Source organism: Natronomonas gomsonensis, from assembly GCF_013391635.1.
GTDB lineage: Archaea > Halobacteriota > Halobacteria > Halobacteriales > Haloarculaceae > Natronomonas > Natronomonas gomsonensis_A.
Map to the genome: position 1 here is coordinate 1 of NZ_JACAWU010000002.1, position 110,624 is coordinate 110,624.

Annotated in this window: 119 protein-coding genes, 2 tRNA genes and 1 other RNA gene (1 of these 122 running past the window's edge); 55 read left to right on the forward strand and 67 right to left on the reverse strand. The window is 64.4% G+C overall.

All coding sequences use genetic code 11. The annotated features are described in order from the left end of the window. Positions 1-20 precede the first annotated feature (20 nt). Together HWX69_RS08160 and coxB are read right to left on the reverse strand one after the other, a co-directional pair. The gene (locus HWX69_RS08160; protein WP_178916641.1) at positions 21-896 is read right to left on the reverse strand and encodes a cytochrome c oxidase subunit 3; all 876 of its coding nucleotides are present in this window, start codon (positions 894-896) and stop codon (positions 21-23) included. Between the two features lie 118 nt (positions 897-1,014). Further along, positions 1,015-1,773 (reverse strand): cytochrome c oxidase subunit II, encoded by a 759-nt coding sequence (gene coxB / locus HWX69_RS08165; protein ID WP_178916642.1) that lies wholly within the window; start codon positions 1,771-1,773, stop codon positions 1,015-1,017. Positions 1,774-1,871: 98 nt separating this feature from the next. Here coxB and cyoE point away from each other — a divergent pair, with 98 nt between their 5' ends. The 6 genes from cyoE (at position 1,872) to HWX69_RS08195 (ending at position 7,151) form a co-directional block, all read left to right on the forward strand. Beyond that, positions 1,872-3,239, forward strand: a complete 1,368-nt coding sequence (gene cyoE / locus HWX69_RS08170) for a heme o synthase (RefSeq protein WP_178916643.1) — start codon at positions 1,872-1,874, stop codon at positions 3,237-3,239. A gap of 1 nt (position 3,240) precedes the next feature. Next, positions 3,241-3,924, forward strand: coding sequence for a DUF7546 family protein (locus HWX69_RS08175; protein ID WP_178916644.1), 684 nt, complete (start codon positions 3,241-3,243; stop codon positions 3,922-3,924). A 72-nt stretch (positions 3,925-3,996) separates the two neighbouring features. After that, positions 3,997-5,121, forward strand: coding sequence for a mechanosensitive ion channel family protein (locus HWX69_RS18365; protein WP_178918313.1), 1,125 nt, complete (start codon positions 3,997-3,999; stop codon positions 5,119-5,121). 42 nt (positions 5,122-5,163) lie between these two features. Beyond that, positions 5,164-5,394, forward strand: a complete 231-nt coding sequence (locus HWX69_RS08185; protein WP_178916645.1) for an Rdx family protein — start codon at positions 5,164-5,166, stop codon at positions 5,392-5,394. A gap of 51 nt (positions 5,395-5,445) precedes the next feature. Continuing rightward, complete coding sequence (locus tag HWX69_RS08190) at positions 5,446-6,366, forward strand: ABC transporter ATP-binding protein (protein ID WP_178916646.1); 921 nt, start codon at positions 5,446-5,448, stop codon at positions 6,364-6,366. Then, positions 6,363-7,151 (forward strand): ABC transporter permease, encoded by a 789-nt coding sequence (locus HWX69_RS08195; RefSeq protein ID WP_178916647.1) that lies wholly within the window; start codon positions 6,363-6,365, stop codon positions 7,149-7,151. The genes HWX69_RS08190 and HWX69_RS08195 overlap by 4 nt, the downstream gene beginning before the upstream one ends. On the opposite strand, the gene HWX69_RS08200 is transcribed toward HWX69_RS08195, so the two are convergent. Next, positions 7,148-7,870 (reverse strand): 5-formyltetrahydrofolate cyclo-ligase, encoded by a 723-nt coding sequence (locus tag HWX69_RS08200; protein WP_178916648.1) that lies wholly within the window; start codon positions 7,868-7,870, stop codon positions 7,148-7,150. The two genes, HWX69_RS08195 and HWX69_RS08200, sit on opposite strands and share 4 nt — an antisense overlap. After that, complete coding sequence (locus HWX69_RS08205; RefSeq protein WP_178916649.1) at positions 7,870-8,472, reverse strand: DUF420 domain-containing protein; 603 nt, start codon at positions 8,470-8,472, stop codon at positions 7,870-7,872. The genes HWX69_RS08200 and HWX69_RS08205 overlap by 1 nt, the downstream gene beginning before the upstream one ends. A 102-nt stretch (positions 8,473-8,574) precedes the next feature. Between HWX69_RS08205 and HWX69_RS08210 the strand changes: the two genes are divergently transcribed. Together HWX69_RS08210 and HWX69_RS08215 are read left to right on the forward strand one after the other, a co-directional pair. Beyond that, positions 8,575-9,654, forward strand: a complete 1,080-nt coding sequence (locus HWX69_RS08210) for a glycosyltransferase (RefSeq protein WP_178916650.1) — start codon at positions 8,575-8,577, stop codon at positions 9,652-9,654. Positions 9,655-9,677: 23 nt separating this feature from the next. Continuing rightward, positions 9,678-10,802 carry a glycosyltransferase gene (locus HWX69_RS08215; protein WP_178916651.1) on the forward strand — a complete coding sequence of 375 codons (1,125 nt, stop codon included), beginning with the start codon at positions 9,678-9,680 and terminating at the stop codon, positions 10,800-10,802. On the opposite strand, the gene HWX69_RS08220 is transcribed toward HWX69_RS08215, so the two are convergent. Continuing rightward, positions 10,771-11,196 (reverse strand): FAD synthase family protein, encoded by a 426-nt coding sequence (locus HWX69_RS08220; protein WP_178916652.1) that lies wholly within the window; start codon positions 11,194-11,196, stop codon positions 10,771-10,773. The two genes, HWX69_RS08215 and HWX69_RS08220, sit on opposite strands and share 32 nt — an antisense overlap. Beyond that, a complete protein-coding gene (locus HWX69_RS08225; RefSeq protein ID WP_178916653.1) occupies positions 11,193-11,699 on the reverse strand; it encodes a Mov34/MPN/PAD-1 family protein in 507 nt (168 codons plus the stop codon). The genes HWX69_RS08220 and HWX69_RS08225 overlap by 4 nt, the downstream gene beginning before the upstream one ends. Positions 11,700-11,827: 128 nt before the next feature. On the opposite strand from HWX69_RS08225, the gene HWX69_RS08230 reads away from it, so the two are divergent. Next, the gene (locus HWX69_RS08230; protein ID WP_178916654.1) at positions 11,828-13,741 is read left to right on the forward strand and encodes a DHH family phosphoesterase; all 1,914 of its coding nucleotides are present in this window, start codon (positions 11,828-11,830) and stop codon (positions 13,739-13,741) included. On the opposite strand, the gene HWX69_RS08235 is transcribed toward HWX69_RS08230, so the two are convergent. The 4 genes from HWX69_RS08235 to HWX69_RS08250 form a co-directional block, all read right to left on the reverse strand. Then, positions 13,742-15,388 carry a phospholipase D-like domain-containing protein gene (locus tag HWX69_RS08235; RefSeq protein WP_178916655.1) on the reverse strand — a complete coding sequence of 549 codons (1,647 nt, stop codon included), beginning with the start codon at positions 15,386-15,388 and terminating at the stop codon, positions 13,742-13,744. It lies immediately after the preceding gene. A gap of 43 nt (positions 15,389-15,431) precedes the next feature. After that, on the reverse strand, positions 15,432-16,808 hold the full coding sequence (locus tag HWX69_RS08240) for a HEAT repeat domain-containing protein (RefSeq protein ID WP_178916656.1): 1,377 nt from the start codon (positions 16,806-16,808) through the stop codon (positions 15,432-15,434). Positions 16,809-17,215: 407 nt separating this feature from the next. Then, positions 17,216-17,869 (reverse strand): hypothetical protein, encoded by a 654-nt coding sequence (locus HWX69_RS08245; protein WP_178916657.1) that lies wholly within the window; start codon positions 17,867-17,869, stop codon positions 17,216-17,218. 172 nt (positions 17,870-18,041) lie between these two features. Further along, positions 18,042-18,725 carry a protein sorting system archaetidylserine synthase gene (locus HWX69_RS08250; RefSeq protein WP_178916658.1) on the reverse strand — a complete coding sequence of 228 codons (684 nt, stop codon included), beginning with the start codon at positions 18,723-18,725 and terminating at the stop codon, positions 18,042-18,044. An 87-nt stretch (positions 18,726-18,812) separates the two neighbouring features. On the opposite strand from HWX69_RS08250, the gene HWX69_RS08255 reads away from it, so the two are divergent. Beyond that, positions 18,813-19,226 (forward strand): cupredoxin domain-containing protein, encoded by a 414-nt coding sequence (locus HWX69_RS08255; protein ID WP_178916659.1) that lies wholly within the window; start codon positions 18,813-18,815, stop codon positions 19,224-19,226. Positions 19,227-19,285: 59 nt separating this feature from the next. Here the strand turns inward: HWX69_RS08255 and HWX69_RS08260 are convergent, their stop codons facing one another. From HWX69_RS08260 to HWX69_RS08275, 4 genes are read right to left on the reverse strand one after another with little or no spacing between them, the layout of a single operon-like run. Continuing rightward, positions 19,286-19,933 (reverse strand): 30S ribosomal protein S3ae, encoded by a 648-nt coding sequence (locus HWX69_RS08260; RefSeq protein WP_178916660.1) that lies wholly within the window; start codon positions 19,931-19,933, stop codon positions 19,286-19,288. Further along, positions 19,930-20,151, reverse strand: a complete 222-nt coding sequence (locus HWX69_RS08265; RefSeq protein ID WP_178916661.1) for a KEOPS complex subunit Pcc1 — start codon at positions 20,149-20,151, stop codon at positions 19,930-19,932. Before HWX69_RS08265 ends, HWX69_RS08260 begins: the two co-directional genes overlap by 4 nt. Next, positions 20,148-21,230, reverse strand: coding sequence for a hypothetical protein (locus HWX69_RS08270; RefSeq protein WP_178916662.1), 1,083 nt, complete (start codon positions 21,228-21,230; stop codon positions 20,148-20,150). The genes HWX69_RS08265 and HWX69_RS08270 overlap by 4 nt, the downstream gene beginning before the upstream one ends. Before the next feature lie 7 nt (positions 21,231-21,237). Next, a complete protein-coding gene (locus HWX69_RS08275) occupies positions 21,238-21,702 on the reverse strand; it encodes a 30S ribosomal protein S15 (protein ID WP_178916663.1) in 465 nt (154 codons plus the stop codon). Between the two features lie 242 nt (positions 21,703-21,944). On the opposite strand from HWX69_RS08275, the gene HWX69_RS08280 reads away from it, so the two are divergent. The 4 genes from HWX69_RS08280 (at position 21,945) to ffs (ending at position 23,819) form a co-directional block, all read left to right on the forward strand. Then, positions 21,945-22,220 carry a ribonuclease P Rpr2/Rpp21/SNM1 subunit family protein gene (locus HWX69_RS08280; protein ID WP_178916664.1) on the forward strand — a complete coding sequence of 92 codons (276 nt, stop codon included), beginning with the start codon at positions 21,945-21,947 and terminating at the stop codon, positions 22,218-22,220. Between the two features lie 75 nt (positions 22,221-22,295). Beyond that, positions 22,296-22,544 (forward strand): YhbY family RNA-binding protein, encoded by a 249-nt coding sequence (locus tag HWX69_RS08285; RefSeq protein WP_156710161.1) that lies wholly within the window; start codon positions 22,296-22,298, stop codon positions 22,542-22,544. Continuing rightward, the gene (locus HWX69_RS08290; RefSeq protein WP_178916665.1) at positions 22,541-23,425 is read left to right on the forward strand and encodes a mechanosensitive ion channel family protein; all 885 of its coding nucleotides are present in this window, start codon (positions 22,541-22,543) and stop codon (positions 23,423-23,425) included. The genes HWX69_RS08285 and HWX69_RS08290 overlap by 4 nt, the downstream gene beginning before the upstream one ends. Before the next feature lie 81 nt (positions 23,426-23,506). After that, positions 23,507-23,819, forward strand: an RNA gene (gene ffs, locus HWX69_RS08295) — signal recognition particle sRNA. A 196-nt stretch (positions 23,820-24,015) separates the two neighbouring features. Here ffs and HWX69_RS08300 read toward each other — a convergent pair. Continuing rightward, positions 24,016-25,044 carry an LLM class flavin-dependent oxidoreductase gene (locus HWX69_RS08300; protein WP_178916666.1) on the reverse strand — a complete coding sequence of 343 codons (1,029 nt, stop codon included), beginning with the start codon at positions 25,042-25,044 and terminating at the stop codon, positions 24,016-24,018. Positions 25,045-25,109: 65 nt separating this feature from the next. Continuing rightward, the gene (locus HWX69_RS08305) at positions 25,110-25,553 is read right to left on the reverse strand and encodes a DUF7548 family protein (RefSeq protein ID WP_178916667.1); all 444 of its coding nucleotides are present in this window, start codon (positions 25,551-25,553) and stop codon (positions 25,110-25,112) included. A gap of 88 nt (positions 25,554-25,641) precedes the next feature. Here HWX69_RS08305 and HWX69_RS08310 point away from each other — a divergent pair, with 88 nt between their 5' ends. Further along, a complete protein-coding gene (locus HWX69_RS08310; protein WP_178916668.1) occupies positions 25,642-25,986 on the forward strand; it encodes a DUF5798 family protein in 345 nt (114 codons plus the stop codon). On the opposite strand, the gene HWX69_RS08315 is transcribed toward HWX69_RS08310, so the two are convergent. Genes HWX69_RS08315 through HWX69_RS08325 form a run of 3 tightly spaced genes read right to left on the reverse strand, consistent with a single transcriptional unit; the run spans position 25,987 to position 27,963 of the window. Then, positions 25,987-26,394, reverse strand: a complete 408-nt coding sequence (locus tag HWX69_RS08315; RefSeq protein ID WP_178916669.1) for a CoA-binding protein — start codon at positions 26,392-26,394, stop codon at positions 25,987-25,989. Positions 26,395-26,435: 41 nt separating this feature from the next. Continuing rightward, the gene (locus tag HWX69_RS08320; RefSeq protein ID WP_178916670.1) at positions 26,436-27,077 is read right to left on the reverse strand and encodes an RAD55 family ATPase; all 642 of its coding nucleotides are present in this window, start codon (positions 27,075-27,077) and stop codon (positions 26,436-26,438) included. A gap of 52 nt (positions 27,078-27,129) precedes the next feature. Continuing rightward, complete coding sequence (locus HWX69_RS08325; RefSeq protein WP_178916671.1) at positions 27,130-27,963, reverse strand: geranylgeranylglycerol-phosphate geranylgeranyltransferase; 834 nt, start codon at positions 27,961-27,963, stop codon at positions 27,130-27,132. A gap of 117 nt (positions 27,964-28,080) precedes the next feature. On the opposite strand from HWX69_RS08325, the gene HWX69_RS08330 reads away from it, so the two are divergent. The 3 genes from HWX69_RS08330 to HWX69_RS08340 all read left to right on the forward strand — a co-directional run bounded on the left by HWX69_RS08330 (position 28,081) and on the right by HWX69_RS08340 (position 28,738). Continuing rightward, a tRNA-Arg gene (locus HWX69_RS08330) sits at positions 28,081-28,155 on the forward strand. A gap of 142 nt (positions 28,156-28,297) precedes the next feature. Next, positions 28,298-28,510, forward strand: a complete 213-nt coding sequence (locus HWX69_RS08335) for a hypothetical protein (RefSeq protein WP_218644769.1) — start codon at positions 28,298-28,300, stop codon at positions 28,508-28,510. Between the two features lie 24 nt (positions 28,511-28,534). After that, entirely contained in the window at positions 28,535-28,738 is a 204-nt protein-coding gene (locus tag HWX69_RS08340) for a hypothetical protein (protein ID WP_178916672.1), read from the forward strand. Between the two features lie 3 nt (positions 28,739-28,741). Here HWX69_RS08340 and cydB read toward each other — a convergent pair whose 3' ends face one another. The 6 genes from cydB to HWX69_RS08370 form a co-directional block, all read right to left on the reverse strand. After that, a complete protein-coding gene (gene cydB, locus HWX69_RS08345; RefSeq protein WP_178916673.1) occupies positions 28,742-29,758 on the reverse strand; it encodes a cytochrome d ubiquinol oxidase subunit II in 1,017 nt (338 codons plus the stop codon). Then, a complete protein-coding gene (locus HWX69_RS08350) occupies positions 29,751-31,151 on the reverse strand; it encodes a cytochrome ubiquinol oxidase subunit I (protein WP_178918315.1) in 1,401 nt (466 codons plus the stop codon). Before HWX69_RS08350 ends, cydB begins: the two co-directional genes overlap by 8 nt. Positions 31,152-31,237: 86 nt before the next feature. Further along, a complete protein-coding gene (locus HWX69_RS08355; protein ID WP_246286498.1) occupies positions 31,238-31,927 on the reverse strand; it encodes a peroxiredoxin in 690 nt (229 codons plus the stop codon). 178 nt (positions 31,928-32,105) lie between these two features. Further along, positions 32,106-32,942: a DUF1641 domain-containing protein gene (locus HWX69_RS08360; RefSeq protein WP_178916674.1), complete on the reverse strand. Its 837-nt coding sequence runs from the start codon at positions 32,940-32,942 to the stop codon at positions 32,106-32,108. 2 nt (positions 32,943-32,944) lie between these two features. Beyond that, positions 32,945-34,123: an NAD(P)/FAD-dependent oxidoreductase gene (locus HWX69_RS08365; RefSeq protein WP_178916675.1), complete on the reverse strand. Its 1,179-nt coding sequence runs from the start codon at positions 34,121-34,123 to the stop codon at positions 32,945-32,947. A gap of 219 nt (positions 34,124-34,342) precedes the next feature. Then, positions 34,343-35,428: a rhodanese-like domain-containing protein gene (locus tag HWX69_RS08370; RefSeq protein WP_178916676.1), complete on the reverse strand. Its 1,086-nt coding sequence runs from the start codon at positions 35,426-35,428 to the stop codon at positions 34,343-34,345. Between the two features lie 234 nt (positions 35,429-35,662). On the opposite strand from HWX69_RS08370, the gene HWX69_RS08375 reads away from it, so the two are divergent. Together HWX69_RS08375 and HWX69_RS08380 are read left to right on the forward strand one after the other, a co-directional pair. Further along, complete coding sequence (locus HWX69_RS08375; RefSeq protein WP_178916677.1) at positions 35,663-36,835, forward strand: MBL fold metallo-hydrolase; 1,173 nt, start codon at positions 35,663-35,665, stop codon at positions 36,833-36,835. A 153-nt stretch (positions 36,836-36,988) separates the two neighbouring features. Beyond that, a complete protein-coding gene (locus HWX69_RS08380) occupies positions 36,989-37,231 on the forward strand; it encodes a ribbon-helix-helix domain-containing protein (RefSeq protein WP_156710178.1) in 243 nt (80 codons plus the stop codon). A gap of 12 nt (positions 37,232-37,243) precedes the next feature. On the opposite strand, the gene HWX69_RS08385 is transcribed toward HWX69_RS08380, so the two are convergent. From HWX69_RS08385 to HWX69_RS08420, 8 genes are all read right to left on the reverse strand, one after another. Further along, on the reverse strand, positions 37,244-37,987 hold the full coding sequence (locus tag HWX69_RS08385; RefSeq protein ID WP_178916678.1) for a DUF429 domain-containing protein: 744 nt from the start codon (positions 37,985-37,987) through the stop codon (positions 37,244-37,246). A 72-nt stretch (positions 37,988-38,059) separates the two neighbouring features. Continuing rightward, on the reverse strand, positions 38,060-38,881 hold the full coding sequence (locus HWX69_RS08390) for a YqcI/YcgG family protein (protein ID WP_178916679.1): 822 nt from the start codon (positions 38,879-38,881) through the stop codon (positions 38,060-38,062). Between the two features lie 99 nt (positions 38,882-38,980). Beyond that, on the reverse strand, positions 38,981-39,217 hold the full coding sequence (locus tag HWX69_RS08395; protein WP_178916680.1) for a hypothetical protein: 237 nt from the start codon (positions 39,215-39,217) through the stop codon (positions 38,981-38,983). A gap of 217 nt (positions 39,218-39,434) precedes the next feature. Next, positions 39,435-40,406, reverse strand: a complete 972-nt coding sequence (gene mvaD, locus HWX69_RS08400; protein ID WP_178916681.1) for a phosphomevalonate decarboxylase MvaD — start codon at positions 40,404-40,406, stop codon at positions 39,435-39,437. Positions 40,407-40,472: 66 nt separating this feature from the next. Further along, a complete protein-coding gene (locus HWX69_RS08405) occupies positions 40,473-42,086 on the reverse strand; it encodes a cytochrome P450 (protein WP_178916682.1) in 1,614 nt (537 codons plus the stop codon). An 80-nt stretch (positions 42,087-42,166) separates the two neighbouring features. Further along, on the reverse strand, positions 42,167-43,423 hold the full coding sequence (locus HWX69_RS08410) for a Glu/Leu/Phe/Val family dehydrogenase (RefSeq protein WP_178916683.1): 1,257 nt from the start codon (positions 43,421-43,423) through the stop codon (positions 42,167-42,169). Between the two features lie 110 nt (positions 43,424-43,533). Then, the gene (locus HWX69_RS08415; protein ID WP_178916684.1) at positions 43,534-44,379 is read right to left on the reverse strand and encodes an HpcH/HpaI aldolase/citrate lyase family protein; all 846 of its coding nucleotides are present in this window, start codon (positions 44,377-44,379) and stop codon (positions 43,534-43,536) included. 72 nt (positions 44,380-44,451) lie between these two features. Further along, positions 44,452-45,201, reverse strand: a complete 750-nt coding sequence (locus HWX69_RS08420) for a PGF-CTERM sorting domain-containing protein (RefSeq protein ID WP_178916685.1) — start codon at positions 45,199-45,201, stop codon at positions 44,452-44,454. A 155-nt stretch (positions 45,202-45,356) separates the two neighbouring features. Here HWX69_RS08420 and HWX69_RS08425 point away from each other — a divergent pair, with 155 nt between their 5' ends. The 3 genes from HWX69_RS08425 to HWX69_RS08435 are packed head-to-tail and all read left to right on the forward strand — an operon-like array spanning position 45,357 to position 46,936. Next, positions 45,357-45,815 (forward strand): MaoC family dehydratase, encoded by a 459-nt coding sequence (locus tag HWX69_RS08425; protein WP_178916686.1) that lies wholly within the window; start codon positions 45,357-45,359, stop codon positions 45,813-45,815. 51 nt (positions 45,816-45,866) lie between these two features. Beyond that, positions 45,867-46,400, forward strand: coding sequence for a PH domain-containing protein (locus HWX69_RS08430; protein WP_178916687.1), 534 nt, complete (start codon positions 45,867-45,869; stop codon positions 46,398-46,400). Then, positions 46,397-46,936 carry a PH domain-containing protein gene (locus HWX69_RS08435; RefSeq protein WP_178916688.1) on the forward strand — a complete coding sequence of 180 codons (540 nt, stop codon included), beginning with the start codon at positions 46,397-46,399 and terminating at the stop codon, positions 46,934-46,936. Before HWX69_RS08430 ends, HWX69_RS08435 begins: the two co-directional genes overlap by 4 nt. On the opposite strand, the gene HWX69_RS08440 is transcribed toward HWX69_RS08435, so the two are convergent. From HWX69_RS08440 to HWX69_RS08455, 4 genes are all read right to left on the reverse strand, one after another. Next, on the reverse strand, positions 46,924-47,454 hold the full coding sequence (locus tag HWX69_RS08440) for a redoxin domain-containing protein (RefSeq protein WP_178916689.1): 531 nt from the start codon (positions 47,452-47,454) through the stop codon (positions 46,924-46,926). The two genes, HWX69_RS08435 and HWX69_RS08440, sit on opposite strands and share 13 nt — an antisense overlap. A 62-nt stretch (positions 47,455-47,516) precedes the next feature. Then, complete coding sequence (locus HWX69_RS08445) at positions 47,517-49,220, reverse strand: acyl-CoA carboxylase subunit beta (protein ID WP_178916690.1); 1,704 nt, start codon at positions 49,218-49,220, stop codon at positions 47,517-47,519. 68 nt (positions 49,221-49,288) lie between these two features. Continuing rightward, positions 49,289-50,143, reverse strand: a complete 855-nt coding sequence (locus HWX69_RS08450) for a class 1 fructose-bisphosphatase (RefSeq protein WP_178916691.1) — start codon at positions 50,141-50,143, stop codon at positions 49,289-49,291. Then, positions 50,144-50,938: a class I fructose-bisphosphate aldolase gene (locus HWX69_RS08455; RefSeq protein WP_156709362.1), complete on the reverse strand. Its 795-nt coding sequence runs from the start codon at positions 50,936-50,938 to the stop codon at positions 50,144-50,146. Positions 50,939-51,522: 584 nt separating this feature from the next. Here HWX69_RS08455 and HWX69_RS08460 point away from each other — a divergent pair. The 3 genes from HWX69_RS08460 to HWX69_RS08470 all read left to right on the forward strand — a co-directional run bounded on the left by HWX69_RS08460 (position 51,523) and on the right by HWX69_RS08470 (position 54,934). Continuing rightward, positions 51,523-52,731 (forward strand): DUF4397 domain-containing protein, encoded by a 1,209-nt coding sequence (locus HWX69_RS08460; protein ID WP_178916692.1) that lies wholly within the window; start codon positions 51,523-51,525, stop codon positions 52,729-52,731. Positions 52,732-52,843: 112 nt separating this feature from the next. Then, on the forward strand, positions 52,844-53,704 hold the full coding sequence (locus tag HWX69_RS08465) for a 3-hydroxyacyl-CoA dehydrogenase family protein (protein ID WP_178916693.1): 861 nt from the start codon (positions 52,844-52,846) through the stop codon (positions 53,702-53,704). Between the two features lie 87 nt (positions 53,705-53,791). Next, positions 53,792-54,934 carry an acyl-CoA dehydrogenase gene (locus HWX69_RS08470; protein WP_178916694.1) on the forward strand — a complete coding sequence of 381 codons (1,143 nt, stop codon included), beginning with the start codon at positions 53,792-53,794 and terminating at the stop codon, positions 54,932-54,934. 15 nt (positions 54,935-54,949) lie between these two features. Here HWX69_RS08470 and HWX69_RS08475 read toward each other — a convergent pair whose 3' ends face one another. Next, the gene (locus tag HWX69_RS08475; protein WP_178916695.1) at positions 54,950-55,219 is read right to left on the reverse strand and encodes a PadR family transcriptional regulator; all 270 of its coding nucleotides are present in this window, start codon (positions 55,217-55,219) and stop codon (positions 54,950-54,952) included. 37 nt (positions 55,220-55,256) lie between these two features. Beyond that, positions 55,257-56,738, reverse strand: coding sequence for an ATPase domain-containing protein (locus tag HWX69_RS08480; RefSeq protein ID WP_178916696.1), 1,482 nt, complete (start codon positions 56,736-56,738; stop codon positions 55,257-55,259). Positions 56,739-56,824: 86 nt separating this feature from the next. Between HWX69_RS08480 and HWX69_RS08485 the strand changes: the two genes are divergently transcribed. From HWX69_RS08485 to HWX69_RS08500, 4 genes are all read left to right on the forward strand, one after another. Further along, positions 56,825-57,094, forward strand: a complete 270-nt coding sequence (locus HWX69_RS08485; protein ID WP_156709356.1) for a DUF7111 family protein — start codon at positions 56,825-56,827, stop codon at positions 57,092-57,094. Positions 57,095-57,157: 63 nt separating this feature from the next. Beyond that, on the forward strand, positions 57,158-58,336 hold the full coding sequence (locus tag HWX69_RS08490) for a thiolase domain-containing protein (protein ID WP_178916697.1): 1,179 nt from the start codon (positions 57,158-57,160) through the stop codon (positions 58,334-58,336). Between the two features lie 8 nt (positions 58,337-58,344). Then, positions 58,345-58,716 (forward strand): OB-fold domain-containing protein, encoded by a 372-nt coding sequence (locus tag HWX69_RS08495; protein ID WP_178918317.1) that lies wholly within the window; start codon positions 58,345-58,347, stop codon positions 58,714-58,716. Between the two features lie 64 nt (positions 58,717-58,780). Then, positions 58,781-59,806: a response regulator gene (locus HWX69_RS08500; protein WP_178916698.1), complete on the forward strand. Its 1,026-nt coding sequence runs from the start codon at positions 58,781-58,783 to the stop codon at positions 59,804-59,806. Here HWX69_RS08500 and HWX69_RS08505 read toward each other — a convergent pair. From HWX69_RS08505 to HWX69_RS08515, 3 genes are read right to left on the reverse strand one after another with little or no spacing between them, the layout of a single operon-like run. Next, positions 59,803-60,723, reverse strand: coding sequence for an alpha/beta fold hydrolase (locus HWX69_RS08505; protein WP_178916699.1), 921 nt, complete (start codon positions 60,721-60,723; stop codon positions 59,803-59,805). The two genes, HWX69_RS08500 and HWX69_RS08505, sit on opposite strands and share 4 nt — an antisense overlap. Positions 60,724-60,779: 56 nt before the next feature. Next, positions 60,780-61,817: a methylmalonyl Co-A mutase-associated GTPase MeaB gene (gene meaB / locus HWX69_RS08510; RefSeq protein WP_178916700.1), complete on the reverse strand. Its 1,038-nt coding sequence runs from the start codon at positions 61,815-61,817 to the stop codon at positions 60,780-60,782. Beyond that, positions 61,818-62,234: a cobalamin B12-binding domain-containing protein gene (locus tag HWX69_RS08515; RefSeq protein WP_178916701.1), complete on the reverse strand. Its 417-nt coding sequence runs from the start codon at positions 62,232-62,234 to the stop codon at positions 61,818-61,820. A gap of 177 nt (positions 62,235-62,411) precedes the next feature. Here HWX69_RS08515 and HWX69_RS08520 point away from each other — a divergent pair. Continuing rightward, positions 62,412-62,483: transfer RNA gene (locus HWX69_RS08520), tRNA-Ala, on the forward strand. A 108-nt stretch (positions 62,484-62,591) separates the two neighbouring features. Here HWX69_RS08520 and HWX69_RS08525 read toward each other — a convergent pair. Continuing rightward, a complete protein-coding gene (locus tag HWX69_RS08525) occupies positions 62,592-63,041 on the reverse strand; it encodes a pyridoxamine 5'-phosphate oxidase family protein (protein WP_178916702.1) in 450 nt (149 codons plus the stop codon). A 219-nt stretch (positions 63,042-63,260) separates the two neighbouring features. Here HWX69_RS08525 and HWX69_RS08530 point away from each other — a divergent pair, with 219 nt between their 5' ends. Next, entirely contained in the window at positions 63,261-64,775 is a 1,515-nt protein-coding gene (locus HWX69_RS08530) for an SLC13 family permease (protein ID WP_178916703.1), read from the forward strand. Between the two features lie 48 nt (positions 64,776-64,823). Here HWX69_RS08530 and HWX69_RS08535 read toward each other — a convergent pair whose 3' ends face one another. The 3 genes from HWX69_RS08535 to HWX69_RS08545 all read right to left on the reverse strand — a co-directional run bounded on the left by HWX69_RS08535 (position 64,824) and on the right by HWX69_RS08545 (position 66,803). Then, a complete protein-coding gene (locus HWX69_RS08535; RefSeq protein WP_178916704.1) occupies positions 64,824-65,477 on the reverse strand; it encodes a helix-turn-helix domain-containing protein in 654 nt (217 codons plus the stop codon). An 83-nt stretch (positions 65,478-65,560) separates the two neighbouring features. Then, positions 65,561-66,256, reverse strand: a complete 696-nt coding sequence (locus HWX69_RS08540; protein ID WP_178916705.1) for a LiaF transmembrane domain-containing protein — start codon at positions 66,254-66,256, stop codon at positions 65,561-65,563. 88 nt (positions 66,257-66,344) lie between these two features. Continuing rightward, on the reverse strand, positions 66,345-66,803 hold the full coding sequence (locus tag HWX69_RS08545; protein WP_178916706.1) for a hypothetical protein: 459 nt from the start codon (positions 66,801-66,803) through the stop codon (positions 66,345-66,347). Positions 66,804-66,912: 109 nt separating this feature from the next. Here HWX69_RS08545 and HWX69_RS08550 point away from each other — a divergent pair, with 109 nt between their 5' ends. After that, complete coding sequence (locus tag HWX69_RS08550; RefSeq protein ID WP_156709346.1) at positions 66,913-67,098, forward strand: hypothetical protein; 186 nt, start codon at positions 66,913-66,915, stop codon at positions 67,096-67,098. On the opposite strand, the gene HWX69_RS08555 is transcribed toward HWX69_RS08550, so the two are convergent. Beyond that, positions 67,095-67,325: a DUF7385 family protein gene (locus HWX69_RS08555; RefSeq protein WP_156709345.1), complete on the reverse strand. Its 231-nt coding sequence runs from the start codon at positions 67,323-67,325 to the stop codon at positions 67,095-67,097. The genes HWX69_RS08550 and HWX69_RS08555 overlap by 4 nt on opposite strands. 472 nt (positions 67,326-67,797) lie before the next feature. Between HWX69_RS08555 and HWX69_RS08560 the strand changes: the two genes are divergently transcribed. Next, positions 67,798-69,288, forward strand: coding sequence for a DUF7289 family protein (locus tag HWX69_RS08560; RefSeq protein WP_178916707.1), 1,491 nt, complete (start codon positions 67,798-67,800; stop codon positions 69,286-69,288). Between the two features lie 5 nt (positions 69,289-69,293). Here HWX69_RS08560 and HWX69_RS08565 read toward each other — a convergent pair whose 3' ends face one another. From HWX69_RS08565 to HWX69_RS08605, 9 genes are all read right to left on the reverse strand, one after another. After that, on the reverse strand, positions 69,294-70,061 hold the full coding sequence (locus HWX69_RS08565; protein WP_178916708.1) for a DUF7289 family protein: 768 nt from the start codon (positions 70,059-70,061) through the stop codon (positions 69,294-69,296). Further along, on the reverse strand, positions 70,054-70,512 hold the full coding sequence (locus HWX69_RS08570) for a DUF7266 family protein (RefSeq protein ID WP_178916709.1): 459 nt from the start codon (positions 70,510-70,512) through the stop codon (positions 70,054-70,056). Before HWX69_RS08570 ends, HWX69_RS08565 begins: the two co-directional genes overlap by 8 nt. Beyond that, a complete protein-coding gene (locus tag HWX69_RS08575) occupies positions 70,509-71,576 on the reverse strand; it encodes a DUF7261 family protein (RefSeq protein WP_178916710.1) in 1,068 nt (355 codons plus the stop codon). Before HWX69_RS08575 ends, HWX69_RS08570 begins: the two co-directional genes overlap by 4 nt. After that, positions 71,564-72,145 (reverse strand): DUF7288 family protein, encoded by a 582-nt coding sequence (locus HWX69_RS08580; RefSeq protein WP_178916711.1) that lies wholly within the window; start codon positions 72,143-72,145, stop codon positions 71,564-71,566. The genes HWX69_RS08575 and HWX69_RS08580 overlap by 13 nt, the downstream gene beginning before the upstream one ends. Before the next feature lies 1 nt (position 72,146). After that, on the reverse strand, positions 72,147-72,737 hold the full coding sequence (locus HWX69_RS08585; protein WP_178916712.1) for a DUF7287 family protein: 591 nt from the start codon (positions 72,735-72,737) through the stop codon (positions 72,147-72,149). Positions 72,738-72,741: 4 nt separating this feature from the next. Then, positions 72,742-74,763, reverse strand: coding sequence for a type II secretion system F family protein (locus tag HWX69_RS08590; RefSeq protein ID WP_178916713.1), 2,022 nt, complete (start codon positions 74,761-74,763; stop codon positions 72,742-72,744). After that, the gene (locus tag HWX69_RS08595) at positions 74,760-77,192 is read right to left on the reverse strand and encodes a type II/IV secretion system ATPase subunit (RefSeq protein ID WP_178916714.1); all 2,433 of its coding nucleotides are present in this window, start codon (positions 77,190-77,192) and stop codon (positions 74,760-74,762) included. Before HWX69_RS08595 ends, HWX69_RS08590 begins: the two co-directional genes overlap by 4 nt. Positions 77,193-77,335: 143 nt before the next feature. Continuing rightward, entirely contained in the window at positions 77,336-78,478 is a 1,143-nt protein-coding gene (locus tag HWX69_RS08600) for a pyridoxal phosphate-dependent aminotransferase (protein WP_178916715.1), read from the reverse strand. Next, positions 78,475-78,963, reverse strand: coding sequence for an Lrp/AsnC family transcriptional regulator (locus HWX69_RS08605; RefSeq protein WP_178916716.1), 489 nt, complete (start codon positions 78,961-78,963; stop codon positions 78,475-78,477). Before HWX69_RS08605 ends, HWX69_RS08600 begins: the two co-directional genes overlap by 4 nt. A gap of 169 nt (positions 78,964-79,132) precedes the next feature. On the opposite strand from HWX69_RS08605, the gene HWX69_RS08610 reads away from it, so the two are divergent. Genes HWX69_RS08610 through HWX69_RS08630 form a run of 5 tightly spaced genes read left to right on the forward strand, consistent with a single transcriptional unit; the run spans position 79,133 to position 82,961 of the window. After that, the gene (locus HWX69_RS08610; protein ID WP_178916717.1) at positions 79,133-79,321 is read left to right on the forward strand and encodes a hypothetical protein; all 189 of its coding nucleotides are present in this window, start codon (positions 79,133-79,135) and stop codon (positions 79,319-79,321) included. A 45-nt stretch (positions 79,322-79,366) separates the two neighbouring features. After that, positions 79,367-80,617, forward strand: coding sequence for an MFS transporter (locus tag HWX69_RS08615; protein WP_178916718.1), 1,251 nt, complete (start codon positions 79,367-79,369; stop codon positions 80,615-80,617). A 48-nt stretch (positions 80,618-80,665) separates the two neighbouring features. Continuing rightward, positions 80,666-81,085, forward strand: a complete 420-nt coding sequence (locus tag HWX69_RS08620; RefSeq protein WP_178916719.1) for an EamA family transporter — start codon at positions 80,666-80,668, stop codon at positions 81,083-81,085. A gap of 36 nt (positions 81,086-81,121) precedes the next feature. Further along, entirely contained in the window at positions 81,122-81,694 is a 573-nt protein-coding gene (locus HWX69_RS08625) for a thioredoxin family protein (protein ID WP_178916720.1), read from the forward strand. 1 nt (position 81,695) lies between these two features. Next, a complete protein-coding gene (locus HWX69_RS08630; protein ID WP_178916640.1) occupies positions 81,696-82,961 on the forward strand; it encodes a hydantoinase/carbamoylase family amidase in 1,266 nt (421 codons plus the stop codon). Here HWX69_RS08630 and HWX69_RS08635 read toward each other — a convergent pair whose 3' ends face one another. Continuing rightward, on the reverse strand, positions 82,962-83,591 hold the full coding sequence (locus HWX69_RS08635; protein ID WP_178916721.1) for a pyroglutamyl-peptidase I: 630 nt from the start codon (positions 83,589-83,591) through the stop codon (positions 82,962-82,964). 50 nt (positions 83,592-83,641) lie between these two features. On the opposite strand from HWX69_RS08635, the gene HWX69_RS08640 reads away from it, so the two are divergent. The 5 genes from HWX69_RS08640 to HWX69_RS08660 all read left to right on the forward strand — a co-directional run bounded on the left by HWX69_RS08640 (position 83,642) and on the right by HWX69_RS08660 (position 89,125). Further along, positions 83,642-84,601 carry a mechanosensitive ion channel family protein gene (locus HWX69_RS08640; RefSeq protein WP_178916722.1) on the forward strand — a complete coding sequence of 320 codons (960 nt, stop codon included), beginning with the start codon at positions 83,642-83,644 and terminating at the stop codon, positions 84,599-84,601. Positions 84,602-84,650: 49 nt separating this feature from the next. Continuing rightward, positions 84,651-85,307: an O-methyltransferase gene (locus tag HWX69_RS08645; protein ID WP_178916723.1), complete on the forward strand. Its 657-nt coding sequence runs from the start codon at positions 84,651-84,653 to the stop codon at positions 85,305-85,307. Between the two features lie 91 nt (positions 85,308-85,398). Next, entirely contained in the window at positions 85,399-87,048 is a 1,650-nt protein-coding gene (locus tag HWX69_RS08650) for a long-chain fatty acid--CoA ligase (protein WP_178916724.1), read from the forward strand. A gap of 88 nt (positions 87,049-87,136) precedes the next feature. Further along, the gene (locus HWX69_RS08655; protein WP_178916725.1) at positions 87,137-88,291 is read left to right on the forward strand and encodes an acyl-CoA dehydrogenase family protein; all 1,155 of its coding nucleotides are present in this window, start codon (positions 87,137-87,139) and stop codon (positions 88,289-88,291) included. Positions 88,292-88,333: 42 nt separating this feature from the next. Continuing rightward, entirely contained in the window at positions 88,334-89,125 is a 792-nt protein-coding gene (locus tag HWX69_RS08660) for an N-acyl homoserine lactonase family protein (RefSeq protein WP_178916726.1), read from the forward strand. On the opposite strand, the gene HWX69_RS08665 is transcribed toward HWX69_RS08660, so the two are convergent. The 5 genes from HWX69_RS08665 to HWX69_RS08685 form a co-directional block, all read right to left on the reverse strand. Continuing rightward, positions 89,122-89,667, reverse strand: coding sequence for a DUF7504 family protein (locus HWX69_RS08665; protein WP_178916727.1), 546 nt, complete (start codon positions 89,665-89,667; stop codon positions 89,122-89,124). The genes HWX69_RS08660 and HWX69_RS08665 overlap by 4 nt on opposite strands. A 63-nt stretch (positions 89,668-89,730) precedes the next feature. After that, positions 89,731-92,196 carry an efflux RND transporter permease subunit gene (locus tag HWX69_RS08670; protein WP_178916728.1) on the reverse strand — a complete coding sequence of 822 codons (2,466 nt, stop codon included), beginning with the start codon at positions 92,194-92,196 and terminating at the stop codon, positions 89,731-89,733. Then, the gene (locus HWX69_RS08675) at positions 92,197-94,164 is read right to left on the reverse strand and encodes a COG1361 S-layer family protein (protein ID WP_178916729.1); all 1,968 of its coding nucleotides are present in this window, start codon (positions 94,162-94,164) and stop codon (positions 92,197-92,199) included. A gap of 239 nt (positions 94,165-94,403) precedes the next feature. Further along, a complete protein-coding gene (locus HWX69_RS08680; RefSeq protein ID WP_178916730.1) occupies positions 94,404-95,057 on the reverse strand; it encodes a TetR/AcrR family transcriptional regulator in 654 nt (217 codons plus the stop codon). 68 nt (positions 95,058-95,125) lie between these two features. Then, positions 95,126-95,848 (reverse strand): DICT sensory domain-containing protein, encoded by a 723-nt coding sequence (locus HWX69_RS08685; RefSeq protein ID WP_178916731.1) that lies wholly within the window; start codon positions 95,846-95,848, stop codon positions 95,126-95,128. 226 nt (positions 95,849-96,074) lie between these two features. Here HWX69_RS08685 and HWX69_RS08690 point away from each other — a divergent pair, with 226 nt between their 5' ends. From HWX69_RS08690 to sod, 4 genes are all read left to right on the forward strand, one after another. After that, positions 96,075-97,964, forward strand: coding sequence for a 2-oxoacid:acceptor oxidoreductase subunit alpha (locus HWX69_RS08690; RefSeq protein ID WP_178916732.1), 1,890 nt, complete (start codon positions 96,075-96,077; stop codon positions 97,962-97,964). Positions 97,965-97,966: 2 nt separating this feature from the next. Next, positions 97,967-98,902, forward strand: coding sequence for a thiamine pyrophosphate-dependent enzyme (locus tag HWX69_RS08695; protein ID WP_178916733.1), 936 nt, complete (start codon positions 97,967-97,969; stop codon positions 98,900-98,902). 72 nt (positions 98,903-98,974) lie between these two features. Further along, positions 98,975-100,363, forward strand: coding sequence for a cryptochrome/photolyase family protein (locus tag HWX69_RS08700; RefSeq protein WP_178916734.1), 1,389 nt, complete (start codon positions 98,975-98,977; stop codon positions 100,361-100,363). Between the two features lie 156 nt (positions 100,364-100,519). Further along, on the forward strand, positions 100,520-101,125 hold the full coding sequence (sod, locus tag HWX69_RS08705; protein ID WP_178916735.1) for a superoxide dismutase: 606 nt from the start codon (positions 100,520-100,522) through the stop codon (positions 101,123-101,125). Positions 101,126-101,180: 55 nt separating this feature from the next. Here sod and HWX69_RS08710 read toward each other — a convergent pair whose 3' ends face one another. Further along, complete coding sequence (locus tag HWX69_RS08710; protein WP_178916736.1) at positions 101,181-102,095, reverse strand: RAD55 family ATPase; 915 nt, start codon at positions 102,093-102,095, stop codon at positions 101,181-101,183. Between the two features lie 93 nt (positions 102,096-102,188). Between HWX69_RS08710 and HWX69_RS08715 the strand changes: the two genes are divergently transcribed. Then, the gene (locus HWX69_RS08715; protein WP_178916737.1) at positions 102,189-102,452 is read left to right on the forward strand and encodes a DUF5827 family protein; all 264 of its coding nucleotides are present in this window, start codon (positions 102,189-102,191) and stop codon (positions 102,450-102,452) included. Further along, positions 102,449-103,258, forward strand: coding sequence for an ATPase (locus HWX69_RS08720; protein WP_178916738.1), 810 nt, complete (start codon positions 102,449-102,451; stop codon positions 103,256-103,258). Before HWX69_RS08715 ends, HWX69_RS08720 begins: the two co-directional genes overlap by 4 nt. A gap of 38 nt (positions 103,259-103,296) precedes the next feature. On the opposite strand, the gene HWX69_RS08725 is transcribed toward HWX69_RS08720, so the two are convergent. Both HWX69_RS08725 and HWX69_RS08730 read right to left on the reverse strand, forming a co-directional pair. After that, positions 103,297-103,677, reverse strand: a complete 381-nt coding sequence (locus HWX69_RS08725) for a PaaI family thioesterase (RefSeq protein WP_178916739.1) — start codon at positions 103,675-103,677, stop codon at positions 103,297-103,299. Between the two features lie 94 nt (positions 103,678-103,771). Next, a complete protein-coding gene (locus HWX69_RS08730) occupies positions 103,772-104,356 on the reverse strand; it encodes an MBL fold metallo-hydrolase (protein ID WP_178916740.1) in 585 nt (194 codons plus the stop codon). Positions 104,357-104,452: 96 nt separating this feature from the next. On the opposite strand from HWX69_RS08730, the gene HWX69_RS08735 reads away from it, so the two are divergent. The 3 genes from HWX69_RS08735 to hisF all read left to right on the forward strand — a co-directional run bounded on the left by HWX69_RS08735 (position 104,453) and on the right by hisF (position 107,261). Further along, positions 104,453-105,703: a DUF3592 domain-containing protein gene (locus HWX69_RS08735; RefSeq protein ID WP_178916741.1), complete on the forward strand. Its 1,251-nt coding sequence runs from the start codon at positions 104,453-104,455 to the stop codon at positions 105,701-105,703. A gap of 62 nt (positions 105,704-105,765) precedes the next feature. Further along, positions 105,766-106,371, forward strand: coding sequence for a LemA family protein (locus tag HWX69_RS08740; RefSeq protein WP_178916742.1), 606 nt, complete (start codon positions 105,766-105,768; stop codon positions 106,369-106,371). A 74-nt stretch (positions 106,372-106,445) separates the two neighbouring features. Beyond that, complete coding sequence (hisF, locus tag HWX69_RS08745; protein ID WP_178916743.1) at positions 106,446-107,261, forward strand: imidazole glycerol phosphate synthase subunit HisF; 816 nt, start codon at positions 106,446-106,448, stop codon at positions 107,259-107,261. Here hisF and HWX69_RS08750 read toward each other — a convergent pair whose 3' ends face one another. Together HWX69_RS08750 and HWX69_RS08755 are read right to left on the reverse strand one after the other, a co-directional pair. Beyond that, entirely contained in the window at positions 107,262-108,017 is a 756-nt protein-coding gene (locus tag HWX69_RS08750) for a rhodanese-like domain-containing protein (RefSeq protein WP_178916744.1), read from the reverse strand. Between the two features lie 51 nt (positions 108,018-108,068). Next, entirely contained in the window at positions 108,069-108,353 is a 285-nt protein-coding gene (locus tag HWX69_RS08755) for a DNA-directed RNA polymerase subunit L (protein ID WP_178916745.1), read from the reverse strand. A 92-nt stretch (positions 108,354-108,445) separates the two neighbouring features. Between HWX69_RS08755 and HWX69_RS08760 the strand changes: the two genes are divergently transcribed. Both HWX69_RS08760 and HWX69_RS08765 read left to right on the forward strand, forming a co-directional pair. Continuing rightward, complete coding sequence (locus tag HWX69_RS08760; RefSeq protein WP_178916746.1) at positions 108,446-109,201, forward strand: SDR family NAD(P)-dependent oxidoreductase; 756 nt, start codon at positions 108,446-108,448, stop codon at positions 109,199-109,201. A 283-nt stretch (positions 109,202-109,484) separates the two neighbouring features. Further along, positions 109,485-110,624, forward strand: partial view of an ABC transporter substrate-binding protein gene (locus HWX69_RS08765; RefSeq protein ID WP_348642999.1) — the 5' portion only. It continues 87 nt past the right edge of the window; 1,140 of the gene's 1,227 nt are visible here — the first part of the coding sequence; it begins with the start codon at positions 109,485-109,487; the stop codon falls past the right edge of the window.

Below are 110,624 nucleotides of genomic sequence, written 5' to 3' on the forward strand. Positions count from 1 at the left end.
ACGCAGAAAAAGGTCGCGGTTTAGACGATAGCGCCCGCGTACAGCACGATGACGAGGAACACCCAGACGATGTCGACGAAGTGCCAGTACATCGAGACGGTCGACACCGAGACGTGTTTCTCGGCGGAGTAGTGTCCGAACAGCGCTCGGATGAAGAGGATGCCGATGAGGACGGCACCGAGGGAGACGTGCAGGCCGTGGAGGCCGGTCAGTCCGTAGAAGGCAGAGCCGTAGGCGCCCTGCGTGACGGTGAAGCCCTCGTGGACGATGAACTCGTAGTACTCGTACACCTGGCCGCCGAGGAACACGAGTCCGAGGAACAGCGTCGCACCGAGGAGTCGAACGAAACGCTGGCGGTTGCCCTTCAGCAGTGCGTGGTGGGCGTAGTGGATGGTGAACGAACTGGCAATCAGGATGAGGGTGTTGACGATGACGAGCGAACTGAGTACGTCACCGGAGACGACGAGTTCGGGGAGTGCCTCTTCGGTCCACACTTCGCCACCGCGGATGAAGAAGTAGTAGATGAAGCCGGCGCCGAACGTCGCGACCTCAGTCCCGAGGAACAGCAGCATCGTGAGCTTCAACGGGAAGCCGAAGTCGTCGGCTTCGCCCTCCCAGAAGTTGACGATGAAGGTGTGATACAGCCAGCCGTACAGACCCGTCAGGAACAGGAACGTGCTGATGACGAATGCGGCCGGTCCGATGGTCGGGGGAACGATGCCATACTCCGGGCGCCCAAGGACGAACAGGGCCGCGCCGATGTAGAACCCGCCGCCGCCGAGGGCAGTGATGAACGGCCACCAGGAGGCTTCACCGAAGCCGCGGGGCCAGTCCTCGACCGCGGGCAGGTGGTGTTCGTGGCCACCGTGATGTCCGTCGTCGTGGTCGACACTCATACGCGGGTCATTCGAGTCGAGGGGTAAAAACCCTCCCAAAGCCGACGGCTATCCCTGAAACTGGGGCGGTCGCTATCGACAGGAAAACCGGGTGGGGCCGAAAAGAACGTGCGGGCCGTTACTCGGACTGCTGGTTCGCCAGCCACTCGTCGTAGTCGTCGCCGTCCATCACGACGAAGTTCCCGTTCATCTGGGAGTGGCCGATGCCGCAGTACTCCGTACAGTAGAACTGGTGTTCACCGGGCTCGGTGGGGACCGTCTTGACGGTGTTGTACTCGCCGGGGAAGGCGGTCTGCTTCAGACCGAGGTCCGGCACCGACAGCATGTGGAGCCAGTCGGTCGACGTGATGTGGAGGTACACCGGCCTGTCCGTCGGAACGCGTATCTCGTTGTTGGTCGTTACATCGGTCCCTTCGTAGGTCGCCCGCCAGCCGTAGCGGAACGCCTCGATTTCGATTTCGACGGCCTCGTTCTGTTCGGACTGCATCGGTCCGACGGCACCCTCGAGGTCTTGGGACACCTGCGGTTCGATGCGGTCTTCGCTGTCGATGGGGTTTCCGACTTCCTCGACGGCGAGCACCTGATAGGAGGCGAAGCCGACGAACAGCAGCACGATGGCGGTTGCCACCGTCCACGTAATCTCCAGCCGGCGGTTCTCGTGGGTCGGCTGGGGGTCGTCGTTACCCTTGAACTTCACCACTGCGTAGATGAGGATTACCTCGACGAGGACGGCGATGGGGATGGCGACCGCGAGCAGTTTCGCGTTGAGGTCGTTTATCTGCTCTACGCCTTGGCTCTGTGCGAACACGGGGTCTGCCGAGATGGCGAGTAGCACGAGCCCGGCGAGCGCCGCCGTGACGGTGCGCGTGACTCTCATTACCGGCCGGTTAGGAACACCGGATTAAATAGTTGCTGACTTCCCGTACGTGCCCCCGGAAGCGCGGGGCCTAAGTACGACCACACAAATATTCCCGTATGATTCGCCGCCCTTCGATTACCGCGCTGCTCGCGGCGGCGGTCGTCGGTGTGTACGTCCTCGTCGTCGTCGGCGCGACGGCAGCCCTCTCCGACGCCGCCGCGGCGTGTTCGGGGTGGCCGCTCTGCGGTGGCGACCTCTCGAATCCGGCGGTTCTCGTCGCGCTGCTGCACCGTGCGGCCGCGGCCGTCGTCGGACTGCTCGTTCTCACCTCGGCCGTCCTCGGCTGGAACCGCGTCGGCCGCCGCGTGAAGGCCGCTCTCGGGGCGGCGCTGCTCCTCTATCCGGCGCAGGTCGCCGTCGGTGCGTTCGTCGCGACCGGTGACACCTTCGCCGGCCTCCATCTCGTCGTCGCGATGAGTATCTTCGCCGCGCTCGTCCTCGCGTTGGCGTGGCAACTGGAAGCCGAGACCGGAACCGACGACGCTCCGGATGCGGTGCCCGAACCGTCTCTCGCCGAGGAGCCAATCGACGACGGCTCGGTTGCGCCGACGCTGACCGGCGTCGACCGACTGAAAGCGACCGCGTGGGCGTACTTCGAGTTGATGAAACCGCGGCTGATGTGGCTGCTGTGTCTCGTCGCCGGCGCCGGGATGGCGCTTGCGGGCACGCCGACCGTTCGGACGGTTCTCGCAACCCTCGGTGGCGGCGTCCTCGCCATCGGCGCCTCCGGGACGTTCAACCACGTCCTCGAACGCGACATCGACAAGCGGATGGAGCGGACCGCCGACCGACCGGTCGCGACCCACGAGGTTCCGGTCCGGAACGCCCTGGCCTTCGGCGGCCTGTTGGCCGTTGGTTCGCTGGCGGCGTTCCTCTCGGTGAATCTGCTCGTCGCGGCGCTCGGACTCGTCGCCATCATGTTCTACTCGGTCGTCTACACGCTGCTGTTGAAGCCGAACACCGTCCAGAACACGGTGCTGGGTGGCGCCGCCGGCGCGCTCCCGGCGCTCATCGGCTACGCCGCCGTCGCCGAAACGGTCGGCCCCATCGGCCTCGCGCTCGCGGGCGTCATCTTCCTGTGGACGCCGGCGCACTTCTACAACCTCGCGTTGGCCTACAAGGACGACTACGAGCGCGGCGGTTTCCCGATGATGCCCGTCGTTCGCGGGGAGACCGAGACCCGCAAGCACATCGTCCTGTATCTCGGTGCGACGCTACTGAGTGCGGGCGTCCTCGCTGAGTTGGCTGACCTCGGGTGGCTCTACGGCGTGACGACGGTCGCCCTCGGGGCGCTGTTCTTGTACACGGTGGTCCGACTGCACCGCGAACAAACCGAATCGGCGGCGTTCCGGGCGTTCCACGCCTCCAACGCCTATCTCGGACTCGTCCTCGTCGCCGTCGTCGTCGACGCCCTCGCCATCTGATATGTTCGACGCCGCAACGCGGCGCTTCCGTGCGCTCGACGACGCCGGCCAGCGGACCCTCGTCTACACGGTCGCGACGGCGAACTCCATCGTTCTCCTCTCGCTGCTGTACGCGTATTTCACTGACAGCGCGCCGACCACCTACTGGGCGTTTCCAGTAATATGGCTCACGGCAGCCGCGTGGGCGGTGTTTCGAACCGACCCGGAACCGGCCGGGCGCCGAACGAAACTCCTCGCCGGAGCCATCGCGGGTGGGTACTTCCTCGTACTGGGCTTTGTCGGCGGCCTGTTCGGCCCCGCTACCGGTCCGGTGACCGGGCTGACGGTCCAGTTCACCCAACTCCCGCCGGGATGGAATCCGGCGATTCTCTACGGGGGCGGGACCGTCCAGTTCGCTATCGTCCCCTTTACTACCGTCGGCTACGCGGTCCTGTCGTATCTCGTCTACGCGACGGCCATCGAGGCCGAAAGCGCCGTCGCCGGCGGCGTCCTCGGACTGTTCTCCTGTGTGTCGTGTACGCTCCCGGTGGTCGCGTCGGTGTTGAGCGGCGTGGTCGGTGGTGGCGCGGCGCTGGCCGCTGCGGCCTCTTCCCAGACGTACGCCCTCGGAACCGTCGTGTACGTCATTACCGTCGGCCTGCTGGTCTACCGTCCGGGTCTCGACTGGCTCCGAACGCGCCTCTGACGGGGAAAATATCCGACCTGTCGCCGAGAAACGGTTATCTCGGTCGGTGACTTCACGTTAGGGGTGAATCCCATCGTCGATGCGCTCGTCGTGCTGTTCGCGGAGTTGCCCGCGTGGCAGGCGACGGTGCTGTTGGTCGGCCTCTCGGTCGGGACGGCGCTGGCGCTGGAACTCCTCGTTCTCCGGGCGCTGCTACGCTACACGAGTCGGACCAAGACCGAATACGACTACATCTTCGTCGGTGAACTCCGCGTGCCGGTGGTCGTGACCGTCGCGCTCGCGGGCGTGTACCTGCTCACGCAGGTGCCGTCGATACTGGAGAGCGTCCTCCTGACGCCCGCACAATTGGACACGTTCTTCGGAAAGCCCTCGCTTTCGGTTATTGTCATCGCGTGGGCCTTCGCCGCCAACCGCATCGTCAACCGCGTCGTCGACGAAGTGAAGGACAAGGGCTCGCGGTTCGACTTCGCGCCAGTGTTCTCCAACGTCTGGACACTCGTCGTGTTGGTCGGCGCCGTGGGCGTCCTGCTGTCCATCTGGGAGTACAGCATCTCGCCGTTGCTCGGTGCGGCCGGCGTCGCCGGCATCGCCGTGGGTTTCGCCGCCCGCGATACGGTCGCCAACTTCTTCGGCGGCATCGCGCTGTACTTCGACGACACGTACAAAATCGGCGACTACATCGAACTCGACTCCGGCGAGGCCGGCACCGTCGTGAAGGTCGGCGTCCGCTCGACGACGCTGATGATGCGCGACGAGGTGCTCGTCACCGTCCCGAACGCCGTGTTGAACGCCGCGAAAGTCATCAACCAGTCGGCTCCCCAACACCGCAAACGCCTCAAGGTCCCCGTCGGCGTCGCCTACGGCACCGACATCGACCGCTTCGAGGAGTTGATCACCGACCTCGCCATCGCGGAACCGCTGGTGTTGAGCTCGCCGAAACCCCGGATGCGGTTCCGCCGGTTCGGCGACTCCGCACTCGAGTACGAACTCCTCTGTTGGGTGAACTCGCCCGTTCGCGCCAGCAAAGCCACCCACGAACTCAACCGGAGTATCTACAAGACGCTGAACGAACACGACATCGGAATCCCGTTCCCACAGCGGGAGGTCCGGGTCGTCGGTACGGGCGACGCCGAACCGGTAGTCGGGACCACACTGGTCGACGACGCCGTCGATGTCCGGGCGGACGACCCCGTCTAGGACGGACCACGGTTTTGTGTATCGCCCGCGTACGACTCGGATATGTCGGATGTCGAAATCGAGTACTGCGTCCCGTGTGGCTTCCTGAATCGTGCTTCCGACCTCTCCGAACACCTGCTGTCGACGTTCGGTGCTGACCTCGACAGCGTCGCGTTGGTCACCGGCGACCACGGCGTCTTCGAGGTCCGCGTCGACGGCGAGGCCGTCTTCCGGAAGGCAGAGGACGACTTCGATGTCGACGAAATCACCCGCCACGTTCGGGACGCGATGTAACTGGCGGCCGGGAAGGGTAGCCTTTAGGCCCGCGCCGACCGCCTTCTCGGTATGGTCATTCGCGCCGAGAACGTCCGCCGCCGCTACGGGGATACAGTGGCGCTGGACGGCGTCTCGTTTTCCGTCGAGGGCGGCGAGGTGTTCGCCCTCATCGGTCCGAACGGCGCCGGCAAGACGACGCTCATCCGTGCGCTGACGGGGACGACCCAAGCCGAGGGAACCGTCGAACTGCTGGGCGGCGCGCCCGAAGACGCCGCCCGACACCGCATCGGCCTCCTGCCACAGGAGTTCTCGCCGGCCGAACGCCTCACCGCCCGCGAGTTACTCGCCTACTACGCCGGCCTCTACGACGAATCACGAGACCCCGACTCGGTTCTCGACGACGTGGGCCTGACCGACAGCGCGGACACGTACTACGAGAACCTCTCGGGCGGGCAGAAACGACGCGTCTGCGTCGGCACCGCGCTCGTCAACGCGCCCGACGTGTTGATCCTCGACGAACCGACGACGGGCATCGACCCGAACGGGCGACGCGAACTGTGGGCGCTCATCGAGGGGCTCGCCGACACCGGAACGACCGTCCTGTTGACGACTCACTACATGGAGGAAGCCGAGACACTGGCCGACCGCGTCGGCCTGTTGGCCGACGGCAAACTCGTCGAACTCGGATCGCCGGAGGAACTCATCGAGCGTCACGGCGGCGACAGCCGACTCGTCGTCGAAGCCGACGACGCCGCCGACGCCACACGTGCCCTGGAGCGGGCGGGCTATCACCTCCTTCCGGACGAAACCCACGTCGCCGTCGCCGCCGGCCCGCGGGACATCCCTGACCTCGCCGACGCTCTCGACGATGCCGGCGTCGATTACGAGGGGCTCCTCTGGCGACAGCCGGGTCTCGACGACGTGTACGTCGCCTTGACGGGAACCGACGTAACAGCGACCGGCGACCCGATAACGGGGGGTCAGTCGTGAGCCGTCTTGGCCGTATCGCCGCCGAGACGACCGCGGCGTGGCGCGCCTTCACCCGCCGCCGGACGGCGGTGTTCTTCACGTTCTTCTTCCCGGTCATCATCATCCTCATCTTCGGGGCGCTGGTCGGGACCGAACCGGCCGGCGGGGGGCTGTTCGCCGAACCCGCGGGGTACTACATCGCGGGGTATCTCGCCGTCGTCGTCCTCTTTACGCCGCTGTCGCGCGTCGGCAGCGAGGTGGCCAGACACCGCGACGGCAACCGCTTCGAGAAACTCGCGACGACGCCGCTGACGCGCGCGGAGTGGCTCCTCGCCCAGACGCTCGTCAACGTCGCCGTCATCGGGTTGGCGTCGGTTCTCATCCTCGCACTCGTCCTCGTCGTCACCGACGCGACGTTCGCGTTCTCGCCGCTCGTGGTGCCGTATCTCGCCTTCGCCGTGGCGCTGTTCTGTGGATTTGGTGCGATTCTCGGCCGCGTCGCCGACTCACAGGACGGCGTCGTCGCCGCGTCCAACGGCGTCGCGCTGCCGCTGCTGTTCCTCTCGGAGACGTTCGTCACCGTCGAGATGCTGCCGTCGTGGTTCGTTCCGCTGATGGACCTCTCGCCGCTGACGTACTTCGCCCGGGGTATCCGGGCGGCGACGTATCGACCGACGGGCGAGCTGCCGCCCGTCGGTGGAACGGGACTCGTCGGGGCGGACCCGTATCTCAACCTTCTCGTCTTGGCGCTGCTGTCGGTCGGGTTCTTCGCCGTCGGCGCGTACGCGCTCCCCCGTACCGACTAGTCGTTCGATTCCTCTCCGCGGAGTCGGTCCAACACCGGAATCTCCTCGAGGCGCTTGGAATCGAGGTCGTCCCAGAAGATTCCCGTCGGCCGGGGGCGCGTCGTCTCGGTTCGGACGGTTCGGGTCGGCGTACACACCACGTCCATCGGCACGTCGTAGCGCTCGGTGTCCACCTCCTCCTCGAGGAGTTGTACGTCGTGGACCGTCGTCACGACCGGCGTGTCGTCGTCGACCAGTTCGAGGCCCCGCAACACCGCGTATTCGAGGTCGCTGTACCCCTCGCCCTTCCCGACTCGGGCGCCGTCTTCCGTGACCGCGACGCTGCCGACGACGATGGCGTCCAGTCGGGGAACCTCTTCAGGTCCGACCTTCCGGCCGTAGTTGCTCATCTGGGAGATGGTCGCCGCGGCGTCGAGGTCGCTGATTTCCTCGGGGTCCAATTCGACGAACGGGCGGTCGGCGGCCAGTCGTGGCACCGCCATGTACACGGTCGTTCCGTTGTGCAACAACTTGCGCCGAAGCGGCAGTTGCGGGGCGTCGGGGTTGGCTTTCACCGCGTCGGCGTCGGCCAACTCCGGCAGCGACATCGCCCGCTCGGCGGCGGCGTCGGCCCCGTCGAAGTTCGTTATTCGCCCGTGCGGCGGGAAGGGGAATCGCGCGATGTCGTCGGCCTCCAGTCGGTCCCAGACGCGCCGCCGAATCGGGTCTTTCTCGGACATCAGGCCATCCCGCGGACGAACTCGATTTGCGCCGGGTCGTAGTAGAACGTCAACATGAGGTAGGCGACGACGCCCAAAACGAGGCTGACGAGCCACGTCGAGACGGCGATGCGACCCACCTTCGCGTGGGCGGTATCACGCAGTTCGGTCGGCGTGTGGGTGAGACCGAGCGTGATGGCGTAGAGGACGAACGGCACCGCCAGCACCGAGAGGACGATGTGGATGCCCAGCATGCCGAGATAGAGGCTTCGAAGCGGCGCGCCGGCGATGATTTCCTTGCGGCCGCCGCCGCCCGTCTTCAGGAGGTACATGACGAGGAACAACAGGATGAGCGAAAAGGCTGCCAGCATCGCTGCGCGGTGTTTCTCCACCTCATCGTTTCGAATCCAGTAGATGCCCGCCAACAGACAGGCGACCGTCAGCGTGTTCACGACGGAGATGGCGTGGGCGAGGAGGTCGACGGTCGACTCGGCTATCGTCGGATACAGTCCCACGTCGGCGTACAGCGTCCCGACGACGACGACGTAGCCGACGACGGTGAGAACGGCCGTGAGGGCGCGGGGATGCTCGCGTGCGAACTGCGGTCCGCGGACTGTCGACATACGCGTCCGTTCGGCGCCCGCCCCAATGGTCGCTTCGCTTTCCGGTCCCGTCTGCCGGTGTTCAGGGGCGTTTATGTCAGACCGGGGGATACCCCGTCGTACGTGCGCGTTCTGAATCATCTCGAACTCGAACCCCACCTCGACCGAAGCGGCATCGGCACGTCCGTCCGCCACCAGCGGAAGGCACTGGCCGACACGTCGATAGAGGTGGTGACCTCATCGTGGAACGGCGGTCGGCCGTCCGCGGCGGCGCTGAAACGCGCCGTCGGCGATTCGCTGTTCGAGACCTACGACATCGCCCACTGCAACCTGATGGGTCCCGAGAGCCTCGCGATTGCGGCCCACGCCCGACGCAACGGGATTCCGCTCGTTGTCCACGCCCACACCACCGCCGAGAACTTCGCGGAGAGCTTTCGCGGGTCGAGTGCGGTCGCCCCCGCGTTCGGTCGCTACCTCCGGTGGTTCTACTCGCAGGCGGACGTCGTGGTCGCACCGAGTGAACACACCCGCCGAGCGCTCGCGGAGGCGGGTGTCGACGCCCCGATTCGCGTCGTCACGAACGGCGTCGACACCGATTCACTGTCGGGGTTCGAGGCGCTTCGGGAGCCCTACCGCCGTCGATTCGACCTCGATGGGCTGGTCGTCTTCTCGGTCGGCAACGTCTTCGAGCGAAAGGGGCTGACGACGTTCTGTCGACTCGCCGAGTCGACCGACTACGAGTTCGTCTGGTTCGGCCCCTACGACACCGGACCGCTGGCCTCCTCGACCGTCCGACGACGGGTGTCGAACCCGCCGGCGAACGCCACGTTCACCGGCTGGATAGACGACGTTCGCGGCGCTTACGCGGCCGGCGACGTGTACCTGTTTCCGACGAAAAACGAAACGCAGGGCATCGCGGCGCTGGAGGCGATGGCGTGCGGAAAGCCCGTCGTCGTCCGCGACATCTCGACGTTCGAACCGCTGTACACCGACGGCGTCGACTGCCTGAAGTGCGAGACGCTCCCCGAGTTCCGGAGGGCACTGGAGCGATTGGCGGAGAACCCGACTCTCCGCGAGCGACTCGGCGAGAACGCCCGGGAGACGGCGGCCGAACACGGACTCGACCGGGTCGCCGAAGGGTTACGCGACGCCTACGACACCGCAATCCGCGACCGTGACCGTCCGGAATCCACAACCGATTAACACCACCTCGTCGAATTCAAACTATGCAGACCGTCGCGGTGTTTACCGACACGTATCTCCCGACGGTCAACGGCGTCACCTACACCATCGAGACCTGGCGTGACTGCTGGCGGGCCCGCGGCGGACGGATGCCGGTCGTCTACCCGGAAAGCGACGGGTACCGTCCCGGGCCGGAGGAACACCCGGTATCGAGCATCCCGTTCCCGTTCTATCCGGGGTTCCGTCTCGGCCGTCCACGAATCCCGTCGGCGGTCTCGGAGGCAGCCCCCGATATCGTCCACACGCACACGCCGTTCGCACTCGGCCTCGCGGGTCGTCGCCTCGCGACGCGTGCGGACCTCCCGCTCGTCGCCTCCCATCACACGCCGGCCAGCGAGTACGCCGAATACATCAGCGACCACCTCTCCGGGCCGCTCCGTCACATGGCCGAGCGCTACGAACGGTGGTTCTTCCGACAGGCCGACGCCGTCGTCGTCCCCTCGCGGGCGGCCGCAGCGCAAGTCTCCGCTGGCGAAACGCCCGTTCACGTCGTCTCCAACGGCGTCGATGTCGATTTGTTTCAACGGGCAACCGAGGCGGCGGTCGCGGCGTTTCGAGACCGCCACGATCTCCCCGGGGGACCGCTCGTCGGCTACACCGGTCGACACGGCCACGAGAAACGACTCGAGGACTTCCTCGCGGCGACTCGCGGAATCGAGGCGACGCTCGTCGTCGGCGGCGACGGTCCCGCGCGCTCGGAACTGGAGCGAGCGGCGGCAGACCGGAGCGACGTGGTGTTCCTCGGCTTTCTCGACCGCTCGGAGTTGCCGACGTTCTACACGGCGTTGGACGCCTTCGGGTTCCCGAGTCCGGTCGAAACACAGGGGTTGGTCGCCTTGGAGGCCATCGCCTGTGGCACGCCGGTCGTCGCCGCCGACGGCGGTGCACTCTCGGAAACCGTCGTCGACGGCGAGACGGGCTATCACTTCGAGCCGGGCGACATAGATGCGTTCGCCGCAGCCATCCAGCAGGCGCTCGCGGACCGCCGGCAACTCTCGGAGCGGTGTCTCTCCAGACGCGACGCACTCAGCGTCGAACGTTCCATCGACGCCCTCGAAGACGTGTACGAGACTGTCGCTAACAGCGCCGCTCGCAGACCCGTTCGATGATGCTACCGGTCGACAGCACCTCGTGGTCGTCGGCCTCCCGGGGGGTTCCGCGGGCGACCTCGCAGTCGATACCTTCGTCTTCGAGCATCGCCGCGAGCGTCGCCTCGTCGTGGTGTTGATCGTGGCCGAGGACGATGACATCGGGGTCGATGTCGCGGATGGGGACGAAGAAATCCTCGGTGTGGCCGAGTCGCGCCTCGTCGACGGGGTCGAGCGCGGCGACCATGTCGCGGCGCTGGCGGTCGGGAACGACGGGTTTCGCCTTGTGGGTGACGTTCTCCGAGCGGGCGATGATAACGTGGAGTTCCTCGCCCATCGACTTGGCTTCCTCGAGGTAGTGGAGGTGGCCGGGATGCAACAAATCGAACGTTCCCTGGGCGACGACGCGTCTCATCGTAACTCCCGGTCGATGTCTTCCTGTGTGAAGTCGAAGAACTGGTCGTCCGGCAACTCGACGTCGAGTACGTCCAGCGTCGTCGGCTCGCCGTCGCGGTCGAAGGCCCGCCAGTCGGTCCGTCCGTAGGGAGCGCCGACGATGATGTGTACCTTCCCGCGGGTGAACGTGGCGAGGTCGGCGTCACTCGGCCGCAACACGCCGTTGGGGTGGGAGTGTATCGAGCCGACGCTGTTCAGGTCGTTGGGGAGATAGGAGGGGTTGAACTCCGCGCTGACGGGGTTGGTCTTCGTTCCGGGGGCGAGCAGTACGTCGGTGATGACGGTCCCCTCGCGGTCCAATCCGAGTTTGTTCGCGTCGGTGCCGCGGAGTTGTCCCATGTACTCGTTCGGATGGGAGTCTTCGGACGCCTGCAGGGCGAACTGGAGTGCGTCCTCCGCGATGCCGAGTATCTCACTCGACCGGAACAGTTTCGGTTTCAACATCGACCCGAACAGGCCCATGTCGAAGCATCCGACCGCGTGACAACTAAGGCTTCCGGACCGGCCGACTCGCCCCGCCGAGACGAAGGGCGACCCGAGTCGAATTCGACAACAACACTCTTAAACCCGCCCGGGGCCGAAAAACGCCAATGACTCGTTCCGCTGCCGGCGATTCCGGCACCGACCCTGCCGAGGGGGTCGTCTACGATTTAGCTGCCGACTGTACTCACGAGGACATCGAAGAGGGCGCACGGTATCTCGCAACTGTCAACGGCGTCGTCAAGTACGGCGTGTTCGTCGACATCTCCGACCACGTCTCCGGGCTCGTCCACGAGTCGAGCCTCATTGGCGACTACGATGTCGGCGACGACCTCGTCGTCGACCTCGTCGAAATTCGGGAGAACGGCGACCTCGGCTTCGAAGAAGTCGACGTCGACATCGACGCAGTCGACGTTGAGGCGGTCGTCCACGGCGACGACGCTCGCGTCGAGGACCTCGACGAACACGTCGGCGACACTGTCCACCTCGAAGGTGACGTGGTACAGATCAAACAGACCGCCGGCCCGACGATATTCGCGGTTCGTGACGGCACCGGCGTCGTTCCCTGTGCCGCCTTCGAGGAGGCCGGCGTCCGCGCCTACCCCGATATCGAACTCGACGACACGGTCCGTATCACCGGCGACGTCGAGACTCGCGAGGGCTCGGTTCAAATCGAGACCGACAACCTCGCTCGCCTCCGCGGTGCGGCCGCCGAGGAAGTGCGTGAGCGCGTCGACGCCGCCCTCGAAGAACGGGCCGAACCCGCCGAGGTCGAACCGCTCATCGAGTGGCCCGCCTTCGAGAAACTCCGTGATGACCTCGCGGCCGTCGCCCGCCAACTCCGGTTGGCCGTCCTCGATTCCCGACCCATCCGACTCCGCCACCACGCCGACGGCGACGGGATGTGTGCCTCGGTTCCTGTCCAACTCGCCTTGGAGAACTTCATCGAGGAAACCCACGAGGACGGCGACGCGCCGCAGCACCTGTTCAAACGGCTCCCCTCGAAGGCACCGTACTACGAGATGGAGGACGTGACACGGGACCTCAACTTCGCGCTGGAAGACGAGGAGCGCCACGGCCAGCGGCTTCCGCTGCTGTTCATGGTCGACAACGGCTCGACCGAGGAGGACACGCCCGCCTACCGCGCGCTGGCGCAGTACGACATCCCGATTCTCGTCGTCGACCACCACCACCCCGACCCCGACGCGGTCGGCCCGCTCCTCGAAGAGCACGTCAATCCCTACCTCCACGACGAGGATTACCGAATCACGACGGGAATGATGTGTGTCGAGTTGGCCCGGATGATTGACCCCACGATTACCGACCAACTCGAACACGTTCCCGCCGTCGCTGGCCTCTCGGACCGCTCGAAGGCCGACGCCATGGACGACTACCTCGCGTTGGCCGACGACGCCGGCTACTCCGAGGCTGACCTTCGGGACATCGGCGAGGCGATGGATTACGCGGCTCACTGGCTTCGGTACAACTCCGGAGAGAACCTCATCAACGACGTCCTCAACCTCGACTGTGACGACCCCGAACGCCACGAGGAACTCGTCGAATTCCTCTCGACGCGCGCCCAGCGGGACGTCGACGAACAACTCGACGACGCTGAACCCCACGTCGAACACGAGGCACTCGACAACGGCGCCCATCTCTACCGACTCGACGTGGAGAACCACGCCCGCCGATTCACCTACCCTGCACCCGGGAAGACGACCGGCGAACTCCACGACCGCAAGGTCACCGAGACCGGCGACCCCGTCATCACTATCGGCTATGGCCCCGACTTCGCCGTCCTTCGCTCGGACGGCGTCCGACTCGACATCCCGAACATGGTGACCGAACTGCAGGACGAAATCCCGGGCGCGGGCGTCTCCGGCGGTGGACACCTCGTCGTCGGGTCCATCAAGTTCGTCTCCGGCATGCGCGAACCCGTCATCGACGCGCTCGTCGAGAAGATGGAGAACGCCGAACTCGACGAGGAACTCCGGAGTACGCTCCTTCGGGACGGTGGCGAGTAATCACCACTGCCAGTCGGTGACGACGCCGTCCCGACCGCGGAACTGGATTCGTCGGGCGAACAATAATGCACCAGCGATGACGACCGCCGCCACGCCGAACAATCCGGCCGGTGTCTTTCGCCGATTCGACTCCGACCAATCGTCGTCGAAGACGCCGGCGTAGTAGTCGGCAACCCCCTCTCCTTCCAGTGCGACGGCGACCTCGCGATTTTCGCTCATCGCGGTCCGGCCCCAGTTGAGGCTGCCGAGTATCGCGGTGTCGTCGACGATTACTCCCTTGGTGTGTATCTTTTCGTACCCACCTGGGTCGTCGATTCGGGCCTCCAAGTCCCACCCTTCGGCGTCGGCGCGACGGTTCAGCCACTCGACGAGCGCCGCGTTGTCCTCCTCGACGTACCAGCCGCTCGATAGCTGGATGCGGACGCGCACGCCGCGGCCGGCGGCGCGAAGGGCGGCACGCAGCAGTCGGTTTTCGCGGCTATCGATCTCCACCTGCTGGACGAGGACTCTGGTTTCGGCGCGGTCGATTCGTCGTTCGACCGCGCTCGCGGCGTTGTCCGGGGCGACGAGGAGCGTCGCAGCGTCGACCGTGACTTGTTTCGGGTGGTGTCTCGTCTCGAAGTCCCCAACTGCGGGGTCGGCGGCGACGAAGTCACGGCCCCGACGGTAGGTCGACCACGGTGTCGCTGCACGCGACGTTCGGTCCGCGGCGTGGAGGTCCGCCAACGCCGCCGCGAGCTCGGCATCCGAGAGTACGACGCCCCAGCCTCGACTCGACATGCCGCCGGTTCCGGCGGGCTTGAAGTTCTCGGTCAACACGAGCGCTCGGTCGTCGACGACCGCGTATTTCGGATGGTGGTGGGCGTATCGCGCGTGAGGGCCGTCGAGCAGCCGAACGTCCACGCCCGTCTCGGACAGACGGGTCAACTGCTCGGCCTGTCGTTCGCTCATCCCGCCGGCCGGCGACCCATCGAGCAGTACCCGAACCGTCACGCCTCGCTCGTGGGCGGCTACCAACACGTCGGTCACTCGTTTGGAGGTGAGCGTGTAACCACCGAGCAGCAGTCTGTCGTCGGCGCCGCGCAGGGTCTCGACGACCTGCTCCGGGGAGTCGGGCAGGGTGAAGGCCGTCACTTCGCTTCCGCGTGCCGAAACCGGGTCGATATCCGTCGCTCCAACGGGTCGCCATGTGCCCGTCTGAAACGACCGGATTCGGGACTCCGGAGCATCGCGGTACCGGGCCGTATCGACCGTCTCTTCGCCCGCTCGAAGCGCGAGTTGCTCACCGCCATTGGCGAGTCGAAGCCGGCCGTCGAGTTCGACGACGCGTCTGTCGGTGTGGTTTCGTGCCGCCCGGGGCGTCGAGCTGAAAGCGACCGTTCCTCGGAACGTCCGATTCGGCAACCGGACGGCCGTCGTCCCATCTCCGATGGTCCATCCAGTGGTGTTCGTCGGAGCTTCGAAGCGAACGGTGACGAACTCCCCGCGGTCGCCCTCTGCGACCGGGTTCGGATACGCTTCGACGAAGGTCGCGTTCCCCTCGGCCGCCGTGCCCGTCGGCGGCTCTGCTGCTGTCGCGGTCACGGCACCGCCGCTACACAGGGACAACACGAGTACGGCAGCGAGTGCGAGCGGTCGGTACCTCACGCACCGGGTTGGTCCCGGCTTCGTACAAAAAGGGTCGGACTGCTCAGGCTACGGTCGCGTCGCGGGCCTTCTCGGCTTCGGCCTGCACGGTGTAGGCTCGGTCGTCGTCGTACTCGGCGGCGGCTTCGAGCGCGCGCTCGGTGCCGATTTGGACGAGCGCCCACGCGGCGGAGGCACGGACAGAATCGTCCTCGCTCTCGTCACCGAGCGTGTCGCTGAGGGGGTCGATTGCGCGGGTGTCGCCGATGAGACCCAGCGCTCGGGCGGCCTGCGAGCGGACGACGCTCTCCTCGTCGTCGAGGGCGTTGGCGACGGCCTGGGTCGCCTCCTCGCTACCGATTTCGCCGAGGGCACGGAGGGTGACCTTTTGCAGCGGCGGGTTGCCGCCGTCGACGAACTCGACGAGGGTGTCGACGGCACGCTCGTCGCCGATTTTGCCCAGTACTTCGATTTCCGGCCGTTGGCGCTTCTGGGCGCGCTCGTGCATAAGTTCGAAGGCCTCTTCGGAACCCATCCGACGGAGCGCGTCGATGCAGTTCTCCTGCATGAAGTCCGATTCGAGGTTCTCCATGGCGAGCAGGATGCGCTCGGGGTCGTTCTCGGCTTCCGCGAGCCGAATCGCGGTGAGCTCCGGCGGGAAGTCCTTGCGGTTCTCGGCGTTCATGCGGTCGTAGAACCCCTGGGCGGTCAACTGCTCGACGACCGTCAGGTCGCTCCACTCTTCGGCGTCCTCAAGGTCTTCTTCGAGCGTTTCGGCGATTTCGACCAGCGCCGCGATGGTGTCGGCGTCGCCGTCGGGGTCGAGACCCGCGTTTACGATGGCGGTCCCGGCACGTTCGAGCGCCTCCGCCTGCGACTCGAGGTCGTCGCCAGCGTTGAAGTCCGCGCCGACCTCCTCGCTCGCATCAGCGAGGAACGTCTCGACGGCGTCGTGAACGTCCGGTTCGCCGTCCTCGGTCCATCGCGTCTCTCGGACCGTCTCCGCCGCCGCGGCGACGGTCTCCTCGACGTCCTCGGCGTAGGGACCGCGGGCTTCCTCGATGTCGCCTCGGAGGTCGTCGACGCGGGACTGCAGCGCCTCGGTCGGGTCCTCCTCGTCTTCGTCCTCCGGTTCCTCGAAATCAGCGGCTTCGAGGTCGGATTCGGCCCCGTCGAGTTTCGCCTCGGCATCGTCGAGGTCGGCCTCGGTTTCCGCCTCTTCGACGGCCTCGGCAACCTCGTCGAGGGTCTCTTCGAGGGACTCGACGGTGACCTCCGTCGCCGGCACGCCCTCGGTCTCCTCGGGGGCCTCTTCGGCGGGTACCTCCGCAGTCTCTTCGGACGGCTCCGATGCGTCCGTCGGTTCTTCGGCGTCCGCGGGCGCCTCCTCGTCGGCGGCGTCCTCGGGGGCGTCAGCGTTCTCGTCGTCCCCGTTGCTCATGTATGGGTATCCGAAAGAATAGGGCAAGAGCGTTTCCCTTCACACCGAACTTTTTCCACGGCGCGCGAAGCGCGCCGGGAAAAACTTCGATGAAAAAGCGGCGGCGGGTTCCCTACGGTCACCCGCCTTGCCGCCGCGCTCACTCTGTTCGCGCGGCGTGAACCGCTTCGGGCGGCTTCGCCGCCCTCGCGGATGCTATTCATCTGTTAGCCATCTGAATCCTTAGGGAGGATTATTCGTGAATTCTGCGCTCAGTACAGGCCAACGATGTAACGCCAATAGTCGAGATCTATCTGAGATATGTTAGAAGTACCGCGCTGAATAGAGGGCGCATAGTCAGCATCTCACTTGTAGCAGGTCCTGGTGATGTAGAGTCCCTAGTCAACAACAACTTGTCACCGATAATACTAGACTTCGTCCCCCGTAACTGTATCAGCGGGTCTGAGATAAGACTCAACCATGTAATAGAAACAACCAAGGAGGATACCGATGGTATGCCCGCTGTGGATTGGATCTGTCAGCACCGCCTCATGGATGAAAATAACTGGTGTCCCGATAATGAGAGAAACTACACCAACAGTCTCGACGCTCCGACGAGACCATCTTAACCCCTCAAAGATACGCTCTGCTGCCAATTTATGCATCCGGAGAGCAGCGTACGCCCACAAGGCAAGGATCCCACCGCTGGCTCCTGCTTCAATCCACATATAGTGGAGAAATATCGTGCTATTTGCTACGAAAATACCAAGATATCCTAGACCAATCACTTGTACAAGAATCTGGTCCTTTCTGATATATGGTTCGGACAGACCGCCAGCAACAATGAGAAGTAGAAGATTAGCGCCTATATGTGTCAGCGAGTTAATATCGTGGGAAATGGGAGCGAAGACAATCCCTGGCGAAATTACGTCTGGTGGCTGTTCTATGTAAAACCACCAGCGGGCGACATTTTCCCCCAACAGCATAGCAACACTAAGTTGTAGAGCGTACCAGATACAGAAGAATGCAGCTAAACTTAGTGTACACCGACGTTTATGTATCCATGCTGCCAACTCACTCATACTGTGGTATAAATATCGCTGAGTATTAGTTTGGTTGCTATATCTACCCTCTATATCTTGCACCCCACGAAGAACATTCATCCAAACTGGTAGAATCTTCAGCGGTCGATGCGCACCTGTACTGACCGATTCACGCGAACCAACTACTCTCACTCTATCCCTTTCTGCTCCCTCACGTCTCCCGCCAGTAGATGAATGGCGCGAGCACGAGATAGGCGATGGCGAACAGCAGCAGCGCCCGCGGAAACACCCGGTCGATAGCGGTCGGGAAGAGCACTGCGAGCGCCTGCAGTCCGCCGAGGATTATCGCATCGCGGGCGTACAGTTCGGGGTACGTTATCGCGGCGACCATCAGATAGACGAATACCGCGGTTGCGGCGAGGAGCACCGTCGGGTTCGTGATGCCGGCGAGATACGACACCGCGAGGATGGTTGCCGCGAGCGTCGTCTGGACGCCCTCGGTTTCGGGGTCGTGGCGGTCGTCGAGCATGTAGAACCCGAGGCGGACGACCGCCATCGCAACGAACAGGGCGGGGACGGCGAGGGCGGCGACGAAAAGCGGGGTGTCGAGGGCGGCCGTTCCACCGTCGGTGACGACCGCGTAGACGAAGACGGCGGGGGCGACGCCGAAGGAGGCCACGTCCGCGAGGGAATCCAGATAGTGACCGACGGCCGTTCCGCCGCGGGTGCGGGCGATGACGCCGTCGAGGCCGTCCGCGATAGCCGCGAGCAAGACGAGTCGCGCGGCCAGCGCCGGGTCGGTCATCGCGACGGCTGCGGCGACGAAGCCCAGCGCCGCGTTGGCGACCGTGACGGCGTCGGCGAGGCCGAGTCGCCCCACGAAGCGCGGCTGCATGAATCTCCGGTCGAAGAGGCCCGTCTTAGTACGTTCGCTTCCGTCCGGAACCGGGCCGCCTATTGCCGTTCGGCCCCCAGTCGAAGCATGGACAGACGGTCGTTCATCGCGGCGGCTGGAACGGCGGCGGTTCCGCTCGCGGGCTGTCTGGAGGCGACGCTCTCCGACGGCGACTACGACATCGGCATGTCGTCGAACGCCTTCGTCCCCGAGCGCTACGAGGTATCGGTGGGAGACACCGTCGTCTGGGGCAACAACGGCTCTCGCGGCCACACCGTCACCGCCTACGAGTCGGCGCTTCCGGAGGGTGCGGCGTTCTTCGCCTCGGGTGGCTTCGAGTCGACCGACGCGGCGCGGACCGCGTGGGAATCCGACGGGAGCGGCAACATCCAACCCGGCGACACCTTCGCACACACCTTCGAGGTCGCGGGCGAACACGGCTACTTCTGTATCCCCCACGAGCGGAAAGGCATGGTCGGCGTCATCGTCGTCTCAGAATAGGGTTCGACGGCGCTGTCGCTCGACGCTCGAAGAAACGAGAAACTCGAGTTCGCAGCCGATTACTCCTCTTCGTCGACGTCGACGTCCTCTTCGTCGACGTCGACGCTGGCCTCTTCCTCGGCGGCGACTTCGGAGGGTCGCGCTTCGAGGCGGGTCTTCTGGATTTCGACGCGCCGAAGCGGGTAGATGGTCTTGGCCTCGTTGTAGATGGCCGAGGAGAGTCGGCCTTCGACGATGCTCTCGACGAGCCCCTCGAAGGTTCGCTCCGCGCCGGCCTCCTCGACGAGGTCGATCATCACACGCCGGATGGCCTTCTCCTGACTGCGGTCGGCCGACTTCGTCGTGTAGGCGACGGGCTGGACCTGCACGCGGTAGTCGTCCGTCGTCAGCACCGTGATGAAGGCGTCGACCTTCGAGGTGCCGCGGCGGGTGAGACTGCGCAGGTAGTCCCGGGTGAGTTCGTGCTGGATGAAGTCGGTGTAGGCGGCGTCGCTGCCCACGTCCGAGATCTGGAACGTCAGCTTCGTGTTGTTCTCGCTTGGGTCGTTGTTCAGTTCGCCGAGCGTCGTCTCGATGGTGCGGTCGTACACCTGCTCGGGGTCGTCTGCGGGGGTCTCACCGAGTTCGGCCCGGTCGAACATCTCGGGGGCCATCACGGTGTACCATCGCTTCTCCTCTCTACGCTTGGATACGGATCGTTCGCTCATGATTGGGTTGTCGTGTCGATTAGCTGCTGTGCTACTGTGAGGTTCGTCACGTAGTCGTCCGCCGTCGTCCGGAGGCCGCCGGTCGAGTCCCGTTCGATAGTCGTCTCGACGCCCGAGTCGGTCACGCGGGTCGACATCTCGTCGGTGTTGTCCGGGACGAGCGCCGCGGCCACCAACTCGGGGCGGTCGTGGCTCGTCCGGATGGTCGCTCGCTTCATAGCGCCTCCCTGAACGCCGCGACGTAGTCGGTCGCCGTACCGTCGAACGTCGCTGCGCCGTGGCCGTCGCGGGCGGTCGACCGACCGTCGAGGTCGGCTGCCGCGGCACCGAGTGCGTCGGCTGCCGCCGTGTCGGTCTCGGCGACGACGGCCGCCTCGCCATCGGTGACGGCGAGTGCGACCGGCTCCGGCGAGCGGTAGGCGAACAGCAGGCGAGCAACGGTTCCGAGCGGGACGGCACCTTCCTCGTCTGCGTCACAGCGAGCGACGAAGACGCCGTCGTAGCGGCCGGTGGTGGCCGTCCGAAGCGCTTCGTGGGCGCGCTGGCCGTGACTTCGCCACGACTCGAGCGCAGCGGACTCGATGTCGTTGCCGAGGGCGAGCGCGATTCCCGTTCCGGGGCGTTCCCGGGCGACCGCATCGAGCACGTCGGCGTAGCCGCCGAGCGTCGAGAACCGCTTGCATTCGTAGGGGTACAGCGCCCGCTCGACTGCCTCGGCGGCCCGCGGCGGTGCGTCCTGCACTGCCGACAGCGCCACGAGCGAGGCGAGTTCGCGGTCGTCGCCCTCGAAGTCCTCCAAGGCCGCCTCGACGGCCGTCTCGTCGCCGGAGAACGGCGCGTGAAACAGCGTCGACCCGGCGAGACCGTCGATTCGGTCGTCGGTCGGGATGGCGACGCCGAGGCGCCGTTCGAGTGTCGCGGCTTCGAGCAGCGACCCCGAGGGCTCGAACCCGGCGGACACTATGCCCGCCAATGCGAGTTCGGGGTCGACCGATCCCGCGGCGAGTTCCCGTGCGATGCCGACCGCTCGCACCGACAGCGGCGTCGATCGCAGGGTCACGTCGCCGGTTTCGTGTCCGATTGCGACCGTGCAGTCGGCCTCGGTCGACGGCGTTCGGGGGACGGCCGCGAGACTGGCCTGATACGGCACGTCGCACTCTCGGAGCGCGCGTGCGAGTAGGCCGGTCGCCGCGAGCGCGTCGCCGTCGGCTGTCGCGACGAGCCGAACGAAGTCGGCGTCGCGGAGCCTCGAAGCAACGCGGTCGGCGGCGGGTTCCTCGTGGCCGGCGGCGGACATGTGACTGTTACTCCAGCAGTTCCTTCGCTTCGTCGTACTCGTAGGTGAACGACTCGTCGAGTTCGTCGCCGCGGTAGTAGTTGACGAGGCGGCGAATCTTCGACTCCGTGTTCTGGAGCGCCCGCTTGTTCTGGGCGTCGCCGGGGTTTTCGTCCATGTGGTCGCGGAGACGGACGGCCCGCTCCATCAGGTTCCGGAGGTCCTCGGGGAAGTCGGGGGTCACGTCGTTAACCTCGAGAATCTCGGTCACCTTCTTCCCGGTCGCGAGTTTCACGTCCGGCACCGGGACGCCCTGGACGCCCTCGTCGCGCAGTTTCAGGCCGATCTGGCTGGGGTCGTGCCCCTCCTCGGCCAATTCGACGACGCGCTCTTCGATCGCGTCTTCGTCTACGTCGCTCCACTCCGGCGGTTCGTCTGCCGCGGGCCGGTCCGAACCGGACGAGCCTCGGCGGCGGGAATGCATTCGTGCCATGTTTCTGTTGGAACTGCACGGACCGCTCGTAGTCGGCGGTATCGCGTCAGGCCCGACGGCGCTGGTGGCGTTCCGCCAGCACTACCGCAATCCCGAGCCGACCAATCGGCCGGCGAGTCAGATTTGCGGTCGTGCGGTTCCCGTTCGTTCGTGGTCGTCTCGGACACTAAACGGTTTCTACTCGGGGATTCGACCCATCTCGTTACAGAACGCCTAAACGCGACGGGCGAAAACCCAGGGCCGTGAGCGTCGCCGCAGAGCGAATCGAGCGGTTACACGAGTTGGCCCGCGAGGCGGCCAGCGAGGGCAACGACGACCTCGCAAAGCGGTACGTCCGCCGTGCGCGGCGGGTCGCCGAACGCAATCGCCTGCCGCTGCCGAAGCGGTTCAAGCGGTTCACCTGTGACGCCTGTGACGCCTATCTGATTCCGGGTCGAAACGCCCGGGTTCGAACGCAGGACGGCCACGTCGTGGTCACCTGCGACTGCGGCGCCCAGTCGCGGTACCCCTACCGGTAGCGTCGACCGCCTCGACGCCCCCGATACACGTCGGCAAACTAATCCTTTAAAACGAAGGCGCGAGTACGGCGACGCATGTCGGAGCAGGACTTGCGGCAGCGCGCCCACGATGTCGAGGTGACCGTCTGGGTCGGGAAAGGCGGCCTCGACCCCGTCGTCGAGGAACTGTCGGACCAACTTCAGGAGCGTGACCTCGTGAAGGCGAAGTTCCTCCGGGCCGCACGCGGCGGTACCACGACCGAGGAACTGGCCGAGGACCTCGCCGAACGCGTCAACGGTGAAGTAATCGAGACACGTGGCCATACGGCCGTGTTCCATCGATGATACCGGCACAGAATAACTTCCTCTCGGAGTTCCTTAACAGCATCTTCAGCATCCCGGTGGCGTACACCGACGCGATTAGCTATGCTGTTCTCGGCATCCTCGCTTTCGTCGTCGTGTATGTCCTCGGGCGGGCATTGGTATTGCCGTTGGCCGGCCGGGCGATGGACCGCCGCGGCCTCGACGCCCACGCGAAAAAGCCCCTGAACAAGGTCATCTTCTTCATCATCGTGTTCGTCGCTATCGCGGCCGCCTTCGCGGCTTCCGGCCGCGGAAACATCCTCACGTCGCTTGCGACCATCGCCGCCGCCGCGACGCTCGCCATCGGGTTCGCGATGCAGGACGTCATCGCGAACTTCGTCGCGGGCGTGTTCATCTTCGTCGAGAAGCCGTTCAAAATCGGTGACTGGATAGAGTTCGAGGACAACTCCGGCGTCGTCGAGGACATCAGTCTCCGGGTCACGCGCCTGCGGACCTTCGACAACGAACTGTTGACCGTCCCGAACTCCCAACTCACCAACAACGTCGTCAAGAACCCCGTCGACGCGAACAAACTCCGCCTGAAGTTCGTCTTCGGCATCGGCTACGACGACGACATCGAGAAAGCCACCGACATCATCATGGAGGAAGCCGAAGCCCACGAGGGCATCATGGACGACCCCGGTCCCTCCGTCCGGTTGACCGAACTCGGTGACTCCTCGGTCGGGCTCCAGTCGCGCATCTGGATTGCCAACCCCTCGCGTGCGGACTTCGTGAAGACCCGCGGCGAGTACGTCACCGCGGTCAAGCGCCGCTTCGACGAGGAAGGCATCGACATCCCCTACCCCCACCGCACGCTCACCGGCGGTATCGACGTGGCGGAAGGCCCCGTCGTCGCCGAGTAACCCCGACACTCTCGGGTCGCTTTTCGCTTCGATTTCGCGACCAGCAGCCGAAAGGCCCTTAAGTCAAAGCGAACTACGATGAAGTGGACTAGGTCGGGCGGTTAGGCCCCGCTCACAACCCGCGCTATGGTCTTTAGCGGGGACCGAAGCCGGGGTGCGTCTGGCCCAACCAGTGCGGGCCCCGCAAGCCAACGTCGAAGCCTCGTCCTACGAGGGCAGCGGTCCGTCGACCGGCGTCTGCAGGGACGTTCGGTCGCGGTTAACCACGGGCAATCCGTCAGGCACGGAAGTGAGCAGCGGACCCGTGGACAGCTGTCGCCCGTAGGGTCGCGGGGTGGAGGAGGCACGCGGGACTCCCCGTATTGGACGGGCCAGGCAACTCTCGGGTCCACTCATTCATACCGAACTTTTTCCACGAGCAGCCGTTGGCTGCTCGTGGAAAAACTTCGATGAAAAAGCAGCGGCGGGTTCCCTACGGTCACCCGCCTCGCCCGGACGCTCCCTTCGGTCGCGTCCGGAGAACCGCGTCGGGCGGCTTCGCCGCCCTCGCGGATGCTTGGTATCTGTCTCCGTTCTCCGACCGACCTCAGTCACCGAGCAGTAAGTCCGACGCCGTCAGCCAGCAGTTCGTGGGACCGAAGCGCATCTTCGTGGTCGGCGACGACGTGTTGAATCATCATCTCGTCGGCGCCGACGCGGTCGGCCAACTGCGCCAATAGGCCGTCGAGCGTCTCCGGACTGCCGGAAATCGCCCGCGGCCACTCCCCATCATCGAGAGGGGCAGGAGTCGGTTCCGGAACGCCGCCGAGTTCCTCGATGGCCTCCTCGACGGAGGGTGTCGTGCCGACGACGCCGCGTTCCATCCGTTTGTACGACGCCTCGGCCATCGCCCGGCGTCGTGCCGCTTTCTCGTCGGTTTCGGCACACACCGCGTTCACCGCGACCATCCCGTGTGGCTCGTCGATACCGCCGGCCAACTGTGAGGGCTGGAACTGCTCGCGGTACTCCTCGAAGGCGTGGACGGCGAACTGCGGGCGGATGAACGCCGCAAAACAGTACGGCAAGCCGAGTTCGCCCGCCAGCGCCGCACTCGATGGGCTGGACCCGAGGACCCACGGCGTGGGTGGCTCCGCGCCCGACCGGGGAATCTCCAGGCCGCCGTATGGGTGGCCGTCGGGGTACTCATCGTAGAGGTGGCTGACGACGGCCTCGATTTTTTCGGCGTGGTCCTCGTCGGGGTTGCGGACGTGCCGTTCGGTTCCGAGCGCCCGGTCGACGGCCGGCGACCCGTTGGCACGGCCCAATCCCGCGTCGATGCGTCCCGGCGCGAGTCCATCCAGCGCCCCGAAGACTTCCGCGACTTTGAACGGGCTATAGTGGTTGAGCAACACGGCGCCGGAGCCGAGGCGAATCGACTCCGTCTCGGCGGCGAGATGGCCGAGCAGTACCTCGGGGGTCGTCCCCGCGAGGGTGTCGGCCATGCCGTGATGTTCGGCGACCCAGAACCGCGAGTAGCCGAGACGCTCGGCCTGCTGGGCGGTCTCGACGGTGTTCGCGTACGCATCACGCGCGGTGCCGCCATCGGGGACCGGAGAGAGGTCGACGATAGAGAGGTCCATGTCGGGTTTCGGGGGACTGCGGCGAATAACGGTTCGGGTATCGACGGCGGCGCGTTCGAACGCGGCTACAGCAGTCGAAGCGACTTCGCGTACCATCCGGCGGCAGCGGCGGGAACGATAGCGACGAGTGCGAGCACCCAGCGGTGGGATTCGATGACCGTCGCAGTCGTGAGTGGGCCGAGCAGCGGTTCGTCGGTCGTCAACTGGAGGACGAGGTCCGCGGGCACCGTGACGGCCCACAGCACCGAGATGAGGAACACGACGACGCTGAGGCCGACGGCGGCACCGGCGGCAGTCTCGGGGTCGGTTCGGTTCTCTCGGCCCGCGGCGAAGACGATGACGCCGACGAGCGCCATCAGGCCGCCGGCCCACGGCGTCAGCGCGCCGGAGCCGTAGTAGCTGGCGACGGCCGCCCCGTCGTCGATGACGAAGTACGGAACGGTGAGGACGGCGACGACGGCGAGCGAGGCGACGATACCGAGCGTCGGTGCGGCGCGGCGGCTGTCCATATCGGCCCTGCGACCGCCGGCGTCTTAACGCCGCCGGGACGCATCGAACACCGCAAGGCACACGGCCATCGGCACCGAAGGCCGGGCCATGGGACTTGGAGGCGCGACCAAGAAACTCCAGAAGGTCGCGGACATGGGCGAGGAACTGTACGCGAGAATGAACGAACTCCGCGAGCAAATCGTCGAAGTCCGCGAGACGGTTCAGGACACCCACGAACGGGTGGCCGCCTTGGAGAACAAGGTCGACCAACAGGCGGCGTTGCTCGAAGCGATTGCCGAATCGGAAGGTATCGACGTCGACGAACTCCTCACGGAGGTCGCGATCGAGGAGGCCGAACCCGCCATCACCGATGCCGAGGGCGACGACCCGGCCGCAGTCCCCGACGCCGAGGATGGCGATAGGGGCGACACGGGGACCGGAAGCGGCGAGTAGCTACATCAACCGCTTGTACTCGATACTGAGACAGCGGTCCTCGACGTACTGACGTCCGGAGTCCTCGACTCGTTCGCCGGCCTCGCGGTCGCGGATACCCAACTGTGTCCAGACCACGTCGACGTCGTCGCGCTCGAGAACTTCGTCGACGATGCCGCTCACCTCCTCGCTCGGGCGAAACACGTCGACGATGTCGATTTCTTCTTCGACCTCTCCGAGAGAGTCGTACGGTTCGACGCCGAATATCTCGTCTGCGTAGGGGTTGACCGGGATGACCTCGTACCCGCGCTCGCGCATGAGCTTCGGTACGTCGTGGGCGGTTTTTCCCGCGGTTCCGGAGCAGCCGACGACGGCGATGGTGTCACATTCGAGTATCTCTCGGAGTTCGGCATCACTTTCGACTGGCATACCCGACCAAGGTCAGGCGAGGACAAAAGCGCTGTGTGGGTTCACGATTCCGGGAGTTTCGCGTTGACGACGCCCCCGTCTTCCAATCGAACGACACCGTCGAAGAGCCGACACAGTCGTTCGTAGACCGCGTCCTCGTGGGCGAGTGAGTTGAGGGTAAACAGCCCGATTGCGTCCTGTTCTTCGATGCGAGCAGTCACGACATCGAGAAACCGTGCCGTGCGCTCGGCGCCGCTGTACATCAACAGCGTCGAGACGGAGTCGAAGAGGACGCGCTCGCCACCCGAATTGCCGTCCGGACTCCCGGCGAGTACGTCGGTCAGTTCCATTCCGACACCGGTGAGGTCGTCGGGCGAAGCCGCATACCGAACCGAGGGTGAGTCGAGTCGTAGTTCGCCTCCCTGCTTCGTCACGCAGTCGATAACGCCGACCGGTCCGTCAAAGAAGTCAGCGTGGTCGCGTCGAATCGTAAGTGCGGACTCGCGGTTCGTGACGATAATCGGTCTGTCCTCGGGCCCAGCGGCGAGTAACTCCATTCCGAACTGCCGTGTGCCCGCCATCGGCGGCCCGACGACGAGGAGGTTCGTTCCGGCCGGTACGGTCCGGTTGTCGAGTTCCTCGCCGAGGTCGTAGGCCGTTTCGGAGGCCGCTCCGACCCACTCGAACCCACCGTTCCCTTTCATGGGTGACTCGATTGGTCTCGTTCGAATAGTCGTACCGCCGGATACAAACGGCCTATAATACGACGGTCGCTCTGCCCAGCACGAACGCGACGGCCGCGGCGAACATCCCGACTTTCAGGAGCGTCTGCCCACGGGTCGGGTCGCCGAAACTTCGGTACGCGCCGGCGAGCAGGAGCCCGACTGCGGGAACGAGTGCGAGCAGGTACACGACGCCGAAGGTCCGAAGCACGTAGGGCAACGGACTGGCGACGACTGCGACGACGACGAACAGCGCCGCGACGAACAGCGCCCGCCGTTCGCCGATTGCGATTGGGAGGGTGTTCAGTCCCTCTTCGCGGTCGCCGGCGATGTCCTCGACGTCCTTGACGATTTCCCGGGCGACGGTCGCGGACGCGGCCAACCCGAACAGCACCCCCACCGTCGAAAGGTCACCACCGACTGCCGCTCCGCCGTAGACGAACGTGCTGCCCGTCAGCAGTCCCACGACGAGGTTTCCCACACCCGGAAGCCCCTTGAACAGTTTCGTGTACGCGATGAGCGCAGCGAGGTCCGCGACGGCGATGGCGATGGCCAGCGGCGGAAGCAACAGCGTGATTCCCGAGGCGACTCCGAACAGGACGAGACTGTAGCCGAGGGCAGCACGTGCGCCGACGGCACCGCGCGGAATCGGTCGGTCCGGCTGGTTTATCGCGTCGATTTCGCGGTCGAAGTAGTCGTTGATGGCGTTGCCGGCGCCCGTGGCGAGCACGGTCGCCGTAATCGCAATCGCCATCGGCGCGGCGCTGTCGAGGCCGCCCGCGACGAACGCACCGATGAACGTCAAGGCCCCCGCGGCAACCGCATTGCCCGGCCGGAGCAACTCGATGTACCCGCGTGCCGTTCCCATGGGGCCACCTCCAGCGGCCCCGGCATAAGGAACGCGGAACCGACTGGCTTGTCGTCCCAACCCATCCGTCGACAAAATGGACAGCGTTAAAACACCGAGGGCGTTACGTGGTTTCGAGGGCGCTTAGCTCAGTCTGGACAGAGTACTTGGCTTCGGACCAAGCTGCCGCGGGTTCAAATCCTGCAGCGCCCATGTTTTCACGACGACCGAACCCGAAGCGATATGTTCGGGGACCGTTCCGAAATTATTTCCGCAACTTCCCATTCGGGGGCCGGAACGGCCAATAATGTCCCGCAGGCCCCCGTTTTAGTCCGTTCGAATCGTACGATATAGTGTGAACCGACCGATGTCACAGATACGCGTACGTAAGTCGTTCGACCCGTCGCTGTTCGTCGCCGGCGCGGTGGTGGCTCTCGCGAGTCTCGCCGTGGCGGCGTGGATGCTCAGACTCGGCGATATCGTCACGGCGGTTGGACTCGGATTGCTCGTCGTGTCCGGTCTGTTGCTGGCGGGAATCGGTCTCTCGTCCGAGCCAACAGCACACTGACGGTCGTTTCGATACGAGGTTCCAGTGAGTGACGAATCCCCTGTAGACGTGGCGACGTGGATGCTCCTCCTGTCGGTAGTGGTAATCGCGTTTCTCGTCGGCGTCGGTCTGTTGCAACTGCTGACGACTGGAGATGTCGGTTCCTTCTTCCGGAACCTCGGTATCGGGCTGTTCTTGGCGCTGTTCAGCGTCGGGTTCTATCGGAAGTGGCACGAGACGGAAGTGTAGGAATCACCCGTAGGACTCCCCCTCTTCGACTGGGCCACTGAAGGCCGAGTACAGGACGACGAAATAGCTCACGACCAGAGGCAGGAGTAGCGCTGCCCCGATCGACGAGAGGTTCAGCGGGAGTGTCGACACGATAGCGTCACCGACCCCGAGTCCGGTCGCGGGGTCGATCAACGGGAACAGCAGCGTCGCGACGAGCGCCACGAGGCCGTACACCTGGCCTGCAACGGCTGCGAAGGCGAGGTAGTGGCGCTCCGTCCGGCTGGCGGCGACGTATATCCCGGCTAACACGATGGTTGCGCCGAGCAGTCCTAGCGTCGGAAGGGAGAACAGGTCGACGTGCGCCGCGGAACGACTGCCGACGACTAGCGCGGCAACGGCAACGAGGAGGTAGACAACCTGCGCGATGTGACCGAACGTCCGCGTTTCCAGACGGACGTCACCGCGTGTCTTCATTCCGAGGTAGGCCGCACCGTCGACGACGGTGAGTGAAACGACCGCCAGCCCGACGAGCAGGCTCGCAACCGACGCTACGCCCTCGACGCCGAACAGCCAGTTGCCGACGAACACGCCGAGGAAGAAGGGCGAGCCGATGCTGCCGACGACGAACGCCTGTCCCCAGCGGCGTTGCCAGGCTTCGTCGTGGCGCTGTTCGTACATCTCCGGGGCGAGCCCGCGGAGTATGAGTGCACCGAGAATGGCGAACATGAGCAGGTAGTGACGACTGAAGAGCGTCGCGTACACCTCCGGAAAGACGGCGAACAGCATACCACCGAAGACGACGAGCCACACTTCGTTGCCGTCCCAGAACGGGCCGATGGCCGTCAGCAACTGCTCGCGCTCGGCGTCGGTTCGCCGCGTCGCGAACAGTGCTCCCACGCCGAAATCGAACCCATCGAGAAACAGGAACGTCCCGAGCACGGCGAACACCAGCGCGAACCAGAGTTCGGGGAGCGGCAATCCGAGCAGTGGCCCGTCGGCGAGACTCAGCGGCACCGCCGCGGAAAGCGGATCAGTCATCGCCGGGCACTCCCTTCTCCGGGCCGCTCACGTCACGGTTCGGCGTCGCCGGCCGGGTCGGCGCTTGCTCGCGGATGAGACGAACGACGACGTACCAATAGAGGGTGAGCAACCCCGTATACACGCCGACGAAGCCGGCGAGCGTGATGAGCGCTTCCGTGCCGGTCAGCCCGGGAGAGACGCCAGCGTGGGTCTTCATCACCCCCTGGATGACCCACGGCTGGCGGCCCACCTCCGTTACGATCCAGCCCAACTCGACCGTGAGGATTCCGAGGACGGACGACCCGACAAGCGCCTTCGCAAGTAGGTCGTCCTCGAAGAGCTCTCCGCGGAGCCATCGGTAGCCACCCCAGAACGCCAACAGGATGAACCAGAAGCCGAGGCCGACCATCGCTCGGAACGCCCAGAACACGATGGCGACAGGGGGATTCTCGGAATCGAACTCGTTTAACCCCGTGATAGTGGCCCCGGGGTCGTCACCGCTCGCCAAGAGCGATGCGACGAAGGGAATCTCGACGACGAACAGCTCCTCGGCGTGGGGGTCGGTGATGTCCTCTATGCTCGTCGGAAACGCCAGGAGCTTGAGTCCGACCGAGGAGTCGGTTTCGTACTGTGCCTCCATGGCGGCGAACTTCTGTGGCTGCGTGTCGGCGACGTGACGGCCGTAGGCGTCGCCGTGAATCGCTTGAAACGGGGCTGTGACGAGCAACACCGCGAGACCGATTTTCATCGTTTTCCGCCAAAACTCCGTGTCACGGTTCGTCCAGACGTAGTACGCCGCAACGCCCGTCATGAACAGCGCGACGGACAGTACCGCCGCGTTCTGCATGTGGACGTACATCCACGGGAACCGCGGGTTGGCGTACGCAGCGATAGGGTCGACAAGCGCGATAATCGGCTGTCCGCTCTCGGTTGCAACCTCGTAGCCGCGCGGCGTTTGCATCCACGAATTGGCGATGAGAATCCAGACGGCCGACAGCCACGTACCGAGGCCCACGAAGACACTCGATATCATATAGAGGCGGTCGGTGACTCGCTCTCGACCGAACACGAAGATACCGAGGAACGTCGCCTCGAGCATGAACGCCATCATACCTTCCATGGCGAGTGGCCCGCCGAACAGCTCACCCGCCGCCGTCGAGAAGGCCGCGAAGTTCGTTCCGAACTCGAACTCCAAGACGATTCCCGTCACCGTACCGACGACGAACGAGATGGCGAATATCTTCGTCCAGAAGGCGCGGAGTTGTTCGTACACCTGCTCTTCGGTCCGTATCTCTTTCCACGTGAAGTAGATGAGAAAGGGCGCAAGGCCCATGCTCATCACCGGGAAAATAATGTGGACTATCGTCGTCAGCGCGAATTGAAGTCTGCTGGCGATGACTGGGTCGATCATGCTCGTGTTCTTGTTGAAGGAGTGTCTGTTTCGGCGGCTACCGCCGCGAACGAACCCTAAGGGGATGCTGACAGCCCAGCGCTCGATTACTGCTCGCGGGTGACGAACCACCAGTCGTAGTATTCGGTACCGTCGTCGGCTTCGGCCTCCGCTTTCCGGGCCGCCGCGTCGGCTTCGGTACTCGGCGGCGACAGGAGCACTCGGTCGCTGAACGTCTCGTTGTTCGGCCAGTCAGCAGGCACGGCGACGCCGTGTGCGTCGCTCTTCTGGAGTGCACGCAGCGACCGCAGAATCTCGTCGATGTTGCGTCCGATTTCCATCGGGTAGGTCAGAATCAGCCGAACAGTCCCTTCGGGGTCAACGATGAAGACGCTGCGGACGGTCGCCGTTCCCGCCCCGGGGTGGAGCATTCCTAGGCGCTTGGCGACGGACCCCTGGTCGTCGGCGATTATCGGGAACCCGATGTCGACATCGAGGTTCTCGTCGATCCACTCGGTCCACTTGATGTGGGAGTGAACACGGTCGACCGACAGCCCGACCAGTTCGGCCTGCTGACTCTCGAACTCCTCACGGCGCTGCTCGAAGGCAACGAACTCCGAGGTACAGACGGGGGTGAAGTCCCCGGGGTGACTGAACAGCACGAGCCACGACCCCTCGTAGTCGTCCGGAAGGGAGCGTTCGCCCATGCTCGTCTCGACGGTTAGTTCGGGGAACTGGTCGCCGATTCCGGGGGTCTCGACGGTCGGTTCGGCCGCGGAACCCATTGGTTTCGTCATTACATCTCGTAGTTGGGTACCGAGACATTAAGTTGGTCTTCTAAAAACTATTATTTCTGTTTCGAATTGCTTACTCCGAATGTAGAAAACATTATTTCCGATACCGGGGTGTCAGTTCGGGTCTATCGGGGTCGCGTCCGTCCCGACGCAGCGAACCGCGATGGCGAGCGCGAGGCCGTCAGTCGGACTCCTCGAACGAGACGCTCCCGAGTCCGCGAGCGGCGTTGACCAACCGCCCGAGCGCCCGCCGGACGTCGGCGTCGAACAACGCTCCGATGAGGCCGAAGAACCCGACCGGCTTCGGGTCCTCCTGTGCGAGGCCGTCGACGGTTGCGTCTAAGGCGTCGGTGACCTTTGGGTCGCCAAGCGTCTCCACGAGCGCGATCATGTTCCCCGCGTTTCGGCCGAGTTCGTACATCTCGACTTCGTTTTCGGCGTGGGCGTCCGCAAAGCCCGCCGCGGCCATCCGGAGGTCCCGGATGACGTTCCGGTTGTCCTGGGCCGCGTGACGCAACTCCGGTACGAGGTCCATCGCGGTGGCGTGGGCCGCATCGAGCAACTCGAGCAGTTCCGCGAGGGTGTCGGCGTTGTCCCCCAACCGTTCGAGCAACACGAGCGTCTCTTCGCTCTCCAGTGCGAACCGAAGCCGTTCGATCACCTCGCGGTTTTCCTGGATGGCGACCCGCAACTCCGGGACGAGGTCGTCCGAGAGGTCTTTTGCCGCTACCAGCACGTCGAGCAGTTCGACGAGCGTATCGGCCTCCTCGCCGACTTTCCCGAGGAGAACTAGCGTCTCCTCGCGCTCGAAGGCCAACCGAAGCTCCCGAATCGGCTCGCGGTTCTCGCGGGCCGCCTCCCGAAGTTCCGGCGCGAGACTCTCGGCGAGTTCCTCCGTCGTCGCGAGCATCCGGAGCAGTTCCGCGAGCTCTTCGTCGTTTTCCTCGATGGCACGCGCCAGCTCCGTCTCGTCGTCGAACGGACCGTCCGTCTCGATGGATTGGTGTTCGCTCGCCATAGTTACGGGAGTGGGTCGTAGCCGCGCAGCCAGCCGTTCCAGTAGAAGCTAGGAAGGATGTTGATGTCCATAATCCAGTTCATCCGGCTCTCGACGGGCGCGGAGATACTGTCCTCGTAGTCGAACTCCGCAACCATCGCCTTCCCTTTCTCCGTCAACAGCGGACAGGCGGCATAGCCTTCGTATTCGGCGGTCATCCGGCGGCCGTCCATGTGTGCGGTGAGGTTGTCGAGGACGACGTGGGCTTGCTTGCGCGCCGCTGCCGCCGTCTTGGCGTTCGGCGTGCTGCAGCCGTCGCCGAGTCCGAACACGTCGTCGTACTCGGTGTGCTGGAGCGTGTGCTCGTCGACGCTGACGTACTCACCGTCGTTTTCGATGTCGCCCTCGGTCAGCGGCGAGTTATCGGTAAGCGCCGGTTGGCCGTATTGCGGTGGGACGGGCGCATAGAGGTCGTACTCCTGGGTGTCGCCCGAGTCAGAGTGGATGACCTGTTCTTCGTAATCCACCTCCTCGACAGTGAAGTTCAGATTGGCTTCGATGTCCCGGCCGGCCCAGATTTCTTCGAGCTTCTCCCGATAGGGCGAGACGCCGAAGACGGTGTCGCTCCCTTTGGTCATCACGACCTCGACGTCGTCGCGGATGCCCTGCCGCCGGAAGTAATCCTCGGCGAGCATCGTCATCTTCAGCGGTGCTCCACCGCATTTGATCGACGTGTCGGGGACGGAGACGACGAACGTGCCGCCGTCGAAGTCCTCGAGTGCCTCTCGCAGTTCCATCGCGGCCTCGAAGTGATAGAACGGGTAGACGGCGTCGGTCTCCTCCCACCCCTCTATCATCCCCGGCGTCGCCTCGGGAGCGAGTCGGTGGCCCAGCGCGACGACGAGATAGTCGTACGACAGTTCGCCATCGCCGAGGGAGACAGTCTTCTCGTCGGGGTCGACGCCCGTGACCTCGTCGTGGACGAACTCGACACCGTCCCGGAGAAGCCCGCGTACGTCGCGGAACTGGTCTTCGGGCTCCATGTACCCGAACGGCAACAGGTAAAACGAGGGTTGATACGCGTGTTCTGTACTCTTGTCGACGACAGTGATTTCGGCGTCGGCGCGACTCAACCGGCGGCGAAGCATGTTTGCGCTCATCGTGCCGCCGACACCGGCACCGAGCACGACTATGTGGTCCATAGACATCCGGTGTTGGACGGTGTTACACCTGAACGCTGAGGTAGCTGAGACAATGTCAGTGACTTCGGGGAGCTATCGAACTTGCAGAAATAATTTCGGAAACCCGTTCGCCGTCGGTGCCTCATCGTGACAGAAAATGCAGTATCGACTCGAAGCAGTGGCTCACCGCCTACACATCCGACCGATGCGTTCGACGTTGGCCAAAACGTGTCCCCGTCGCTACTCCTTTGAGTCGCACGTCTCTATCGGGACGTCGACGAGGTTCCCCCACTCGGTCCAGGAGCCGTCGTAGTTCGCGACGTTCGGGTAGCCGAGCAGTTCCGAGAGCGCAAACCAGACCAGCGCCGAGCGCTCGCCGACGTTGCAGTAGACGATGATTTCGTCTTCTTCGCTGACGTCGGCTTCGGCAAACGGCGCCTCGAGCGCCCGGGGGTGTTCGAACCGCCCACACTCTCGGACGACGGAGGTCCACTCGACGTTTATGGTCCGTGGGATGTGCCCACTCGCGCGTGCGGGGGCGTCGGCCTCCCCGCAGTACTCTTCGCGCGAGCGAACGTCGACGATGTCGATGTCCTCCGAGAGAGCGTTCTGAACGTCCTGCCGGTACGCTCGGATGTGGTCGTTCGGTGTCTGAGCCTCGTAGTCCACGGCTGTCACCGGCGGCGCTACATCCGTCGTCGGGAACTCGTTCTCGGTCCAGTAGTGTTTGCCCCCGTTGAGCAGGCGAACGTCACGGTGGCGGTAGTACTTGAGCGTCCAGTAGACGAACGCTGCGAACTCGTTGTACCCGTCGCTGTACAGGACGACGGTGCTGTTCGGCGTGATTCCGCGCTCGCCCAGTATCGTTTCGAGTCGGTCGGCGCTCGGAATCGTCCGCGTACCGGAATCCAAGAAGTCCTCCCGCGGGTCCAACTCGACTGCGCCCGGGATGTGGCGGTCGTCGTACTCCGTCGATATCTCCACGAGCCGGAGGTCGGAATCGTCGGTTTTGAACTCCGCTAGCCACTCGTGGGCACTGTCGGGTTTGACCAGCACCTGCTCCGGATAGCCGGTCCGGTTTCCACCGAGCGACCGGAAACTGATACTGTAACAGGTCTGTCGACCGTCATGTAACGCCGGTGCTGCCTCGATGAGGCCCGCGTCCTCCAATTTGGTGAGGCCGTACCGTGCCGTTCGGGAACAGAGGAGAGTTTCTTCCGTAATCTGCTTCAGCGTCATCGACCCCTCCCGAGACAGCGTTTTGTAAATGAATTTTGAACTCGGCGGGAGGTCCCTCAGGACCTCCTCGATGTCTGAAGTTTGCATTGTCTCTACAATACTGTCTATTGAACTGTGTCGTAATGACGTTACTGGTTGGTTCCGGTCCCGCGTCGTTCCATTCCACGGTCCAGTAGCGGCTTCGGCGTACATGGTGGGCGGAAAGGTCCCCGAAATAATTTCGGGAACTCCCGGTGAATCTCCCCCGTCTCGAGTGAATATACGAAATTATTCTCCCCGCTCGAATGGTTTTAAATGTGGTAATTATACAATACAGTGACGATGGTCGAGACAATCACGGCAGAGCAGTTGAGAGATATGATCGACGCCGACGAGGAGTTCGTCCTCTTCGACACTCGGTCGCCCGATAGTTTCGAGGATTGGCACATCGACGGCGCCGAGAACGTGGAGTACTCCGGGGACGACGACGAACTCGTCGGAGAACTCGACGAGGACGCCATCGACGCTGGCGACACCGTCGTCACGATTTGTGCGACGGGTAACTCCGCGAGCAGTTTCGCCGAGTACCTCGAACGCGAAGGTGACGCCCACGACGTCAAAACCGTCGAGGGTGGCATGGAAGCCTGGAGTATGGTGTACGACATCGTTCCAATCGCCACCGAGAACGACGACCTCGTCGTTCTACAACTCCAGCGACGCTCCAAAGGCTGTCTGGGGTACGTCGTCGGTTCGAAGCGCGCCGGCGAGGCCGCACTCGTCGACGTGACCCGTGCGACCGACGAGTTCGTCGACGCCGCCCGCGCATACGGGCTGAAAATCACCCACATCCTCGATACGCACATCCACGCCGACCACATCTCGAAGGGGCGAGAACTCGCCGACCGACTCGACGTGCCGTACCACCTCGGCGCGCCCGCCGCGACGCGCGACCCCGACTTCGAGTTCGACCCCATCGAACCGAACTCCGTCGTCGAACTCGGCGACGTCGAAATCAAAGCTGTCCACACCCCCGGACACACCACGGGCATGACTTCGTACCTCGTTGACGACGAGGCACTCTTGACCGGCGACACGCTGTTTGTCGAGTCCATCGGCCGGACGGAACTCCAGTTCGCCGACAAGGACGCCCGTGACGGCGCACGCGTCCAGTACGAGACGCTGCATAAGGTCATCATGACCGAATCGAACGACGTGAAGATTCTGCCGGGGCACTTCTCGGTCACCGACGACGGCGAGTACATCGACGTGACGCCCGGACAACCGATGTTCTCCACGGTCGGCTACCTCTGGAAGAACAACGAGATTCTCCAGCTGGACGAAGACGAGTTCGTCGAGCACATGTTCGAGAACCTGCCGTCGAAGCCGCCGAACTACGAACAGGTCATCGCGACGAACGCCGGCGAGTACGACCCCGAAGAGGGCGAGGAGTCCGAACTCGAACTCGGGCCGAACCGCTGTGCGGCGACATCCGAAAGCGCCGTCGCGGACGACTGAAGTCGTTTCCCACCCCTGACGCAGGCGGTACGTATCCCATCCCTTCTCCCCAGTTGCTGAGCGCATCGTTTTTGATTCGAAGCCACGTTGCTCGGTAGGCCCCGTGCTCACCCGAACACAGGGTTTTAACGGCCACCTCCCGAATCGTCGTGTATGCCCGACGTGGAAGTGTCGTTGCCGGACCGAATCGACAGTGAAATCGACCGTCTCGTCAGCCAAGGCGAGTTCCTGAACCGCGAGCAGGCGGTCGAAGAACTCCTCTCGATGGGCGTGTCTGCCTACGCGACGACCGAAGACACCGACGATGTCGAGGGTGACCTGTTCACGCAGATGACCGACGACCAACAGGACCCGGCAGCGATGACGGACGAACCGGACGACGAGTTCACGTTCTGAGGAAACCGCGGTTCACTGCTGTTCGTCGACCGATAGCGGTGCGTCGCTCCGGTAGACGTACCGCATCGGAAGCCCTTCGGCGTCGCTCGGTGGGTCGGCGGGAAGCGACCGCAGTTCGCCGGGACCGGGGCGGACGGTCAGCGCGAGTGCGACGGCATCGAGAACGGCCGGTATCGGAACGCGGTGGCCGGCGGTGGCCTCGGCGACGGACTGGACGGTCGGCGGCGCGTCGCGGTCGAACTCCGCGAGCGTGCGCATCCGTTCGGCGTAGCCGGCGGCAACCGCCGGTTGCTCCGTCATGGGTTCGCCCGCGAAGGCACGGTAGCACAGTTCGGGATGGGCCTCGACGAATATCGGCTGGGCCTCGTCGATGGTCGTCAGGAAGTCGTCGACGGCGTTGACGAGGTGGGCACGCTCGAAGGCGGCGCGGGACAGTTCGCTGTCGGTTTTCCGCTCGTGGACCCGAGCGGCGGTGCGATAGCGCTGCTTGCGGGTGGCTTCCCGGACGGGCGCGGGCACGATGGCGTCGGTCCTGGCGAGGTACTCGGCGGCGGCGCGTTCGTTCGCTCGCGGTGCCGTCGCGGACTCCAACCCGACCGGCACGTCGATGGCGATGCGCTCGGCGCTGTCCTCGTAGCGCGTCCAGAGTTCGCCGACCCCGCCGACGACCGCCGTGTGGTCGTAGCCCGTTTCGGTGTAGGCGACTGCCAGCCAGGCGCCGTCACGAGCGACGCTGCCGACGTAGTAGTCGCTCACGTTGTACAACTGCGCGTGCCCGTACGTAGGTGTATCGCCGATGTCCGACACGCGTCGTGCGCTTTCCCGGCGTCAGTCGGCGGCGACGGAGTCCTCGGGACCGGCGAGAAGGTCGCTTTTGGGGTGGTCGCGGGTGACGTTGATGGGGCAGCTGTCGGGCGCCTGGGATTCGTCTTCCCGGAAGAGGTACTGGCGCCACTCGCGGTCGCCTTCGACCCCCCAGTCCCCCAAATCGGCGTGTGGACAGACACCGTCGTACCCTTCCAGTCGGTTTTGAATCACCTCGCGGGCGTGTTGGCCCTGCTCGTAGTCGGCGGTGACGTGCATGTTCTCGAACAACGCCCGGGGTTGGAACGTGATTTCCAGTCCGATGGGACAGTAGCGGCTCGTGTAGGTGTCGTAGAACGGCGCCCGACACGTCGGGAACATCGGTTCGCCGCCGAATGAGAACTCCCACTTCGGGTCGTCGGGGTCCGTCGGGATGTCGGCGGGCCACGGTTCGGGGTCGTGGACGTGGAGGAACTGGAGGATGTGCCAGAGGGTGTCGTGGTAGTCGGCTTCCGAACGGCGGCGTTCGGGCGGGCGGAAGAACGCGACAAGCGAGGCGCGATCGGCGTGGTCCTCGTAGCAGTCGAGGTACTCCAGGATGGCCTCACCGAGTCCCGTGAGTGCGTCCCGGTCGCTCATCGACGGGACGCAGGTGTACAGCAAATCGCCGTTGCGGACGGCTTCGGTCCCGAAAAAGCAGGGAAACGGCGTCCCGTTGCGCTCGCCGGTGAGACCGTCGGTGAAGGAGGTGAAGTGCGCTCGAACCCACCCGGGGACTCGCTCGGCGTCGACGCGTTCGGCCATCGTCTCGTGGTCGACGAGCGATTGGAGACCCGACTCGTTCATACACGGCGTTGCCGTCGTGGATTACTCAACGTTGTGCTTTCGATAGCCTCGTTCGGATTACTCGCGGTGGGTCGGACATGGACAGAAGTCCAGTGTGGGTCACCGCTCCTCTGCCGAAGCCAAGGCGACTTCCAGCGAAACGAAAAAGCCGTAGTAGGCGACGACGCCGGCGAGCATCAGGAGGTAGTACGCCCAGTCGGGGCCGTCGACGAACCGGAAGATGACCGTCACGAGCGTCACCCACACGACGGCGAAGACGAGATCGGTGATTATGCCGCCGCGGTTTTCGAGGATGTACTCGCCGAGTCGTTCGAGGGCGTTGCCGTCGCTGGCCATACGTCTTCTCCGGGGAGGGTCGGCTAAAAGGTCACGGCGCCGGGCCGAACAACAGCGGTCGGACGAGGAACCACAACACGACTGCGAACACCCCTCCCAACACGAGACCGGTCGTGGCTATCGGGTCCATATCCGACTGTCTGCGATTCTTCCAGTTAAATTTTTCTCGATTAATCGGGCGCTACTGGCCTGATGGCGCAATATTTGTGGTCGGAACTCAGAACAGCGCTTCGCTCTCGTCGAGCACTTCGGCGGGGCCGCCGACGCCCCACCGGCGGGTATCGATACCCAACTCGGCGATGGCGTTTTCGACCTCCTCGACGTATGCTGCGGTCGTGTTGACGTACACGGACGCTCCGGTGTCCGTCGAGAAGTAGACGGGAACGCCATCGTCCCGGAGTTCTCGAACCGTTTCGAACACTTCCAGCGTCTCGGGTTTCCAGTACACCCACCCGGCGGGGCCGGTCATCGTCGTCGCCGCCAGCGACAGCGAGTCGTGTTCGGCCAACTCGAAGGCGTCCTCGAAGTTCCCTTCGCGGAGGGCGTGTCGCATCTCCGCGATTTGGCCGTGGATGTGGGCCATCCGCGCCTGGAACATGTGGCTGTCGGCGGCTTCCTTGTGGGCCTCTTCGGTGTGTTTGAACGCCGGAATCTCGGCGGCGACGATTCGGAGGTCGTCTTCGAGGTCGGTCTCGATGCGCTCGGAGCGGCAGTCCTCGTCGTCCAGTCCCGTTCGGAGATGCGAGAAGGCACCGGTGACCGCTCGTGCTGCAGAGGAGGAGCCACGCCGGGCGACCGTCGACATCTCCGGGCGCGTCATCCCGAGGTCGGCCGCGGTACACAGCGCGACGGCGGCGGCGGCGAACCCCGAGGACGACGACCCGAAGCCGATGTTCGTCGGGAAGTCGTTGACCGATTCGAAGCGAACCCGGTGGTCGAACCCCGCCAACTCCCGGACGTGGTCGACGACGGTTTCGATGCGTTCGGCGCCGCGGCCGTCGACTTCCTCGCCGTCGATGACGTAGATATCCTCCGCCAGCGAGGGGTCGAACTCGGCGGTGGTCTTGGAGTGACTCGGCGCGGTACAGACGGAGATGGAGTCGTGATACGGGAGTCGCAACTCCTCGTCGCGCATCCCGTGGTACTTCACGAGCCCCTGAATCGGGTGGGCCTTCGCGGTCGCTTTCATACCCGAAACTCCGAGGGCGGCGTCTTTGCAGTTTCGCTCCGCCGGTTTCGTATCCCGTCGAGAGCGTCAGGCCTCTCGCGGAACGAACCGGACGACGATGTCCCGGTCGGGCTGGAGGTTGATGGCGGAGTCGATGCCCACGTCGGGAGCCTCGTGTGGCTCTTCGGCGCCGGGGCCTGCGAATTCGACGCGGTGAGTCGCGAGCGTCGTCGCGAGGACAGTCGTCGCCTCCGTCGTCGCGATGGCTTCCCCGAGACAGGCGTGGCGGCCGCCGGAGAACGGGAAGTACGCGAACTCGTGGCGGTCAGACTCGCTCTCGAATCGCGAGGGGTCGAACGTCTCCGGGTCGTCCCACAGGTCGGGGTCCCGGTGGACGACGTACGGGCTCACGAGGACGTGACTGCCGGCCTCGACGTCGACGTCGCCGAACGTCACGTCCGATTTCGCGGTCCGGCCGAAGATGGGCAATGACGGGTACAGCCGCATGGTCTCCTTCCAGACCCGCCGTGTGTACGGGACCGATTCGAGGAACTGCGGTCCATCGACCGGGTGACAGGCGGCCTCCGGTCCGTCCGGGAGGTCGTGGTCGTCGAGTGCGTCCGGGCCGGCGAGCAGCGCGGTCGCGCGTGCCTCCTCGTGGATTCGCTGTTGGACCTCCGGCCGAGCAGCGAGCAGGTAGAACGCCCACGTCAGCCCGGCGCTCATCGTCGCGTGGCCGGCGATGAGCAACCCCATCACCTCCTGTCTGAGCGCCTCCGGTGGGATGTGCTCGCCGGTCACGGGGTCCCGGCGGCGGAGCCACTCGCCGAGGGCGTCGTCGAACACCAGCGGCGTGCGCTGTCGGCGGGCGACCACGTCCGTTGCCGCTGACTGCAGCGTCTCGACGGCGGCCTCGGTCCGCCGCTCGTGACGGCCCGTCAACTCGATGTGTGGGTCGAACCCCAGCGGCCGATGTATCCACGACGGCAGCGACAGCCGCTCGGGCAGTTGTCGAGTCGCGTAACTGGTGACGAGGTGGAGTTGCCGGCGCTTGAACAGCGCCCGCAGGGTGGCGACGGCGTCGATGACCTCGACCTCGTGGGCGCGCATATCGGGGCCGAACAGCGAGACGCCGAGGAGCCGTAACGTGAGTCGCCGCATCGCTGGCAACAGGCGGATGCCGTCGGTGCCGGCCGCCCAGACGCGAGCAGGCTCCGGAACCGTACTCGGGTCGCCGGAACTCACCTGCCCCGGAAGACCGTCGGCGAACTCCCCGAGCGTCGAGAGCGTCGTCTCCGCCAACTCGGGGACGTGGCCCTGTGCCTGCTCTTCGGCGAATTCCGGGCCGACGAGTCGGAGGCGTTCCACCCACGACCCCTCTCCGCTGTCGGCGTGGAGGCTGACGATACTGTTGCGGACGACGCGGCTGAAGTCCCGCGAGCCGGGAACGTCGAGCGCGCGGAAATCGGAGGGGTCGGACTGCAGCACCGACTGGATGTCCTCGGGGTTCGACAGCAGGTACACCCCGGAATCGAGCGCGGGATGTAGCGGCGGGACGCGAACTACGTCGCCGTAGCGGTCACGGAGCGCTGTCGCGACGACGACCGGGTCGTCGTTGACGAGCGTCGGTAGAAACTCGACGAGTTCCGTCAGCGTCGGGCCGTGCTGTGGCCCATCCCCACCCGGGCTGAGGATGCTCATACATGTGTGTTATTGTCACACATGTATAACTTGATTGGCCGCTTCCGCCGTGGATGCACGGACGGCGTGCCGTTATGTGGCTACGGCCACGTGCCGCCTTCCTCGTAGGCGGTCAGCACGCGGCGGAGCGCGACGACGTAGGCTGCCGTCCGGAAGTTCGGAATCTCGAGTTCCTCGTAACAGTCGATGAGCCCCTCGAACGCCTCGACGATGTGGCGCTCCAGTTCGTCGTTGACTTTCTCCTCGGTCCAGTAGAACCGCTGTCTGTTCTGGACCCACTCGAAGTACGACACGGTGACACCACCGGCGTTCGCGAGGATGTCGGGGAAAACGTGGACGTCCCGTTCGGTGAGTACGTCGTCGGCGTCCGGCGTCAGCGGGCCGTTTGCCGCTTCGACGATGACGTCCGCGCTCACCTCCTCGGCGAGGTCGCCGTCGATGGCGTTCTCCAGTGCCGCCGGCACCAGCAGGTCCACGTCCAGCGTCAACAACTCCTCGTTGGTCAACTCCTCGACGTCGTCGTAGCCCGTGACCGACCCGGTTTCGAGTTTGTGTTCCTTGACCGCCTCGGCGTCCAGTCCCGTCTCGTCGTACACCGCACCGGAGGAGTCCGAGACCGCCACGACGTTGGCTCCGAGTTCCGATTCGAGGAGGCGTGCGGCGACGCTGCCGGCGTTACCGTACCCCTGTACGGCGACGGTCGCTCCGGGCATCCCCTTGCCGAGGTAGTCGAACGCCTCACGAGCGGTCAACATCGTCGAGCGGCCTGTCGCCTCGACACGCCCACGGGACCCACCGGATTCGATAGCTTTCCCCGTGACGACGCCCGGCGCCGTCGTGTTTTCGAGCGTCTCGTAGGTGTCTTTCAGCCAGTTCATCTCCTGTTGGCCGGTGTTCACGTCGGGTGCGGGGATGTCGCGGTCCTCGCCGATGAGTGGTCGGAGTTCCTTCGCGTACGACCGGGTGATGCGTTCGAGTTCGGCCGTCGAGTACTCCCGTGGGTCGATGACGATGCCGCCTTTCCCACCGCCGTAGGGGATGTCGACGGTCGCACACTTGTACACCATCCACCCCGACAGCGCCTTCACCTCGTCACGGCTGACGCCCGGGTGATAGCGGATGCCGCCCTTGTACGGCCCGCGGTCGCCGTTGAACTGCGAGCGGTAGGCCCGGAACACGCCGATAGAGCCGTCGTCTAGCTCGACGGAGAGGTTCGTCTCAAGTACTCGTTCAGGGTTTCGTAAGCGTTCGAGCGTGTCCTCGTCGACGTCCACGTAGGCCGCGGCGTCGTCGAGCTGTTCTTGAAAGCTCTCGAACGGATTGACATCCTCAGACATACCAAAGCACTCGGTCAGTCACCGCTTAAGCGTGACGAACCACCTACTGGAGGGGCCACCAAACGTGACCGTCAGATGGCACGTGTGGAGTGACGTAGCTGACCGCCCGTTCACTCCGAGGCACGGTGTCGCTCCATGATGCGCTCGGCACGGGCGATGAGCGGCGCGTCTATCATCTCGTCGTCGACCCGGAACACGCCGCGTCCGTCGGCCTCGGCGTCATCGCGGGCCTCCAGTACCGTTTCGGCCCATTCGACTTCCTCGCCGTCGGGCGTGAACGCCTCGTTGATGACCGCCACCTGTGCCGGGTGGATGGCCATCTTCCCGTCGTAGCCCAGTTGTCCCGCAAAGCGCGTCTCCTCGGCGAGTCGGTCCGTCTCCTCGATGTCAGTGAACACGGTGTCGATTGCGTCGATTTGGGCGGCGCTGGCCGCCAAGACCACGTGTTGGCGGGCGTGAGAGACCTCGGTTCCGTCGTCGGTTCTGGTCGCGCCGATGTCCGCCGAGAGGTCCTCTGCACCGAAGGCGACGGCGTCGACGGCCGGCGTCGCGGCGATTTCCTCGGCGTGGAGTACGCCCGAGGCGGATTCACACAGGGCGATGACCGGTAGGTCGTAGCCGTGTTCGTGGAGCAGTTCGTCCATCTCGCGGACGGCGGCGGCCGAGTCGGCTTTCGGTACCATCACCGAATCGACACGGGGAGTTCCCGAAAGCGCCACCTCGATGTCCTCGTCGGCGACGCTCGGCGTCGGATTCACCCGGAGACACACCTCACAGTCGGGATCGAATTCCGGGTCGGTCAACACCCCGTTGACCGACTCGCGAGCCTCGGCTTTCCGTCCGGGAGCGACGGCGTCTTCGAGGTCGAAGACGACCGTATCGGCACCCGAACCGGGCGCCTTGTGCATCAGTGCGGGCTGGTCGGCAGGCGAGAACAGCACGCTCCTGCGGGGCATAGCCACGCATCCGTCGCTGTGTCAAATATAACTGCCGACGAAAAAAGGGTGAAATCCGGTTCGGTCGAGACGTTACGCTCGGCGGACGAGGAACGCGGCGCCGAGAAGCGCGGCGAGGGCGGCGGCGACGCCGAAGCCGGGGCCGTCACCTGAGCTTTCGTCGTCACCGGAGCCGTCGTCGGTGTCAGAGTCGTCGGAGTCGTCGTCGGAGTCGCCGGATTCGGTCGCGGTCGACGTTTCCTCGGATTCGGTCGCCGTCGGCGTGCTGTCGGTGTCGTCGCCGGAGTCACCGTCGACGATGGCGAAGGACTCCGTCTGGCTGTCCTCGCTGTCCGGCGCGTCGCTGCCGAGACGCTCGCTGTCCGAGGAGACCACGTCGTAGGTCAGGCCCTCGGTCGTCGTCGCGTTCTCGGTGTCGAGTTGGACCAACTCGAGGGACTCGACGGTGAAGGCGGTCTCGTTGTCCTGTACGTCGAACGTCAGTCGAACGACCGTGTTGCCGTTGTTCTGGTTGCTGTTCTGGTCGGTGACGTTGGCGTTCGTGACGTTCGCGTCGTCGATGTCGACGTTGAGGCTGTCGACGCCGACGTCGGCGGTTTCGAGGGCGGTCACGTTGACGTACACGTCGACGCCGTCCGCACCGGGGTCGGTGTTGGTCACCTCGATGTCGCTTACGGTCTGTGTCTCATCGCCCGTCTCGATGTCCTCGACCGTTCCGGCCGGTTCGGTCACGTCGGCCCCAGCGGCGACGCCCGCACTCCCGACCACCGAGAGTGCGACGAGCGCCGCGAGTGCGACCGTTTTGAAGGTAGTATGGTTCATGATTGAAGCGGGAACGACAGCGGAGCTGTCGTCGTATCGAGCTGACATATTCGAGACGTATATGTTTTGTTGCTTTCGATAGGACTAGTTTGTGAACTATCACCAAACGGTGGTCCGTCGGTAGCGTTTAGTCGGCGGCCGCCCTCGCCCGTCGCATGACGGGACTGTACTACGAGGAGTTCGAGGTGGGCCAGACCATCGAACACGACAAGCGACGGACGATAAGCGAATCGGACAACCAGGACTTCTGTGATATGACGATGAACCAACAGCCGCTGCACCTCGATGCCGACTTCGCGGCGGACACCCAGTTCGGCCGGCGACTCGTCAACGGGCTCTACACGATGAGTCTCGCCGTCGCGCTGTCGGTTCCTGACACCACCGACGGCACCATCGTCGCCAACCTCGGCTACGACAACGTCGAACATCCCAACCCGGTCTTCCACGGCGATACGGTGTACGCTCAAACGACGGTCACCGACAAACGCGAGACCAGCGACGGCGAGCGCGGCATCGTCGAGATGCACCTCGAAGTGTTCAAAGTCGACGACCCCGACGACACCCTGGTCTGTGAACTCGACCGGACGGCGCTGTCGCTGAAGCGACCGGAGTGACGGAATCCGCGCTGGCGTGCGTTTATCAGGGAGGCCGAACAATCCCGCGGTATGTCCGCCGCCTCCACCGCCGGCAGCGCCTCCGATTCACCGTCGCTCGATTGGCTGACGCTGGACGACGACGAAGAACTCCTGTGGTCGAGTCGCCCACACCGCAGTAGCCTCGTCCCCGCCCTCGTCGTCGGGATTCCACTGTCGTTCGTCCTCATCGGCATTCCCATCCTCCTCAGCGCGTACCTCACCTACCAGAACACCCACTACGTCGTCACCGACGCCGGCCTCTACAAGAAGACCGGTATCCTCTCCCGTGACGTACAGAAAATCGGCTTCGACAAGGTACAGAACACCTCTTACAGCCAGTCGGCCATCGGCGGGTACTTCGGCTACGGTAACGTCGACGTCTCGACTGCGGGCGGCAGCGGCGTCGAGATGCGGTTCCGGTCGGTGCCCGCCCCCGCCGACGTACAACAGCTCATCAACAAGCGTGTCAAATCCAAAGAGCCCGCACGCGACGACAAGAGCGAGGTTCTCGACGATGTTCTCGAAGAACTCCGGGCCATTCGCACCGCCCTCGAAGAACGATGACCGAAGCGTGGCTGTCCCTCGAAGCCGGCGAGGCAGTCGAGTGGGAGGCCAGTCCACGGCTGATGCGCACCGCCCCGGCTATCGCCGTCAGCCTCGCACTCGTGGCCGCGGCCATCGGCGGGTCGTTCGTCGTCGACCGGTTGGCTCTCGGGCTGTTGGCCATCGCCCCACTCCCCGGCGCGTATGCGTATCTCAGAGTCACCAACACGCGATTCGTCCTCACGAACCGTGCGCTGTACCGCAAGAGCGGTGTCCTCGGCATCGACGTCCGGACGGTCGAACTCGACCGCGTCCAGAACAGCACCTCCTCGCAGGGTATCCTCGGAACGGCGTTCGGCTACGGGAACGTCGCCGTCGACGTCGCGGGCGGTGCCGACCTCCGGCTGTTCGACATCTACGGCCCCGACGACGTTCGGGCCGACGTCGAACGCCTCGCCGGGCGCAGCGACGAGATTCCCGGCACGCTCGAACAGTGGCAGAGCGTCCGGGAGGAACTTCGGGCCATCCGTCGGGAACTCGACGGTCAGCCGAAGTAGGCGTCGTAGTCGACGGCGACGTCCGTTTCGAGGTTCGGAAACATCTCGCCGAGTACCTCGGCGACCGCCTCGACCGGCGAGGGGTCACTCGGCGCGAAGGCGTCGTTGGTCGTCCAGGCGAACTCGACAGTCCAGTCGCTGTTGAGGAGAAACGCCGCCCGCTTCGGCGGTCCGTAGTGGCCTTCCCACTCCTCGTAGCGGACGCCGTAGTACTCCGCGGCACTGCCACCGTCTCCGAGTAAGACCAACGGCAGGTCGTAGTCGTCGGCGTAGGCTGCCGACGCGTAGATGCTGTCCATCGAGACGCCCCACACCTGCAGCCCCTCGTGGCCGTGCCAGCCGGCGTCGCGAATCGCACACAGTTCCGCCGTCGCAGTCGGCAGGAACGTCGAGGGAAAGAACCACAACAGCACGGCGTCGCCCGCCTCGATGGGCTTGAACAGTTCGTACACGGCGGGCGACCCCCCTTCGACGCCCGGCAGCGCGAAATCCGGCCCCGTCTGTCCCTCGCGTATCATACTGGGTCTGGTCGCCGTGTCGTCTTGGGTGTGCTGCCTGCGGAAACGGTACTCGGACGAAATTACAGAACCGTGCCGTGTTTCTTCGAGGGACGGTCCTTCTCGACGTCTTCGTAGAAGCTAAATCGGTTGGTGAGTTCCTCTCGGAGCGTCGATGGGGGAATGATTTCGTCGATGACGACTTCGCTGGCCATCCGACGAACGTCGATGTCCTCGCGGTACTCCTTGCGGAGTTGTTGCTCCATCTCCTTGCGTTCCTCTTCGTCGTCGATGTCGGCCAGTTTGTTCGCGTACACCGCGTTGATGGCGGCTTCCGGTCCCATGATTCCGATTTCACCCGACGGGAGTGCGATGGTCGATTCGGGGTCGTAGGCCGGCCCCGACATCGCGTAGATGCCGGCGCCGTAGGCTTTCCGGACGACGACCGACTGCTTCGGCACCGTCGCCTCCGAGGTGGCGTAAATCATCTTCTTGCCCTTCTCGAGGATAGCCTCCTTTTCGACCTGCGAGCCGGCCATGAAGCCGGGCGTGTCACATAGATACAACAGCGGGACGTTGTAGGCGTCGCACTTCCAGGCGAACTGAGCGGCCTTCTCGGCGGAGTCGGGGAAGATGGCGCCGGCGCGCTCGGCGGGCTGATTTGCGATGATGCCGACCGACCGGCCGTCGAGGTGGGCAAAGCCGGTCACGATTTCGGGGCCGTACTCCGGTTGGAGTTCGAAGAAGGAGTCCCGGTCGACGACCCGCTCGATGAGGTCACGGATGTCGTAGCCCTTGTTCGGTTCCTGTGGAATGACCGAGTCGATACCCTCGGGGGAGCGTTTCGGTGGCTTCGGGTTCGCCTGTGGCGGCTTCTCGTCGGCGTTATCCGGGAGATACTGGACGAGTTGGGAGACGAGTTGGCGGGCGTGTTGTTCGTCGCGTGCGATGAGGTCGGCGCTGCCGGATTCGGTGGTGTGCATCCGCGCGCCGCCGAGGTCCTGCATGTCGATTTGTTCGCCGGTGACCATCTCGACCATCCGCGGGCTGGCGATGGCCATCGCGCTCATCCCCTCGACCATGATGGTGAAATCGGCGAAGACGGGGGTGTAGGCCGCGCCAGCGATACAGGGGCCGTACAGGACACAAATCTGTGGGACGCGTCCCGAGAGCCGCGAGTGGTTGTAGTAGTACTTGCCGATACCCTCGCGGTTGGCGAAGAACTCGGTCTGTTTGTCGATGCGGCCGCCGGAGGAGTCCATCAGGTACAGCACGGGTTTGCCGGTCTTCAGCGCGCGCTGTTGCATTCGGAGGAACTTCTCACAACCGCGTGCGGCCATCGACCCGGCCTTGACGGTGAAGTCGTTGGCCATGAAGTGAACGTCTCGTCCCTCGAAGTCGGCGGCACCGGTCAGTAGACCGTCGGCCGGAAGCCTGTCGTCGGCGTCGAAGGCGGCGAACTTCCCGTCCTCGAAGGCGAGGCCGTCCTCGCCGAACCACAACTCGAGGCGGTCCCGGACGAACAGTTTCCCCTGGTCGCCGAGGCGCTCTTTGTACTTCTCGGGGCCGCCCAACTCGATGTCCTCGATTTGTTCGCGGAGCAGCTCCTCGCGTTCGGTCGGCCCGAGGTCGTCCTCGATGGGCGAGAGGTCGGCCTCGCTCGTCGCTGCCGGTTCGTCGTCGTCGCCGACGAACACCTCCACGTCTGTTTCGGCGTGGTTCGCCATCGCCTGTGCGATGGCCTCTGCCTCTTCGATGCTCGCGTCGTCCCCGATACGAACTTTCATACGTGCATCGTCAAGCGTTGCCACTAAACCGTTTTCCCTCGGGAAGAAATAAAAAATACGTTCTTCGTTTATTCAGGGAGAGCCGACTCCAATCGGTCGATGTAGCCGCTGTCACCGACGAACAGTGGCGTTCGCTCGTGGAGGTCGTCGGGCGTGCAGTCCAGAAGCGACCGCTCGCCGTTCGATGACGCTCCGCCCGCCGACTCGACGATGTGGGCGATTGGGTGGCCCTCGAACAGCAGTCGGAGTTTCCCCTCGGGCCGGTCCCGCAGTCCGGGGTAGCCGAAAATTCCGCCGTAGGTGAGTACCTGATTTACGTCCCCTATCATCGCACCGCCGTAGCGGAGTTTGAGTTCGCCTTCGACCTCGGCGACGTAGTCGGCGAAGGCGTCGGTCCACTGGGGGACCCGGCCGCCGAAGCCGTAGACGACTGGGTTCTCCGGGAGCGTGAGGTCTTCGGTGACGACTTCGCGTTCGCCGTCGTCGATGAGTTCCTCTCGGACGACGCCGTCGCGGGCGACGACCATCGTCGTGATGGGGCCGTACAGTACGAACCCGGAGGCGACGAGGTTCCGCCCCGAGGTCGGCAACGGCTCGTCGTAGACGCCGAACAGCGTTCCCATCGTGTTGTTGGACTTCAGATTCGAGGAACCGTCGAGTGGGTCACAGGCGACGTGGTATGCGCTTTCGTCGGTTCCGCGTTCGACGACCGTGTCCCGTTCCTCGCTGGCGTAACTGCCCACCGAATCGATGTCCAGCAGTCGCTCTTCGAGCAGTTCGTCGGCGTAGATGTCGGCGGCGAGCTGCTGCTCGCCGGAGGGGTTCGCTCCCGATTCGTAGACGCGCCGCCCGACGAGCCCGTCCCGTACCTCCGGCGCCGTCGAGGCGACGGCATCCAGTATCGACTCGATAGCATCGGCCATCTATTCGGCCGCCGCGAGCGCCTCGTCGACGCTCGTCTCCTCGAAGATGACCTTCTCGAGGGCGTCGAGGATGCGCGTGGGGTCCTCGCGCTGCCAGACGTTCCGGCCGACAGCGAGACCCTTTCCGCCCGCATCGATGGTCTCCTTGACGGAGGCGAGGAACTCGCGGTCAGTCGTCTTCGAGCCGCCGGACATGACAACCTTCGTCCGGCCGGCCATCCGGACGGCGTCCTCCATGGCCTCCTGACTGCCCGGATGCTTGACCTTCGCCACGTCGGCACCCAACTCCAGTGCCAGCCGTGCGGCATACGAGATGGTGTCGGGCTTGGTGTCGTTCTTCAGCCCCTGCCCGCGCGGGTACGACCACATGACGACCGGGAGGTCGTGTTCGCGGGCGGCCTCCTGGGCGTCGCGGAACTCCTCGGCCATCTCGACTTCGTTGTTCGAACCGCCGTACAGCGTGAAGCCGACCGACGACGCGCCGACCTCGGCAGCGTAGTCGACGGTGCAGTTGACCGCCGAATCCGGCTCGCCCATCCAGAGGTTCGACGTGCCGTTGAGTTTCATCAGCAGGTCTACGTCCTCGGAGTAGGAGGGGTAGTAGGCTTCGGCGATGCCCTTCTGGACGGCGACCGACGTAACGGCAGGGTGGGTCGCCGCCTCGAAGGTCCGTTCGGGGTCCGCGCTCTCGGGGACGCCACGGAAGTCGACGGGGCCGTGTTCGAGCCCGTGGTCGTAGGCGAGGATGAGCGCTTTCCCGTCCCGGCACAGCGGGGTGTCGTCGATGGGAATCATACGGTCGACTGTCCGATGAGGCGGACAAAGAAGATTCTGGTATGGGTGGTCCGAACGGAGTGTGGCCTCCGTACGCGAACGCGGGGTAAAAAAGCTCGAGCTACGAATCAAAATCGAGCCATGAATCGAATTATCGAATACATTGAAATAACAGTGAACTATGGTTTTGGCTGTCGAAGCAACAATTCGGAAGTGAAATATAGTTGGTAAACACGGGAAATGTAGAACGGAATCGCCGCTTGGACGAGAGCCAATGGGTGTGTCATTTGTTACCAAACTCGGGGCCCAGGATACATCGTATTTGGTTCTGAACACCATACTGAGTGTTTAGAGACCGTGTACTCGCCGAATATGCAGTAAGCCGAACCAACGCCGAGTAAGGTCGACTTTTGAACTGGCCCCCGTGTTTCGAAAGCGGACCGTTTCTGTGAAAATACAGTCATACTACTGATAGAAACGCTGAACGATTGGTCCCTGTTTAACCATCCGGGAGCATCCACTGGGACGCAATGTCACCGACGAGACGAGACACTATCAAGGCAGCAGGTGCGGCGAGCGCTCTCGCAGTGCTAGGAGGGTCCGCCGTGGCACAGGACGAGACAGACGACGGCGAACCGACAGACGACGGAGAGCCGATGGACGGGGTCGTCGCTGACGGTGAAGGCGGCGTTCGTGTCGGACACTTCGTTCCGGATGCGCCCGCGGTGGACGTCCGACTCGTCCCCGTGGCCGCCGCCGAGCCAGCCGACACCGAGGACGAAGAGACCCCAGAGGAGACGGCAACACCCGACGGTGAGGAGACACCGGAGGGAACCGAAACGCCGGCCGAAACGGATGCGCCCGACGGTGACGGCGAACTTAGCGAGGAAACGGTCGCCGAGGGCCTCGAGTTCGGCGATGTCGGCGAGTACGCGACCGTCGGTGCCGGGGTGTATACGCTGCAGATTCTCGCGAGCGAGAGTACGGACGACGGTACGGAAACTGACGACGGCACCGAGACTGACGACAGCACCGAGACCGAGGATACAACCGAGACTGACGACGGTGCCGAGGACGAAAACGGCGAATCCGAAGGCGACGACGCCGTCGTCTACGAGCAGGAGATAACCGTCGAGGAAACGTTCTACACGGCCGCTGCCGTCGGGCAGTTGGGCGAAGAGACCGTCGAAGTGCTGCTGTTGGAGGACTACGACCTCGCACAGGTTCGGCTCCTTCACGCCGTGCCGGACGCACCGGCCGTCGACGTCACCGTCGCTGATTCGAACCTGACCGTGTTCGACGACGTGTCGTTCGGTGATGCTACCGATTACGTCGGCGTCATGCCGGGACAGTACACACTCGAAGTCCGTGCTGACACGCCGTTGAACAACGGCGACGTGGTCGGCACCTTCGACGTCGAGGTCGAATCCGGCACCGCCTACTCGGCGTACGCCACCGGCTTGCTCGGCGAGGAGAGCTTCGACCTCGTGACGAGTCTCGATGGCGTCTCGGACGAGGCCGAGGAACCGAGCGATGGTGAGGAACCACCGGACGACGAAGAGACGCCAGACGACGAAGAGACGCCAGACGACGAAGAGACGCCAGACGACGAAGAGACGCCAGACGACGAAGAGACGCCAGACGACGAAGAGACACCCGACAGCGAAGAAACACCGGACGAGACGACGCCGGACGAAACGACACCGGACGAGACGACGCCGGACGGTGACGGGACGTCGGCCGGAAACGAAACTTCGAACGGTGATGCCGGGAACGAGTCGGACGACGACATCTCCCTCACGCCGAACTTCTGACGCTCGGTTGAGGGACTAATTGGGGTCGGCACCCCATCGTTGTCGATTTTTACCCCCGATTCCGAGGCGAATCACCACGGGAGACTTTAGGCCCACTCGCCGTAGGGAGCGTATGCGCGACCTCGAAGCAATCGACACTGTCGGCGTCGTCGGTGCCGGCACGATGGGCAACGGCATCGCACAGGTGGCCGCGACGGCCGGCTACGACGTCGTGATGCGCGACATCGAACGTGAGTACGTCGACTCCGGACTCGAGAACATCGAATCGAGCCTCTCGCGGTTCGTCGAGAAAGACGACCTCACGGAATCGGAGGCCGACGACGTTCTCGACCGCATCGAGGGAACGACCGAACTCACGGACCTCGCCTCCTGTGACCTCGTCGTCGAGGCTGCCGTCGAGAACATGGACGTGAAACAGGACATCTTCGCCGACCTCGATTCGGCGGTTGACGACGACGTGGTGTTGGCGACGAACACGTCGACGCTGTCGATTACGACTATCGCCTCGGCGACCGACCGCCCCGAACTCGTCGTCGGCGTCCACTTCATGAACCCCGTTCCGGTGATGAAGGGCGTCGAGGTCGTCGTCGGCGAGAAGACCGACGCCGATGTCGTCGCCTTGGCACACGAGTTCTCGGAGGCACTCGGCAAGGAGACGTGGGAATCCGACGACAAACCCGGTTTCGTCTCCAACCGCATCCTCATGCCGTGGATAAACGAGGGGATTCGCGCCTTCGACGAGGGCGTCGCCACCAAGGAGGACATCGACCGCGGGATGAAACTCGGGACGAACGTGCCGATGGGGCCGCTGGAACTCGCCGACCACATCGGTCTCGACATCTGTCTCGACGCCACCGAGACGCTCCACGAGGAGTTAGGCGACCGCTACACGCCCGCGTATCTGCTCACACGGAAGGTCGACGCCGGCGACCTCGGCAAGAAGACGGGCAAGGGGTTCTACGAGTACGACTAACGGGCCAAAGGGTGGCTCGCCGGCGAAATCGGCACGCGAGACCACCGATAGAGGAAACGTAAAGTGCCGACGGCCGTACCTGTGTGTATGGACTTCAGTTTCACGGCGGAACAGAAGCAGGTCACGGACATGGTGTCCGACTTCGTCGACGAGGAAGTCGTCCCCGTCGCCGACGAAATCGACCACGACGACGAGTTCCCGTGGGAGCTCGTCGAGGAACTCGCCGACCTCGGACTCATGGGGATGCCGTTCCCCGAGGAGTACGGCGGTGCGGGTCTCGACTATCACGCCTACCCTGCCGCGTTGGAGGAGATTTCGCGCGGCTCCGGCGGTCTCGGAACCATCGTCGCCGCCCACATCTCGCTTGCGGGCAACATGATTTACGAGTTCGGCGACGAATCCCAGAAAGAGGAGTTCCTGACGCCGCTGGCGGAAGGCGAGGACATCGGCGCGTTCGCGCTGTCGGAACCCGGCGCCGGTAGCGACGTGCCGGCCATGGAGACGACCGCAGAGAAGGTCGGCGACGACTACGTCATCAACGGCGGCAAACTGTGGATTTCCAACGGCTCGGTCGCCAACACGGTCACGGTGTTCGCCAAGACCGACCCCGAGGCCGGCAACAAGGGCATCTCCTCGTTCATCGTTCGTCCCGAGGAGGACGACGGCTTCATCGTCGAGGGCACGGAGGACAAACTCGGCGACAAGGGCTGTCCGACCGCAGAGTTGCGATTCGACAACCTCACCATCCCGGAGTCGCGCCGCCTCGGCGAGGAGGGTCGCGGCTTCGTCCACGCGCTGAAGACGCTCAACGGCGGCCGAATCACCATCGCCGCCCGCTCTGTCGGTATCGCACAGGCGGCGCTCGACGCCGCCCTCGAGTACAGCCAGGACCGCGAACAGTTCGACCAACCGATTTCCGACTTCCAGTCCATCCAGCACAAACTCGCAGACATGGACACCCAGACCCGTGCGGCCCGATTGCTGATGCACTCGGCGGCCGACAAGAAGATTCGCGGCGAGAACTTCGTCAAGGAGGCCGCACAAGCGAAACTGCACGCCTCCGAGGTCTCCCGTGAAGTCGCAAACGAGGGCATCCAGATTCACGGCGGCTACGGCTACACGAAGGACTTCCCCGCAGAGCGGTTCTACCGCGACGCAAAGCTCAACGAGATTTACGAGGGCACCAGCGAAGTGCTGCGCAACACCATTGCCAACGAACTGCTGAACTGAGCGGCTCGCGTTCGGTCACTCGACTCGCTCGGCCATCCACTCGAACTGCCGTTCGACGCCCGTCCGTCCGCCGTCGGTCAGCGAGTACACGTCCTCTAATCCGTCGACGCGCTTCTCGACGAACCCCTTTGATTCCAGTTGTTCCAGCGCACCGTAGAACCGCTCCGGTGGAATCCGGCGGTCGTAGTGGGTTTCGAGGTCGGATTTCAGCTGTTGGGCACGCCGCTCGTCGCCGTACAGCAGCACGCAGATGTCGCGGCGAAGGCCGCTTGTGAGCCACTCCATGGACGATTCTTCGGGGCGGAACGAAAAGACCTCCCGATTACTCGGCGTAGGGGTTCTCTCGGTCTTCCGGCGGGTCCTGGACGCGGAGGAAGGGGTGTTCGGTCGTGTACTCGACCAGCGAGGTGGTGCCGACGAACCCACAGGGTGATTTCTTCAGCGAAATGTACTGCAGCCCGTTGTCGGTAATCCAGGTTTGCAGCACTTGCTCGGCGGCGTTCGTGTAGAATCCCGTGATGCGGTCGGACGTGACGTTCGGGTTGTGGACGTGGACGAGCAGGTCGTCCGAGCGGAGCCAGTGGGCCTCCTGTGCGTATCGGACGGCGCGAGCGTCGTCGGTACCGAGGGTGTTGACCATCGCGTCGGCGTTGATGAGCGAAAATCTCGGGGCGTCGCCCGCTCGCTCGGCTATCGAGTCGAGTATCGACCGGACGCCGGTCGCCGACTCGCTGGCGGCGAAGACGTTGTCCTCGGTTTCGTCCCACGCGCCGATCATGTCGATGACGAACAGTCGGTCGTCTTCGAGGAGGGAATCGAGGCTCTGGTCGTGGCCCTCCAGGATGGTTCGGACGCTGTCCGGGCGCATCCGAATCGTCGGGACGAGGACGATGCTGTATCGCTTGTCGAGGGCGGCGTGCATCATCGCGCCGAACAGCGCGGTCATGTTGGCGTGGCCGTCGTGTTCGAAGAGCACGCCGGTGCCGGTCGCCAGCCCGCCCCCACAGAGACTGTCGAGGCCGTCGATGCCGATGGAGGTGTGTTTGTGAGTCTTCAGTTCGGGCGGTTGCGAGCGCCGGGAGGGGGCACACCGGACGCCGCTGTTCTCGATTTCCGCCTCGACGGTACGGTTGTCGTGGTCGACGCCCCGCATCTTCGTTATTTCGAGGAATCTGTGGGGGTCGCCGTTGACGGGCTCCCGGCGGAGTTCGATGACGCCGTGGGTCGTGAAATCGAGGACGCGGTCGTCGATGTCCTCGGCCGTGAACAGCGCGGTCGCGCCGAGGTCCTTCGTGAACAGTTGGATGAGTTCCAGCAGTTCACGACGGAACAGTTCCTGGTTTTCACCGAGGACCTGAAGCGCCGAGACGCTGTCGAAGACGAGGCGGTCACACCCGGCCGCCGCCCGGAAGTGCCGCGCCACGTTCTGTTCGGTGAGCGGAACGTCACGTTCGTCGATGGCGCTGTTGCCCTCCAGAGTCCGAAGCTTGAGGCGTCTGCCGCTGCCGTCGCCGTCGTCCGGCACCGCATGGAGCGTCGTCACCGCGAGCTCTTCGTGTTCGAGGTCGAACTCGAACTCCGCAAAGGAGTCACGGAGTTCCGCCTGGGTCTGTTCGGTGCTGACGAACAGACACCGCTCGTCGTTTTCCAGTCCCTCCTGCAGGAACTGCATCCCGAATGTCGTCTTCCCCGTACCGGGGCCGCCGCGGACGAGAACGGTTCGATTTCGGGGGATTCCGCCCCGTAGCATTCGGTCGAGAACTGCATCTCCCGTCGCCGCTTTCCCGGTGTCGACATCCGTCATTGTTCATCGCGTCGAACCGAATCTGCATAAAAGTACGCTGGCTTTCGACCGGTAGTTTCGCATACGCCGACCGCTTACACGCGGATATGTCGACGGCCGAGGCCGACGGGATTACCGCCCAGTACCGCGAAACCGACGAAGAGCGCCTGCTCGAGTTCGACGCCGACGGCCGGACGGCGGTCGTCGCACAGAACGTCGAGGGGTATGCGATGTTGAAGGTCCGACCGACCGTCGACGGCGACGAACTGGAACGCTACTACGGGTTCGACATGGCGCTGGACCACGCCGCGGAACTCCTCGGAGTGGCCGTGGCGGACCTCCCGATACCCGAGGCGGCGGCCGACATGGGGATGTGAGCGAGTCGCTGCCGATGTTGCCGGCTTCGGCAGGTGGTTAAGTGAAACCGAGAGATTTCCGGTATGGCGAACGTACGCATAGCTGGAACGGGAATGACGGCGTTCGGCGAACACGCCGGTCGGACGGGCCGTGACCTCTTCGCGGAGGCCGGTATCGACGCACTCGAAGACGCTCAACTCGACCCCGACGACATCGACGAACTGTACTACGGCAATTTCATGGGCGAGTTGGCGGAACATCAGGGCCATCAAGCCCCGCTCTTCGCCGAGGCCATCGGCATCGACGCCCCCGCGACCCGCTTCGAGGCGGCGTGTGCCTCCGGCGGTACCGCCGTCCGTGCGGCGGTTCAAGCCGTCCGCAACGGCGAAGCCGACGCGGTGTTGGTCGGTGGCACCGAACGGATGACCGACATGGGAACCGCCGGCGCGACCGACGGCCTCTCCATCGCCGCCGACGACCTGTATGAAATCAAAGCCGGGATGACGTTCCCCGGCGCCTACGCGCTGATGGCGTCGGCGTATCTCGACGCCTACGACGCCGACGCGGACGACCTCGCACACATCGCGGTGAAGAACCACGACAACGCAGTCGTCAACGAGAAGGCCCACTTCCAGTCGGCTATCACCGTCGAGGACGCCCTGGAGGCCCCCCGCGTCGCCTCGCCGCTCGGCCTCTACGACGCCTGTCCCATCTCGGACGGCGCCGCCGCCGTCGTGCTGACCAGCGAGTCCTTCGCGGCCGACCACGACCTCGATGCACCGGTCACCGTGACGGGAACCGGACAGGGAACGGACAACCTCGCCTTACAGGACCGGGAGTCGCTGTACCGGACGCCGGCCGCCGAAACCGCCGCCGAGACGGCCTACGCCGAGGCGGACATCACCCCCGCGGACGTGGACTGTGCGGAGGTCCACGACTGCTTCACCATCGCGGAGGTCCTCGCGACGGAGTCGCTGGGCTTCTTCGAACCCGGTGAGGGGCTGACGGCGGCGAAGGACGGCAAGACGACTCGCGACGGGTCGATTCCGGTGAACCTCTCGGGCGGACTGAAGGCGAAAGGCCATCCAGTCGGTGCGACCGGCGTCGCACAGATCGCCGAACTCACCAAACTACTCGCCGGTACCCACGCCCGCTCGGATGCCCTCGACGACCCGTCCGTTGGCATCGCCCACAACGCCGGTGGGACGGTCGCGACGGCAACCGTTCACGTCCTCGAGCGGACGACGGAGGTGGACGCATGAGCATCGAAATGCGCCACAACGGCTACGACAACCTCCTCGACGCCATCGAGGACGGCCAAGGGTACTTCCTGGCCTGTCCGGAAGGGCACGGTTCGCTGCCGCCGCGACGGGTCTGTCCCGACTGTGGCAGCCGCGACCTCACCGACGAACCGCTCCCCGACGCTGGCGAGGTCGTCGCGGCGACGACCGTGTCCGTCCCCGGCCCGCAGTTCGCCGACGACGCACCCTACGTCACCGCTATCGTCGACTTCGGCCCGGTCCGTCTCACCGGTGTCGTTCGCGGTACCGACGACGAGCCTGGTCCGGGATTCGTCGTCGGCGTCGATGTCGAGGAGACGAAGACGGAGGGCGAGCGCGTAGTGACGTTCAGGCCACGGTAGGCCCCGGTCCACGGACGGTGAGTTGGACCGAAACGTTAATCCCGCGTATCCCGACCTAACTGGCATGGCTGCCTCTATTCGGGTTCTCCTCGTCGACGACGACCCCTCCCTCGCCGACCTGATGGCAAATCAACTCGGCGAACTTCGCGAGGAGTTTTCCATCCGGGTCGAGACGGACCCAAACGAGGCACTCGAGGCAGTCGATGACGGCGGAATCGACTGTGTCGTCAGCGACTACCACATGCCGGAGATGACCGGTCTCGAACTCCTCCGATACGTCCGGCAGATGGAACCCGACATCCCGTTCATCTTGTTTACCGCCCGGGGGAGCGAGGAAATCGCCAGTGAGGCCGTCTCTGAGGGCGTCACCGACTACTTCCGGAAGCGTCGTGGTGGTGAGCAGTGGCGCGTCCTCGCCAACCGCATCGAGAACGCGGCGGCGCGGTACCGCGCCGAGGCCGAAGCGAGCCGTCGGGAAGCGGCCCTTCGAAACCTCGCTCGAACGGTTATCGACAGTGTCTCGACGCCCGTCGAGGGATTGCTGTCGCTGGGGAGTGAGACGCTTGAAACCGAATACGGTGCGTTTCTGCAAGGCTCCGACGGCAACACCGAGGTCGTCGTCGAAAGCGTCGAGGGGACGCTTCCGTTCCCGACGGACGGCGAGATACCGTTCGCGGACGACATCGGGAGTCCGACGCTTGACGACAGCGGGACCGTCGCCGTCACCGCCGACGCGTCGGCTGAACCCTCCGAGGACGGCTTCAACAGTTACATCGGCGCACCCGTCTACGTCGGCGACGAGCGCTACGGGACGCTGTGTTTCTGTAGCCGTCGGGGTCGCGGCGAGTTCACCGGGTGGGAACGGGCGTTCGTCGAGTTGCTCGCCGACTGGCTCGGCCACGAACTCACGAGCGAATGGGCCCGCGACCGCGAGGAGGCGGTTCGCTCGGCTCGAAGCCGTCTCGAAGCGGCTCACGCGGCGCTCGAGAGCGGCGACGAGGAGGGGCTCCGTGCGGAACTGGAAGCCATCGAGGAACTGCTGGAGCGGGACCCGCCGTCGGCGGTCCCGGTGTCCGTGGAACTCTCCTAGTCGGTGAAGAACTCGGCGAACGCCTCGGGGTGTTCGGCGTGTGGCAGGAGGTCGGCGTCGTCGAAGACCACGAGCCGTGCTTCGGCAGTCTCCGCGAGCGTCCGACCGGTCGACAGTGGCGGCAACTCGGCGTCCCGACCCCAGACGATAGTCGTCGGCACGTCGAGTTCCGCGAGCGTCGCCCCGAGGTCGACATCGAGGTCCAGAAAGCCACTCACGAAGGAGGCCGGCGCGAATCGCGCTCCGGGCTGGTGGGCGGTCGCCCAGTCGTAATCGACCCACTCCTCGGTAATCGACGACTCCCGCGCGAACCCGTGGTCGACGAGGAAGTACCGAATCGATGGCTTCGAGACGAGGAGGTTGTACAGCCCCTCACCGACGACGGGCGAGCGGAGCAGCGACCGGAGCCACGTTCGCCGGCCCGGTATCGTCGAGGCCGTCGGACAGACGAACACGAAGGACTCGACCGCGAGGTCGCCGTCTTCGGCGGCGACGGCCGTGTACGCAGCCGACAGCGACGAGGCCAGCACTGTCGGGTCGTCGGCACAGTCCCGGAGGAAATCCCTGACGAACGCGACGTACAGCGCTCCGGAGTACAGAAGCGGCGGCCGGTCGGAGTGACCGAACCCCGGTAAGTCCGGGGCGATGACGTGGTACTCCTCGGCCAGGGCGTCGACCACGTACCGGAACTCGTGGCTCGACCCGGCGGCGTTGATGCCGTGGAACAACACGAGGTCGGGCGATTCGGCGTCGCCGGCCTCGGTGTAGGCGATGTCGAACCCCCGCCACCGGTACGTCGACAGCGGTCGACCGAGCGGCGGATCGAGGTCCGAACGCTCCCCGCGGAGCAGTCGGTTGCCGACGGCGGCGACGCCGACACCCACGGCGGTACCGCCCAGCAGTCGCTTCAGGTTCATACCACGATTCAGGGCCGACCGTCGCTTAGAACTACCGCCCTCGGCCACCTTCGCGGCTACCGGTCCCGTTGCCGTTCGACACACTCCGCCAGCGGCGCGAGGACCTCGTCGGCGACCGTGTAGGGGTCCGTCTCCCGAGCCAACACCGCGTCGATGTACTCGTTGAGGCCGCCTCTCGCCTCGAGTTCGGTTTCGATGAGGTCGGCGGTGTCCTCCCGAAGCAGCGTCCGAATCTCGGCGCCGTACCGCTGGCGCGCTTGTTCCTCCAACTCGCCCGTCTCCTCGAGCCACACGGCGTGTTTCTCCAGCGTTTCGAGGAACTCTTCGACGCCCTCGCCGGTTTTCGCCACCGTTTCGACGATTTGGGGCTCCCAGCCGGTGTCCTCGTCTTCGGTGTCGTCGCTGGATTCGATGGCGTCGGCACCGTGGTGTCCAGCCATCGGGCCGGCGTTCTGCATGTGAATCATCTCCCGGAGTTCCTTCACCGTGCGGTCGGCGCCGTCCATGTCCGCCTTGTTGACGACGAAGATGTCCGCGATTTCGAGGATGCCCGCCTTCAGCATCTGTACGTCGTCGCCGGAGCCCGGTGGCACCAACACGGCGACCGTGTCGGCGGTTTTGACGATCTCGATTTCGTTCTGGCCGGCCCCGACCGTCTCGACGATGATCCTGTCCTTGCCGAAGGCGTCGAGCGCTTTCACGGCATCAGTCGTCGCCGTCGAGAGCCCGCCCAGAGACCCCCGCGCCGACATCGACCGGAAGAACACGTCCATGTCGCCGACGTTCGAGGCCATCCGGATGCGGTCGCCCAATACGGCACCGCCGGTGAACGGCGAGGACGGGTCGATGGCGATGACGCCGACCGTCTCGCCGCGTTCGCGGTACGTCGCCGCCATCTTGTCGACGAGCGTCGACTTGCCGGCGCCCGGAGAGCCCGTGATACCGACGACTTCGGCGCTCCCGGTGTGTTCGTGGAGCTGAGAGACGAGTTCCCGATACCCCGGACTGCGGTTCTCGATTTTCGTGATGACGCGGGCGAGCGCGCGGTGTTTCCCCGCCAACAAATCGTCGATGAGCGTCTCTTCCGCCGTCATCTATCGTTCTGGGGCGTTCTCGCGGACGAAGTCGATGGTGTCCTGCATCGACGAACCGGGGCCGAATATCTCTGCGACCCCCAGCTCGTACAGTTCCTCTCGGTCGTCGTCGGGGACGATGCCGCCGACCAACACGAGCGTGTCGTCGAAGGCGTCGTACTCTTTCAGCCCGTCGATGATTTTCGGGACGAGCGTGTCGTGGGCGCCCGACAGAATCGAGATACCGAGCACGTCCACGTCCTCCTGAACCGCCGCCTGGACGATTTCGTCGGGCGATTTGTGCAGTCCGGAGTAAATCACTTCGAAGCCGGCGTCGCGGAACGCCCGAGCGATGACGTGAGCGCCGCGGTCGTGGCCGTCGAGGCCGACCTTCGCCACCAGACACCTAATCGTTCGCTGTTCTCCCTCTGTGCTCATACCACACGATTCTGCGGGCAGGTGTTTGACTCTAACGGAGCGCTCGACGACTCTCGGCGGATTTCCACTAGTCCAACTGAAGTTGCGAACGACCGACGAACGTGTGTCGCATCCTCAGGGGGACCGCCGCTTCGATGGGTTTATGAATTCGGTCCGGATAGAAACGGGTGCGTTCGAGGGCTCGTAGATCAGTGGTAGATCATCCCCCTGGCACGGGGAAGGCCCCGGGTTCAAATCCCGGCGAGTCCACTTCCTTCGGTCACTTCGTTCCCTCAGTCAGCTGACTCGCCGGCCCTCGGGAAGCCTCCGACTTCGCTCGGTCCCGGCGAGTTCTATGGCGTAGCTGCCCCCGACTACTTAGATACTCGTCGAGGACTCCGTTCGAGCCGTCAACGACTCGGGGACGAGACGGTAGAACTCGAAGTCGACATCTGCTGGTGGTTGTCCGAAGATGTCGACGAGCGGAATCCGGACGCGTTCGAGGCCTTCGAGGGTCTCCGTCGCAATCGAGGCGTCGGTCGTCTCTTCGAGTCGCCCCTCGGCGACGACGCTCTGCCAAGTGTCGTCGACAGTACCGTAGGTCACGAACGAGACTGGTCGGTCGAGGAGGTCGCTCTTCTCTCGGTCCTCGTCGGCGGCGAGTCGGAAGTAGAATGTCTCCTCGGCGGCGTCGTACCCGTAAGAGACCGGAAGCGAGTGCGGCGCTTCGCCGCCGTCGGTCGGAAAGGAAATAACGCCCGTTCCGCCGTTGCCGAGGAATTCGTCTCGCTCGTCGTCGTCCATCGCCACGGAGTCCGGAGCTGTCATACGAACCGATACGGCGCGGAGCGTTAAAAAACGGGCCGGCGGTCTGGCGTCGCTCGTCGCAATCACGTGTGGCGTCGTTCGTCTCCTCGTCACGGTGTGGGAAATCCGTTCGGACGAAACGGGCCGAAGACAGCAGTTCGACAGGATTCGGCCCCCGACGGAGTTTTGAGCGACTGTACAATTATTACCATCCTCTGCGTGTGTCCGCCGGGATTTCAGATGTCGGACGACGAGGGGGCGTACACTCGGCTGCAACGGGTCGGGATAGTTCTCGGTCCGCTGTCGTTCCTCTTCGTGCAGTTCGGCGTCTCGCCGGCGAGTCTGTCACCGGCGGCGAATGCCGTGCTGGCGTGTACGCTCTGGATTGCGGTGTGGTGGATGACCGAGGCAGTTCCGATTCCAGTGACGAGCCTCCTTCCGATACTCCTGTTTCCGGCACTCGGTGTCACCAGCGTGACCGACGCTGCGGCCCCCTACGCGGACCCCGTCGTCTTTCTGTTTCTCGGTGGATTTCTGGTGGCTCTCGCCATCGAACGGTGGGGGCTCCATCGGCGCATCGCGCTCAACGTGTTGCTCCGTGCCGGCGAGGATGCGCGTCGGTTGATTTTCGGGTTCATGCTCGCAACGGCGTTTCTCTCGATGTGGGTCTCGAACACCGCAACGGCGATGATGATGGTTCCCATCGGGATGGCCGTCGTCGCCCAGCGGCAGGCGTTCCGAGCGCCGGATGACGCTACGCCGAGGTACTCGGTCTCGACGCTGGATGCACTCGAGGCGGGTGAAACCACGCTTAGGCAGTCGAATTTCGGCGTCGCGCTCATGCTCGGCATCGCCTACGGCGCCTCGATAGGCGGTGTCGCGACGCTCATCGGAACCCCACCGAACGCGATTCTCGCTGGAATCGCGAGTTCCTCTCTCGGCGTCGAAATCGGCTTCGTCGAGTGGATGCTGTTCGGCGTCCCGACGGCGCTCGTGTTCCTGCCCGTGGCGTGGCTCGCTTTGATTACCGTCTTTCCCCCCGACACCAGCGCGGTCTCCGCGGGTCGCTCCGTCGTCCGCGAGCAGATGGCTGCCCTCGGACCGATGAGTACGGGCGAACGACGCGTCGTCGTGGTGTTCGGCGTCGTCGTCTTCGGGTGGCTGCTTCGGCCGTTCGTCATCGAACCGGTCGCGCCCGCAATCACCGACACCACGATTGCCCTCATAGGCGGCGTATTGGTGTTTCTGGTGCCCGTCGACCTCCGCCGCGGTGAGTTCCTCCTCGATTGGGAGGCAACCACTCGAGTCCCGTGGGGCGTGTTGCTCCTGTTCGGGGCGGGGTTTTCGCTCGCGCGGGCCTTCCAGTCCAGCGGACTCGACCGCTGGATAGCGGGTGGGTTGTCCGGCCTACAGGGCGTCGATTTAGTCTGGGTTCTGCTCGCCGTCGCCGCGCTCGTCGTTTTCCTCACCGAAGTCACCTCGAACAGCGCGACGGCGTCGCTTTTTATCCCGGTGATGGTCTCTCTCGGGGCGTCGCTGGCTGCACCGTCGCTCGTGCTCATGGTGACCGTCGCGGTCGCCGCCTCGATGGCGTTTATGCTTCCGGTTGCGACGCCCCCGAACGCGATCGTCTTCGGAAGCGGCTATCTGTCCATCCCCAAGATGGTCCGCGTCGGTATCTGGCTGAACCTCCTCGGCATCCTGTTCGTGACCGCGATGGCGTACCTCTGGCTCCCGTTCGTGTGGGGTATCTGATATCTGTTGACTCGGCGTCACCGTCGCCGACCGGACAGAGCGGGTCCGTTACGAACCGGTGTCGGTTACCGAACGCTGGCGGCGAACAAGAGCCGAAACCCCTCGCCTGAGACGCTGTGAAACCGCGTTGTCGGAGACTCCGAGGTCGTCTGCGAGTTCGGTGAGCGTCACCTCCCGTGGCACCTCGAAGTAGCCCGCATCGAGGGCGGCGTACAGGGTCTCGCGCTGAACGTCGGTCAGCGGTCCCTCCTCGTCTACTGTTTCGTTGCTGCTGTACACCTCACCGACCGAGAGGTCGATTCCGTAGTCGAGACACCACGCGTGGAACTCGCTGAGTCGGTCGTGGTCGGGGAATCGGAGTTCGAGCGACCACGAGGTACCGTCGCTCACCGCCTCGACGAGGACCGCATCGGATTCGACGAGCCCCTCGACGAACTCCTCGGCATCCGAGGTCCAGCCGACGCGGATGAGCGTATCGCACCCGAACGTATCGATGACTTCGAACCCCTCGACGTCGGGGTCTTCACGGAGTGCCCGACTCGTGGCCTCGGTGTTTTGCTCCGCCACCCACAGATACGGCACGAGGCTCTCATCGAAGGCAGCGATGCGGTCCAACCTGACGGAGCTGCCGGAATGTTCGGCGAGCAGTCGTTCCAACACGAAATCAGATGCAGAAACGGAGACACTCACCCGGACGCTCATCGTTCACCCATCCCCTCCATCACCCTGTACGATAGGATTGCCCAATCAATAAAATTCTTATTGCCGATTCAGCGACCGGTTGCTCAGTCGGTGATAGTGACGCCACCGAAAGCGACGAACCCGGAGACGACGATGTCGACCTCCCGGTTCGGGTCGGCACTCCGCGGTCTGTCGTCCGTCGCGCCGCCCAGAATCGGGATGACGTCCAACCGGACGTTCCACTCCCGGGGGACGACGATGTCGACGCCGCCGAACAGCGCGACTGCGTTGATGCGGGCGGGTCGGTCACCGATTTCTGCATCCCGGAGGTCGAGTTCCGTCCCACCGAACACCGCCGTGAGGTCCGCCCCGGCGAACTGCTCGGAGGTACTGCGCCGCTCGGAGCCGCCGAACACTGCGAACGCCGAGACGCTGTCGTCGTCGACCTCACGTACCCCCGTTCGGTACTGGCCGAGCAGTATCGAGAGGCCGAATGCGATGACGAGGAGGGGCCAGTACACGACGAGTTCGTCCCACGTCGCGTATCCGAGGGCGAGGAGCTGCCACGCCGTCCCGATGCCGACGAGGACCACGGGACCGACGAGGTTCCGGAACCGGCTTCCAACTAGTGCCCACAGCCCGACGACCACGAGGAGCGACGGGGCGTACCGAAGCAGGTCACCGGTTTCGAAGACACCGGTCGTATCGAGCAGTACGAGGATGCCGACGAGGACGACGAGGATGCCGAAGAGCAGTTGGCTCGTCGGGAGCCGCCGGGAGGGAGACGTTTCGGTTGCCATACGAAGAAAACGGCGCGAAACAATATAACACCGGTCGGTTAGTCTCGGAATCCAAGAACGACCGGTCGCTTCGGCCGCAGCTCTCGCGCTACTGGTCGTGTCGCTCGACACTGTCTTCGACTCTCGCGGCCATCTCATCGCGGGAAATCCGTCCCTCTAGGTACTCCTCTATCCACTCGGATTTCATCTGCCACGTCGCGACGAGCGTCCCATCGACGACGACGCGGGCGTCGAGTCGCTCGACGGCCCATCCGCTCTCGCCGTACACGCGGTCGAAGAACGCTCTCGCGGCGGCGTCGATGCTGTTCCTGACGCTCTCCTCGGTCGGTTCGGCGGGTTCGTACTCGAGGTTGACGTGAGATTCGTCGTCGACGGCGAGTTCGCGGACGGTGATTCCGTTCTCCGTCAGGGCCTCCCTGAACGCTTCCCGTCTGATGTCGCTGCTCTCGCTGTCGGGCGTTGCCGTCGTGTCATCGCGTCCGCTACAGCCTGCGAGGAAGGCACTGCTCGCTAGGGTCAGGCCGGCGAGATACTGGCGACGGCGCATACCCGGGCACTCGCCGTCACGCTTTCGTAAGCGTTGTGCCTCTCATTGACGGGTCCTACCGCCGTCACTAGACGGCACGCTCTTGGCCGTCGCTCCCGGAACTGGGCGTATGTACTCGAAAGTGCGTTCGCTTCTCGGTCGGTCCCTGCCAGTCGTCGGCACGCTGTATCTCGTCTACCTCGCCCTCCAGCCGCCGCCGGCACGCTACATGGGAATCGCGTGTCTGGCCATCGTCACGCCGTTTCTCGTCGGCTGGGTGGCCGGAAACGTCTTCGACGTTGGGCCGTGGAGCTAGGGTTTGTGCGTGAAGATGAACGCCTGTCCGTCCTCGACGCCGACACAGAGGTCGAGCTGTTTCGAGAGGTTGAGACTCGTGGGGTTCTGCTTGCAGACGACGAGGTCGTCGAAGGGCTCCTCGCAGGCTGGGCAGGCGACGGCGACCGTGTTCTGGTAGGACTTGATTGCGGGGTTCTCTTCTCGGGGCGTCAGCGACGCGAGGAGTTCGTCTGTATCGATGTCCATACGTGGACAAACGGCGGGTTCCTATTCAATCTCGCGGGAGCTACGGCTTCGGAAACACAATTGAATTGACAAAACGGGAATGCCTCAGTCGTCGTCTTCTATGCCGCGGTCCCAGACGTTCGACACCGACTCACCGGTCGGCGGTGTGTGGTCGACTTCTTTGAGGGTTGCTTTCTCTGTCATCGTGGCACGTTGTAGCACATCCGACGTACTTAACGGTTGATTGGAATCTCGTTTAATACATTATACCATATTAATATTTCTGTTATTCCTGCAGAATGGCGAATTAGAACACATATGGTTGGTGATAGGGGCATAACTACTCTAAAATTGGCCGGACAACGCAGTACGTGTGCAACTGTCGATTATCGAATTCGGGTACTACAGCGTATTCGAAGCTCGATACGACGCTTCGAACACGCGCTCTGAAACGGCCACGTCGCTTATTGTCGTGTAACACGCGAAGGGGTGTATGGACAGTCCACCGTCCCGTGTGGGCGACCGAGCGCAGTCGTCGCCCATCGGCATCGTGCTCATCCTCGGGATTACGCTCACGGGTGCGGTCGGACTCGCGGTTTTCGGTGGTGCCGCACTCGACGACGCCCAACAGGACTCCCGGGTCGGACAGGCCGAACAGTCGATGACGCAGTTCGACTCTCAGGCCGCCCAAGTCGCCTTGGGTGAATCCGACTCCCAGCGGGTACAGTTCGGGTCCAACAGCGGCCAGTACTCCGTCGACGAAGACGCCGGAAACGTCCGGCTGATTCACAAGAACTGGAACGAGAGCAATACAACTGACCACGAGTACGAAATCTACAACGCGTCGCTCGGTTCTGTTGTCTACGAATCCGGCGACAGCGAACTCGCCTATCAGGGTGGCGGCGTCTGGCGGACCGACGACGACGGCGACGCACGACTCGTCTCCCCGCCGGAGTTCCACTATCGACGTGCGACGCTGACGTTCCCCATCGTCCGCGTTTCCGGCGATGACAGTGTCAGCGGCTCCGCGAGCGGCCGAATCTCCCGCGTGAAAACCGCAGACCGGATATTCGCCAATCAAAGTGAGACCTACCCCGACGGCAGCACGAAACTCCTGAACCCGGTCCAGAACGGGAACATGACTGTCGAAATAACGAGTCGGTACTGTGAGGGCTGGCGGGATTACTTCGAGGAGCGGACCGACGGTACGGTTTCCGACTGCGACAGCGACGGAACCGTCACCGCACAACTCGTCACGCTCGGGACGCAGGGTGCGTTCAACGTGCTTGACGGCCAAGAGCTGAACATCCGCGGCATGGAGAGCGGTCACTCGCTGGACGAACTTGAGATTACGTTCGTGGACTCCAGCGGGCAGAGCTCCGACTTCAACAACTTCGGGTGGTCGATGTACGGCGAGGACGACAACGGTACCGAAATCGAAATGTACGTCGAAAACAACGGGGGCGGTAATCTCGACTGTGATGCTGGTGAAACTTGGAACACGACAGTCGTCTTCTACTACAGCCCTAACAGCGGTGATGACTATCACACATGGGTCAACGACGAGAACAACGGGGATGGCAATTTCCAAATCGCCTGTAATGGTGACGACGAGCCGGAACTCACCGTCGACTTCACCAGTGGAAGTACCAACCTCACGTACAAGGATTATCGTGACTTGAATATAAAAAATGACCTTCAGGCAGACCCTGATACCGACGGATTTAACGACACTGTCTCGTTTAGCGAACATTCCGACGACAACGCGAGTATCACGTATCCGGACGACCGGGATCAAGAACCGGCGGAATTACCGGTCAACCACTACTTCGCGATGGCCGATGACTTGGACATGGAAGTCTGGGAGCAAAACAACGCTAATATAGGCGACGACTCACAGGGCCTCATCCAATACGAGGGCAACGGTGAAGTCGTCACGTTCCTCCACGTCACCGACAACCAGATTCGGGTCGAACTCGACTGACGCCGTCAGGTCAACTCCACGTCGATGCGGACCCGTGAGACCGCCAGCGAGTCGACAGTGAACCCATAACAGACGACTCGGTCGGTCGTCGCGTCGACGTTGGTCGTCTCACAGTAGTCGCTCGAAGTACCCGTTGTGGCCTCGATTTCCCGCTCGAAGTACGACTCCCACACCGGCGCCCGCTCGGGATTGGTCCGCATCCGTATCGTCACGTTCGTCGCGGGGCTTTGAGTGGTTAACAGCCGGCTGCTCTGTTTTTCGCCCCGAACGAGCGTCGTCGTCGACCCACCAACTCCTTGACCGCTCCCCCGTGCCGAAATGTATCGAACGACGGTTCGGTTGTCGGCAAAGAGGAAATCCGGCTCACGAATCATCACCGCGTTCCCGTCGTCGACTCGTATCACGGCACCCAACTCGTAGACGATTTGGCTGCCAGTCCCCGAATCGTACCGAATCGCGACTGGGTTCGCCCCCGCAGCGGTGTCGATTCCCGACGCGTTAATCGTGGTCAGTCGGTTCGATGTCGTCGACAGCGAGGCCTCCGAGAGCTTGATTTCGGTCGCCCGGTTCGGCGCGTCACCGCTGGCGAGCTGTTCGAAGTTGTTCGCCATCACGTCGAAGGCCCGCTCGGCGTTGTTGACGCGCTCGGCGTCACGCGTGGCGTCCAACCCACCGAACCCGCCGGCGTAGACGATGGTAACCGTCCCGATGACGAGCGTGAACACGAGGACGAACCCGACGACCTCGCTGACCGCCCGCTCGTCGCTACTCATTCGACACCTCCAGTTCATCGTCGGCCGAGTCGTAGCTGACGACCACCTCGCCACCCCCGACGCCGTTCGTCGCGAGGTCGGTCATCGAGGCGATGCCGACCGTGACCGTGACGTCCGGTCTGGCCGTCGACAGTTCGAGGTAGTACTCGGTTGGCCCACTGCCGTCGTCCTTGACGGTTATCGTGTACGACGATCCGACGATTCTGTCCGGAAGGTCACGTCGAATGGCAACGTCTTCGGCGCCGTTCGTTCGTGCGAGTCGGTCGGCGGCCGAGATGTCCGCCGACAGCTGTTGTCCGATTACCTGCAGCTGGTTTTCCGTCGTCTGTTGGCGCTGGTCGTCGACGTAGCCGGTCGCGGCGACCAACAGCCCGACGATGAGAATCGTCGTGATGCCGAGCGTCAACACGTAGCTGAACACCGGCGACACCGCACGGTCCCCCCCGGTCATTTTACCACGCTCCATTCAGCCTCGATTTCGTCGCTCCCGTGGACGACGCCGTCACTTCGGAACTCGGCGTCGACGGTCACCGCGTGGATGATGCTGCGCGCGCGCGGATTCGTAGCCGTACCCGGCCCGTAGTAGGGCGTCCGGTCGGCGCGCGTGTCGACGACGAGTTCGTAGGTTCCTCGCGCACGGTCAGTCTCTCCCAACAGTCCAAGTCCGGTCGCGCTCGTCCGAGCGTTCCGGTAGTGGATGTGGTGGTCCGTACCGACGACGCTCGTGTTGTAGAAGCCGAGTTCGGGACAGTTGGTGGCGTCGGTGCCGAATCGCGGCTCACGGAAATCGATGGTCGCACTCGACCCGGTCGCACCCGCGACACAGGAGTCAGAGACGAGCGCGCTCAGGTTCGACAGGGCACCGATGTCGTCGCCGGGGTCGACGACGTAGAGGTACACTTCACCGGCAGTGCCGTCCCGGAACATGTACACCTCCCACGTTCCGCTGGGCGTCTCGACTGAGACGTGAAACGCGTTGTCGCTGACGGCAGCGAGGGGGTCGGAAAGCGTATCGAAGTCGGTGATATTGAGTAGACTCGCCCGGTCGATATCGAGGACGAACGGGCCGGCCTCGGTAGTGTCTTCGACGAGCGTCCAGTTCGCATCGCCGGCGAGGCTCCCACCCGCCGTGAGGTTCCGGGAGGCGTTCGTCTGCCGAATCTGTGTCCCCTCCGTCGTCGAGTTCAGTTCGGTCGACACGAGTCGACCCGTCCGGAGTTTCTCGGCGCGCTGTGAGTCGGCCCACAGCGTCAAGCCATCGACGAAGGCGTCGCGCACCACACCGTAGTCGTCGGTCGTCGCGTTTCGGTTCGCCGTGTCGATAAGCGATTGAACGTCTCCCTCGGTGACGTGACGCTGTTCGAGCGCCTCCCGCGGTTCGTCACTGGACTCCCGCGTCGAGAGGTTCTCGGTGTAGATGGCTCCGTTGACCACGAGCGCGAGTCCGATGAGGATGACGGCGATGAGGAGTCCGGTGACCAAGATGAGTTGGCCTCGCTGCCCTACATCCGCCATACGACCACCTCGACGCGGACGACGTTGTACACCGACCCGCTGTTTCCGGTGTCCTCGGGGATGAAATCGCTGTAGTTTCCGGCGTTCTTGACGGTAGTTGACTCGTGGCCGGGCGCGGTCAGGTTGTCGTCGTCGAACAGGACCACCGTCCGACTCGCGCTGACCGCGTTGTCGCTCGGTTCTCCACGGTACACCATCGGGACCGCATCGTTCCCGTCGCCCGGATACAGGAGGACGTTCACCGCGAGCCCCCGGCCACCGAACGACCGGTCGGTGATGTTGCCGAACTCGTTGGGAGGTTCGCCGTTGGTGTAGTAGATTCGCCGCTCGGCCTCGTCGAATTCGGCGGCGGTTTCGTTCCAGTACAGGACAGCGTCCTTCAGCACGCCTGCTTCCTCCGCGGCAGTGAGCACGCCCGCCGCGGAGGCGCGCTGTTGGTTCTCGATGTGTTGATTCGAGGTACTCGCCGACAGCGGCGTCACCGCCGTCACCTGCAGGGCGAACACGAGACTCGTCACTATCAACACGGCGGCGATGACCGACTCCAAGGTGTAGGCTTGCCCACGCATGTTACCACACGCTCACCCGGAGCGTTACGTCACACGACTGTACGTCGGCGCCGAACGAACAGCCCGGGACAGTCATCACGCGGCGGGCGACGGTAATCGAGTCCGTGTCGGGTGGTTCCTCGCCGATTTGATACTTGCTGTCGGATTCGCAGGTACCGGACTCTTCGTGGATGATGTCACCGTTGGAGTCGACACACACCACCCGATAACGGTCGCTGCCGGTCTTCTCGGGGTCGACGTGTAGCAACTCGATTCGGAGGTCGAGCCGGTCGCTGAGCCCCACCCGTTCGTTGAGGCCCGTCCCGTTGTACCCACAGCCGGCGGGAATGTCGGTGTAGTCCTGTTGCCCCTCGTCGAAGAACACCGTCGCACAGGTCTGGTTGACGACGAACGGTTCATCCGGGTTCCCCAACGCCCCCTCCGAGAGGTGACTCGCGACCCGGTCGGAGGCGACGCTTTGGTCCTGGTCGCCGTCGACGAACGGCGCTGTCAGCGAGGGGATGAACGTGAACACGAACGACACCGCGAGCAGGAAGATTCCCATCGCGATGGCGAAATCGAGCGTCGTCTGTGCGCGGGTTCGTGATGCCATTCTATTACACCATCATGAACACGATGAGCGCGAGCGTCGGCAACACGACGACGTACTTCAGTCCCGCCATGAGGCTCACGTCGCGGATGTAGCCGGCGATGAATCCCGAGATGATACCCTGCAGTGTGACCGCATGGAAGAACAACATGGTCAGCATCTCGATGTCGAGGCCGCCGCCGAACTGTCCACCCCCGCCGCCTCCGCCGCTTTCGGCCTCGGAGGCCTGCTGGGTCAGTCCCGCCATCGTATCGAGGAACTCGACTTTCAGCAGGGCCATCACACCGAGCAGCGTGACGTAGGTCATGATGATGATGACCATCTGCATTCGCGTCTGCGACTTGCGGTTGCGCTCGATGTCGTCTTGGTTCTCGGAGGCCTGTGCGGCCGTCGAAAGCACCTGCGTAATCTGACTTGATGCCTCCTGAGCCTTCGAGATGAGCTTCACGGTCCGAGCCATCCGCGGGATGTGGTACTTGTTGTTGAACTCCCGGAGGGCCGTCTTGAGACTCGTCCCGTAGTTCACCTTCGCGTGCATCGTTCGGAACTCCTCGGCGAGCCGCCCCGAGGAGGTGTCGGCGACGATCTTCAGCGACTCCAGCAGCGTCATCCCGGTGTCGTTCGCGCTCGATAGCTTCCGGAGGTTATCCGAGAGGTTCTTCGTAATCGAGTTCCGGGAACGGACGTTCCACTCGTGGAAGATCGTCAGCGGAATGAAGTTGACGTACAGCGGGAGATATATCAGGAAGAACGTCCCCCTGACGGGCGAACTCACGAGTCCATCGGACGTCGTCGGTGCGAAGCCCGCCATGATGCTAAAGGCGAGCAGCACCAAGGACGCGGGGAACGTAATCGCAAGCACTGCAAGCGGGTAATCCCGGAAGAACAGGTGGGGCTGTTTCAGCAGGTTCAGCGTGACGTAGGTCCCCTCCTTGGATTTGATTCGGTCGAAGATGCCGTAGCGGCCGGCGTAGCTCTCGGCGATACCGAGGTCGAACATCTTCTCGGATTCGTCGACGATTTCGCCGTCCTCGACCGAGAGGTAGCCGTCGCCGACCTCGTCTTGGACAACCGTCGAGACGAGAACGAGAAAGCCCACGCCGATGAGCGGAATCAGCCCGTAGACGGTGCCGTACAGCAGCATATCCTGAGCCTCCCCGAGCATCGACATGATGACGAGGATGATGATGAGGAGCAGGGGGAACAACGACAGCGTCATGTACATCTCGCCGAAGAGTTCCAGCGTCTCCAGAACCATCTGCTGTTCCTGCTTGGAGGTCCGCATGTGCTTTTCTTTCTGGTCTTCGAGGAACTTCTCCATGTCACCGCCCGAATTGATGATAGAGAGCATGTCCGTCAGGAACTGGCTCAACTCGTCCGAGGGCGTCTGTAGCGCCTGGTTCCTGACTGCCGTCCGGTAGTCGGTGTCGAAGTACTCCGTCTCGAGGACGATGGACTGGAACTCCTTTGCCACCTCGCCGTAGGTGTCGTCGGCTTTCGCCATCGCCTGGAGGATTTCGAGTTGGTTGAGGCCGCCGACCGACAGTGCGTACATGAACGACACCGAATCGGACAGCAGGACGTTGATTTCGCGTTTCCGGGCGTCGGAGTCGAGGTACGGTTTGGCGACCATCCCGCCGAAGGCCGACCCGAACCCGATGGAGCCGAAGAACAGCCCCGAGATGATGACGATGAACGGTATTTTCAGGGAGTTGACGATGGAGAGATACGGCTCGGGCATCGGCAACGCGAGGAAGGTGGGCGGCTCGGTGATGACGAACGTGACGAGTCCGTAGCCGAGCAGCGTCCCGACGACCCACAGCAGGAATCCGGTGATGACGCCCAACGCGAGCGACTTCGAGAGGTATATTTCGACGGTTTCCGGGATACGTGCCTCTGCCAGTTTCGTCTCGAGGTTCGCGACGAAGTCGCTGTCGTCGTCGAACAGCCGCTGGTAGAGCGGGTAAAACAGGTCCGCGAGGATGTCCGTCCCGCCAGAGGAGGCCCCGCCCGCCGACTGGAGGCTCATCGGTCGGCTCCGTCCTCCTCCCCGCCGTCCGGCGCCGCCTCTCCGTCGCCGGTCGACTCCTCGGTCCCTCCGGCCGCGTCGAAGGAGAACCCGCCGGTGCTGAAGTCCTCGCCGTCGTCATCGTCGTCCGGCGGCTCGATGTCGTCCGCCTCCTCGATTTCGAGTACGCCGGCGATGCCCTCCTCGACTTCCTTGCCGCGGTAGCTATCCAGGAGGTCCGTCGCCTCGTCGAGAATCTCCTGACAGTGTTCGTGCATGTCCTCGCCGGCGGAGGGACGTGGCACCATCGCCTCCTTGTCGGGGTCGATGTCGATTTCGACCGACTCCATCTCCCGGAGGTCCTCCAGGGAGCGTTCGAGGTCGTCGTTGGCGATGATGGTGAGGATGCTCTCGGGGTCGTTGATGAACGCCTGCAGCGTCGCGGCGACCTGCGTGTAGGTGTTCAGTCCCTCGTCGATGAGGTACGCGAGGACGATTTTCCGCATGAAGATCTCCTCGTCGACTTCCTCGCGGGACCACCCGCGGTCGAACATGATTTCGTCCAGGGTGTTCGACTCGCCCATCTGGAGGAACTCGTCGCTTTCGGCCTGCCACTGGTAGACGTCCTGAACGTTGATTTCGTCGTTTTCGGGGTCGTAGTGGTTAATTTCGGTCAGCGACTTGTTCCGGCGGACCTTGTTGCCCTGCACCCGCGTCGAGGTCTGAATCGAGACGAGGTCCAGCGCCGTGAACATCGTCTTCGAGACGTTGATGGGGTCGGTGGTGAAGCGCTTGATGACCTCGCCGACGGAGTCGGCGTGGAACGTCGTCAGCGTGGTGTGACCGGTCGACATGACCTGGAACAGCGTCCGACCCTCCTCGCCCCGAATCTCACCCATGACGATGTACTCGGGTCGCTGTCGGAGTGCGGCCTCCAGCAGGTCGAACTCGTCGACGTCGCCTTTGTCGCCGTCGGAGAAGGAGGGTCGGGTGACGCTCGCAATCCAGTTCCGCTGGGGGAGTTCGACCTCCCGGGTGTCCTCGATGGAGACGATTTTCGCCTTCGAGGGGATAAAAAGCGACACCGCGTTCAGCGAGGTGGTCTTCCCGGATGCAGTACCCCCGGCGAAGATGAGCGACTTGTGGTTCTCGATACAGAGCCACAGGAAGGCCATCTCCTCCAGCGAGAAGGTGTTCCAATTGATGAGGTCGACGGGCGTAAAGGGCACGTCCTTGAACTGCCGGATGGTGTAGTTCGTTCCGTGGTCGGACACCTCCCGGCCGAGGGTCAACTGCGAGCGTGACCCGTCCGGCAGCGTCGCGTCGACCTGCGGGCTTCGCTTCGAAATCCCCTTCCCGGAGCGTTGGGCCATCTTCACGACGAAGTCGTCGAGTTCCTCCTCGCCGTGGTAGATGTTCGAGATAATCTGCTCGTAGTCTGAGTGATACACGAAGACAGGGGAGTTGTAGCCGTCACAGGAGATGTCCTCGATGTTGATGTCGTGTTTGATGCCGTCGATGCGCTCGAAGCCGATGAAGTCCCGCTTCAGGAGGTACAGTAGCTTCTCGATTTGGTACTCCGTCAGGGTGCTTGCGTCCTCCTCGATGATGGCGGGTTCCGGTCGGGCCTCGACGCCCTGCAGTTGTGTCGCCTCCGAGTCCCGCTCGCGCTCTTCGTCGTCGAGTCCGAGTATTCCTTTGACGCTATCGACGAAGGATTCGTCGTCGGGGGCCGCACCATCGTCGTAGAGGTCGTATCGGTCGAGGAGGGCGTGGGTCTCCCGTTCGATGACGCTGGCGCGGGCGTCTTCGTCGCCCTCGACGACGACGTCGTCGCTGGAGTACTTGATTGCGGTTTTCAGTTTCCCGGAGAGGAACTCCCGGAGGTCGGACTCGATGGGGGTGAGATGCGGCTCGATGACGTAGTACTTCTTTTCGTTTTCCTTCTCGGAGTGGAAGATGATGACGAAGGCGTACGGTTTGTTCACCCAGTAGCGGTCGACCTCCCGGAAGTGGTGTTTCTTCTCCTGTGGGACGGCCTTCTCGAGGTCGTAGCGGTTGACGACGGTGGTGTTACCGTCGGCGTCGGCGAAGAAGGCGTCCTCGTCGAGTTCGGGGTTGACGCGGACGGTCCGCTCGTTTGCGATGTCGGTGAGTTGGGTGGAACCGAGGCCGGCAGCGCCGACGATTTCGCTCGTGTCCTCGGGGTCGAAGCCGAGGTACTCCGAGGGGTCGAACTCCTCGTCGGCGGGGGCGTTGCCCTGCTCGTCGTAAAAATACTCCTCCTTGAAATCCTCCCAGTCGTACTCACCGACGACTGCGGGGTCGGATTCTTCGGGTTCGGACGCCGAATCGGCCTCCGCCTCCAACTCCGCCGACTCCGCGTCGGTGGCGTCGACGGCCGGTCCCCCGGTACCGGCCTCTCCGCCGTCAGCGTCATCGATAGCCATTACCACACCCCTTTGCTGCCCCTTTGAAAAAGGTTTCCGGCCCCCTCAATGCCTGATTCGCGTGCGTGGGCGTGAACCCGCCGCGGCGGCCGGCCCAGAAGGTACGTTCGCCTTACTCGGCGGCTTCGGACGGTAGGAAGTCCCTACGAGACGAACCGCTCGAGTCGGTCCATCGCTTCTTTCAGTTCGTCGAGACCGGTCGCGTACGACGCCCGGAGGTGTCCGTCGGCGCCCGCGCCGAAGGCGTTCCCCGGAACCATCGCGACCTGTTCGGCCTCCAGGAGTTCCTCGGCGAACTGTTCGGCGTCCTCGCCAGGGCACTCCGGGAAGACGTAGAACGCACCGGTCGCCTCGAAGCAGTCGATGCCCATCTCCTCGAACCGAGAGAGGACGAAGTTCCGACGACGGTTGTACTGGGCGCACATCTCCTCGACGTCTTCCCGGCAGTTCCGGAGTGCCTCGATGGCGGCGTACTGGGCGGTCGTCGGCGCCGATAGCATCGTGTACTGGTGGATGCGGTTCATCGCGGCGATGACCTCGCTCGGCCCCATCGCATAGCCCAGTCGGAGCCCGGTCATCGCGTAGGCCTTCGAGAACCCGTTGAACACGACGGTTCGCTCGCGCATCCCGTCGAACTCCGCGATGGAGACGTGCTCGCCCTCGTAGGTGAGGTCGGCGTAGATTTCATCGGAGAGGACGGCCACGTCGTTCTCCCGGCAGAACTGCGCGATTTCGGCCAACTCCTCGCGGTTCATCGTCGCGCCGGTCGGGTTGTTCGGGAAGCAGTAGACGAGTAACTCTGCCTCGGCGGCGCCGGCCTCGTACAGTACCTCGGGGGTGAGTTTGAACTCGTCTTCGACGCGGGTCGGTACGTCGATTACCTCCCCGCCGGCGAAGGTGACGCCCGGTTTGTAGGAGACGTAACAGGGTTGGGCGACGGCGACGCTGTCGCCGGGGTTGACGAGCGCCCGGAACGCGATGTCCAGCGCCTCGCTGGCCCCCGCGGTGACGAGGATTTCGTCGTCGGGGTCGTATTCGAGGTTCCAGCGGCGGGCGTCGCGGGCGATTTCCTCCCGGAGTTCCCGCATCCCGCGGTTTGCGGTGTAGGAGGTCTGGCCGCGTTCCAGCGAGGTGATGGCGGCTTCGCGGGCACCCCACGGCGCCGAGAAGTCGGGTTCGCCCACGCCCAGCGAGATGACGTCGTCCATCTCCTCGGCGAGTTCGAAGAACCGGCGGATGCCGGAGGGCGGCACTTCGGCGACGCGGTCGGAGGGTCCCAGCGTCATGGCGTGACCGACAGGCGGTCGTCGTCACCGCCGTCGTCGAAGCGGTGGCCGCTCTGTTTGTAGGTTTCCATGATGTAGTGAGTGACCGTCTGGGTGATTTCGGGCAGTGGCGCGACCTTGTCGCTGATGAATCGCGACACTTCACGCATGTTGTCGCCCTCGACTTCCAGCGCGAAGTCGTAATCACCCGAGACGAGTCGAAGGCCCTGTACCTCGGGGAAGCCGGCGAGTCGTTCGGCCACGTCCCGATAGCTCGTTTCGCGGTCCAGCGTGACGTTCAACTCGACGTGGGCCTGCACCCGCTGGTCGTCGATTTCGTCCCAGTCGACGACGGCGGTGTAGCCCTGGATGACCCCCTCGGCCTCTAGCTCGTCGATGGTCGCCTCGACCTCGGCCTCGGTACGGCCCGTCAGGCGTGCGAGGTCCCCCGTGGAGTAGCGGGCGTTCTCACACAGCAACTCGAGGAGTTCGTCGGGTTGGTCCATACGGAATACGACGCTACTGCGAACTAAAACGTTGCGAGGCATCGCTACGCCGTCCCACGCCGACGGCGCTCTTAATATCACGAACGATAATGTGGTCTGGCATATAAGGTCATGCCTTGGTATATTATCTCTCGATACTATTATTATCCCTAAGACCATCCGAACGAGTATGAGTCAGCACGCGGTTCGAACGGCGATGGCGCTGTATCAGAACGGCACACTGGACCTGGACACGGCGGCCCGACAGGCCGGCGTCTCCCCGGAGCGTCTCTGCCGTGCTGTCGAGCGTTTCGGCGGTGTCAGCGCCACCCCGTGTGCCGACACCGACCCCGAACCGGTCGCCGTTCGCGCCGACTGACGGAAACCCCAACCGGCTTCATACCCCGCCCGCCAACGGTCGGGCGTGTCGCGTAGCCACGCACCGCTCGTCGTCGGTCTCGTCTCCGGCTCCCACGTCGTCAACCACGCCTACCTGCTGCTTTTCCCGCCCGCATTCACGCTTTTAGGCGCCGACCTCGATGCCTCGCTCGGAGAGCTCGGAGTCGCCGTCGGCGTCGTCAGTCTTGTCGTCACCGCCGGCCAACTGCCGCTCGGCTACGTCTCCGACAGCTACAGTCACGCCGCAGTCCTCCTCGGTTCCCTCTCGGTCGGTACCCTCGGCTGTGCGATGGCCGCCGCAGCGCCGACCTACGAGTGGCTGCTCGTCGCCGCCGCCGTGATGGGTGTCGGCATCGCCGGCCACCACCCCGCACACTACCCGCTCCTCTCGGCGGCCGTCCCCGACGCCTACCGCTCGCGTGCCTACAGTGCTCACGGGTTCACCGGTGCCATCGGTCTCGCCGTCCCCTTCGCCGTCGTTCCGGCGAGCGTCGCCCTGGGATACGGTTGGCGGAGCGCCTTCGCCGCAATCGCCGTCCTCGGCGCCGTCTACACGGGGGTAGCCGCCGTCGCCGTTCGACGCGTTCCGACCTCGATTGCCCGCGCCGGTGCCCTCGCGAAGGACGACTCAGCCCCCGAATCGCTCGCCGGGCCGCCGTCGCTTTTCGGTCGACTCCGTTCGGCCGGCGGCCGCCTGCTCGCCTACGGCCGAACCATCGCTGGCTCTCCGATTATTCTGGTGTTGACGACGCTGTGGTTCGTCAACAGCGTCGCCGCGTGGGGGATTCGAACCTACGCCGCGACGCTTCTGGATTCGGGCTACGGACTCCCGTCGGAACCCGCGAACCTGGCCGCCAGCGCCATGCTCGTCGTCGGCGCGGTCGTCCTCCTCGGCGGCGGGTACGTCGCCGACCGAACGGGACCGCTGCCGCTCCTATACGCCGGCTACGGCTCGCTCGTCGTCCTCGCTGCCGTGTTGTCTTCGGTGGCCGTCCCGGTCGTCGCGGCGGTCGGCCTCGTGTTGGTGCTCGCGGCGACCATCGACCTCTCGCGGCCCGCCCGCTCGACGCTCACCGACCTCGCCTCCGAGCGCGGCGACGTGGGCAAGAACTTCGCGCTCATGACGGTCGGTATCTCCGGCGGCGGCGCGGTCGCCCCACCCATCTTCGGCTACTTCATCGAAGCGTCCGGGGTCGGCGTCGCCTTCCTCGGCGTCGCCGCCACGGCCGCCGTCGCGCTGGGGCTGTCGGTTCTGCTTGCCACACTCGTCGAGTGACGCCACCGAACCCGACAGCACTTTCCACGCCTCGCTTCGAGTGGCCCCATGCAGTACCTCTGGTATGCACTCCTCGCGCTCGCCGCCTACACACTCGTCGCGCCGCTGACGAAACTCGCCACGCAGGAACTCCCCTCTGATACGGTCGCCTTCGTCACCAACGGCATCCTCGTCCTCGTCGCCCTCGGCGTTATGGTCGCTACCGACAAGCCGCTGGTCTCGGCGCTCACCCACGAACACGCGCCGTACATGTACGCCGCCGGCGGTTGCCTGGCGGTCGGCATCCTCGCCTACTACCGGGCGCTGGCGGCCGGCCCCGTCAGCGTGGTCGTCCCCATCTTCGGCCTCTTTCTCGTCGCCAGTTCGGTTCTCGGCGTCGTCTTCCTCGAGGAGACGCTGACGCTCCGGAAGGGCGTCGGCATCCTGCTTGCGGTCGTCGCCGTCTTTTTGACGACCTTCGAGGGGTAGGGATGCGTTTAGGACCGTGGCGGCCCAACTACGAGTATGGTCGCACTGGAATCCGAATCGGACGTACTGGACCACGGGGATTTGGCCCCGGAGTTCGAACTGGAGGGAACCGACGGCGAGACGTACACGCTCGGTGACTTCGACGACCACGACGCCCTACTGGTCGTGTTCACCTGCAATCACTGTCCCTACGCGAAGGCGAAGTACGGCGCGATGAACGATATTGCCGCGGATTACGAGGACGTTGCCGTCGTCGGCATCAACCCCAACGACGCCGAGGAATACCCCGAAGACTCCTTCGAGAAGATGGTCGAATACGTCGAGCGCGGCGACATCGACATCACCGCCTACCTCCGGGACGACACACAGGAAGTCGCCGAAGCCTACGGCGCGGTGTGTACGCCGGACCCCTTCCTGTTCCGCAACGACAACGACGACTTCCGACTCGTCTATCACGGTCGGTTCGACGACGCGACGAACCCCGACGATGAGCCTTCCGGCAGACCCGGCTACGAGATTCGCGGTGCAATCGAGAGCGTCCTCGCTGGGGAAGTGCCCGAAGACGAGGAATACCCCTCCCGGGGTTGCTCCATCAAGTGGCGTGACTGACGTGACGGATCGGCCGGCCGTCGACGCCGACCGACTGTGGGCCGACCTCGAAGCGAACGGTGCCTTCGGTGCGGTCGTCGAAGAGCCGCCGGAGCGGTGGGGCCGAACCGTCCGGTGTGGCACCGAATCGAACCGAGAGGCGCGTGAGCACCTCCTCGAACGGATGGCGGCGGCCGGACTCGACGTACGCGTCGACGCGGTCGGCAACGTCGCCGGCCGGTGGACCCCCGAGAGTGCCGACCCCGAGGCTGCGCCTATCGCCGCCGGAAGTCACCTCGATTCGGTCCCGGAGGGCGGCATCTTCGACGGCCCCCTCGGCGTCTACGCGGCGCTGGAAGCCGTCCGAGCGATGCAAGACGCAGGCCTCGACCCCAACCGGCCAATCGAAGTCGTCTCGTTCACCGAGGAGGAGGGCGGCCGGTTCGCCGACGGGTTGCTCGGCTCGTCGGTCGCCGTCGCCGCCCGAGGCGTCGACGAGGCGCTCGCACTCGAAGCCGACGACGGAACGACCCTCGCTGCGGCGCTGGAGGATATCGGCTTCCGCGGCGAGGGGTGCCTCGCCGCCGCCGAGTGGGACGCGTGGCTCGAACTCCACGTCGAACAGCACACCGAACTCGAAGCGGCCGGCGTCCCCGCGGGCGTCGTCACGGACATCACCGGCATCACCCACTGTGAGGTGACCATCGAGGGAGCGGCCGACCACGCGGGGTCGACGCCGATGGGTCAGCGAACGGATGCACTGGCGGCCGCGAGCGAGTTCGTCCTCGAAGTCGAGCGGGCCGCAGAAGCCCGGGCCGAAACCGACCCTGCCGCCGTCGGAACCGTCGGCAGTCTCGACGTGGCTCCGAACGCGACGAATGTCGTTCCCGGGCGAATCGAGGCGGGCCTCGACGTTCGAAGCACCGACTACGAGTCGATGGAACACCTCGTCGGCGTCGCCCGCGAAGAACTGGGCCGCCTCGAGGCCGACCGCGGCGTCGACACCGCCCTCGAACGGCCGTTCGACCTCGAACCGACGCCGATGGCCGAGCGATGTCGGACAGCGTTGCACGAGGCGGGCGAGGCCGCCGGAATCGAGACGCTGTCGCTTCACTCCGGGGCCGCCCACGACTCGATGTACGTCGCGGGCGTCACCGACGCTGGGCTACTGTTCGCGCCGTCACGGAACGGCATCTCGCACAACCCCCGAGAGTGGACGAGCAAGGCCGACTGTGCTGACGCGACGCGCGTTCTCGCTGGGGCGCTCGCCGAGTTGGCGGGCGTCTAATCAGAGCGTCTCGAACACCGTCTCGACGGCCCGTCGCTGGTGTTCGATGGAGAGACTCGGCGGGACGCTCCCGCCCCGGTGGGCGTTGTTTTCGCGGGCTTTGTCGGCCGCCATCGGCGGCGTGTACGGCAGGTGGAGGAACCCCGCCGGGGCGTCGCTGTCGCGGGCGTCGAGCGCCCCGAGCGTCGTGTAGGTGAGGTGATTGCAGAGATGCGTCCCCGCGGTGTTCGAGAGGCGCGCGGGGATGTCCTCGTCGAGGAGCGCCTCGACGCAGTCGCCGACCGGAAGCGTCGCAAACCGGGCGTCGGGACCGTCGGGGTCGATACGCTCGTTTTCGGGGTCGGCGTCGTCGTTGTCCGGGACCGTCACCGCGTCGTCGACGTTGACGGCGACCCGTTCGAGACAGACGCCGTTGCGGCCGCCGGCGAGGCCACTCATGACGACTGCGTCGGGGTCGTGTTCGTCGAGCAACGCGGCCATCTCGTCGGCGGCGTCGGCGAAGACGACGGGCAGCACCTCGCCGACGACTTCGTGGCCCGCGACGCGGCGACCGTCGAAGGTCTCCGCGAGGGTCGCACTCGGATTGGTGTCGTGGTCGCCGAACGGTTCGTAGCCGGTGAGGAGGTACATACCGTCGAGACGGCTGCCACCTTTTTAAACTCCGCCGCCGACGTTCGGGCGTGAACCGTCGTCTCGGCTACGGGTTGCTGTTGCTCGCCGGCCTCTTCACCGCCGCCTCTGGAGCAGTCCGGGGATTCGCCTTCGCCCCGCTGTCGGGAACCTACTTCGAGGTGCCGCTGGACGTACTCCTCGCACAGGGGTTGCTCGTCGCGGCGGTCGGATTCGCCGCCTACGGTGCGTACCTCCTCGTGTTCGGCTTCGCGGCCTCGCGGACGACGAACAAGCGCCGTCTGCACGACCTCCGGAACGTCCTCCGGTTCGTGTTCATCGCCGCCGCCCTCGTCGGCGTGTTAGCGGTCGCCACCCGACAGTACGTCGGCCTGCTGTTCTCGCTCGGTATCGTCGGGTTCGCGGTTACCTTCGCGCTCCAACAGCCGCTGTTCTCGCTCATCGGCTGGTTCTACATCATGGTCAAGCGGCCGTATCAGGTCGGCGACCGCGTCTCCATCGAGGGGTCGAAAGGCGACGTCGTCGAGGTCGACTTCCTCGTGACGACGCTGTGGGAAATCAACGGCGAATTGGTCTCCTCACACCAGCCCTCCGGACGCATCATCACGCTCCCCAACAGCGTCGTCCTCTCCTCGCACGTCCACAACTACTCCTGGGAGGGGTTCCCGTTCGTCTGGAACGAACTGACCGTACAGGTCGCCTTCGAGACCGACCTCGAATTCGCACGGGAACTGATGGTCGAGGAGGCCGACGACTACCTCGGAGACCGGATGGCCGAGCGCATCGCAGCCTACCGGGAGCGACTCGCCGAGACCCCTGTCGAACTCGAAGTGCGAGACCGTCCGACGGTGAACGTCGTCCAACAGGAGTCGTGGGTGGAGTTGCGACTGCGGTATCTCGTCCACCCACGGCAGGGCTCTCGGGTCCGCAACGAACTGTACGAGCGCATCCTCGGGCGGATGAACGACAACCCCGACCGGGTGGCGTTCCCGGTGAGTCGGAGTCGCTGATTCGCCGGCCACCCGCACGCTTTTCGTCGCGCCCGACGACGACGCGGGTATGACTGTCCCTGACGACATCGAGACGTTCGCCGCGACCGTCGGCCCGGAACCGGACGACGTACTGCGAGCGATGGACGACCGCGCCGAGGAGACCGGCTTTCCGACCGTCGGCCCAGCCGTCGGCGGCTGGCTCCAGCAGCTGGCCGGCTTCGTCGGTGCCGAACGCGTCTTCGAGTTCGGTTCGGGGTACGGCTACTCCGCCTACTGGTTCGCGCGAGCGCTTCCCGACGACGGCGAAATCGTCCTCACCGAAATCGACGTCGATGAACTCGACGACGCCCGTGAGAACCTCGCGGCGGGCGGCTTCGAGGACATCGCTCGCTTCGAGTTGGGCGACGCTATCGACATCGTCGACGACTACGACGGTCCCTTCGATTTGGTCCTCATCGACAACGAGAAGGACCGCTACGTCGAGGCCTTCGAAGCCGTCCGCTCGAAGGTTCCGGTCGGCGGTGTCGTCGTCGCCGACAACATGACCGCCGGTCCCTTCGACTTCGAGGAGATACACCGCCTCGTCGTCGAGGGCGGCGAGTCGGACAACGACATGGCGACCGGGGTCGCGGCCTACCTCGACCACGTCCGTTCGGACGACGCCTTCGAGACGACGCTGCTGCCGCTCGGTGAGGGGGTGGCGGTGACACGCCGCGTCGCGTAAACGTCAATCGGTAACCTCTCGTCTGTTTTTGCCGGTAGTGACATGATTCGACGTGGCAAGAACCAAGTCACGGTCGTTCGTACTGACAGCTATGCCAGGAGGCACTGACCAGACGCTTCGACCCTTCCTGTGGCGTGCGGCGAACCTGTATCCGGACAAGGAAATCGTCTCACGGACACACGAAGGCATCGAACGGTACACGTACAGCGAATACGACGACCGAACGGCGCAACTCGCCAACGCCCTCGAGGCCCACGGCATCGAGGAGGGCGACCGCGTAGCGACGTTCTGTTGGAACCACCACCGGCACTTCGAGACGTACTTCGCGGTGCCGACCATCGGCGCTCAGCTACACACCATCAACCCGCTGTTGCCCGACGAGCACATCCAGTACATCGTCGACAACGCCGACGACCAGCTCATCTTCGTCGACGACTCGCTGGCGCCGAAACTGGCGCAAGCGGCCGCCGACGCTCCCGAGTTCGAGGGCGTCGACTTCGTCGTGATGTCCTCGACCGAGACGGAGACGCTCGATGCGACCCCCTACGAGGAGTTCGTCGAGGGTCACTCCACGGAGTACGACTGGCCGGTCCTCGACGAGGACCAGCCCGCCGGCATGTGTTACACCTCGGGGACGACGGGCAACCCGAAGGGCGTCGAGTACACCCACAAGATGCTGTGGAGCCACACGATGGCGACGCTGACGCCACAAGGCATCCCGATGGCCGACGAGGACGTGGTGATGCCCGTCGTCCCGATGTTCCACGTCAACGCGTGGGGGATGCCGTTTACGGCGACGGCCGCGGGTGCGAAACACGTCTATCCCGGCCCATCGCCGGACCCCGAGGACATCGTCCACCTCATCGAGGAGGAGGGCGTCACGATTTCGGCGGGCGTTCCCACCGTCTGGCTCGGCCTGATGGACTACGCCGAGGACAACGACGTGGACCTCTCGACGCTGGATACGGTCATCGTCGGCGGCTCCGCGGCACCGGAGTCGATGATTCGGTGGTTCGACGACCGCGACGTGGAACTGCTCCACGCGTGGGGGATGACCGAGATGTCGCCGCTGGGGTCGGTCTCCCAACTGAAGGGCGGCCTGCAGGACGCCGACTACGAGACGCAACTGAAACACCGCAAGAAGCAGGGACTGATGGTCCCCGGCATCGAGTTCAAGGTCATCGACGAGAACGACGAGGAAATCGCCTGGGACGGCGAGGAGTTCGGCGAACTGTGGGTTCGCGGCCCGTGGGTCACCAAGGAGTACTTCATGCGGCCGGAGGCCAACGAGGAGGACTTCGAGGACGGCTGGCTGAAAACCGGTGACGTGGTCACCGTCGACGACGAGGGGTACATCCAAATCGTCGACCGCGCGAAGGACGTCATCAAATCCGGCGGGGAGTGGATTTCCTCCGTCGAGTTGGAGAACGCCATCATGGCCCACGACGACGTGGCCGAGGCCGCCGTCGTTGGCGTCCCCCACGAGAAGTGGCAGGAGCGGCCGGTTGCCTTCGTCGTTGCCGGCGAGGATGCCGACACGGACACTCTCGACGAGGAAATCATGGACCTCCTGCGTGAGGACTACCCCAAGTGGTGGCTGCCGGACGCCATCGAGTACATCGACGAGGTACCGAAAACCGCCACGGGCAAGTTCTCGAAGAAGGACATCCGCGAACGGTACACCGACGGGTCGCTCGTCGAGGGAAGCGTCCCCGAGGAAGCCGCCCCGGACGACGACTAGTACCGGAAACTCTTTCCCCAATTTTCTTTCCGACAGGCAATAGCCGGCGCTCTATATTTAACGCTGGAAGACCTACTGTAGAGGTAGCATGGAACTGTTAGACGAAACCGTCGTTCCGGAGCACGCCCGAGCGGTCAAACAGGAGGCCCGGGAGTTCGCCGCCGAGTACATCGAGCCGAACGCGGCCGACTACTACGAGACCGGTGAGTACCCCTGGGAGGTACTGGAGGCCGGGATGGACGCCGGCCTCGTCGCACAGGACATCGGCGAGGAGTACGGCGGTCGCGGCTTCGACGTCCACGAGATACTCGCCATCGCCGAGGAGTTCTACCGCGCGGACGCCGGTATCGCCCTGACGCTACAGTTGGCGAGTTTCGGGACGAAAATCACCGAAGAATACGGCTCCGAGGAACAGAAAGAGCAGTACCTCCGGCCGGTCGCCGAGAACGACCAGCTGTCGGGGTTGGCCGTCTCGGAACCCGAAACCGGCTCGGACCTCGCGGGCATGGAGACCACCGCGGACAAAGACGGCGACGAGTGGGTACTGAACGGCGAGAAGTACTGGGTCGGCAACGGCGTCGAAGCCGACTGGGTCACGGTGTACGCCCGGACCGGCGACGATTCGGACGACCCCTACAGCAACTTCTCGCTGTTTATCGTCCCCACCGACACCGACGGCTACGACGCCGAACATATCCCCGAGAAGATGGGGTTCCGCGCCTCCAAACAGGCCCACATCGAGTTCAACGACGCACGCATCCCCGAGGAGAACATCATCGGCGCCGAGGGAACTGGCTTCTACATGCTCGCGGAGTTCTTCAATTACGGCCGCGTCGTCGTCGGCGGTCACGGCCTCGGCCTGGCCGCAGCGGCCATCGAAGAGACCGCCGACTTCGTCCACGGCCGGAAGGCCTTCGACCGCAACGTCAGCGAGTTCCAGAAGGTCCAACACATCCTCGCGGACATGCTGACGGAATTCAACGCCGCCCGGACGCTCAACTGGCAAGCGGCCGACCGCGTTGCCGAGAAGGACAACGCCGGCCTGTGGGCCGCACAGGCGAAGGTGAAATCCACCGAGACGGCGAACATGTGTGCCGAACGCGGGATGCAGCTCCACGGCGGCCGCTCGGTGCTGGTCGAGAACCGCATCTCCCGTGTGTACCGCGACGTTCGGATTCCCGTCATCTACGAGGGCGCAAACGAGATTCAGCGCAACCTCATCTTCGGGCAGGCCCAGTGGTAGCGACGCGACAAGGCTCTTTGAGGGGGCGCCCCTAACGGGCGTATGGACATTGACGTCCTCGACCGTGGCCGTATCCACGCTGATTTGAACTTCGCTTTGGACGGCGAAGTCGCCGCCGTCCACAGCGACCCCAACCCCGACCTCCAGTACACCGAGTTCGCCGTCTGGAACCTCGTCGTCGACCACCCCGAGGCGACGATTCTGTGGGACACCGGCTCCCACCCGGAGGCGGCCGACGGCTACTGGCCCGGCCCGCTGTACGAAGCCTTCGCCCACCCCGACGCCGAAGACCGGGACCTCGAAACCGCCCTCTCGGATGTCGGCTACGCGGTCGAGGACATCGACTGTGTGATTCAGTCACACCTCCATCTCGATCACGCCGGCGGCCTGTATCACTTCGATGGAACGGACGTGCCCATCTACGTCCACCGCCGGGAACTCGAACACGCCTACCTGTCGGCGAAATCGACGGCTGGCGGCAACGCCTACCTCGCCTCCGATTTCGACCACGAGTTGAACTGGCAAGTCGTCGACCAGCCGCGATACCAACTGTTCGACGGCGTCGAGTTACTGCACCTGCCGGGACACACCCCCGGACTGCTCGGCGCGCTGTTCGAACGCGAACGCCGGGAGAACGTCCTCGTCGCCGGTGACGAGGCGTTTCTCGCGCCCAACTACGAGGAAGGACGGTCGATGGGCGCCAGCCTGCTGTACGATTCCCGCGCCTACGAGGAGAGCCGCGAGTTCCTGAAGGACCTCGAACGGCGCTACGACGCCCGCGTCATCTACGGCCACGACCCCGAGCAGTTCGAGCGGATTCGCGACGGGCTCTAGCGCGGCTGCCAGCCTTCGGGGGCGCCCGGTGCGTCGACTCGGGCGCGCTCGCCGTCGGCGTCGAGTTCGATGCGGCCGTCGAACAACTGTTCGAACGTTCGGACGGTCTGTTCGTGGTGGGCGTCGGGCGTCATCGCGAACACGCCGAGGCCGTCGTTGCGGCGGATGTGGGCCGTCAGTACGCTGAGAAACCGGAATACGGAGGCGTCCTCGGCGTAGTACAACAGCGTCGTCACCGAGTCGATGAAGACGGCCGGGGACGACGAGCGCTTCAGGAACTCCGAGACGGGCATCGAAATCCCCGTCAGGTCTCCCGGCGTGCTCACGCCGTCGCTCGTCGGCGTACAGTAGAGCACCGACGACAGCGACGCCGTCGCCTCGGTCGGCGTCGCGTCCTCGCCGTGTGTCGCCGAGACGAGCAGTGTCTCGTCGGCTCGGTCGGCGCCGACGGCGTTGCTGAACGCCGTCACGCCGCCCATGGGTGGCGCATACAGGATGTAGCTGCTGGCTTCGCCGGCGAGCCACTCGGAGATAGATGCCACGTGTTCTCTCCTACGAAGACGCCACGCAAAGTGTTTTCTGCACGTCGAAGTGCCGTTGTTTTCTCACGCCGAGGCGTCGTCGAACACCCGCGCCCAGATGACCAGCACCGACGGCAACACGAACAGCGAGGCGAGATACGAGTAGAAGACCGACATCCCGGTGAGGACGCCGAACTGGCCGATGGCGGGGAAGATAGACAACACCAGCACGCCGATGCCGAACACCGTCGTCAGCATGCTCCCGGTCAGCGCCCCGCCGGTGCCGCGGACGGTCTTCTCGAGTGCCTCGTAGACGCCGCGGTCGCGTTCCTCGTACTCGTCGGCGAAACGGTGGACGATGTGGACCGAGTAGTCGATGCCGAGACCGATGGTAATCGCGAGGATGGTCGCGGTGAAGGCGTTGAACGACAGGCCGAACAGCCGCATCGACCCGGCGACCATCGCGACGGTCACGATGATGGGCGCGATGTTCGCCAAGCCGAGGGAAGCACGCCCGAGCAACAGCCAGTAGATGAACACGAGGAAGACGGCGGTTCCACCGAGGGCGACCGCAAGGCTCACGACGGCCGACTGGAGGATGATGTCGGAGACGGCCTGAAAGACGACGGTGTTGCCGGTCGCCGTCGCATCGAAACGCTGGCGGTCGGCGATGTCCCGGGCGTCGTTCGTAATCTCCTGTTGGGTAGCGTCGGATTCCACCGAGTAGACGATTCGGGCACTCCGGCGGTCTTCGGTCATGTACTGGGCGGCCTGTCCGCTCGCCGGAGAGTCGTACAGGTAGTCGTACACGTCGCCGAGGTTCCGGTCGGGAACCCCGTCGTCGTCGATGTCGTTGCGGTCGACGAGGCGCCGGAACTCGGGGTCGCGCTCGGCGTGGTCGTCGATGACCGTGATGATGCTCGTCTCGGAGGCGTACCGGCCGTCCCGGACGAAGGCATCGGGTGGGTCCTCGCCGGCACGACGCATCGATTCGAGCGCCGCTGGCTGTTCTATCGGCCCCTCGACGTACACCGTCACCGTGTCGGTCTGTCCGGATTCGAAGTTCTCTTCGAGGAAGCTGATGGTCGCTGTGACGGTGTACTCACCCGGCGCGAGGGGTTCGGGGACGTAGTCGTAGTACCCCGGTGGGTTCTCCGGCGGGAGGAAGTCCTCGTCCTCGAAGGTGGTGTCGATGCCGGTCGCGTAGCCGGCGGCCACACCGCTGACGAGCAACAGCGCGACGACGAAGGCAATCGGGGCGATTCGGGCGATTTTGACGCCGATGGTCTGGAAGCCGCCGAGCATCGACCCCTCCGAACCGAGGGGCGTGGTGGCGAACGTCGGAATCGGGTACCGCTCTCGAGCGTGGTCGAGTTTCACCTTCGCCGCCGGCAGGAATATCCCGAACACCAGGAAGGTGAACACGATGCCGACGGCGGCGACGATGCCGAACTCGCGTATCGGCGGGAGGTCGCTCGTGAGGTTCGCCAGGAAGCCGATGACGGTCGTCCCCGTCACGATGAAGAAGGCGACCAACACCTGGTCGGTCGTCGTCGACATCGACTCGACGATGCCGAACCCCTTGACCTGCTCTTCGCGATAGCGGTTCACCGCGTGGATGCCGAAGTCGATACCGACCGCCAACAGCAGCGGTGGCACCGAAATCAGTATCTGGCTGAACGGAATGCCGACCAGCCCCATGAACCCGAACGTCCAAACCAAGGCGATGAGCAACGAGACCACGCCCAAAAGCAGGTCGGCGAGGTCGCGGTAGGCGACGAACAGGAACAGCGTGATGAGCAACACCGCCGCCGGGATGACGAGCGCGAGGGTGTCGCCGATGACGGCGCCGAATTCCGCGGCGGTGATACCGGCACCGAAGACCGTGATGTCGCTCCCGACCGAGTTCGCGATAGTTCGAGCCTCCTGTTGAATCGGCGTCAACGGACTGGAGCCACCCTGTCCCGCGCTACTGGAGAGCCCCGACGGGATGTCGTGGCTCACGACGCCGATAGTCGCCGACGCCGATGCCGACTGGCGATTGTAGTCGTTCGACAACAGCCCGGAGAAACGCGGGTTCGTCTCGTCTGCCCGTCGCACCGCACGCTGTATCTCGGTGTCGGTCGCCGCCTCGATGGCCTGCTGTTGTTGTTCGGGCGTCGTCGCTTGTGGGTCGAGTTGCTGGGCGACGATGCCGGCGGCGCTCGAGGTACTCGAGACGCGCAACCCCGGCCGGTCGGCCATCTGCTCTTGGACCTCCAGCATCCGGAGCATCGCGTCCCGCGAGAGGACGTTCTCGCTGTCCTGTATCAGTTGGGTGCTGCCGCTGTCGGCGCCGAACGCCGGCGAGAACTTCTGGTTGACCTCGTCGAGCGCTTCCTGTGCCGGCGTGTTCTCGGCGAACTGCTGGGTGCCGGCGCTCGTCGAGACGCCACCGAGACCGACCACGAACAGCCCCGTGACCAGCAGGAACGCGATGATGACCGTCCCCGGCCGTTCGGTGATGTAGTGGTCGAGCCGGTCGATGTACGGCTGGTAGTCGACCGCCATCTATCGCCGCCGACGGAGCCGCAGTGCCAGCGGTGCGAGCGGGACGAGCAACAGCGGGGCGAACCCGAGTGCGCTCGTGGGGGCAACCGACCCGAACAGCCCGCCGCTGGACTCCTGGACCGAGACTGGTACGCGATAGCTCTCCGAGAGCCGCGTCTCACCGGACGAATCGACGTACTGGAAGTCGACGGAGACCGGGTAGTCCTTCTGCATCGCCGACCCGGACGCCGACACGCGGAACGGCACCTCGACCGTCTCGCCGGGTTCGAGTTCGTCGATGTATGCCTCGTCGTCGCTCGTCGACAGCGGCGAGGAGGCGAACAGTTTCGCCGACACGTCGGTGACGGTTTCGTTTCGCTGGTTCGTCACGGCGAGGACGATACGGCTCTCTTCGCCCGCCGAGACGTTCGTGTTCCGGGCCTCGACGCCGAAGACATCGCGGCGCGGCTCGACCGACTGGCGGAACTGAATCGCGTCGGCCTGCCGTTCGTCGTCGTCGAGCGTCTCGTAGTTCGTCCGAAGCGAGAACTGCCGCGGTCCCGAGCGGGCTGCGCTCGCGACCTCCACGTCGAAGGAAACGTCGACCGATTCGCCCGAATCGAGGTCGCCCAACGCGACCTGAGGTTCGAGCACTTCGACGTTCTGGTTCGGTGGGTCCAGCGTCACGACGACGTTTTCGACCGCGTTGGGGCCCACGTTGGTGAACGTCCCGCGGAGCGTTCCGTCCTGTGAGACCCGGAGTGAGGAGTCGACGTTCTCGAAGGTGAACGTCTGATCGTCGTCGGGGGCGACGCCGACGGTGTTACGCTGGGTCGCGCCGGTCGTCTCGCCGGTGTCGTAGCCGATGGCCATATCGACGGCGTACCCACGGGTGCGTGCGTTTTCGGCGAACTGCCCGCCGACGGTCACAGTGCGCTGTTCGCCCGGTGCGATGCTACCGATGTAGGCGCTGGCCGAGTTGCTCGCGGCGCCGAACGTGAACCCGGCCTCCCGGGAAGTGAGGTCGACTGTTACGTCCTCGAGTGACTCCTCACCGGTGTGTTCGAGCGTGATGCCGATTTCGCCTTGCTCGCCGGGACCGGCCGTCGAATCGACTTCGGCGACGGCGAGGACGCCGCCGGTGTCGGGGGTGACACCGACCGTCGAACGACTCGTGAACGGCACGTCGTCGTCGTCGGTGTACTCGACCGACAGCGATGCCGGTAACGCCCGGATGCCGGCGCCGTCGGTGACGCTCCCTGACAGCGTGACGGTTCGGTTCTCGCCGGGTTCCCAGCGGTCGACGTAGGCTTCACTGGAGCCCGAAGTGCCCAACTGGAGGTCCTCAGTGAGCGATTCGAGGCTGACGACCGCGTCGTTGGCGGCTGCCTCACCCGTGTTCGTCAAATCGAGTTCGACGGCCCCGCTGTCGCCCGGGGCGGGGGCGCTCACGTCTCGAATCTCGAAGTCGGCCTCCTCGTCGACGACGACTTCGACGGTGCGGCGGACGCTGACGCTCTCGTCGCGCTGTGAGAAACCACCGCGTTCGCCCACGAACGGCGTGTACTTGTATCGGACCCGAACCGGGACCTCGTAGGTTCCGGGGTCGGCATCCTCGGCGACGGTGAGTTGAACTACCTCGGGTATCGCGGCGCCGTCTTGGACGTTCCCGACGGCGGTTTCACCGCTTCGAGCAGTGATTGGGCCGTCGTCGAGCGGTTCGATGGTCAGCCCACGGGCCGTCGTGGCGCGTTGCTCCACCTGAGGATTGCTGCTCCCCGACTGTATCTCGCCGCGGTTGATGACGCTCACCTGCAGTTGCGTCGTCTCACCTGCGGAGAGGCGATTGTCGCCGGCGGTGAGCGAGATTTCTGGTTCGCCGGTGACGTTGGCGGCGGCCGGCGCGGCGAAAAGTGGCGCGAAAACCGAGGCAAAAAGGGCAATCGAGAGGACGACAGCGGCAATGCGGGACGCTTCCGGTGGGGACATACATCGATACAGTCCCGCTGTCCACTTAGTTACCCGTCCAACGAGGGGAGAACCCGTCCGCACGTCGGAAGCAGCCGCTTTCCGATGCCGCTTCTCGTGGGGGGTTCCGCCTCCGTTCGGTCCCGGTTCCCGCTGGGGTCGGTCGCCGTCGGCTTCGCGACGGATTCGGCTCATGGACTACCTACCGTTCGGTAGGTAATTATGGGTTCTGATTCCGGCGTTTCTCCACGACCGTCGGGTCACACCCGACTGCCCTCGCCGTCGGCCACGAGACGACTGTCGATATACGCATCCAGTTCTGTGCGCGCCGATTCGAGTGCTCCTTCGTCGCTGGTCGCTGCACGGAAGATGACTCCTTCGATGTTGTACAGCAAGTATTCGGCGACACCGTGGCTGTCGACTGGCTGAAAGACGCCCTCCTCGATACCGCGGTCGATCAAGCCGGCCAGTTCGGCCTCGATGCGCCGTTCGCTCTCGGTGAAGTGCTGTCGGTAGGCCTCGTCGTGTGCCGCTTGGGCTCGGAGTTCGACGTACGCGCGGGCGAAATCGGGCGTCATGAACGTGGCCTCCTCGTCGCCGGCGGCATCGGAGACGTTCAGGAAAAACGAGTCGAGGGCGGTCCGGAGGTCCTGTTCGGCGTCGCCGTGTTCATCGAGGGGAAACACGTCGACCAGCCGCTCCGTCAGGAAATCGAGAAACGCCTTCAGCAGGTCGTCCTTCCCGTCGTAGTGGTAGTACAGCGACGCTTTCTTGATGCCGACCCGGTCGGCGACGCGTTGCATCGAGAGGCCGTCGTAGCCGCGCACACAGAGGATTCCGTAGGTCGCCCTCATTATCGACTGGCGGGTGTCCTCCGGGTCCGACGGGAAGATTTCGACTGGTTCGTGGGGCATGGCTATCTACTGGCTGCTGTCTCGGGGACGGTCTGTCGGTCCGTTCCACCGAGTCCGTTGGGAGTCATCTACTGCTCGACGAGGCCGTACGTCGATTCGAGGTGGTCGATGATCCAATCGACCGTGTCGGGGTCGTAGGTCCAGAAGCCGTAGAACGCACGCGGTTCCCGCTCCTCGGCGAGCAGCGCACACTTGTTGACGTTGACGCCGGCGCCGTCGTAGACGACGAACCACGACCGCTCGATCTCGTCGGCACGTTCGACGTGAATCGTGAGGTCGGTGTCGTGTTCCGGCACGTCGGTGTCCGGAGCACCGTAGGCGTGGACGTTGAGACTCCCCTTCTCGGCGAGTTGCTCGTAGATGTCCATCTGGTCTTCGAGGATGGAGAGCTGTTGGAACCCCGAGTGGAGCGTCCCCTTCCCGACGCGCCACGCGCGGTCCTCGATTTCCCGAGAGGCGGCGACCATCTGCTCGATGTCGTAGGAGGTGAACATCGTCTCGTCGAGATGGTCGAGGATGGGGCGGTACGCCTCGCCGTCGAACCCCGGGTCGGTTTCGCTGTCGTCCGGGTCCAGCACCTCCTGGAGGTTCGCAGCCGTGACGAACGTGTCGTCCTCGGAGAGGACGACGAACGAGGTGGGCTTGCCGCTGGGCGTCCGCTCGGCTGACACCGAGAGGTTCCGGTCTCGGAACTGCTCCCGGAGCGAGGAAGCGGCGCTGTCGGGTGCGTTGTAAACCGTGAGCCGCTTCTCGTGGTCCTCGACCCCCGTAATAAGCTCGCTGAGAGACATTCGCTCTAGGTTTACCACGCAATTCCGAGTAATAAGCCTGTGGTCGCGTCGTCACGGACGGCCCGCGCTCGGCCACCTCGAGTGTCACGTCCCGACCAAAACCCAACCACCTCGGCGGTGTTTAAACACCTTTATCATTATTAATCCATGCTAATACGTAGCAAACGCTTTAGTCCGCGGCCGACCAACCCACGGTAAGGCGCCCGACGTGGGCGCAGTGATAGATATGACACAGGAACTCGTCTGGCGAATCGCGGGAGGTTCCGGCGACGGAATCGACTCGACGAGCCAGAACTTCGCGAAGGCGCTGATGCGGTCGGGACTGGACGTATTCACCCATCGACACTACCCGTCGCGCATCCGCGGCGGCCACACGTACGTCGAAATCCGTGCCGGTCCCGAACCGGTACGCTCCCGCGGCGACGGCTACAACTTCCTGTTAGCGCTGGGTGACTCCTTCGCCCGCAATCCACAGGAAGACGCCTACTACGGCAACGAGGAGGTGAAACCGCTCGCCGAGAACCTCGACGAACTCCGTGAGGGCGGCGTCATCGTCTACGACGAAGGGCTCGTCGACATCGAAGACGTACCCGACTTCGAACAGCGCGTCGAGGAGAACGGCTGGCACGTCTACCCGATGGACCTCCGGGCCATCGCACGCGAACACGGCCGGGAAGTGATGCGCAACACCGCCGGCGTCGGTGCGACCGCGGCGCTCCTCGAATACGACATGGAGCACATCCAGGGGCTCATGGAAGACCGGATGAGCGGCGAGGTGCTCCAGGCGAACCTCGACATCCTCCAGATGGTGTACGACGAGGTCGAGGAGATGGAGTTCTCCCACGACCTCCGGATGCCCACGGGAAGCCACGACGAAGAGCAGGTGTTGCTCTCGGGGTCGAACGCCATCGCCTACGGCGCAATCGACGAGGGCTGTCGGTTCATCGCCGGCTACCCCATGACGCCGTGGACGGAGGTGTTCACGCTGATGACCCAACACCTCCCCGAAATCGGCGGCATCTCCGAGCAGGTCGAAGACGAAATCGCCGCCGCGGCGCTGGCGCTCGGCGCCTCCCACGCTGGCGTGAAGGCCATGTCCGGCTCCTCGGGCGGCGGCTTCGCGCTGATGTCGGAACCGCTCGGTCTCGCGGAGATGACCGAAACGCCCGTCGTGTTGGTCGAGGCGATGCGGGCCGGCCCCTCGACGGGGATGCCGACGAAACCCGAACAGGCCGACCTCGAACACGTCCTCTACACGAGTCAGGGCGACTCCTGTCGGGTCGTCTTCGCGCCCGGCAACGTCGCCGAAGCCTACGACCAGACCCGTGCTGCCTTCCGAATCGCCTACGACTACCAACTGCCGGCTATCGTCCTCTACGACCAGAAACTCTCCGGGGAACTCCGGAACGTCGACGAGTCCTTCTTCGACCGCGAGCCGAACCCCGACCTCGGGGCCACGCTCACCGAGGAGGAAATCGCCGAAGCCGCCCACCACGCCTCTGGAAAGTTCCAGCGGTTCCAACACGACCCCGACAACGACAAGGGCGTTTCGCCCCGGTCAATTCCGGGCCAGAAGGACGGCCGGTTCCTCGCGACCGGTAACGAACACACTCCCGAGGGACACATCAGCGAAGACCCGAACAACCGGGTCGCACAACTCAGTCGACGGAGACGGAAGCTCGAATCCATCCGCGAGGAACTCGACGCCGAGGAATCGAGCCATCAAACGTATCACGGCCCCGACGACGCCGACTACGGCATCATCACCTTCGGCAGCCAGCAGGGGACCGTCCTCGAAGCCCTCGACCGGCTGACCGACGCCGGTCACGACGTGCGCGCGATGGGCGTCTCGGACATGATGCCGTTCCCAGAGGCCGAGATGACCGAGTTCCTCGAGTCGGTCGAGCAGGCGATGGTCGTCGAGATGAACGGCTCCGCGCAGTTCCGCGGGCTGATACAGAAGGAGTTGGGGCGGTTCGGGCCGAAACTGAACAGTCTGCTGAAGTACAACGGTGACCCCTTCGAGCCTCACGAGGTCGTCGAGGGGTTCGAAGCGATTATCGAGGGCGACGAACCCGCGCCGACGACGGAGTTCGTCCCCGCGGCAGGTGATTGATTATGAGTGCGTTCAACGCAATCGGAGAGAACCGAGAGGTAGAGCGCGAGGAGTTCACGCCCGGCATCGAGCCACAGGCGACGTGGTGTCCCGGCTGTGGTGACTTCGCCGTCCTGAAGTCGCTGAAAGGTGCCATGTCCGACCTCGGAAAGAGCCCCGACGAGATACTGCTCGCGACGGGCATCGGCTGTTCGGGCAAACTGAGCAGCTACTTCGAGAGCTACGGCTTCCACACCATCCACGGGCGGTCGCTGCCCATCGCACGGGCGGCCAAACTCGCCAATCCCGACCTCGAAGTCGTCGCCGCGGGCGGCGACGGCGACGGCTACGGCATCGGTGGCAACCACTTCATGCACACCGCTCGGGAGAACCACGACATGACCTACATCGTGTTCAACAACGAGATCTTCGGGCTGACGAAGGGCCAGACCTCGCCCACCAGCCCGAAGGGTCACAAATCGAAGACCCAACCCCACGGGTCGGCGAAGGACCCGATTCGCCCGCTGTCGCTGGCGCTGACCTCGGGAGCTTCCTACATCGCCCGAACCGCCGCTGTCAATCCGAACCAGGCACAGGAAATCCTCACCGAGGCCATCGAACACGACGGCTTCGCTCACGTCGACTTCCTCACCCAGTGTCCGACCTGGAACAAGGACGCCAAACAGTACGTCCCCTACGTTGACGTCCAGCAAAACGACGACTACGACTTCGACATCACGGACCGCAAGGAAGCCGCCGAGATGATGTACGAGACCGAGTCGGCGCTGTACGAGGGGAAAGTGCTGACTGGTCGGTTCTACCACGACGAGGACCGCCACTCCTACGGCTCCGAGAAGCGCTCCGTCGGCGAGATGCCCGACGAGCCGCTGGCCGAACGCTACCACGACGACGACTACGAGTGGGAGCGCAGCTACGACCTGCTCGACGCCCACAAGTAGCGGGCCTGCTTCAAACTCCCGCAAACCGCCGGGACCCCGAACTTTACACCTCGACCGTTCGACTTCTCGACAATGCGTTTACACTGGCACCGGCGGGACCTCCGGGTCGCCGACAACCGCGGCCTCGCCGACCCCGCCGACCCGGCGGCTGGCGTCTTCGTCTTCGACGAGGAGGTTCTGGCCCACGCCGCCCCACCACGGGTGGCATTCATGCTCGACGCCCTCGAGTCGTTGCGCGAGGCCTACCGAAACCGCGGCTCGGAGCTGTTCGTCCGCCACGGCGACCCGGCGACGGTGCTGCCGGCGCTGGCCGCCGACCACGGCGCCGATGTCGTCTCCTGGAACCGCGATTACTCCGGGCTGGCACAGCGGCGCGACGACCACGTCTCCGAGGAACTGAAAGATGATAGCGTGACGCCACAGAAGTTCCACGACGCCATCTGTCACGAACCCGGTTCCATCACGACCAACGCTGGCGACCCGTACTCGGTGTACACCTACTTCTGGAAGAAGTGGCGCGACCGCGAGAAGGACGACCCCCGAGCGGCGCCTGCGTTCGCCGAGGCAACCGACGACGAGCCGATTCCGACGCTTGCGGAGTTGGGGTTCGAGCAGCCGTCCGCCGACGTTCCCCCCGCGAGCACCGAGGCTGCTCGGGGGCGACTCGATGCGTTCCTCGATGCGGACGTGTTCCGCTACGACGAGCGACGGGACTATCCCGCCGATGGCTGTACCTCGCGGCTCTCACCGCATCTGAAGTTCGGCACTATCGGCATCCGGGAGGTGGACGAACTGGTTCGGGAGGTTCGGGATTCGGTTTCCGGCGAGAAGCGCGAGTCGGTCACCGAGTTCCGCTCGCAGTTGGCGTGGCGGGAGTTCTACACCCACGTCCTCTACTTCAATCCCGAGGTGGTGACGGAGAATTACAAGTCGTACGAGAACGACATCGAGTGGGAAGACGACGAGGAACTGATTTCGGCGTGGAAACGCGGTGAGACGGGGTATCCCATCGTCGATGCGGGGATGCGACAACTGCGCAAGGAGGCGTTCATGCACAACCGCGTGCGCATGATAGTCGCCTCGTTCCTGACCAAGGACCTCCGCTGTGACTGGCGGCACGGCTACGACCACTTCCGAGAGCAGTTGGTCGACCACGATACCGCGAACGACAACGGCGGCTGGCAGTGGGCCGCCTCGACGGGCACCGACGCCCAACCGTACTTCCGCATCTTCAACCCGATGACGCAGGGCGAACGCTACGACCCCGACGCCGAGTACATCCGCGAGTACGTACCCGAACTCCGCGATGTCGACCCCGAAATCGTCCACTCCTGGCACGAGTGTTCGCCGACACAGCGGGCCAACGCCGCACCCGACTATCCCGCCCCGATAGTCGACCACAGCGAGCGCCGCGAGGAGGCGTTGGCGATGTTCGAGCGGGCGAGGGGCGAGGACGACTGAGCAACGCGAACGAACCCGCAAACAGCGAGCGGTGTCTCCGGTAACGGAACCCCAACCGGCCGCAGTCTGGTGGTCTATCTCGTGTGGTGTGGTACCACCCTTCCACGAAGTTTTAACAGCTATCCAGACGATTAGTGTAATTAGAGGTCGATATAAATGCCCGAACATTCCAATCCCGAACTGCCGCCGCTCCCGTACGACTACGACGCGCTCGAACCGTCCCTCTCCGAGCAGGTCCTGACGTGGCATCACGACACCCACCACCAGGGCTACGTAAACGGTCTCGAGTCGGCCGAGGAGACGCTTGCGGAGAACCGCGAAGCCGGCGACTTCGGTTCGTCCGGCGGCGCCATCCGCAACGTGACCCACAACGGTAGCGGTCACTATCTCCACACGCTGTTCTGGGAGAACATGGACCCCAACGGCGGTGGGGAGCCCTCGGGCGACCTCGCCGACCGCATCGCCGAGGACTTCGGCTCCTACGAGGGCTGGAAGGGCGAGTTCGAGGCTGCCGCGGGCGCCGCAGGCGGCTGGGCCCTGCTCGTCTACGACCCGGTTGCCGACCAACTGCGCAACCTCGTCGTCGACAAGCACGACCAGGGTGCCCTCTGGGGCAGCCACCCCATCCTCGCGCTCGACGTCTGGGAGCACTCCTACTACTACGACTACGGTCCGGACCGCGGAAGCTTCATCGACGCCTTCTTCGACGTCGTCGACTGGGACAACGTCGCAGAGCAGTACGAGAAGGCCATCCAGCAGTAGAACCGTAGTCACACCATCGATATTTTTTCGAGCGGCATCGTCCGTAGCGACAGCGCTACCAGTGTTTTCGGCCGACCTTCTTCGTCGCCTTCGCCCGGAAGCCGTCGTCGTCGACGATGGAGTCGAACACCTCCTGTCGCTCGGTGTCGAGTGCGCCGCCGAAGGAACCGACTCGGACGGTTCGGTAGGTCGTATAGCCCTCGTCGTTGGAGTAGAAGTACACAGAGCCGTGCAGCAGTCCGTTGATTGTCGTGTCCTCCCGGACAGACCCTGCCCGTCGGTCCAACTTGACGTAGGCGACGGTACCCCAGTTGACGACCGCCTCTCGCAACCCCATCAGAAAGGCGAGTTCGCTGCCCGTCGTGAGGCCGAACTCCGTCGCTCGTTCGAAGTCCGACAGCGAATCGACGACGATGAGGTCGTCGGAGGCATCCACGAGTCGGTCGCTGAGGTCGTCGAGGAACTCCTGGAACGTCTCCGGTTCGGGCTCCGATTCCACGACCGTCTCGTGATGTTCCTCCTCGGATTCTTCGATGTCCTCGTCACGCCGTCTGGCGTTGTACAGTCCCTCGGGAACCGGCAACAGGTCCATGAACCGCTGTGAGAAGTCGGCGACGGTGGTGTGGTCGGCGAGTACGTCGAACTGCTCGTCGCTGAGGACGGCGTCCATCGCGCTGTAGACGTGTTCGCGGTCGTGTGAGAGCGTCAGATACGTCACCGATTCGGGGATGTGCTCGGCACGGTCGCTCAATTGGCTGGGGACCTGTTCGGGAGCGTGTTTTGCGGCCATCAATCGCGCGAGACTCGTGTACGTGAAGGGGTCACCGCCCGCGTCGGGGGCGCCGGCGAGCAACACCGAACTCCCCGTGGGGATGCCCCGGAGCGGCCCGTCGAGTCCACGAACCCCGAACGGGATATACGACACTTCCTCGCTGATGCGGCGCGCCTCCGTCGACGACGATGGGCTCATACTGCCGACGAAACATCCGAGACGCAAACGTGTTTTGGGGCCCCTCGTCGCGGGTAACGAACGCATAAAAGGGCCGGTCACCTACCGGCGGCTATGCCACGACCGCGTGAGGAGTTCGACGACATCCGCGACTTCGAGTTCTACGACCCCGAGGAGGTACTGGAACCGGACCAGCTCTACACCGTCTACGAAATCGCCCGTCTGTTGCAGGGGGTCGAACCGGACCGCGACCTCGACCCCGGGACCGAAGATATCTTGCTGAACTGGGCCATCCCGTGGATGCTCGACCATAGCGAGTCGTTCGTCTTCGCCGAACCCGCTGCCGACGACGAACCGGGGTACTACGGCCTCGCATGAAACTGCTCGTCGCCGGTTCAGCGGAAGTCGACGCCGGCAAGACGACGTTCACCTCGGGGCTCATCGAACGCACCGGCGCCCGCGGGTTCAAGCCGCGAGCGGGCAACGGCTACTGGTACGACCACGACGACTACCGACGGGCCGTCGCCGACGGGCGACTGTACGGCAAGGACTCGAAACGACTCGCCGCCGCCTCGCCCGGGGACATCGACCCTGAGGCAATCAACCCCATCCATCGGCTGTGGATTCCACGTCCCGGCTCCGGAAAGGGACTGCTCGGCCGAGAGGGGCGGGCGTTCGTCGTCGACCGCATCACGCAATCCGACGGAGACCGCTACGTCGTCAACGGTACAATCGAGATACCGCCGGCGGCGAAACGACACCTCCCGCTGGAAGACGCCCCCCACGTCGAGTCGTTGCCGGAACTCAACGGCCTGATGGCCGAACTCCACGCCCCGGCGCTGGACGCGCTGGGTGAGGAAATCGACCAACGCGAGTCCGCCGTCGTCGAATCCTACGCCGACATCGCCCGACCGCTGTCGGCGTTCGTCCCCGACGCCGTCGCGGTGGTCGAACCGCGCCGCTGTCGAATCTTCGACGGCGAGCGCTACGCGAAGGCCTGCGACGTTGCAAGCGGCAGCGCCCACGAGGGGCGCCTCGAAGAGCGCGTCGAACACGTCGTCGAGTTACTCGACCCGCTGTCGACGGCGACGCTGCCGGCGCTGTCCGGCCGGGAGCGCGAGGACCCCGGTATCGTCGCCAACGCTTACGCCGACACCTACGATGAGTTGTTGGCGGCGGTGTAGCCGGACAGACGTTGAATCGCCAGTGAATTCCGTTTTCCTTAGGGCGTAAACACGGAATACGAGCCGCTGGCCCGCGCAACGACGGTCCCGTCGTTGCGCAGTTCGGATTCGAGATATGCGACTGACTTTCCGTCCCGGAGGAGGTCCGTCTCACATATCACGTCGCCCGAACGGACGGGTTCGAAGTAACTGATTTTGACTTCGATGGTGGCACAGCGTTGGCCTTCGTCCAGTTTGGGGTACAGCGCCCCTCCCATGCCGGTGTCGGCCATCGCGTACAGGACGGCGCCGTGAACGACGTCGTGGGGGTTCTTCAGGTCGTCGGACACCTCGACCACGCCGCGGCTGTACCCGGGTTCGATATCGGTGAACTCCAGACCAACGAGGTCGGAAAATCCCTGTGGCGTTCCTGACGGCATGACTCCATAACTCGGCGAGTGCTGTGTTAAATATACCCACGAAACGGAGGTGGCTCCGTGCGTTTCTCTCTCGTCGCGGCCCCGATAGGAAGGTTCAGCCCATCCGTGCGGATTGGGCGGCGAGTTCGATGTGGTACAGCGGGTCGGTCTCGACGGCCGGCCCGTGGCCGACGTACATCGCTTCGAGGTCGTCGTCGACGGTCTCCAGCAGGTAATCGATGCTCTCGACGAGCGCCTCGCGGTCGCCCTCTGCGAGGTCGGTTCGTCCGAACCCGCCGTTGGCGAAGACGAGGTCGCCGGCGAACAGGATGCCCCCCTCCCGTGAGTACAGACAGAGGTGGTCGTTTTTGTGGCCGGGCGTGTGCAGCGCGAGGTGGTCGTCGTCGCCGATGGTGAGGGTGTCCCCATCGTCGATGGCGTGATCGACGAGTTCGTGTTCGGGGTCGAACCCCCACACGTCGACGTCGAAAGCGTCGACGACAGCCCCGACGTTGCCGACGTGGTCGGGATGGGTGTGGGTCAACACGAGGGCATCGAGGCCCGTCCCGGCGGATTCGATTCGCTCGACGGCGTCGAAGTCGTTGCCGGCATCGACGAGGACGGTCCGCTCGCCGTCGACGAGGAAGGCGTTGCTCGTAAAGGAGCGAACCCCCTGTGCGATGTTCCGTACGGTGGTCATTGCCGGCGCTTGTCGGCCGGGCGGTTTGTGCCTTTCCACCGCTCGACGGGTTCGAACGACGCCAGAATTTATACTATCTCCCATTCGTGAGGAGGTATGCGGGGGTCAACGGACGGTCTCTGGGCGGAGAAGGATTTGGGGTTCGTCGTCGTGTTGCTGGTCGTCGGCCTCATCGCGGGCGCGGCGGGTGGGACGCATGTCCTCCAGCACAATCTGGCGATACAGGAGAACCAACCGACCGACGCTACCGTCGAATCGACCGGCGTCGACCGCCGAGTAATCGAGAACGACGACGGCCCCGACGACTACGAGTACCGGCCCGTCGTCGAGTACAGCTACACGGTCGGCGGCGAGACGTACACCCACGACAACGTCTTCCCGGGGTCGTTCCGCCGGTGGAGCGACTCCCGCTCGTGGGCCCAGTCCGTCGCCAGCGACTATCAAGCCGGGCAGTCGGTCGAGGCCCAGTACAACCCCAACGACGCCAGTGAGGCGTACATCCGAAACGACGGCTGGCCGAGCGGCTGGCTCGTCACGGTCGGCTACGCGCTGTTCGTGTTGGTATCTGGCGTCTTCCTCATCCGGAAGGGGTTCAGGCGGCGAAAACAGCGGGAACTGATGGAGGATACGCCGACCGAGCAGGCAGAATCGCTGTCGATGGGGCCCTCCGAGGTCGCGGGCGTCGCCCGCCCGGGCCCGTCGGGGGCGGCGACTGCACCGTTCTCCGACGAGGAGTGTATCGTCTCCACGTGGGAGGTACTGGAGTACGACGAGGGTGACGACGACGAGAGCGGGTCGTGGAACCACGTCGCCTCGGGACTCGACGGCGTCCCCTTCTACGTCGACGACGGCACGGGGTCGGTGCTGGTCGAACCGCACGACGACGCCCGCTACGAAATCGATCCGGACGGCGAGACGACGATACGGGTCGACGCCGATGAAACGCCACCCGGGCCGATAGCGTCGTTCATCGACACCACGAGCGGTGTCAGTCGGGTTTCCGAATCCTCGAGTGGGGCCGGGGCCTCCGAGGGCGACCGGAAGTACCGACAGAACCTCATCACGCCGGGCGAGGACGTGTTCGTCTTCGGGACCGTCCAGCCCAGAGCCGAGGCCGACAGTGGAACTTCGAACGCCGAAAACCTCGTCATTCGGAAGGTGCCCGAGGGGGATGCGACCCAGGAACCGATGTTCATGATTGCCGACGAGCCACAGTCGGAACTGGTTTCGGAGCGACGGTGGGCGCTGTGGCGCGTCCCGGCCGGCGTCGTCGCCATCGTCGTCGGGGTCGGATTGCTGCTCGGCACGTTCGGCCCGTTGGTCGGCCTCGAACTGCCGGTTCTGTAGCTGCCGGTCTCGGGCCCGCCTTCGGGTAAGTTTCTTAACGCCGGTCGTTGCATTCGGACAGCATGGTAAACGTCCTCACTCTTGTCGGTGCGGTGGTGGTCGTCCTCGCCGCCGCCGTCGTCGCGGCGTACGTCGTTTCGCTGTACAACCGACTCGTCCGGGTCGACGAGCGGGTCAAGAACGCGTGGGCGGACATCGACGTGTTGCTCAAACAGCGGCAGGATGCCCTCGAAAAGCTCGTCGACACGGCCCAGCGGGCGATGGACTTCGAGGAGGACCTGCTGTCGGATATCGTCGAAGCCCGCGAGCAGGCCCAGCGGGCCGAGACGCCAGAAGAGGAGGCTGCGGCCGGAGAGACCATCAAAGGTGCGCTCGGACAACTGAACGTCCGGGCGGAGGACCACCCCGAACCGCAGGCGGTCCAGAACCTCCAGTCGCTTCAGGACGAAATCGCCCGCATCGAAGAGCAAATCGCGGACCGACGGGAGGTGTACAACGAGTCGGTGACGGCCCACAATCAGTTGATTCGACAGATGCCGTACGTCGTGTTAGCCGGGCCGCTCGGGTTTACCGCCCACGAACTGTACGACCCACCCGCATCCGAGACCGAGGACGTGGATGTCGGAACGATGTTCAGCGACGCGGACCCCGACACCGCCGCCGACTGAGGGTTCGATGGTCGAATTGGCGGCGTCAGTTCCCGACTCCTTTTAGGAACGGGCGTCGTACGGACGCCTATCAAATGACGCTCACGAAGCGGATTATCCCCTGTATCGACGTGGATTTGGACGACGACGGCAACGCCGCCGTCTACACCGGGGTCAACTTCGAGGACCTCGAGTACACCGGCGACCCCGTCGAACTCGCGAAGAAGTACAACGAGGCGGGCGCCGACGAGTTCGTCTTCCTCGACATCACGGCCTCTGCGGAGGGTCGAGAGACGATGCTCGAAACCGTCTCGGCGGTCGCCGACGAGTGTTTCATCCCGCTGACCGTCGGCGGCGGCATCCGGACGAAAGCCGACATCAAGGAGACGCTGCGAGCCGGCGCCGACAAGGTCTCTATCAACACCGGCGCCCTAGAGCGCCCCGAGTTGGTCGAGGAGGGTGCCGAAGCCTTCGGCAGTCAGTGTATCGTTATCTCCGTCGACGCTCGACGGCGCTACGACGAGGCCGGCGAGTACTACGCCGAGGTCGACGGCGAGTCCTGCTGGTTCGAGTGTACCGTCAAGGGCGGCCGCGAGGGAACCGACATCGACGTGGTGGAGTGGGCCCGCGAGGCGGCCGACCGCGGCGCAGGCGAGTTGTTCGTCAACTCCATCGACGCCGACGGCACGAAGGACGGCTACGACATCCCGCTGACGAAGGCGGTCTGTGACAACGTCCCGACGCCGGTCATCGCCTCCTCGGGCTGTGGCTCGCCCGCCCACATGGAGGAGGTGTTCACCGAAGCCAACGCTGACGCGGCGCTTGCGGCCTCGATCTTCCACTTCGAGGAGTACTCTGTCGACGAGGTCAAACGGTACCTCGACGAGCAGGGCATTCCGATGCGAATCTGACTACGGCTCTGTCACGGTTCCGCCAGTGAGTTCCGACAGCGGTGCGAGGAGTTCGTACTCCGGGGTTTCGAGTCGGATTTCGCTGTCTTCGGTGAGTCCGCCGAAGTGCAGCGTCATCTCGTAGCTGCCGTCGTCGTCGACGAAAGCGGCCTCCCGTTGGTCAGTGGGTTCGTGAGCGGCGTAGACGGTGGCTCCAGCGTGGACGGGGTCGGTTCGGCCGGCGATGGTATAGGAGTCGACGCTGTTCTGTATCTCCGAGCCGACTGCGGGGTACTCCCGTTCGAGCCACTCGAAGAACCCCTCGTCGATGACGTACACGTTCTCGTAGCCGGCTTCGATGAGTGCGGCCGCCCGAAGCGACGAGAGATGGTGTGGACAGCCACAGTAACAGACGATGCGGTCCTCGCGCGGCCACGACTCGACGGGGTCGTTCGTCCGGCCCTCCGGTGCGGGACTCCAGGCGGCGCCTTCGATGTGGGCGCGCTCGTATTGACCCTCGCCGCGGGCGTCGGCGAAGCGCGCCTCTCGCCGCCGATACCAGTTGTAGGTCACTTCGATGGGCGCCAGCGGTACCGCGGTCCCTTCGACGTCGATGCGTTCGAAGGCGTCCGTGTCGACGGCCATCGGTTCGGGGGTGTCGTCGGATTCGGGCGGATAGCCGTCGTTGGTCGTTCCGCCGTCGCCGTTGCCGCCGAGACACCCCGCGAGTGCGACCGTTGCGGCTCCGGTCGAGACGAGAAACCTCCGTCGCTGCATACGCGTCGCTCGGAGTGGAAGATGCAAAGCGGTTTCGGGGAGAAACGGCAGTCAGGCTGCGGATTCGAAGGCGTCGCGGAACGCGGTGGTTTTATCTTTGACACCGCCGGTGGCCTCCTCGAGTGCATCGAGGGGTGCAATCGTGTCGTCGGTCTTGATCGTGACGACTGGGTCGGTCTGACCGCCGGACTGCTCGGGGTTCATGTCGTAGGTGGCCGCCGTGACGCCCTCGACTTCGAGCAGGGCGCCCTTCAGCACGTTCATGAACGTGTGGTCTTCGCCCTGAATCTCGATGGACAGTTCGTTCTCCAAGTTCTCGATGACGCGTAGTTCCATTGGGTACCCTTAGACGTATCGGGCGTATGAGCGTTACGAAGGCGCTTGGCTTCGGTAGGTGGCTTTTTGCTGGCGCCGGACGCGGAGGCGGTATGGAACTCGACCTCTCGGGGCGAACTGCCGTCGTCACTGGTGGCTCCCGCGGTATCGGCCGGGCAATCGCGTTGGGGTTCGCCGACGCCGGCGCGAACGTCGTTCCGCTGGCACGGACCGAAGACGCCGTCGAGACAGTCGTCGAGGAGGTTCGCGACCGCGGCGTCGAGAGCCGCGTCGAAACGCTCGACGTGGCCGACACCGACGCCGTCGAGGCCTGCTTCGACCGCATCGCCGAGGACCTCGGCATCGATATCGTCGTCAACAACGCCGGTATCAACCCCGACGATGCACTGGGAACGCCGGCGGCCGTCTCCGAGGAGGGATTCGACTCGGTGCTGGACGTGAACCTCGGAGGGGCGTTCGCCTGTGCTCGCGCCGCCGAGTCGTCGCTGAAGGACGCTGGCGGCACCCTGTTGAACGTCGCTTCGGTCGGCGGAATCGTCGGCCTTCCCCGGCAACACCCCTACGTCGCCTCCAAACACGGGCTGGTCGGGCTGACGAAGAGCCTCGCACTCGACTGGGCGCCCGACGTGCGGGTGAACTGTCTGGCGCCGGGGTACGTCGCAACGGACCTCACGACCGACCTCCAGGAGAACGACGACTTGCGTGCGTCCATCGAGGCTCGCACCCCGTTGAACCGCTTTGCGGATCCCGAGGAAATCGCCGGGCCGGCGGTGTTTCTGGCCAGCGACCTCGCCTCGTATGCAACCGGCGAGACGCTGGCGGTCGACGGCGGGTGGACTGCTCGTTGAACTGTCACGTAGTTCGTTTTCCGAGATATGTGAACGTCCTCCGGAATGACTACAGGTGTTGATTAAATTTGCCGGGAATTACCATCGGTAGTCCAGATCCGACTTTTCTCTAACAGCGTATCGTCTGGAAACCAGCAGCACATTTATGATGGTTGTCCCATAAGGACGGATAGCGGTAATGGTTAACAATAATAATGGCAGCCGACGGTCGAACGGTTCACGAACAAACAGCGCTCTCGGGGTCAATCGACGCTCGTTCCTGAGGGCGACGGGTGCAGGGGCCGTGGGGACTGCTTTGGCGGGTTGTCTGGGCGGCGGTAACGGGAACGGTAACGGCGGCGGTGGCGTTCCTGACACCGTCACCCTCGGCGCTCTCGGTCCGGCGGACTCACCGATGGGCGAATCCATCCTGAACAGCGCCGAACTCGCCGTCAGCGAAATCAACGACGATGGCGGCATCGCTGGCGCCGACGTGGAGCTCTCGACGAAGGACACGAAGGACCAGCCCGGGACGACCCGGGAAGTGTATCAGGAGTTGACGACCGGCGAGGAGGTAGACGCCACGCTCGGCATCTTCGGTTCCGAGAGCCTGTTGTCGATTATGGGTAACATCGCCCAGCAACAGACGGTCCACCTCACGGCCGGTGCCGCGACGCCGGAGGCGCCCGCCCTCGTCGAGGAGGACTACGAGACGAACAAGTACTGGTTCCGAGTCGGCCCCATCAACTCCGTGTTCCTCGGGGAATCCCAGGTCCAGTTCGCCGCGGACCGCTTCGAGCAGATGGGCTGGGAGAAGGTCGCCTTCATCGCGGAGGACTACAAGTGGACCGAGCCGATTACCGACGAGATTTCCGACCGACTGGAGGAGGAGGCTGGTGTCGAAGTGACCGAAGTCCGCCGTGTCTCGGAGGGCACCGAGGACTTCACGCCGATTTACGACGACCTCGAGTCCGACGAGGTCGACGGCGCCTACACGGCTTTGGCACACATCGGGACGACGGCGCTCGTCCAGTGGGCCAAACAGTCACGGGAGTTCGGCTTCGGTGGCATTCACGTCCCGACGCAGCTGCCGTCGTTCTACGAGGCGACCGACGGAGCTGCTATTTCGACGTTCTCACAGACGACGGCGACGGCCAACTCCGAGGTCACGGAAAAGACCGTTCCATATGCTGACGCCTACCAGGAGGAGTACGACAGCCTCCCGGTGTACACCGGCTACTCGGCGTACGACGCGGTGTACATGATAAAGGAAGCCATCGAGGCGACCGAGAGTGTCAACGGCGACGACCTCGTGACCGAACTGGAGGAGATGTCTTACACCGGCACCGGTGGGAACATCGAGTTCTTCGGTCCGGATGGGGAATTCCCCCACGACGTTCGATACGGCGCCGACTACTCTCAGGGTGTCTACTTCCAATGGCAG

Bases quoted from the DNA above. Each gene is read 5' to 3' on its own strand.
- HWX69_RS08710 (WP_178916736.1), bottom strand. From the start codon at position 102,095: ATGAGCCCATCGTCGTCGACGGAGGCGCGCCGCATCAGCGAGGAAGTG.
- HWX69_RS08285 (WP_156710161.1), top strand. From the start codon at position 22,296: ATGTCGGAGCAGGACTTGCGGCAGCGCGCCCACGATGTCGAGGTGACC.
- HWX69_RS08310 (WP_178916668.1), top strand. From the start codon at position 25,642: ATGGGACTTGGAGGCGCGACCAAGAAACTCCAGAAGGTCGCGGACATG.
- HWX69_RS08470 (WP_178916694.1), top strand. From the start codon at position 53,792: ATGGACTTCAGTTTCACGGCGGAACAGAAGCAGGTCACGGACATGGTG.
- HWX69_RS08730 (WP_178916740.1), bottom strand. From the start codon at position 104,356: ATGACCACCGTACGGAACATCGCACAGGGGGTTCGCTCCTTTACGAGC.
- meaB (WP_178916700.1), bottom strand. From the start codon at position 61,817: ATGACGGCGGAAGAGACGCTCATCGACGATTTGTTGGCGGGGAAACAC.
- HWX69_RS08185 (WP_178916645.1), top strand. From the start codon at position 5,164: ATGTCGGATGTCGAAATCGAGTACTGCGTCCCGTGTGGCTTCCTGAAT.
- HWX69_RS08590 (WP_178916713.1), bottom strand. From the start codon at position 74,763: ATGAGCCTCCAGTCGGCGGGCGGGGCCTCCTCTGGCGGGACGGACATC.
- HWX69_RS08240 (WP_178916656.1), bottom strand. From the start codon at position 16,808: ATGAGCAACGGGGACGACGAGAACGCTGACGCCCCCGAGGACGCCGCC.
- HWX69_RS08690 (WP_178916732.1), top strand. From the start codon at position 96,075: ATGACACAGGAACTCGTCTGGCGAATCGCGGGAGGTTCCGGCGACGGA.
- HWX69_RS08585 (WP_178916712.1), bottom strand. From the start codon at position 72,737: ATGGCATCACGAACCCGCGCACAGACGACGCTCGATTTCGCCATCGCG.
- HWX69_RS08620 (WP_178916719.1), top strand. From the start codon at position 80,666: ATGCAGTACCTCTGGTATGCACTCCTCGCGCTCGCCGCCTACACACTC.
- HWX69_RS08625 (WP_178916720.1), top strand. From the start codon at position 81,122: ATGGTCGCACTGGAATCCGAATCGGACGTACTGGACCACGGGGATTTG.
- sod (WP_178916735.1), top strand. From the start codon at position 100,520: ATGCCCGAACATTCCAATCCCGAACTGCCGCCGCTCCCGTACGACTAC.
- HWX69_RS08440 (WP_178916689.1), bottom strand. From the start codon at position 47,454: ATGATACGCGAGGGACAGACGGGGCCGGATTTCGCGCTGCCGGGCGTC.
- HWX69_RS08650 (WP_178916724.1), top strand. From the start codon at position 85,399: ATGCCAGGAGGCACTGACCAGACGCTTCGACCCTTCCTGTGGCGTGCG.
- HWX69_RS08225 (WP_178916653.1), bottom strand. From the start codon at position 11,699: ATGGGCCTGTTCGGGTCGATGTTGAAACCGAAACTGTTCCGGTCGAGT.
- HWX69_RS08370 (WP_178916676.1), bottom strand. From the start codon at position 35,428: ATGCAAACTTCAGACATCGAGGAGGTCCTGAGGGACCTCCCGCCGAGT.
- cydB (WP_178916673.1), bottom strand. From the start codon at position 29,758: ATGACTGATCCGCTTTCCGCGGCGGTGCCGCTGAGTCTCGCCGACGGG.
- HWX69_RS08475 (WP_178916695.1), bottom strand. From the start codon at position 55,219: ATGGAGTGGCTCACAAGCGGCCTTCGCCGCGACATCTGCGTGCTGCTG.
- HWX69_RS08435 (WP_178916688.1), top strand. From the start codon at position 46,397: ATGACCGAAGCGTGGCTGTCCCTCGAAGCCGGCGAGGCAGTCGAGTGG.
- HWX69_RS08255 (WP_178916659.1), top strand. From the start codon at position 18,813: ATGGACAGACGGTCGTTCATCGCGGCGGCTGGAACGGCGGCGGTTCCG.
- HWX69_RS08490 (WP_178916697.1), top strand. From the start codon at position 57,158: ATGGCGAACGTACGCATAGCTGGAACGGGAATGACGGCGTTCGGCGAA.
- HWX69_RS08760 (WP_178916746.1), top strand. From the start codon at position 108,446: ATGGAACTCGACCTCTCGGGGCGAACTGCCGTCGTCACTGGTGGCTCC.
- HWX69_RS08505 (WP_178916699.1), bottom strand. From the start codon at position 60,723: ATGAACCTGAAGCGACTGCTGGGCGGTACCGCCGTGGGTGTCGGCGTC.
- HWX69_RS08525 (WP_178916702.1), bottom strand. From the start codon at position 63,041: ATGACAGCTCCGGACTCCGTGGCGATGGACGACGACGAGCGAGACGAA.
- HWX69_RS08275 (WP_178916663.1), bottom strand. From the start codon at position 21,702: ATGGCACGAATGCATTCCCGCCGCCGAGGCTCGTCCGGTTCGGACCGG.
- HWX69_RS08360 (WP_178916674.1), bottom strand. From the start codon at position 32,942: ATGGCGAGCGAACACCAATCCATCGAGACGGACGGTCCGTTCGACGAC.
- HWX69_RS08465 (WP_178916693.1), top strand. From the start codon at position 52,844: ATGCGCGACCTCGAAGCAATCGACACTGTCGGCGTCGTCGGTGCCGGC.
- mvaD (WP_178916681.1), bottom strand. From the start codon at position 40,406: ATGAAAGCGACCGCGAAGGCCCACCCGATTCAGGGGCTCGTGAAGTAC.
- HWX69_RS08675 (WP_178916729.1), bottom strand. From the start codon at position 94,164: ATGTCCCCACCGGAAGCGTCCCGCATTGCCGCTGTCGTCCTCTCGATT.
- HWX69_RS08535 (WP_178916704.1), bottom strand. From the start codon at position 65,477: ATGAGCGTCCGGGTGAGTGTCTCCGTTTCTGCATCTGATTTCGTGTTG.
- HWX69_RS08220 (WP_178916652.1), bottom strand. From the start codon at position 11,196: ATGAGACGCGTCGTCGCCCAGGGAACGTTCGATTTGTTGCATCCCGGC.
- HWX69_RS08245 (WP_178916657.1), bottom strand. From the start codon at position 17,869: ATGAGTGAGTTGGCAGCATGGATACATAAACGTCGGTGTACACTAAGT.
- HWX69_RS08230 (WP_178916654.1), top strand. From the start codon at position 11,828: ATGACTCGTTCCGCTGCCGGCGATTCCGGCACCGACCCTGCCGAGGGG.
- HWX69_RS08560 (WP_178916707.1), top strand. From the start codon at position 67,798: ATGGACAGTCCACCGTCCCGTGTGGGCGACCGAGCGCAGTCGTCGCCC.
- HWX69_RS08565 (WP_178916708.1), bottom strand. From the start codon at position 70,061: ATGAGTAGCGACGAGCGGGCGGTCAGCGAGGTCGTCGGGTTCGTCCTC.
- HWX69_RS08395 (WP_178916680.1), bottom strand. From the start codon at position 39,217: ATGGCCAGCGACGGCAACGCCCTCGAACGACTCGGCGAGTACATCCTC.
- HWX69_RS08405 (WP_178916682.1), bottom strand. From the start codon at position 42,086: ATGAGCATCCTCAGCCCGGGTGGGGATGGGCCACAGCACGGCCCGACG.
- HWX69_RS08570 (WP_178916709.1), bottom strand. From the start codon at position 70,512: ATGACCGGGGGGGACCGTGCGGTGTCGCCGGTGTTCAGCTACGTGTTG.
- HWX69_RS08700 (WP_178916734.1), top strand. From the start codon at position 98,975: ATGCGTTTACACTGGCACCGGCGGGACCTCCGGGTCGCCGACAACCGC.
- HWX69_RS08595 (WP_178916714.1), bottom strand. From the start codon at position 77,192: ATGGCTATCGATGACGCTGACGGCGGAGAGGCCGGTACCGGGGGACCG.
- coxB (WP_178916642.1), bottom strand. From the start codon at position 1,773: ATGAGAGTCACGCGCACCGTCACGGCGGCGCTCGCCGGGCTCGTGCTA.
- HWX69_RS08610 (WP_178916717.1), top strand. From the start codon at position 79,133: ATGAGTCAGCACGCGGTTCGAACGGCGATGGCGCTGTATCAGAACGGC.
- HWX69_RS08430 (WP_178916687.1), top strand. From the start codon at position 45,867: ATGTCCGCCGCCTCCACCGCCGGCAGCGCCTCCGATTCACCGTCGCTC.
- HWX69_RS08740 (WP_178916742.1), top strand. From the start codon at position 105,766: ATGGTAAACGTCCTCACTCTTGTCGGTGCGGTGGTGGTCGTCCTCGCC.
- HWX69_RS08695 (WP_178916733.1), top strand. From the start codon at position 97,967: ATGAGTGCGTTCAACGCAATCGGAGAGAACCGAGAGGTAGAGCGCGAG.
- HWX69_RS08480 (WP_178916696.1), bottom strand. From the start codon at position 56,738: ATGACGGATGTCGACACCGGGAAAGCGGCGACGGGAGATGCAGTTCTC.
- HWX69_RS08300 (WP_178916666.1), bottom strand. From the start codon at position 25,044: ATGGACCTCTCTATCGTCGACCTCTCTCCGGTCCCCGATGGCGGCACC.
- HWX69_RS08265 (WP_178916661.1), bottom strand. From the start codon at position 20,151: ATGAAGCGAGCGACCATCCGGACGAGCCACGACCGCCCCGAGTTGGTG.
- HWX69_RS08375 (WP_178916677.1), top strand. From the start codon at position 35,663: ATGGTCGAGACAATCACGGCAGAGCAGTTGAGAGATATGATCGACGCC.
- HWX69_RS08685 (WP_178916731.1), bottom strand. From the start codon at position 95,848: ATGTCTCTCAGCGAGCTTATTACGGGGGTCGAGGACCACGAGAAGCGG.
- HWX69_RS08555 (WP_156709345.1), bottom strand. From the start codon at position 67,325: ATGGACATCGATACAGACGAACTCCTCGCGTCGCTGACGCCCCGAGAA.
- HWX69_RS08720 (WP_178916738.1), top strand. From the start codon at position 102,449: ATGAAACTGCTCGTCGCCGGTTCAGCGGAAGTCGACGCCGGCAAGACG.
- HWX69_RS08530 (WP_178916703.1), top strand. From the start codon at position 63,261: ATGTCGGACGACGAGGGGGCGTACACTCGGCTGCAACGGGTCGGGATA.
- HWX69_RS08635 (WP_178916721.1), bottom strand. From the start codon at position 83,591: ATGTACCTCCTCACCGGCTACGAACCGTTCGGCGACCACGACACCAAT.
- HWX69_RS08350 (WP_178918315.1), bottom strand. From the start codon at position 31,151: ATGATCGACCCAGTCATCGCCAGCAGACTTCAATTCGCGCTGACGACG.
- HWX69_RS08355 (WP_246286498.1), bottom strand. From the start codon at position 31,927: ATGACGAAACCAATGGGTTCCGCGGCCGAACCGACCGTCGAGACCCCC.
- HWX69_RS08600 (WP_178916715.1), bottom strand. From the start codon at position 78,478: ATGACGCTGGGACCCTCCGACCGCGTCGCCGAAGTGCCGCCCTCCGGC.
- HWX69_RS08365 (WP_178916675.1), bottom strand. From the start codon at position 34,123: ATGGACCACATAGTCGTGCTCGGTGCCGGTGTCGGCGGCACGATGAGC.
- HWX69_RS08380 (WP_156710178.1), top strand. From the start codon at position 36,989: ATGCCCGACGTGGAAGTGTCGTTGCCGGACCGAATCGACAGTGAAATC.
- HWX69_RS08250 (WP_178916658.1), bottom strand. From the start codon at position 18,725: ATGCAGCCGCGCTTCGTGGGGCGACTCGGCCTCGCCGACGCCGTCACG.
- HWX69_RS08645 (WP_178916723.1), top strand. From the start codon at position 84,651: ATGACTGTCCCTGACGACATCGAGACGTTCGCCGCGACCGTCGGCCCG.
- HWX69_RS08670 (WP_178916728.1), bottom strand. From the start codon at position 92,196: ATGGCGGTCGACTACCAGCCGTACATCGACCGGCTCGACCACTACATC.
- HWX69_RS08550 (WP_156709346.1), top strand. From the start codon at position 66,913: ATGTACTCGAAAGTGCGTTCGCTTCTCGGTCGGTCCCTGCCAGTCGTC.
- HWX69_RS08315 (WP_178916669.1), bottom strand. From the start codon at position 26,394: ATGCCAGTCGAAAGTGATGCCGAACTCCGAGAGATACTCGAATGTGAC.
- cyoE (WP_178916643.1), top strand. From the start codon at position 1,872: ATGATTCGCCGCCCTTCGATTACCGCGCTGCTCGCGGCGGCGGTCGTC.
- HWX69_RS08175 (WP_178916644.1), top strand. From the start codon at position 3,241: ATGTTCGACGCCGCAACGCGGCGCTTCCGTGCGCTCGACGACGCCGGC.
- HWX69_RS08660 (WP_178916726.1), top strand. From the start codon at position 88,334: ATGGACATTGACGTCCTCGACCGTGGCCGTATCCACGCTGATTTGAAC.
- HWX69_RS08450 (WP_178916691.1), bottom strand. From the start codon at position 50,143: ATGGCCGATGCTATCGAGTCGATACTGGATGCCGTCGCCTCGACGGCG.
- HWX69_RS08425 (WP_178916686.1), top strand. From the start codon at position 45,357: ATGACGGGACTGTACTACGAGGAGTTCGAGGTGGGCCAGACCATCGAA.
- HWX69_RS08725 (WP_178916739.1), bottom strand. From the start codon at position 103,677: ATGCCGTCAGGAACGCCACAGGGATTTTCCGACCTCGTTGGTCTGGAG.
- HWX69_RS08485 (WP_156709356.1), top strand. From the start codon at position 56,825: ATGTCGACGGCCGAGGCCGACGGGATTACCGCCCAGTACCGCGAAACC.
- HWX69_RS08735 (WP_178916741.1), top strand. From the start codon at position 104,453: ATGCGGGGGTCAACGGACGGTCTCTGGGCGGAGAAGGATTTGGGGTTC.
- HWX69_RS08580 (WP_178916711.1), bottom strand. From the start codon at position 72,145: ATGCGTGGGCAAGCCTACACCTTGGAGTCGGTCATCGCCGCCGTGTTG.
- HWX69_RS08320 (WP_178916670.1), bottom strand. From the start codon at position 27,077: ATGAAAGGGAACGGTGGGTTCGAGTGGGTCGGAGCGGCCTCCGAAACG.
- HWX69_RS08215 (WP_178916651.1), top strand. From the start codon at position 9,678: ATGCAGACCGTCGCGGTGTTTACCGACACGTATCTCCCGACGGTCAAC.
- HWX69_RS08270 (WP_178916662.1), bottom strand. From the start codon at position 21,230: ATGTCCGCCGCCGGCCACGAGGAACCCGCCGCCGACCGCGTTGCTTCG.
- HWX69_RS08290 (WP_178916665.1), top strand. From the start codon at position 22,541: ATGATACCGGCACAGAATAACTTCCTCTCGGAGTTCCTTAACAGCATC.
- HWX69_RS08715 (WP_178916737.1), top strand. From the start codon at position 102,189: ATGCCACGACCGCGTGAGGAGTTCGACGACATCCGCGACTTCGAGTTC.
- HWX69_RS08205 (WP_178916649.1), bottom strand. From the start codon at position 8,472: ATGTCGACAGTCCGCGGACCGCAGTTCGCACGCGAGCATCCCCGCGCC.
- HWX69_RS08325 (WP_178916671.1), bottom strand. From the start codon at position 27,963: ATGGGAACGGCACGCGGGTACATCGAGTTGCTCCGGCCGGGCAATGCG.
- HWX69_RS08500 (WP_178916698.1), top strand. From the start codon at position 58,781: ATGGCTGCCTCTATTCGGGTTCTCCTCGTCGACGACGACCCCTCCCTC.
- HWX69_RS08445 (WP_178916690.1), bottom strand. From the start codon at position 49,220: ATGAAAGTTCGTATCGGGGACGACGCGAGCATCGAAGAGGCAGAGGCC.
- HWX69_RS08680 (WP_178916730.1), bottom strand. From the start codon at position 95,057: ATGCCCCACGAACCAGTCGAAATCTTCCCGTCGGACCCGGAGGACACC.
- HWX69_RS08420 (WP_178916685.1), bottom strand. From the start codon at position 45,201: ATGAACCATACTACCTTCAAAACGGTCGCACTCGCGGCGCTCGTCGCA.
- HWX69_RS08605 (WP_178916716.1), bottom strand. From the start codon at position 78,963: ATGGACCAACCCGACGAACTCCTCGAGTTGCTGTGTGAGAACGCCCGC.
- HWX69_RS08390 (WP_178916679.1), bottom strand. From the start codon at position 38,881: ATGAACGAGTCGGGTCTCCAATCGCTCGTCGACCACGAGACGATGGCC.
- HWX69_RS08200 (WP_178916648.1), bottom strand. From the start codon at position 7,870: ATGTCCGAGAAAGACCCGATTCGGCGGCGCGTCTGGGACCGACTGGAG.
- hisF (WP_178916743.1), top strand. From the start codon at position 106,446: ATGACGCTCACGAAGCGGATTATCCCCTGTATCGACGTGGATTTGGAC.
- HWX69_RS08750 (WP_178916744.1), bottom strand. From the start codon at position 108,017: ATGCAGCGACGGAGGTTTCTCGTCTCGACCGGAGCCGCAACGGTCGCA.
- HWX69_RS08655 (WP_178916725.1), top strand. From the start codon at position 87,137: ATGGAACTGTTAGACGAAACCGTCGTTCCGGAGCACGCCCGAGCGGTC.
- HWX69_RS08540 (WP_178916705.1), bottom strand. From the start codon at position 66,256: ATGGCAACCGAAACGTCTCCCTCCCGGCGGCTCCCGACGAGCCAACTG.
- HWX69_RS08190 (WP_178916646.1), top strand. From the start codon at position 5,446: ATGGTCATTCGCGCCGAGAACGTCCGCCGCCGCTACGGGGATACAGTG.
- HWX69_RS08755 (WP_178916745.1), bottom strand. From the start codon at position 108,353: ATGGAACTACGCGTCATCGAGAACTTGGAGAACGAACTGTCCATCGAG.
- HWX69_RS08305 (WP_178916667.1), bottom strand. From the start codon at position 25,553: ATGGACAGCCGCCGCGCCGCACCGACGCTCGGTATCGTCGCCTCGCTC.
- HWX69_RS08575 (WP_178916710.1), bottom strand. From the start codon at position 71,576: ATGGCGGATGTAGGGCAGCGAGGCCAACTCATCTTGGTCACCGGACTC.
- HWX69_RS08515 (WP_178916701.1), bottom strand. From the start codon at position 62,234: ATGAGCACAGAGGGAGAACAGCGAACGATTAGGTGTCTGGTGGCGAAG.
- HWX69_RS08495 (WP_178918317.1), top strand. From the start codon at position 58,345: ATGCGCCACAACGGCTACGACAACCTCCTCGACGCCATCGAGGACGGC.
- HWX69_RS08410 (WP_178916683.1), bottom strand. From the start codon at position 43,423: ATGTCTGAGGATGTCAATCCGTTCGAGAGCTTTCAAGAACAGCTCGAC.
- HWX69_RS08455 (WP_156709362.1), bottom strand. From the start codon at position 50,938: ATGATTCCCATCGACGACACCCCGCTGTGCCGGGACGGGAAAGCGCTC.
- HWX69_RS08160 (WP_178916641.1), bottom strand. From the start codon at position 896: ATGAGTGTCGACCACGACGACGGACATCACGGTGGCCACGAACACCAC.
- HWX69_RS08260 (WP_178916660.1), bottom strand. From the start codon at position 19,933: ATGAGCGAACGATCCGTATCCAAGCGTAGAGAGGAGAAGCGATGGTAC.
- HWX69_RS08545 (WP_178916706.1), bottom strand. From the start codon at position 66,803: ATGCGCCGTCGCCAGTATCTCGCCGGCCTGACCCTAGCGAGCAGTGCC.
- HWX69_RS08415 (WP_178916684.1), bottom strand. From the start codon at position 44,379: ATGCCCCGCAGGAGCGTGCTGTTCTCGCCTGCCGACCAGCCCGCACTG.